The organism is Mycobacterium ahvazicum (assembly GCF_900176255.2).
Lineage (GTDB): Bacteria > Actinomycetota > Actinomycetes > Mycobacteriales > Mycobacteriaceae > Mycobacterium > Mycobacterium ahvazicum.
The window spans coordinates 1,976,742-2,090,530 of sequence record NZ_FXEG02000002.1; the positions used below are offsets into that span (position 1 = coordinate 1,976,742).

108 protein-coding genes and 1 tRNA gene (3 of these 109 running past the window's edge) are annotated in these 113,789 nt (G+C 66.4%); 56 read left to right on the forward strand and 53 right to left on the reverse strand.

The features are described 5' to 3' along the window. From MAAFP003_RS11510 to MAAFP003_RS11520, 3 genes are all read right to left on the reverse strand, one after another. A protein-coding gene (locus MAAFP003_RS11510; protein ID WP_096291071.1) for an acyltransferase family protein crosses the window boundary here: on the reverse strand, positions 1 to 127 show its start. The gene continues 2,039 nt to the left of window position 1, outside the view; the window shows 127 of its 2,166 coding nt (coding positions 1–127); the start codon lies at positions 125 to 127; its stop codon lies off the left edge, out of view. A gap of 102 nt (positions 128 to 229) precedes the next feature. Next, positions 230 to 1,036: an NlpC/P60 family peptidoglycan-binding protein RipD gene (gene ripD, locus MAAFP003_RS11515; protein WP_096287014.1), complete on the reverse strand. Its 807-nt coding sequence runs from the start codon at positions 1,034 to 1,036 to the stop codon at positions 230 to 232. A gap of 346 nt (positions 1,037 to 1,382) precedes the next feature. Continuing rightward, on the reverse strand, positions 1,383 to 1,775 hold the full coding sequence (locus MAAFP003_RS11520) for a hypothetical protein (protein ID WP_207768528.1): 393 nt from the start codon (positions 1,773 to 1,775) through the stop codon (positions 1,383 to 1,385). A 161-nt stretch (positions 1,776 to 1,936) separates the two neighbouring features. Here MAAFP003_RS11520 and MAAFP003_RS11525 point away from each other — a divergent pair, with 161 nt between their 5' ends. Genes MAAFP003_RS11525 through MAAFP003_RS11540 form a run of 4 tightly spaced genes read left to right on the forward strand, consistent with a single transcriptional unit; the run spans position 1,937 to position 5,603 of the window. Continuing rightward, a complete protein-coding gene (locus MAAFP003_RS11525; protein WP_096287016.1) occupies positions 1,937 to 3,241 on the forward strand; it encodes an adenosylmethionine--8-amino-7-oxononanoate transaminase in 1,305 nt (434 codons plus the stop codon). 7 nt (positions 3,242 to 3,248) lie between these two features. Continuing rightward, positions 3,249 to 4,397 carry an 8-amino-7-oxononanoate synthase gene (locus tag MAAFP003_RS11530; protein WP_096287018.1) on the forward strand — a complete coding sequence of 383 codons (1,149 nt, stop codon included), beginning with the start codon at positions 3,249 to 3,251 and terminating at the stop codon, positions 4,395 to 4,397. Continuing rightward, complete coding sequence (gene bioD, locus MAAFP003_RS11535) at positions 4,394 to 5,086, forward strand: dethiobiotin synthase (RefSeq protein WP_096287020.1); 693 nt, start codon at positions 4,394 to 4,396, stop codon at positions 5,084 to 5,086. Before MAAFP003_RS11530 ends, bioD begins: the two co-directional genes overlap by 4 nt. A 10-nt stretch (positions 5,087 to 5,096) precedes the next feature. After that, positions 5,097 to 5,603, forward strand: coding sequence for a 2'-5' RNA ligase family protein (locus tag MAAFP003_RS11540; RefSeq protein WP_096291072.1), 507 nt, complete (start codon positions 5,097 to 5,099; stop codon positions 5,601 to 5,603). Here MAAFP003_RS11540 and MAAFP003_RS11545 read toward each other — a convergent pair. The 4 genes from MAAFP003_RS11545 to MAAFP003_RS11560 all read right to left on the reverse strand — a co-directional run bounded on the left by MAAFP003_RS11545 (position 5,600) and on the right by MAAFP003_RS11560 (position 9,662). Continuing rightward, a complete protein-coding gene (locus tag MAAFP003_RS11545) occupies positions 5,600 to 6,952 on the reverse strand; it encodes a hypothetical protein (RefSeq protein ID WP_096287022.1) in 1,353 nt (450 codons plus the stop codon). The two genes, MAAFP003_RS11540 and MAAFP003_RS11545, sit on opposite strands and share 4 nt — an antisense overlap. Continuing rightward, complete coding sequence (locus MAAFP003_RS11550) at positions 6,949 to 7,311, reverse strand: hypothetical protein (protein ID WP_096287024.1); 363 nt, start codon at positions 7,309 to 7,311, stop codon at positions 6,949 to 6,951. Before MAAFP003_RS11550 ends, MAAFP003_RS11545 begins: the two co-directional genes overlap by 4 nt. Positions 7,312 to 7,315: 4 nt before the next feature. After that, positions 7,316 to 9,148: a hypothetical protein gene (locus MAAFP003_RS11555; RefSeq protein ID WP_096291073.1), complete on the reverse strand. Its 1,833-nt coding sequence runs from the start codon at positions 9,146 to 9,148 to the stop codon at positions 7,316 to 7,318. A 331-nt stretch (positions 9,149 to 9,479) separates the two neighbouring features. After that, positions 9,480 to 9,662, reverse strand: a complete 183-nt coding sequence (locus MAAFP003_RS11560; RefSeq protein WP_096287026.1) for a hypothetical protein — start codon at positions 9,660 to 9,662, stop codon at positions 9,480 to 9,482. 173 nt (positions 9,663 to 9,835) lie between these two features. Here MAAFP003_RS11560 and bioB point away from each other — a divergent pair, with 173 nt between their 5' ends. The 3 genes from bioB to MAAFP003_RS11575 are packed head-to-tail and all read left to right on the forward strand — an operon-like array spanning position 9,836 to position 11,793. After that, positions 9,836 to 10,873: a biotin synthase BioB gene (gene bioB / locus MAAFP003_RS11565; protein WP_096287028.1), complete on the forward strand. Its 1,038-nt coding sequence runs from the start codon at positions 9,836 to 9,838 to the stop codon at positions 10,871 to 10,873. Positions 10,874 to 10,903: 30 nt separating this feature from the next. Continuing rightward, a complete protein-coding gene (bsaP, locus tag MAAFP003_RS11570) occupies positions 10,904 to 11,131 on the forward strand; it encodes a biotin synthase auxiliary protein BsaP (protein WP_096291074.1) in 228 nt (75 codons plus the stop codon). 35 nt (positions 11,132 to 11,166) lie between these two features. After that, positions 11,167 to 11,793 (forward strand): DUF2567 domain-containing protein, encoded by a 627-nt coding sequence (locus MAAFP003_RS11575; RefSeq protein ID WP_243393962.1) that lies wholly within the window; start codon positions 11,167 to 11,169, stop codon positions 11,791 to 11,793. A gap of 8 nt (positions 11,794 to 11,801) precedes the next feature. Here the strand turns inward: MAAFP003_RS11575 and MAAFP003_RS11580 are convergent, their stop codons facing one another. Both MAAFP003_RS11580 and MAAFP003_RS11585 read right to left on the reverse strand, forming a co-directional pair. Then, entirely contained in the window at positions 11,802 to 13,142 is a 1,341-nt protein-coding gene (locus MAAFP003_RS11580) for a lipase family protein (RefSeq protein WP_096287032.1), read from the reverse strand. 112 nt (positions 13,143 to 13,254) lie between these two features. Then, positions 13,255 to 13,977 (reverse strand): NUDIX hydrolase, encoded by a 723-nt coding sequence (locus MAAFP003_RS11585; protein ID WP_096287034.1) that lies wholly within the window; start codon positions 13,975 to 13,977, stop codon positions 13,255 to 13,257. 46 nt (positions 13,978 to 14,023) lie between these two features. On the opposite strand from MAAFP003_RS11585, the gene nadA reads away from it, so the two are divergent. Genes nadA through MAAFP003_RS11605 form a run of 4 tightly spaced genes read left to right on the forward strand, consistent with a single transcriptional unit; the run spans position 14,024 to position 18,532 of the window. After that, entirely contained in the window at positions 14,024 to 15,073 is a 1,050-nt protein-coding gene (nadA, locus tag MAAFP003_RS11590; protein WP_096287036.1) for a quinolinate synthase NadA, read from the forward strand. Continuing rightward, positions 15,073 to 16,638 carry an L-aspartate oxidase gene (locus MAAFP003_RS11595; protein ID WP_096287038.1) on the forward strand — a complete coding sequence of 522 codons (1,566 nt, stop codon included), beginning with the start codon at positions 15,073 to 15,075 and terminating at the stop codon, positions 16,636 to 16,638. Before nadA ends, MAAFP003_RS11595 begins: the two co-directional genes overlap by 1 nt. After that, positions 16,638 to 17,492, forward strand: coding sequence for a carboxylating nicotinate-nucleotide diphosphorylase (gene nadC, locus MAAFP003_RS11600; RefSeq protein ID WP_096287040.1), 855 nt, complete (start codon positions 16,638 to 16,640; stop codon positions 17,490 to 17,492). The genes MAAFP003_RS11595 and nadC overlap by 1 nt, the downstream gene beginning before the upstream one ends. 11 nt (positions 17,493 to 17,503) lie before the next feature. Then, positions 17,504 to 18,532 carry an alcohol dehydrogenase catalytic domain-containing protein gene (locus MAAFP003_RS11605; RefSeq protein ID WP_096287042.1) on the forward strand — a complete coding sequence of 343 codons (1,029 nt, stop codon included), beginning with the start codon at positions 17,504 to 17,506 and terminating at the stop codon, positions 18,530 to 18,532. A gap of 89 nt (positions 18,533 to 18,621) precedes the next feature. Here MAAFP003_RS11605 and MAAFP003_RS11610 read toward each other — a convergent pair whose 3' ends face one another. Continuing rightward, on the reverse strand, positions 18,622 to 19,032 hold the full coding sequence (locus MAAFP003_RS11610; protein WP_090608898.1) for a nitroreductase family deazaflavin-dependent oxidoreductase: 411 nt from the start codon (positions 19,030 to 19,032) through the stop codon (positions 18,622 to 18,624). A gap of 110 nt (positions 19,033 to 19,142) precedes the next feature. On the opposite strand from MAAFP003_RS11610, the gene hisD reads away from it, so the two are divergent. From hisD to hisI, 8 genes are all read left to right on the forward strand, one after another. Beyond that, positions 19,143 to 20,459, forward strand: coding sequence for a histidinol dehydrogenase (gene hisD / locus MAAFP003_RS11615; protein WP_096287044.1), 1,317 nt, complete (start codon positions 19,143 to 19,145; stop codon positions 20,457 to 20,459). Further along, entirely contained in the window at positions 20,456 to 21,655 is a 1,200-nt protein-coding gene (locus tag MAAFP003_RS11620; RefSeq protein ID WP_096287046.1) for a histidinol-phosphate transaminase, read from the forward strand. Before hisD ends, MAAFP003_RS11620 begins: the two co-directional genes overlap by 4 nt. After that, positions 21,640 to 22,272: an imidazoleglycerol-phosphate dehydratase HisB gene (gene hisB / locus MAAFP003_RS11625; RefSeq protein WP_423790892.1), complete on the forward strand. Its 633-nt coding sequence runs from the start codon at positions 21,640 to 21,642 to the stop codon at positions 22,270 to 22,272. Before MAAFP003_RS11620 ends, hisB begins: the two co-directional genes overlap by 16 nt. Next, positions 22,269 to 22,889 carry an imidazole glycerol phosphate synthase subunit HisH gene (gene hisH, locus MAAFP003_RS11630; RefSeq protein WP_096287050.1) on the forward strand — a complete coding sequence of 207 codons (621 nt, stop codon included), beginning with the start codon at positions 22,269 to 22,271 and terminating at the stop codon, positions 22,887 to 22,889. Before hisB ends, hisH begins: the two co-directional genes overlap by 4 nt. 82 nt (positions 22,890 to 22,971) lie before the next feature. Next, the gene (gene priA, locus MAAFP003_RS11635; RefSeq protein ID WP_096287052.1) at positions 22,972 to 23,715 is read left to right on the forward strand and encodes a bifunctional 1-(5-phosphoribosyl)-5-((5-phosphoribosylamino)methylideneamino)imidazole-4-carboxamide isomerase/phosphoribosylanthranilate isomerase PriA; all 744 of its coding nucleotides are present in this window, start codon (positions 22,972 to 22,974) and stop codon (positions 23,713 to 23,715) included. 4 nt (positions 23,716 to 23,719) lie between these two features. Beyond that, on the forward strand, positions 23,720 to 24,520 hold the full coding sequence (locus MAAFP003_RS11640; protein ID WP_096287054.1) for an inositol monophosphatase family protein: 801 nt from the start codon (positions 23,720 to 23,722) through the stop codon (positions 24,518 to 24,520). A gap of 1 nt (position 24,521) precedes the next feature. Then, positions 24,522 to 25,307, forward strand: coding sequence for an imidazole glycerol phosphate synthase subunit HisF (gene hisF, locus MAAFP003_RS11645; protein ID WP_096287056.1), 786 nt, complete (start codon positions 24,522 to 24,524; stop codon positions 25,305 to 25,307). Then, positions 25,304 to 25,651: a phosphoribosyl-AMP cyclohydrolase gene (gene hisI / locus MAAFP003_RS11650; protein ID WP_096287058.1), complete on the forward strand. Its 348-nt coding sequence runs from the start codon at positions 25,304 to 25,306 to the stop codon at positions 25,649 to 25,651. Before hisF ends, hisI begins: the two co-directional genes overlap by 4 nt. Here the strand turns inward: hisI and MAAFP003_RS11655 are convergent. Beyond that, the gene (locus tag MAAFP003_RS11655) at positions 25,648 to 27,144 is read right to left on the reverse strand and encodes a serine/threonine-protein kinase (protein WP_096287060.1); all 1,497 of its coding nucleotides are present in this window, start codon (positions 27,142 to 27,144) and stop codon (positions 25,648 to 25,650) included. The two genes, hisI and MAAFP003_RS11655, sit on opposite strands and share 4 nt — an antisense overlap. A gap of 118 nt (positions 27,145 to 27,262) precedes the next feature. Here MAAFP003_RS11655 and MAAFP003_RS11660 point away from each other — a divergent pair, with 118 nt between their 5' ends. Continuing rightward, positions 27,263 to 28,354: a calcium:cation antiporter gene (locus MAAFP003_RS11660; RefSeq protein ID WP_096287062.1), complete on the forward strand. Its 1,092-nt coding sequence runs from the start codon at positions 27,263 to 27,265 to the stop codon at positions 28,352 to 28,354. 19 nt (positions 28,355 to 28,373) lie between these two features. Here MAAFP003_RS11660 and MAAFP003_RS11665 read toward each other — a convergent pair whose 3' ends face one another. Then, entirely contained in the window at positions 28,374 to 28,838 is a 465-nt protein-coding gene (locus MAAFP003_RS11665; RefSeq protein ID WP_096287064.1) for a peroxiredoxin, read from the reverse strand. Between the two features lie 167 nt (positions 28,839 to 29,005). On the opposite strand from MAAFP003_RS11665, the gene MAAFP003_RS11670 reads away from it, so the two are divergent. The 11 genes from MAAFP003_RS11670 to MAAFP003_RS11720 all read left to right on the forward strand — a co-directional run bounded on the left by MAAFP003_RS11670 (position 29,006) and on the right by MAAFP003_RS11720 (position 40,773). Further along, entirely contained in the window at positions 29,006 to 30,556 is a 1,551-nt protein-coding gene (locus MAAFP003_RS11670; RefSeq protein ID WP_096287065.1) for an anthranilate synthase component I, read from the forward strand. After that, positions 30,549 to 31,217 carry a TIGR02234 family membrane protein gene (locus MAAFP003_RS11675; protein WP_096287067.1) on the forward strand — a complete coding sequence of 223 codons (669 nt, stop codon included), beginning with the start codon at positions 30,549 to 30,551 and terminating at the stop codon, positions 31,215 to 31,217. Before MAAFP003_RS11670 ends, MAAFP003_RS11675 begins: the two co-directional genes overlap by 8 nt. 103 nt (positions 31,218 to 31,320) lie before the next feature. Next, positions 31,321 to 32,139 carry an indole-3-glycerol phosphate synthase TrpC gene (trpC, locus tag MAAFP003_RS11680; protein WP_096287069.1) on the forward strand — a complete coding sequence of 273 codons (819 nt, stop codon included), beginning with the start codon at positions 31,321 to 31,323 and terminating at the stop codon, positions 32,137 to 32,139. A 51-nt stretch (positions 32,140 to 32,190) separates the two neighbouring features. Beyond that, positions 32,191 to 33,456, forward strand: coding sequence for a tryptophan synthase subunit beta (gene trpB / locus MAAFP003_RS11685; RefSeq protein ID WP_096287071.1), 1,266 nt, complete (start codon positions 32,191 to 32,193; stop codon positions 33,454 to 33,456). Further along, a complete protein-coding gene (gene trpA, locus MAAFP003_RS11690; RefSeq protein WP_096287073.1) occupies positions 33,453 to 34,259 on the forward strand; it encodes a tryptophan synthase subunit alpha in 807 nt (268 codons plus the stop codon). The genes trpB and trpA overlap by 4 nt, the downstream gene beginning before the upstream one ends. Continuing rightward, entirely contained in the window at positions 34,256 to 35,956 is a 1,701-nt protein-coding gene (locus MAAFP003_RS11695; protein ID WP_096287075.1) for a prolipoprotein diacylglyceryl transferase, read from the forward strand. Before trpA ends, MAAFP003_RS11695 begins: the two co-directional genes overlap by 4 nt. A gap of 42 nt (positions 35,957 to 35,998) precedes the next feature. Beyond that, on the forward strand, positions 35,999 to 36,394 hold the full coding sequence (locus MAAFP003_RS11700) for a TM2 domain-containing protein (protein WP_096287077.1): 396 nt from the start codon (positions 35,999 to 36,001) through the stop codon (positions 36,392 to 36,394). Beyond that, a complete protein-coding gene (locus MAAFP003_RS11705) occupies positions 36,384 to 36,812 on the forward strand; it encodes a DUF2752 domain-containing protein (protein ID WP_096287079.1) in 429 nt (142 codons plus the stop codon). The genes MAAFP003_RS11700 and MAAFP003_RS11705 overlap by 11 nt, the downstream gene beginning before the upstream one ends. Before the next feature lie 108 nt (positions 36,813 to 36,920). Then, positions 36,921 to 38,339 carry a pyruvate kinase gene (gene pyk / locus MAAFP003_RS11710; RefSeq protein WP_096287081.1) on the forward strand — a complete coding sequence of 473 codons (1,419 nt, stop codon included), beginning with the start codon at positions 36,921 to 36,923 and terminating at the stop codon, positions 38,337 to 38,339. 14 nt (positions 38,340 to 38,353) lie between these two features. Further along, on the forward strand, positions 38,354 to 39,253 hold the full coding sequence (locus tag MAAFP003_RS11715; protein ID WP_096287083.1) for an acyl-CoA thioesterase II: 900 nt from the start codon (positions 38,354 to 38,356) through the stop codon (positions 39,251 to 39,253). Between the two features lie 122 nt (positions 39,254 to 39,375). Further along, positions 39,376 to 40,773, forward strand: a complete 1,398-nt coding sequence (locus tag MAAFP003_RS11720; RefSeq protein WP_096287085.1) for a bifunctional lysylphosphatidylglycerol flippase/synthetase MprF — start codon at positions 39,376 to 39,378, stop codon at positions 40,771 to 40,773. A gap of 10 nt (positions 40,774 to 40,783) precedes the next feature. On the opposite strand, the gene cydC is transcribed toward MAAFP003_RS11720, so the two are convergent. The 7 genes from cydC to MAAFP003_RS11755 form a co-directional block, all read right to left on the reverse strand. Continuing rightward, positions 40,784 to 42,427: a thiol reductant ABC exporter subunit CydC gene (gene cydC, locus MAAFP003_RS11725; RefSeq protein WP_243393878.1), complete on the reverse strand. Its 1,644-nt coding sequence runs from the start codon at positions 42,425 to 42,427 to the stop codon at positions 40,784 to 40,786. Further along, positions 42,414 to 44,003, reverse strand: coding sequence for a thiol reductant ABC exporter subunit CydD (cydD, locus tag MAAFP003_RS11730; RefSeq protein ID WP_243393969.1), 1,590 nt, complete (start codon positions 44,001 to 44,003; stop codon positions 42,414 to 42,416). The genes cydC and cydD overlap by 14 nt, the downstream gene beginning before the upstream one ends. A gap of 80 nt (positions 44,004 to 44,083) precedes the next feature. Continuing rightward, entirely contained in the window at positions 44,084 to 45,124 is a 1,041-nt protein-coding gene (gene cydB / locus MAAFP003_RS11735; RefSeq protein WP_096287089.1) for a cytochrome d ubiquinol oxidase subunit II, read from the reverse strand. Between the two features lie 18 nt (positions 45,125 to 45,142). Beyond that, positions 45,143 to 46,597 (reverse strand): cytochrome ubiquinol oxidase subunit I, encoded by a 1,455-nt coding sequence (locus MAAFP003_RS11740; protein WP_096287091.1) that lies wholly within the window; start codon positions 46,595 to 46,597, stop codon positions 45,143 to 45,145. A 45-nt stretch (positions 46,598 to 46,642) separates the two neighbouring features. After that, positions 46,643 to 47,224, reverse strand: coding sequence for an HdeD family acid-resistance protein (locus MAAFP003_RS11745; protein WP_423790875.1), 582 nt, complete (start codon positions 47,222 to 47,224; stop codon positions 46,643 to 46,645). A 41-nt stretch (positions 47,225 to 47,265) separates the two neighbouring features. Further along, entirely contained in the window at positions 47,266 to 48,606 is a 1,341-nt protein-coding gene (locus tag MAAFP003_RS11750) for an adenylate/guanylate cyclase domain-containing protein (RefSeq protein ID WP_096287095.1), read from the reverse strand. Between the two features lie 48 nt (positions 48,607 to 48,654). Further along, on the reverse strand, positions 48,655 to 49,344 hold the full coding sequence (locus tag MAAFP003_RS11755) for a hypothetical protein (protein ID WP_096287097.1): 690 nt from the start codon (positions 49,342 to 49,344) through the stop codon (positions 48,655 to 48,657). Positions 49,345 to 50,013: 669 nt separating this feature from the next. On the opposite strand from MAAFP003_RS11755, the gene MAAFP003_RS11760 reads away from it, so the two are divergent. The 3 genes from MAAFP003_RS11760 (at position 50,014) to MAAFP003_RS11770 (ending at position 52,452) form a co-directional block, all read left to right on the forward strand. Further along, the gene (locus tag MAAFP003_RS11760) at positions 50,014 to 50,472 is read left to right on the forward strand and encodes a hypothetical protein (RefSeq protein WP_096287099.1); all 459 of its coding nucleotides are present in this window, start codon (positions 50,014 to 50,016) and stop codon (positions 50,470 to 50,472) included. 150 nt (positions 50,473 to 50,622) lie between these two features. Beyond that, positions 50,623 to 52,155: a toll/interleukin-1 receptor domain-containing protein gene (locus MAAFP003_RS11765; RefSeq protein WP_243393880.1), complete on the forward strand. Its 1,533-nt coding sequence runs from the start codon at positions 50,623 to 50,625 to the stop codon at positions 52,153 to 52,155. Positions 52,156 to 52,209: 54 nt separating this feature from the next. Next, complete coding sequence (locus MAAFP003_RS11770) at positions 52,210 to 52,452, forward strand: hypothetical protein (RefSeq protein ID WP_096287103.1); 243 nt, start codon at positions 52,210 to 52,212, stop codon at positions 52,450 to 52,452. Between the two features lie 909 nt (positions 52,453 to 53,361). Here MAAFP003_RS11770 and MAAFP003_RS11775 read toward each other — a convergent pair. From MAAFP003_RS11775 to MAAFP003_RS29550, 11 genes are all read right to left on the reverse strand, one after another. Beyond that, on the reverse strand, positions 53,362 to 54,762 hold the full coding sequence (locus MAAFP003_RS11775) for a DUF3696 domain-containing protein (protein ID WP_133160842.1): 1,401 nt from the start codon (positions 54,760 to 54,762) through the stop codon (positions 53,362 to 53,364). 77 nt (positions 54,763 to 54,839) lie between these two features. After that, entirely contained in the window at positions 54,840 to 55,052 is a 213-nt protein-coding gene (locus MAAFP003_RS11780; RefSeq protein ID WP_096287107.1) for a hypothetical protein, read from the reverse strand. A gap of 324 nt (positions 55,053 to 55,376) precedes the next feature. Then, complete coding sequence (locus MAAFP003_RS11785) at positions 55,377 to 55,832, reverse strand: hypothetical protein (protein ID WP_096287109.1); 456 nt, start codon at positions 55,830 to 55,832, stop codon at positions 55,377 to 55,379. 21 nt (positions 55,833 to 55,853) lie between these two features. After that, positions 55,854 to 56,735: a major capsid protein gene (locus MAAFP003_RS11790; RefSeq protein WP_096287111.1), complete on the reverse strand. Its 882-nt coding sequence runs from the start codon at positions 56,733 to 56,735 to the stop codon at positions 55,854 to 55,856. A 14-nt stretch (positions 56,736 to 56,749) separates the two neighbouring features. Continuing rightward, positions 56,750 to 57,136 (reverse strand): capsid cement protein, encoded by a 387-nt coding sequence (locus tag MAAFP003_RS11795; RefSeq protein ID WP_096287113.1) that lies wholly within the window; start codon positions 57,134 to 57,136, stop codon positions 56,750 to 56,752. 585 nt (positions 57,137 to 57,721) lie between these two features. Then, the gene (locus tag MAAFP003_RS11800; protein WP_243393882.1) at positions 57,722 to 58,141 is read right to left on the reverse strand and encodes a helix-turn-helix domain-containing protein; all 420 of its coding nucleotides are present in this window, start codon (positions 58,139 to 58,141) and stop codon (positions 57,722 to 57,724) included. Then, positions 58,114 to 58,356 carry a hypothetical protein gene (locus MAAFP003_RS11805; RefSeq protein WP_096287117.1) on the reverse strand — a complete coding sequence of 81 codons (243 nt, stop codon included), beginning with the start codon at positions 58,354 to 58,356 and terminating at the stop codon, positions 58,114 to 58,116. The genes MAAFP003_RS11800 and MAAFP003_RS11805 overlap by 28 nt, the downstream gene beginning before the upstream one ends. Then, positions 58,353 to 58,538, reverse strand: a complete 186-nt coding sequence (locus MAAFP003_RS11810; RefSeq protein ID WP_096287119.1) for a hypothetical protein — start codon at positions 58,536 to 58,538, stop codon at positions 58,353 to 58,355. The genes MAAFP003_RS11805 and MAAFP003_RS11810 overlap by 4 nt, the downstream gene beginning before the upstream one ends. Beyond that, complete coding sequence (locus tag MAAFP003_RS11815) at positions 58,535 to 59,839, reverse strand: AAA family ATPase (RefSeq protein ID WP_165796354.1); 1,305 nt, start codon at positions 59,837 to 59,839, stop codon at positions 58,535 to 58,537. The genes MAAFP003_RS11810 and MAAFP003_RS11815 overlap by 4 nt, the downstream gene beginning before the upstream one ends. Then, positions 59,836 to 60,195: a hypothetical protein gene (locus MAAFP003_RS29150; protein ID WP_165796355.1), complete on the reverse strand. Its 360-nt coding sequence runs from the start codon at positions 60,193 to 60,195 to the stop codon at positions 59,836 to 59,838. Before MAAFP003_RS29150 ends, MAAFP003_RS11815 begins: the two co-directional genes overlap by 4 nt. Beyond that, entirely contained in the window at positions 60,195 to 60,431 is a 237-nt protein-coding gene (locus MAAFP003_RS29550; protein WP_096287123.1) for a helix-turn-helix transcriptional regulator, read from the reverse strand. The genes MAAFP003_RS29150 and MAAFP003_RS29550 overlap by 1 nt, the downstream gene beginning before the upstream one ends. A gap of 106 nt (positions 60,432 to 60,537) precedes the next feature. Here MAAFP003_RS29550 and MAAFP003_RS11825 point away from each other — a divergent pair, with 106 nt between their 5' ends. Together MAAFP003_RS11825 and MAAFP003_RS11830 are read left to right on the forward strand one after the other, a co-directional pair. Beyond that, complete coding sequence (locus MAAFP003_RS11825) at positions 60,538 to 61,260, forward strand: helix-turn-helix domain-containing protein (RefSeq protein ID WP_133160843.1); 723 nt, start codon at positions 60,538 to 60,540, stop codon at positions 61,258 to 61,260. Continuing rightward, positions 61,247 to 62,371 (forward strand): tyrosine-type recombinase/integrase, encoded by a 1,125-nt coding sequence (locus tag MAAFP003_RS11830; protein ID WP_096287127.1) that lies wholly within the window; start codon positions 61,247 to 61,249, stop codon positions 62,369 to 62,371. Before MAAFP003_RS11825 ends, MAAFP003_RS11830 begins: the two co-directional genes overlap by 14 nt. A gap of 40 nt (positions 62,372 to 62,411) precedes the next feature. Here MAAFP003_RS11830 and MAAFP003_RS11835 read toward each other — a convergent pair. Then, positions 62,412 to 62,485 (reverse strand) — tRNA-Leu (locus MAAFP003_RS11835). Between the two features lie 112 nt (positions 62,486 to 62,597). Between MAAFP003_RS11835 and MAAFP003_RS11840 the strand changes: the two genes are divergently transcribed. After that, positions 62,598 to 63,224 (forward strand): ANTAR domain-containing response regulator, encoded by a 627-nt coding sequence (locus MAAFP003_RS11840; protein WP_096291076.1) that lies wholly within the window; start codon positions 62,598 to 62,600, stop codon positions 63,222 to 63,224. A gap of 96 nt (positions 63,225 to 63,320) precedes the next feature. Here the strand turns inward: MAAFP003_RS11840 and MAAFP003_RS11845 are convergent, their stop codons facing one another. Further along, complete coding sequence (locus tag MAAFP003_RS11845) at positions 63,321 to 64,523, reverse strand: lipid-transfer protein (RefSeq protein ID WP_096287129.1); 1,203 nt, start codon at positions 64,521 to 64,523, stop codon at positions 63,321 to 63,323. Continuing rightward, positions 64,520 to 64,975, reverse strand: coding sequence for a Zn-ribbon domain-containing OB-fold protein (locus MAAFP003_RS11850; protein WP_096287131.1), 456 nt, complete (start codon positions 64,973 to 64,975; stop codon positions 64,520 to 64,522). Before MAAFP003_RS11850 ends, MAAFP003_RS11845 begins: the two co-directional genes overlap by 4 nt. A gap of 77 nt (positions 64,976 to 65,052) precedes the next feature. Here MAAFP003_RS11850 and polA point away from each other — a divergent pair, with 77 nt between their 5' ends. The 4 genes from polA (at position 65,053) to coaE (ending at position 71,159) form a co-directional block, all read left to right on the forward strand. Further along, on the forward strand, positions 65,053 to 67,782 hold the full coding sequence (polA, locus tag MAAFP003_RS11855) for a DNA polymerase I (protein ID WP_096287133.1): 2,730 nt from the start codon (positions 65,053 to 65,055) through the stop codon (positions 67,780 to 67,782). 26 nt (positions 67,783 to 67,808) lie between these two features. Next, on the forward strand, positions 67,809 to 68,255 hold the full coding sequence (locus MAAFP003_RS11860) for a DMT family transporter (RefSeq protein WP_096287135.1): 447 nt from the start codon (positions 67,809 to 67,811) through the stop codon (positions 68,253 to 68,255). 237 nt (positions 68,256 to 68,492) lie between these two features. Next, complete coding sequence (rpsA, locus tag MAAFP003_RS11865; protein WP_096287137.1) at positions 68,493 to 69,938, forward strand: 30S ribosomal protein S1; 1,446 nt, start codon at positions 68,493 to 68,495, stop codon at positions 69,936 to 69,938. A gap of 6 nt (positions 69,939 to 69,944) precedes the next feature. Beyond that, positions 69,945 to 71,159: a dephospho-CoA kinase gene (gene coaE / locus MAAFP003_RS11870; RefSeq protein ID WP_096287139.1), complete on the forward strand. Its 1,215-nt coding sequence runs from the start codon at positions 69,945 to 69,947 to the stop codon at positions 71,157 to 71,159. A 3-nt stretch (positions 71,160 to 71,162) separates the two neighbouring features. On the opposite strand, the gene MAAFP003_RS11875 is transcribed toward coaE, so the two are convergent. The 7 genes from MAAFP003_RS11875 to MAAFP003_RS11905 all read right to left on the reverse strand — a co-directional run bounded on the left by MAAFP003_RS11875 (position 71,163) and on the right by MAAFP003_RS11905 (position 78,037). Beyond that, positions 71,163 to 71,573, reverse strand: a complete 411-nt coding sequence (locus tag MAAFP003_RS11875) for a hypothetical protein (RefSeq protein ID WP_096287141.1) — start codon at positions 71,571 to 71,573, stop codon at positions 71,163 to 71,165. Positions 71,574 to 71,597: 24 nt separating this feature from the next. Further along, a complete protein-coding gene (locus MAAFP003_RS11880) occupies positions 71,598 to 72,374 on the reverse strand; it encodes an Fpg/Nei family DNA glycosylase (protein ID WP_096287143.1) in 777 nt (258 codons plus the stop codon). Next, positions 72,367 to 73,257, reverse strand: coding sequence for a non-homologous end-joining DNA ligase (ligD, locus tag MAAFP003_RS11885; RefSeq protein ID WP_096287145.1), 891 nt, complete (start codon positions 73,255 to 73,257; stop codon positions 72,367 to 72,369). The genes MAAFP003_RS11880 and ligD (MAAFP003_RS11885) overlap by 8 nt, the downstream gene beginning before the upstream one ends. After that, entirely contained in the window at positions 73,257 to 74,255 is a 999-nt protein-coding gene (gene ligD, locus MAAFP003_RS11890) for a non-homologous end-joining DNA ligase (RefSeq protein ID WP_096287147.1), read from the reverse strand. Before ligD (MAAFP003_RS11890) ends, ligD (MAAFP003_RS11885) begins: the two co-directional genes overlap by 1 nt. Next, on the reverse strand, positions 74,252 to 74,827 hold the full coding sequence (locus tag MAAFP003_RS11895) for a DNA polymerase ligase N-terminal domain-containing protein (protein WP_096287149.1): 576 nt from the start codon (positions 74,825 to 74,827) through the stop codon (positions 74,252 to 74,254). The genes ligD (MAAFP003_RS11890) and MAAFP003_RS11895 overlap by 4 nt, the downstream gene beginning before the upstream one ends. A 9-nt stretch (positions 74,828 to 74,836) precedes the next feature. Then, positions 74,837 to 75,304, reverse strand: a complete 468-nt coding sequence (locus MAAFP003_RS11900; RefSeq protein WP_096287151.1) for a ribonuclease FAU-1 family protein — start codon at positions 75,302 to 75,304, stop codon at positions 74,837 to 74,839. 93 nt (positions 75,305 to 75,397) lie between these two features. Then, the gene (locus MAAFP003_RS11905; protein WP_096287153.1) at positions 75,398 to 78,037 is read right to left on the reverse strand and encodes an FHA domain-containing protein; all 2,640 of its coding nucleotides are present in this window, start codon (positions 78,035 to 78,037) and stop codon (positions 75,398 to 75,400) included. 193 nt (positions 78,038 to 78,230) lie between these two features. On the opposite strand from MAAFP003_RS11905, the gene MAAFP003_RS11910 reads away from it, so the two are divergent. After that, the gene (locus MAAFP003_RS11910; protein ID WP_096287155.1) at positions 78,231 to 80,279 is read left to right on the forward strand and encodes a serine/threonine-protein kinase; all 2,049 of its coding nucleotides are present in this window, start codon (positions 78,231 to 78,233) and stop codon (positions 80,277 to 80,279) included. 285 nt (positions 80,280 to 80,564) lie between these two features. Here the strand turns inward: MAAFP003_RS11910 and MAAFP003_RS11915 are convergent, their stop codons facing one another. After that, positions 80,565 to 81,053 (reverse strand): hypothetical protein, encoded by a 489-nt coding sequence (locus tag MAAFP003_RS11915; RefSeq protein WP_096287157.1) that lies wholly within the window; start codon positions 81,051 to 81,053, stop codon positions 80,565 to 80,567. A gap of 646 nt (positions 81,054 to 81,699) precedes the next feature. Between MAAFP003_RS11915 and uvrB the strand changes: the two genes are divergently transcribed. From uvrB to MAAFP003_RS11935, 3 genes are read left to right on the forward strand one after another with little or no spacing between them, the layout of a single operon-like run. Next, positions 81,700 to 83,859: an excinuclease ABC subunit UvrB gene (uvrB, locus tag MAAFP003_RS11925; RefSeq protein ID WP_096287159.1), complete on the forward strand. Its 2,160-nt coding sequence runs from the start codon at positions 81,700 to 81,702 to the stop codon at positions 83,857 to 83,859. A 28-nt stretch (positions 83,860 to 83,887) separates the two neighbouring features. Then, positions 83,888 to 85,294: an MFS transporter gene (locus MAAFP003_RS11930; protein WP_096287161.1), complete on the forward strand. Its 1,407-nt coding sequence runs from the start codon at positions 83,888 to 83,890 to the stop codon at positions 85,292 to 85,294. 44 nt (positions 85,295 to 85,338) lie between these two features. After that, complete coding sequence (locus tag MAAFP003_RS11935; protein WP_096287163.1) at positions 85,339 to 86,736, forward strand: MFS transporter; 1,398 nt, start codon at positions 85,339 to 85,341, stop codon at positions 86,734 to 86,736. A 109-nt stretch (positions 86,737 to 86,845) separates the two neighbouring features. Here the strand turns inward: MAAFP003_RS11935 and MAAFP003_RS11940 are convergent, their stop codons facing one another. Further along, a complete protein-coding gene (locus MAAFP003_RS11940; RefSeq protein WP_243393971.1) occupies positions 86,846 to 88,495 on the reverse strand; it encodes a mannosyltransferase in 1,650 nt (549 codons plus the stop codon). A gap of 238 nt (positions 88,496 to 88,733) precedes the next feature. Between MAAFP003_RS11940 and MAAFP003_RS11945 the strand changes: the two genes are divergently transcribed. Continuing rightward, complete coding sequence (locus tag MAAFP003_RS11945; protein WP_096287167.1) at positions 88,734 to 89,177, forward strand: universal stress protein; 444 nt, start codon at positions 88,734 to 88,736, stop codon at positions 89,175 to 89,177. Positions 89,178 to 89,224: 47 nt separating this feature from the next. Here the strand turns inward: MAAFP003_RS11945 and MAAFP003_RS11950 are convergent, their stop codons facing one another. Continuing rightward, a complete protein-coding gene (locus tag MAAFP003_RS11950) occupies positions 89,225 to 89,902 on the reverse strand; it encodes an MBL fold metallo-hydrolase (RefSeq protein ID WP_096291077.1) in 678 nt (225 codons plus the stop codon). A 187-nt stretch (positions 89,903 to 90,089) separates the two neighbouring features. Between MAAFP003_RS11950 and uvrA the strand changes: the two genes are divergently transcribed. Then, complete coding sequence (uvrA, locus tag MAAFP003_RS11955) at positions 90,090 to 93,014, forward strand: excinuclease ABC subunit UvrA (RefSeq protein ID WP_096287169.1); 2,925 nt, start codon at positions 90,090 to 90,092, stop codon at positions 93,012 to 93,014. A gap of 22 nt (positions 93,015 to 93,036) precedes the next feature. Here uvrA and MAAFP003_RS11960 read toward each other — a convergent pair whose 3' ends face one another. Then, positions 93,037 to 93,909: an NYN domain-containing protein gene (locus MAAFP003_RS11960; protein ID WP_096287171.1), complete on the reverse strand. Its 873-nt coding sequence runs from the start codon at positions 93,907 to 93,909 to the stop codon at positions 93,037 to 93,039. Between the two features lie 389 nt (positions 93,910 to 94,298). On the opposite strand from MAAFP003_RS11960, the gene MAAFP003_RS11965 reads away from it, so the two are divergent. Next, positions 94,299 to 95,618 (forward strand): fatty acid desaturase family protein, encoded by a 1,320-nt coding sequence (locus MAAFP003_RS11965; protein ID WP_096287173.1) that lies wholly within the window; start codon positions 94,299 to 94,301, stop codon positions 95,616 to 95,618. Between the two features lie 84 nt (positions 95,619 to 95,702). Here MAAFP003_RS11965 and MAAFP003_RS11970 read toward each other — a convergent pair whose 3' ends face one another. The 6 genes from MAAFP003_RS11970 to lysX all read right to left on the reverse strand — a co-directional run bounded on the left by MAAFP003_RS11970 (position 95,703) and on the right by lysX (position 103,732). Next, the gene (locus MAAFP003_RS11970; RefSeq protein ID WP_096287175.1) at positions 95,703 to 96,233 is read right to left on the reverse strand and encodes a DUF5994 family protein; all 531 of its coding nucleotides are present in this window, start codon (positions 96,231 to 96,233) and stop codon (positions 95,703 to 95,705) included. A gap of 429 nt (positions 96,234 to 96,662) precedes the next feature. After that, positions 96,663 to 98,369, reverse strand: a complete 1,707-nt coding sequence (locus tag MAAFP003_RS11975; RefSeq protein ID WP_096287177.1) for a serine/threonine-protein kinase PknH/PknJ — start codon at positions 98,367 to 98,369, stop codon at positions 96,663 to 96,665. Positions 98,370 to 98,398: 29 nt separating this feature from the next. Then, entirely contained in the window at positions 98,399 to 98,638 is a 240-nt protein-coding gene (locus MAAFP003_RS11980; RefSeq protein WP_096291078.1) for a hypothetical protein, read from the reverse strand. Positions 98,639 to 98,648: 10 nt separating this feature from the next. Beyond that, positions 98,649 to 98,834, reverse strand: a complete 186-nt coding sequence (locus tag MAAFP003_RS28935) for a hypothetical protein (RefSeq protein WP_133160844.1) — start codon at positions 98,832 to 98,834, stop codon at positions 98,649 to 98,651. 6 nt (positions 98,835 to 98,840) lie between these two features. Beyond that, positions 98,841 to 100,253, reverse strand: a complete 1,413-nt coding sequence (locus MAAFP003_RS11985; RefSeq protein ID WP_096291079.1) for an alpha/beta hydrolase — start codon at positions 100,251 to 100,253, stop codon at positions 98,841 to 98,843. A 146-nt stretch (positions 100,254 to 100,399) separates the two neighbouring features. Further along, positions 100,400 to 103,732, reverse strand: a complete 3,333-nt coding sequence (gene lysX / locus MAAFP003_RS11990) for a bifunctional lysylphosphatidylglycerol synthetase/lysine--tRNA ligase LysX (RefSeq protein ID WP_279304448.1) — start codon at positions 103,730 to 103,732, stop codon at positions 100,400 to 100,402. Positions 103,733 to 104,188: 456 nt separating this feature from the next. Between lysX and infC the strand changes: the two genes are divergently transcribed. From infC to MAAFP003_RS12010, 4 genes are all read left to right on the forward strand, one after another. After that, a complete protein-coding gene (gene infC, locus MAAFP003_RS11995; RefSeq protein WP_096291081.1) occupies positions 104,189 to 104,806 on the forward strand; it encodes a translation initiation factor IF-3 in 618 nt (205 codons plus the stop codon). Between the two features lie 42 nt (positions 104,807 to 104,848). Beyond that, entirely contained in the window at positions 104,849 to 105,043 is a 195-nt protein-coding gene (gene rpmI, locus MAAFP003_RS12000; protein ID WP_090601731.1) for a 50S ribosomal protein L35, read from the forward strand. 88 nt (positions 105,044 to 105,131) lie between these two features. Beyond that, positions 105,132 to 105,521 (forward strand): 50S ribosomal protein L20, encoded by a 390-nt coding sequence (gene rplT, locus MAAFP003_RS12005; protein ID WP_036468879.1) that lies wholly within the window; start codon positions 105,132 to 105,134, stop codon positions 105,519 to 105,521. Positions 105,522 to 105,526: 5 nt separating this feature from the next. Beyond that, entirely contained in the window at positions 105,527 to 106,318 is a 792-nt protein-coding gene (locus MAAFP003_RS12010) for a TrmH family RNA methyltransferase (RefSeq protein ID WP_096287179.1), read from the forward strand. Here MAAFP003_RS12010 and MAAFP003_RS12015 read toward each other — a convergent pair. Next, positions 106,315 to 107,346 carry an oxygenase MpaB family protein gene (locus MAAFP003_RS12015; protein WP_096287181.1) on the reverse strand — a complete coding sequence of 344 codons (1,032 nt, stop codon included), beginning with the start codon at positions 107,344 to 107,346 and terminating at the stop codon, positions 106,315 to 106,317. The two genes, MAAFP003_RS12010 and MAAFP003_RS12015, sit on opposite strands and share 4 nt — an antisense overlap. A gap of 294 nt (positions 107,347 to 107,640) precedes the next feature. Between MAAFP003_RS12015 and MAAFP003_RS12020 the strand changes: the two genes are divergently transcribed. From MAAFP003_RS12020 to pheT, 4 genes are all read left to right on the forward strand, one after another. After that, positions 107,641 to 108,453, forward strand: coding sequence for an adenylate/guanylate cyclase domain-containing protein (locus MAAFP003_RS12020; RefSeq protein WP_423790893.1), 813 nt, complete (start codon positions 107,641 to 107,643; stop codon positions 108,451 to 108,453). Between the two features lie 57 nt (positions 108,454 to 108,510). After that, complete coding sequence (locus MAAFP003_RS12025) at positions 108,511 to 109,332, forward strand: rhomboid-like protein (protein ID WP_243393884.1); 822 nt, start codon at positions 108,511 to 108,513, stop codon at positions 109,330 to 109,332. A 143-nt stretch (positions 109,333 to 109,475) separates the two neighbouring features. Further along, positions 109,476 to 110,519, forward strand: a complete 1,044-nt coding sequence (pheS, locus tag MAAFP003_RS12030) for a phenylalanine--tRNA ligase subunit alpha (RefSeq protein WP_096287185.1) — start codon at positions 109,476 to 109,478, stop codon at positions 110,517 to 110,519. Then, entirely contained in the window at positions 110,519 to 113,005 is a 2,487-nt protein-coding gene (gene pheT / locus MAAFP003_RS12035) for a phenylalanine--tRNA ligase subunit beta (RefSeq protein WP_096287187.1), read from the forward strand. Before pheS ends, pheT begins: the two co-directional genes overlap by 1 nt. Before the next feature lie 3 nt (positions 113,006 to 113,008). Here the strand turns inward: pheT and MAAFP003_RS12040 are convergent, their stop codons facing one another. Next, positions 113,009 to 113,789: the 3' portion of a cyclic nucleotide-binding domain-containing protein gene (locus MAAFP003_RS12040; RefSeq protein WP_243393977.1), read on the reverse strand. 23 nt of this gene lie beyond the right edge of the window; only the last 781 of its 804 coding nucleotides appear in the window; its start codon lies off the right edge, out of view; the stop codon is at positions 113,009 to 113,011. After that, positions 113,754 to 113,789, reverse strand: partial view of an MFS transporter gene (locus MAAFP003_RS29560; RefSeq protein WP_133160846.1) — the end only. The gene runs 1,218 nt beyond the window's last position; 36 of the gene's 1,254 nt are visible here — the last part of the coding sequence; its start codon lies off the right edge, out of view; it ends in the stop codon at positions 113,754 to 113,756. The genes MAAFP003_RS12040 and MAAFP003_RS29560 overlap by 59 nt, the downstream gene beginning before the upstream one ends.

Below are 113,789 nucleotides of genomic sequence, written 5' to 3' on the forward strand. Positions count from 1 at the left end.
GCGCGATCGCGATGCCGCGCAAGCCGTCGAGGTCATAGCGGTAGAACCCCGCCGACCCCGTTCGGCGCGCCTCTGAGCTGCCCGGATTGGCCGTGGCGGCAGGGGTCTGAGGCGCGGTGGTCTGCATGATCACCAGTAATTTACCCAAAAACGCCACCTGCTCCGCAGCGCTCGCCGGGCGGCGAGGCTGCTCAGTGGAGCAGGTGGCGTTGGTGACGGGTCGCGGCGACTACCGCGCAGGTGCCGGCTGCAGAAGCGTCTGCAGGTTCGGCAGTTGCGGCAGCGCCGGCGGCGCGGGCGCCGGCTGTTGCGCGGGCACCTGCTGAGCAGGCAGTTGCTGGAGAGGCGCCTGCTGTAACGGTGCCTGCTGGGTGGGCAGTTGCTGGAGCGGGGCCTGCTGCAGCGGTGCCTGCTGGGCGGGCAGCTGTTGCAGCGGGGCCTGCTGCGTCGGCGGCTGCTGTAGCGGGGCCTGGCCCGGCACTTGCTGGCCGGGGAGCTGCTGCGCCGGGGCCGGCTGGGCGGGCAGTTGCTGCAGCGGTACGCCGATCACGCGGACCAGGTACGGCGTCATACCCACCGAACGCACCGGCGAGACCTGCACGACATCGCCGACCTCGAGCATCTGGTTGTTGCCGAGATACATCGCGACGCTTTGCGTGCCTTCCGGACCGTAGAAGATCATGTCGCCCTTCTGGGCCTGCTGCGGCAGAACCTTCTGGCCGGCCCGGTAGATCGCGCCCGACGACCGGGGCAACCTGATGCCGGCGCCGGCGTAGGCGTACTGCATCAGACCGGAGGCGTCGTAGCCGACGGTGTTGATGCCGGTGCCGGTGCCGCGGGAGGGGCCGTTGATACCGCCACCGGCCCACGAGAAGGGCACGCCGCGCTGCGACAGACCGCGCATCACGACGACATCGGTGGCCTGCTGGTAATCCATCGACCGGACGCCGGGGTCGGCGGCCGCGATCTCGGGGGCGGCGGCCATCGGGGCCGCCAAGATGGCGAGACCGATGGCAAACGAATAGATGCGCTTCATTGGAGTTCCAGCCTTCCTGAACTCTGTCGGGTTGAGGCCGCGGCGCTGTGGGCGCCGCGACCGCCGTTCGATGACTCGCGACGAGCCCCGAGTGGGGGATCGGCCGCCGCCTCCTTGCGGGGGACGTGAATCAGTCGGTTAGCCCGTTGAGTCACACCAGTCACTACAGAAACTTTTACAACAGAAATCGCGCCCGGAAAATAGCTGGTGAGGTCCACGAAAGATTTGCCGCTGGACCGTGACCGGATGGTGACTGCCGATCCCAAATCTTTATCGGCAGTTGTGATTTCGGTCTCACACCGGTGCTCGGCCGCAACGATTTACGAGCGGACGCGGCAGCGGAGAATCAGTGCCAGTAGCGGGCGCTGAAGACGGTCAGCGCGTCGCCGATCACGGAGCTCACCATGATGATCGCGAGCGACAACACCGGCCAGAAGGACATGTACCAGCCCTTCAGCAGGGAGACGAACGGGCCGATGCCCGCCGCGGCGATTGCGGCGCCGATCCCGCCCCACACCACCGGGTAGATATACACGTCGAGCTGGAAAGGAACCAGGCCGCACGACTCGTCCGAGCACACCTCGCCGAGGAAGCCGTAGAGCCGGGTCGGCCACGTCGTCGCCGTGGCCAGCACCACAAGCAGCGTCACCAGGGTGAGCGTGGCGACCAGGTCCCAGGGGGCTACCCGAAGGCGAATGACGTGCGGCTTAGCGTCAGATTCGTTGTCGCCGTATGTCATTGGCCGGAAGTCGCCCGGCTCTTCGGTCTCGTGAGTCTGCTGCTGGGACTCGGGACGACCGCCGCGATGCGGGTCTTCGAACGGGTACGGCAACGCCATGCCGATAGATGCTTCCCGATGGTCGGCTTTTGTGCGAGCCGGCTGCTTTACGCTCGGTCTCTATGCCTGCGGCGAGATCCGGGTTGACGCCCGAGCAAATCAGCGCGATCGACGCCGCTCATCTCTGGCACCCCTACAGCACCATCGGCAGTGAAGCCATCCCTCCGGTAGTGGCCATCGGCGCCCGTGGCGCCTGGTTGACACTGGTCAGAGACGGTCAGCCGGTCGACGTGCTGGACGCGATGAGCTCCTGGTGGACCGCTATCCACGGCCACGGTCATCCGGTGCTGGACGCGGCGCTGACGGCCCAGCTGAGCTCGATGAACCATGTGATGTTCGGCGGGCTCACCCACGAACCGGCGGCCCGGCTCGGCCAGCTGCTGGTGGAGATCACCCCGGCCGGTCTGGAGACGGTGTTCTTCAGCGACTCCGGATCGGTGGCGGTCGAGGTAGCGGTCAAAATGGCGCTGCAGTACTGGCGCAGCCGCGGTCGATTCCGTAAGCACCGGCTGATGACCTGGCGCGGCGGCTACCACGGCGACACCTTCACCCCGATGAGCGTCTGCGACCCCGACGGCGGAATGCATTCGCTGTGGACCGACATCCTGGCCGACCAGGTGTTCGCCCCGCAGGTGCCCCGCGATTACGACACCGCCTACAGCGTGGCGTTCGAGGAGCAGCTGACCCGCCACGCGACCGAGTTGGCGGCGGTGGTCGTCGAACCCGTGGTCCAGGGCGCCGGCGGCATGCGCTTCCACGACCCTCGCTACCTGCGCGACCTGCGCGAGATCTGCAGCCGCCACGACGTGCTGCTGATCTTCGACGAGATCGCCACCGGGTTCGGCCGGACCGGCGCGCTGTTCGCCGCCGACCACGCCGGCGTCAGCCCGGACATCATGTGTGTCGGCAAGGCGCTGACCGGCGGATACCTCAGCCTGGCCGCCACGTTGTGCACCCAAGACATCGCGCACACGATCAGCTCCGGCGAAGCCGGGGCGTTGATGCACGGCCCGACATTCATGGCCAACCCGCTGGCCTGCGCGGTCTCGGTGGCCAGCGTCGAGGTGCTGCTGGGCCAGGATTGGCGCTCGCGCGTCGCCGACATCGCGGCCGGGCTCGCGGCGGGACTCGAGCCGGCCCGGGACCTGCCCGGCGTGGCCGATGTGCGGGTGTGCGGTGCCATCGGCGTCATCGAATGCGCCGGGCCGGTCGACCTCGCGGTAGCCACCCCGGCAGCGCTGGACCACGGCATCTGGCTACGCCCGTTCCGCAACCTGATCTACGCGATGCCGCCTTACATCTGCGGGCCCGACGAGATCGCCCGGATCACCTCGGCGATGGTCGAGGTCGCAAGGCTCGTAGGCTGAACGCCAAATGAAGGCACCGATCGAGGTTTCCCCGCTGGCCTGGCTGGACGCGGTGGAACAGCAGCGCCGCGAGGCCGGGCTGCGCCGCTCGCTGCGGCCGCGCCCCGCGGTCGCCACCGAGCTCGACCTGGCGTCCAACGACTACCTCGGCCTGTCGCAGCACCCCGACGTGATCGAGGGCGGCGTCGCGGCGTTGCGGGTCTGGGGTGCCGGCGCCACCGGATCCCGCCTGGTCACCGGCGATACCGAACTGCACCAGCAATTCGAGGCCGAGCTCGCCGACTATGTCGGCGCCGCTGCCGGCCTGCTGTTCTCCTCCGGATACACCGCCAACCTCGGTACCGTCGTCGGGCTGTCCGGCCCGGGCTCGCTGCTGGTGTCGGAGGAGCGTTCGCACGCATCGTTGGTGGACGCCTGCCGGCTGTCGCGCGCGCGGGTCGTGGTGACCCCGCACCGTGACGTGGATGCCGTCGACGCGGCCCTGGCCGCCCGCGCCGAGGAACGCGCCGTCGTCATCACCGAATCGGTCTTCAGCGCCGACGGCGTGCTGGCCCCGCTGCGCGAGCTGCACGAGGTCTGCCGGCGCCACGGCGCGCTGCTGATCGTCGACGAGGCACACGGCCTCGGCGTGCGCGGCGGCGGCCGCGGGTTGCTGCACGAGCTGGGACTCGCCGGTGCGCCCGACGTGGTGATGACGACGACGCTGTCCAAGGCGCTCGGCAGCCAGGGCGGCATGGTGCTGGGACCCGCCGAGGTGCGCGCTCACCTGATCGATGCGGCCCGGCCGTTCATCTTCGACACCGGCCTGGCTCCGGCTGCCGTCGGTGCCGCGATGGCCGCATTGCACCTGCTGCGTTCCGAGCCCTGGCGGCCCGAGGCGGTGTTGCGCCACGCCCGCGAGTTGGCCGATATCTGCGGCGTGTCCGAGAACCCGGAATCGGCGGTGGTGTCGGTGATCCTGGGCGACCCGGAGGTGGCGGTGGCCGCCGCGACCGCCTGCCTGGACGCCGGGGTGCGGGTGGGCTGCTTTCGGCCGCCCACCGTGGCCGCCGGGACGTCGCGGCTGCGGCTGACCGCGCGCGCGTCGCTCGACGCCGCCGAACTGCAGGTCGCCCGGCGGGTGCTGACCGATGTCCTTGCCGTGGCGCGCCGTTGACCGTCCTCGCCGTGACGGGTACCGGAACGGGGGTTGGCAAGACGATCGCCGTCGCGGCGCTGGCCTGTCACGCGCGGTTGGCCGGGATCGACGTCGCGGTGTGTAAACCCGCGCAGACCGGCACCGATTCGGGCGACGACGACCTCGCCGAAGTGACGCGGTTGTCCGGCGTGACCGAAACGGCCGGCCTGGCAAGGTATCCGCAGCCCCTGGCGCCCGTGGCCGCCGCCGAGCAGGCCGGGATGCCGCTGCCCACCGGCGATCAGATGCTGCGGCTCATCCGCGACCTGGACCGCCCTGGCCGGCTCACGCTGGTCGAGGGTGCCGGCGGGCTGCTGGTCGAACTCGCCCGACGGGAGGATAACGCCGGCGTCACCCTGCGCGACCTCGCCGTCGAGTTGGGTGCCGCGGTGCTGGTCACCGTCACAGCGGAACTGGGCACGCTGAACCACACCGCGCTTACTCTGGAATCGCTTGCTGGACAAGGGCTTTCATGTGCTGGATTGGTGATCGGCAGCTGGCCGTCGCGAGCGACAGTGCTGGAGACGTCCAACCGATGCGCCCTGGAGCGGATGGCGCCGGTGCGGGCCGCGCTGCCCGCCGGGGCCGGCGCGCTGAGCGCCGACGACTTCGCCACGATGAGCGCCGCGGCATTCGACCGTGACTGGGTGAGCGCTGTGGTTGGTTGAGGGCCGGCTGATGGTCCATTCGATCGAGTTGCTGTTCGACCGTGATACCGAGGCCGCGCTCCGGCGGATCTGGGACGACCTGGCCGCCGCCGACCTGCCTTGCCGAATACCGCCCGGACGTCCGCACGTGACGGTAGCCGTCGCCGAGCGCATCGACCCGGCCGTCGACGAGGCGCTGCGGCCGGTGCTGCGGCGGCTGCCGTTGCGCTGCGCGATCGGAGCGCCGGTCTTGTTCGGCCGGTCCAATGTCGTGTTCGCCCGGCTGATCCTGCCCAGCGCCGAGTTGTTGGATCTGCACGCCGAAGTCCACCGCCTCGCCGCCGCGCATCTGCTGCCCGCGCCGCTGCCGAACAGTGTGCCCGGTCAGTGGACGGCCCACGTCACGCTGGCCCGGCGGATCGACGCCGACCATCTGGGGCCGGCGCTGACCATTGCGGCCAACCCGGCACAGCTCGACGGACACTTCGCCGGGTTACGGCGCTGGGACGGCGACGAACGCGTCGAGCACCCGCTCTAGCCGCCGAAGAGCAAGTACAGGCCGGTGAACGTGTAGCCGACCATGACCAGCATCATGGTGAGCTGCCCGGTGAGCTGATGGCCGGCCGGCAACAGCCGCAGCGCCCGGTCATGCGCCGCGATCACCGCGACGATGTGCCCGGTCACCACGCAGGCCACCTTGATTCCGGCCAGCACCGGCGGGTGCTGGGACAACACATAGGCCACCTGTAAGTGGGCCAGTCCCAACAGGTTCCAGCCGTGCCCGAACGGATCGGCCAGCGCGATCACGGCCAGCTGTCCGCGTTCCACCAGATAGGAGAGGTAGTGGGCGAAGATGTAGCCCACCACGATCGGGATCAGCGAGTGTGCCAGCTGACCGGGCAGGGCGCGTCGCTGCTCGCGGTTCACCCCGCCGGTTGCCCGGGCCGCCAGCGAAAAGGTCAGCGCGACAACCGAAATAAAGACCAGCAGCCCGACGGTCCGCAGCGCGGATGACATCAGCGTCGGCGGCACGTCGTGCGCCAGCCGGGAAAGCCGATCGGCGAAGTCCCGCCAGGTCGGCGACGACGAGTAGCTGTCGAACGCCGTCGACCCGAGCAGCGCCGACAGCATCGCGACCACACCGGGCCGCACCGGCAGCGACGCCAGGTGGTCGAACGGATTGCCGATCACGATCTGCCCGTTGGCTTTTGAGCGCCAGAGCGGAGACAGCCGCGACACCGCCATGCTGTACACACCGAACGGGTCGACCCTGGCCAGCCAGCGTTGCCCGCACAGCCACGACCCGACCAGCAACACAGACCCGTAAATCAGCAGCCAACTCCGCACCCAGGGCAGCGACGCCGAGTCCGGGCTGGCCAACTCCAGCCACACGAAGGCGAACAGTCCGACCGCGGCCGGACGGTAACCCCAGCTCTCCGGGTAGCACAGTCGCGGTCGGCTCAGCCGCTCGGGCATGGCGCGGCGCAGCAACAGGTACCCCGTGCGCCCGGGGGAGACGCCCCGCCACACCGGGCCGAACGCCAGCGACAGCGCGACCAGCCCGACCCACAGCAGCACGTAGAACGCCCCGAGCAGGCCGTTGGCGCGCGTCTGCGGACCCAAGAACCCGGCCAGCACCACCCATATCGCGAAGGCCAGCGCCACGGCCGCAACCGTCCAGCGCGTCGCCCGGGCGTCGACCAGCGTCGTCACCCACGCGGGCAGCGGATGGCCGGGCGCTTCCGGGTCGAATCGAGGTCGCCGCCACGCGAACGCGACCAGCGCGAACGTGAACGTCAGCGCCCACGCGGCGCCGACCATCGCGTACGCGTAGGGGACCGGAAGATCGCTCGATCCGCCCAGGCCGTGGGCCAGCACCCGCGTCACGGCTGGACTTGAATCGTCGCTATCGTCCGGTCCAGGTGGTGGAGTTCCACGTCGACATTGCCGGGGACGTCGACGCTGAACTGAAACGTCTGGTTGGGTTCGGCGGCGACCGCAAACTTGTGATCGGGCACCGAGTGCACGTGCAGTTCATCGGGCGCATCGCTGGTGACGTGCAGGACGATCTGCTGCTTGACCTTCGCCTGCAGTACCGCGTTGGTCGGGGTGACCTGCTGCTGGGCGATCTTCACGTCGATGTCCACGGCGCCGGGCGCAGGCTGGCCCTTGGGGCCGCCGCAGGCGATCAGGCCGCACATCAACACCGTCACCCACGCCGCATTGAGCGTGCCGCGCCACGTCATCGGCTCATGCCGCCCGCGGTAGTGGTTGTTTTTCCTCGACCGGTTCCGGTTCGGACAGCGCGTCGTTGATGCGGCCCGCACCCCACGTCAGAGCGGCGATCACCATCAGCGTCAGGACCAGCACGACCAGCGAACCGGCGTTGTACAGCCAGCTGGGAGCGTTCTGGTCGCGTTCGCGCTGCAGGATGGTGATCTCGTGCACGAACGGCCGGTCGATCGAGGACAGCGCGGGAACCTCGGCCGCGGGAATGGCGTCGTCGGCCGGCTCGTAGATCGGCACGCCCGCCATCGTGTAACCGTCCTGAATCCGCAGCAGCGTCTTCCACGATCCCCAGACCGGGACGGGCTGCGTGGACCGGTAGTGGCCCGGTCCGACCTTCTCGAGCCGGTCGATCACCAGGCCGCGCTGGTTCTCCATGCGGCCCTGCCAGGACAGAATTGTCAGCCAATCCGGTTGCGGGCCAACGGCATCGGGCGGTGTGAGTTGCACATCCGCGGACACCATGCGCTGGCCTGTGGGGCTGGGCAGCTCGGTCAGGGTGATGGTGGCCTTGCCGTGCTCGGGCACCACGATGTGCAGGCCGTTGGCCACCGCGCCACCGATCACCAGGACGGTGGCCACCACCGTCGAGATGCCGATCCAGCGGTGCGGCAGCCGCTGGCCGGTCAGCACCATGCCGAACAGCGCCCCGCACATTCCGGAGAACACCCCCACCGGGACCGCCATCGCCAGGGCCTCGCCCCACATGCTGACCGGCCACGGGTAGTGGTAGACCGCCGCGATCCACAGCGATTCCAGCCACAGCCCGAACGTCGCCACGCCCAACCCGGACACGGCGCCAAAAGCGATGGGGCGCTTGAACACCGGCGTCAGCGCCACCAGTTCGACCACCAGCGCGGGGCCCAGGTAGAGGGGGAACCAGTTGATCGGTGCGCCCAGGATCGGGCCCACCAGCAACGCGACCCCACCGCGCAGCGCGATGGCGAACAGCGCCGCGATGATCGCGGCGCCGCGGCCCATCGTGACGCGGGCGGCGACGGCGGCCAGTGCGGACGCGAAGGCGATCATCATCGGCTGCAACACCAGCCGGAACTGCTCGACACCGAAGTCGTATTCGATCTGGTAGACCGACAGCCCGATGAACATGCCGCCGAAGGACAGGTAGCGCAGGAAGGTGATGAAAGCGCCCTTGGCCGCCTCCATGGCCTGTTGGGCCTCGCCTTCACGTTCCAGCATCAGCACCGCGAACAGCGAAAAGCACGCGCCGCCGATCATCATCAAATGTGTTGGGCCCCAAAGGGTGACGTCTTGACCGAAGATGCGGTGCCAGATGTCGTCGAGCGGGAAGCCGATCATCGCGTAGAGCCCGCAGCCGGCCATCAGGACGCCGCCGACCGGTGCGTACCAGTTACGGGTGATACGCACCGCCGCCGGGCCGGGCTGCTCGTACGGGATGACGATCGCGATCATGCCGGCCAGGAACACCCCGAACAGGCCGATGATGATGAAGTAGTGCGCCGGGTTGGCCAACGGCCCGGGATCGCGGCCGTTACCGATGTGCCAGCTGACGTCCCAGATGAAGCCGAACAGCGCGCAGATGATCGACGTCGTGAAGACCAGGACCGGCAGCGCCACCCAGTTCGGGCGATGGAATTTCTCGCCGAGTTTGTCGGCGACGCGGGTCAACCACGTGATGCGACGAGAGCGGTGCGCGTAGCCCACCCACAACATGACCAGCGTGATGACCACCGCGGCCACCGTCAGGCCGATCACCTGGTTGAGTCCGGCTCCGCGAGCCGACGGCTCGGCGAGAAGCGGCAGCTCAGTTGACACCATCGTCATGTCCTCCTACTGCGCGGACCGTCGACGTTTGCTCCGACAGTCATTTATTACCGTCAGGTCAGGTGCACGATCCTGTGTGTAATGCCCCGATTGCGTGCCGGTCAATCACCAGGTCCGTGCGGATTTTCGGGTAGCTCAGACATCCCCTGCGTATGCCACTGGCCAGACCCTTCTACCGCGCAGGTTACCGGTAAGTAGCCCGTTCCCGCAAGAGTTAGTGAACGGTCGTATACGGCGTTGGTTCTGTCATTGAAGCCTTTTGGACTGGACTAATGCTTCAGCAAATGGCGTATTGGTGAACAGTTGCAACGGAACTGGTGTGGGCCTATCGGTCACCTGGGTCGTCAGTCGCGCCCGGTTGGCCCCCGGCGTCGTCGGTTTGTCCGGTGCGCCGGTCCTTCAACGCGGCGTAGAGGATCACGGCGACGACGATCACGGCCGGCAAGAAGGCCGGCAGCGCCAGCAGAAGCATGTGGTGTGCCAGGTACTCGACATGCTCAGTGGCCATGATTCCCGTATACCCCTGAAGTCGCCATATCCACGGCCGCGGCTCGCCCGCGTCGCGGGCGCGCACCCGCGGGCCGTTACCCTACGTTGAATACCGTTTCGTTCAGGCTGCCACGGCGTGGTGGCGGATGTGACCGCGGACGCGGACGCGACAAAGATGCAGGGGAGTACTGGGTGACGCAAGCGGCAACTCGACCCACCACCGAAGCCGGCGATGAAGCAGACATCCTGGCGGTAGCCCGCCGGCAGGTGCTCGAGGGCGGCGAGGGATTGAGCCGGGATCAGGTCCTGCAGGTGTTGCAATTGCCCGACGAGCGGCTCGAGGAGCTGCTGGCGCTGGCCCACGAGGTGCGCATGCGCTGGTGCGGCCCCGAGGTCGAGGTCGAGGGCATCATCAGCCTCAAGACCGGCGGCTGTCCCGAGGACTGCCACTTCTGCTCCCAATCCGGGCTGTTCGCCTCGCCGGTGCGCAGCGCCTGGCTGGACATCCCGAGCCTGGTCGAGGCCGCCAAGCAAACCGCGAAGTCGGGTGCCACCGAATTCTGCATCGTGGCCGCGGTACGCGGTCCGGATAAGCGGCTGATGTCCCAGGTCGCGGCCGGCATCGAGGCGATCCGCAACGAGGTCGAGATCAACGTCGCCTGCTCGCTGGGCATGCTGACCGCCGAGCAGGTCGACGAGCTCGCCGCGATGGGCGTGCACCGCTACAACCACAACCTGGAGACCGCGAAGTCGTTCTTCACCAATGTCGTCACCACCCACACCTGGGAAGAGCGCTGGCAGACGTTGACGATGGTGCGCGACGCGGGCATGGAGGTGTGCTGCGGCGGCATCCTCGGCATGGGAGAAACCCTGGAGCAGCGCGCGGAATTCGCCGCCGACCTCGCCGAGCTCGGCCCCGACGAGGTGCCGCTGAACTTCCTCAACCCGCGGCCCGGCACGCCGTTCGGCGATCTTGAGGTGATGCCGGCCGGCGAAGCACTGAAGTCGGTGGCCGCGTTCCGGCTGGCGTTGCCGCGCACCATGCTGCGGTTCGCCGGTGGCCGGGAGATCACCCTGGGCGACCTGGGCGCCAAGCAGGGCATCCTGGGCGGGATCAACGCCGTGATCGTCGGGAACTATCTGACCACCCTGGGCCGCCCCGCCGAATCCGATCTGGAGCTGCTCGAGGATCTGCAGATGCCGATCAAGGCGCTCAATGCCAGCTTGTAAGCCACGCGGTAGCGGCTAGGTTTGAGTCTTGTGGTTGGAGATCTGGGCGCTCCCGTCAGCGCCGGCGTCTACAACGTCTACACCGGGGAATTGGGGGGTACGACGGTGCCAACCGCGGCCCAGCTGGGTCTTGAGCCGCCGCGCTTCTGCGCCGAATGCGGGCGCCGGATGATCGTCCAGGTTCGCCCCGACGGCTGGCGCGCGCGTTGCTCGCGACACGGCGAGGTGGACTCGGCGGATCTGGAGACTCAGCGGTGACCGAGCCCTGGGCGCCCGCGGCCCCCGAGCCCGCGGTGCCGACGGCTGTGCAACCCGCCCGGCCGTCGCGGGTGCGCGCGATCGTCGTTGCGGTCCTCGGGCTTTCGGCGACCGGGGTGTTGGTGGGCGGTCTGTGGGCGTGGATGGCCCCGCCGATTCACTTGGTGGTGGCGATCACCCGCTCCGGCGAGCGGGTGCATGACTACCTGGGCACCGAATCTCAGCACTTCTTCGACGTGCCGTGCCTGATGCTGGGTCTGTTGACGGTGCTGGCGGTGGTGGCATCGGTGCTGGCGTGGCAGTGGCGCCGGCTGCGGGGCCCGGGCATGGTCGTCGGCCTGACACTCGGCATGGTCGGTGCGGCCGGCGTGGCGTCGGCGGTGGGGGCGGTGCTGGCCCTGCTGCGCTACGGCGCGCTCGACGTCGACAAGGTGCCGGTGGTGGGCAGCCCCGCGGTGTCCTACGTCATCCAAGCGCCGCCGGTGTTCTTCGGCCCCGGCCCGCTCCAGATCGCCACCACGCTGCTGTGGCCCGCCGCCATCGCCGCACTGGTCTATGCCCTGCTGGCGGCCGGAAGCGCCCACGACGACCTGGGCAGCTCAGGGCTCACCGATCAGCCATCCCACGCGCGGCCGATGGAGCCGGAAGCCTCCGTGTCCTAGCGGACGCGTCACAACGGACGGCGATGAATCTTTCGTCCGGTCAGCACCTTGGCCGCGATCACGCCCAGTCGCATCATGCCGGCGTAGGTCATGGGGTTGAACGCCGTCGGCCACACGGTCCTGATCAGGTGTTCGTTGATCGGCCGGCGGGCGAAGCGGTCGGTGAGCCAGCGCAGCGTCATCGGCGCCGACAGCGGGTGCAGGAGCATGTGCTCGTTGAACGCGTCGCGGTGGTAGGTGACGCTGGCGCCGCCGGCCGAATAGGAGTCCGCCAGCGCGTCGATGTCGTGGACGTCGATCAGGTAGTCGTGGACGGCCTGCACGATCAAGACCGGCGGCGCGGGTGTCGCGACGCCGAGCTTGATGTTGTCGAAGACATAGGACACCTCGGGGGTCGACAATATGTCCTCGAGCGGCTCGTCGAGGTAGTCGCCCATGTTCTTGCCGGCCATTCGCAGTACGGCCTCGACCGTCGTCATCGACTCCAGCCGGTCCAGCAGGGCGCGTCCTTCGTCGTTGGTGTGCTCTTCGATGACCCTGTTCAGGTCGGGGTAGATGTGTGCCAGCGCGGCCACCACCATCGCGGGCAGGCCCGCCAGGAAGCCGCCGTTGAGGCGCCGGAAGGTGTGGCCCAGATCGCCGACCGGCGAACCCAGCACCGCCCCGACGACGTCCAGCTCGGGCGCGTAGTCGGCGCACACCTCGGCAGCCCAGGCACTGGCCAGCCCACCGCCGGAGTATCCCCACAGCCCGATCGGCGCCTTTGTGGACGTCGGGATCCGGGACGAGTTCATGGCAGCCCGGATGCCGTCGAGGGTGCGGTAGCCGGGTTCGAAGGGGGCACCCCACATGCCCAGCAGTCCTTCATGGTCGGGCACCGAGACCACCCAACCCTCGGCGACGGCCGCGGCGACCAGGAAGAGCTCCAATTGGGCGATGGAACCCAGCGCCTTCGATCTTCTGCGCAGTGCATAGGACGGAAAGCAACGCGCCGACATGGCGTCGATCGCGCACTGGTAGGACAGCAGCGGGGTGTTCTGACCGGCAACGCGTTCGGCCGGGACGAGGACCGTCGTCACGCACGCCTCGGGCGCGCCGTTCATGTCCGTGGTCCGGTAGAGCAGCTGGATGGCCGAAACCGATTGCGGAATCAGGCCGAGAAAGGCCAGTTCGACATCGCGGGAGCGCAGCACGGTGCCGGGTTCGGCGTGCTGGAAACCGGACGGCGGCTGATAGAACGGGTCGTCTGAGGGCAGCAGTGGGCGCGCCTTAGGCTGCAATGCCTCGTGTGGCGGCCGACCGATCCATTCCGCACCGTCGGTACCTGCCAAATTGCCGAGTTCAACCAATTCAGGATCCCTTCTAGGCCATCGGGCATTTTCGCGCATGAACAGTCGGTAACCAAACTGTAATGGCCAGCTTGTGAGCGATTGCTCGTCAAGTGGGCGCGGGTGACGCAGATCAAGGCTGGCCGGGCGGCCGCAGCGCGGCGAATTCGTCAGTGACTCGCAGCGCGGCGTCGGTGAAGTGGTACAACGCGGCCGGTCGCCCCCCGCTGCGGCCCGACTGCGCGATGGTGCCGGTCTGCGTGATCACGCCGCGACGGGCCAGCACTCGCTGCAGATTCGTCGCGTCCACTTGGTAGCCCAGGGTTGCGCTGTAGATGTCACGCAGCGTGGACAGAGCGAATTCCCTTGGCGCCAACGCAAATCCGATGTTTGTGTAGGACATCTTGGCGACCAGCCGGGCATGCGCGTGCGTCACCATCGGGCCGTGATCGAACGCCATCGGCGGCAGTGCGCTCACCGGGTGCCACCGGGTGTCCGGCGGCAGCTCCGGAGTGGCGGGGGAGGGCACCAGGCCCAGGAATGTCGACGCGATCACCCGCGCGCCCGGCACCCGGCCGGGGTCGGAGAACACGGCGAGCTGCTCCAGGTGAGCCAGCTCGCGCAGATCCACTTTTTCGGCCAGCTGGCGCCGCACCGAGGTGGTCATGTCCTCGTCGTTGCGCAACCGCCCGCCCGGCAGCGACCAAGAACCGCGTTGCGGATCCCGCGCACGCTCCCATAACAGCACGTTAAGCTGCGGTTTTCCCTTTCGGGAGGCGCCCTTAACCTGCTCGGTCGCCTGGCGAACTTGGAACACGACCGCGAGCACTTCATGCGCGGTGCTACCATTGGGCATGTTTTCGATTGTAAGTCGAAAACCTCCTAAGTCGAAAGGAGCCGCCGTGACGGTCATGAATCGCATGGACTCGCTCGCCGAAGACATGGTTGCCAGCATCACCGACTCGCCCACCGGCTACGGCGGCGTAGACGGTGATAAGCAGTGGGCCAGCGAGATTCGCCGCCTGGCGAACCTGCGCGGCGCCACCGTGCTCGCCCACAACTACCAGTTGCCCGCGATTCAGGACGTCGCCGATCACGTCGGCGATTCGCTTGCGCTGTCGCGCATCGCCGCCGAAGCACCGGAGGACACCATCGTGTTCTGTGGCGTGCACTTCATGGCCGAGACGGCCAAGATTCTGAGCCCGCACAAAACCGTGCTGATCCCTGATCAGCGGGCGGGTTGTTCGCTGGCCGATTCCATCACTCCCGACGAGCTGAGCGCCTGGAAGGACGAGCACCCCGGCGCCGTCGTCGTCTCCTACGTCAACACCACCGCGGCCGTGAAGGCGCTCACCGACATCTGCTGCACCTCGTCCAACGCGGTCGACGTGGTCGAGTCGATCAACCCCGACCGCGAGGTGCTGTTCTGCCCGGACCAATTCCTCGGAGCCCACGTGCGCCGGGTGACCGGTCGCAAGAACGTCCACGTGTGGGCCGGTGAATGCCACGTGCACGCCGGAATCAACGGCGACGAGCTCACCGATCAGGCCCGCGCCAATCCCGACGCCGAACTGTATGTACACCCCGAATGTGGTTGTGCGACTTCGGCGTTGTACCTCGCCGGCGAGGGAGCCTTTCCCGCCGAACGGGTCAAGATCCTTTCCACCGGCGGCATGCTGGACGCGGCACACCAGACGCGCGCCCGCAAGGTCCTGGTCGCCACCGAGGTCGGCATGTTGCACCAATTGCGCCGCGCCGCACCGCAAGTCGACTTCCAGGCGGTCAACGACCGCGCGTCCTGCAAGTACATGAAGATGATCACCCCCGCGGCGTTGTTGCGCTGCCTGGTCGACGGCGCCGACGAGGTTCACGTCGACCCGGACATCGCGGCGGCGGGCCGGCGCAGCGTGCAGCGCATGATCGAGATCGGCCAGCCGGGCGGCGGCGAATGATGACCCGTCCCGCTTGGACCGATAGCGCTGACGTCGTCGTAATCGGCACGGGTGTCGGGGGATTGGCCGCCGCGCTGGCGGCTCACCGGGCCGGCCGCAACGTCGTCGTGCTCAACAAGGCCGAAGAAACCCACGGGGTCACCGCTACGCACTACGCGCAGGGCGGGATCGCGGTCGTGCTGCCGGACAACGACGACTCGGTCGAGGCGCACGTCGACGACACGCTGGCCGCGGGTGCCGGGATGTGCGATCCGGGCGCGGTCTACTCGATCGTCGCCGACGGCTACCGCGCGGTCAGCGAATTGGTCTCCAACGGTGCTCGATTCGACGAATCAATGCCCGGCCGGTGGGCGCTGACCCGCGAGGGCGGGCACTCGCGGCGTCGCATCGTTCATGCCGGCGGCGACGCCACCGGCGCCGAGGTGCAGCGGGCACTCGACCATGCCGCCCGGATGCTGGACATCCGCAGCAGCCACGTGGCACTGCGGGTGCTGCATGACGGTGCGGCGGTGACCGGCGTAGCCGTGGGCAATCCGGACGGCATCGGGATCATCAGCGCGCCGTCGGTGATCCTGGCCTCCGGCGGCCTCGGGCATCTCTACAGCGCGACCACCAACCCGGACGGATCCACTGGCGACGGAATCGCTTTGGCGTTGTGGGCCGGCGTCGCGGTCAGCGATCTCGAGTTCATCCAGTTCCACCCCACCATGCTGTTCGGTGGACAGGCCGGCGGTCGCCGGCCGCTGATCACCGAAGCCATCCGCGGTGAGGGTGCGGTATTGATTGACCGGCAAGGCAATTCGGTCACCGCGGGAGTGCACCCGATGGGAGACCTGGCGCCGCGTGATGTCGTCGCGGGGGCCATCGATGCACGGCTGAGGGTCACCGGCGACGAATGCGTCTTCCTCGACGCGCGCGGCATCGACGGTTTCGCGGCGCGGTTCCCCAACGTCACCGCCGCGTGCCGGGCCGCCGGCGTCGACCCGGTCCGCCAACCCATCCCGGTGGTACCGGGCGCGCACTACAGCTGCGGTGGCGTGGTCACCGACGTGCACGGCCGGACAGAATTGCCCGGGCTGTTCGCCGCCGGTGAGGTGGCCCGCACCGGCATGCACGGAGCGAATCGCTTGGCGTCCAACAGCTTGCTGGAAGGTCTGGTGGTCGGCGGCCGTGCCGGAAAGGCCGCTTCGACACACGCGCTGGCGACCGGACGGGCGCTCGCGACCCCGCCCGAGCCGATCGCCCACACCGCGTCGAAACGCCGCGAACTGCAATCCGCGATGACTCGCGACGCGTCGGTGGTGCGCGATGCCTCCGGGCTGCAGCGGCTGTCCGAGACGCTGTCCCGGGCGCGGGTCCGCGCGATCGAGGGCCGTCGCGATTTCGAGGACGTCGCGTTGACGCTCACCGCCCGCGCGGTGGCCGCTGCGGCGTTGGCCCGCAGCGAAAGCCGGGGCTGCCACCACCGCGCCGAATACCCGGAGTCCGCGCCGGACAAGGCCCGCAGCATCATGGTCCGGTCGGCCGACACGGTGTACGCCGAAGACCTGGCGGCGGTGTCCTGATGACGTTGTCCGACGCGGAGCTGGCCGTTGCCCTCGACACCGTCCGGCGCGGCCTGGACGAGGATCTGCGCTACGGCCCCGACGTCACCACCCTCGCGACGGTGCCCGCCGGCGAAGCGACGGCGGCCATGGTGCCCCGCGAGGCCGGCGTCATCGCCGGATTGGATGTCGCCCTGCTGGTGCTCGGCGAGGTGCTCGGTGCCGACGGCTATCAGGTGCTCGACCGCGTCGACGACGGCGCCCGCGTGCAACCCGGCCAGCCGGTCTTGACGGTGCGGGCTGAGAACCGTGGGCTGTTGACCGCCGAGCGGACGATGCTGAACCTGATCTGCCACCTGTCGGGGATCGCCACCGCGACCGCGGCCTGGGTGGACGCCGTCAGCGGCACCAAGGCGCAGGTCCGCGATACCCGCAAGACGCTGCCCGGCCTGCGCGCCCTGCAGAAGTACGCGGTCCGGATCGGCGGCGGGGTCAACCACCGCCTCGGGCTGGGCGACGCCGCACTGATCAAGGACAACCACGTGGCGGCCGCCGGATCGGTCGTCGCGGCGCTGCAGGCGGTGCGCGAGGCCGCACCCGATCTGCCGTGTGAGGTCGAAGTCGACTCGCTCGAGCAGCTCGACGAGGTACTGCCCGAGAAGCCGGAGTTGATCCTGTTGGACAATTTCCCGGTGTGGCAGACCCAGATCGCCGTGCAGCGTCGTGACTCGCGCGCACCCGCGGTGTTGCTGGAGTCGTCGGGTGGGCTGAGCCTGGAGACCGCCGCGGACTACGCCGGCACCGGCGTGGACTACCTGGCCGTCGGCGCGCTGACGCACTCGGTACGCGTGCTCGATATCGGGCTGGATATGTAGGGCTGGCCCGGATGCGGCAGCTGACCTTCGAAGACGCCGGACGTTATATCTGGCGCGATGTGCCGGAGCCGGAGATTAGCGCTCCGGAACAAGCCGTGGTCAGGCCGCTGTTGGTGGCCTGCTGCGATCTCGACATCGCGGTTGCCAACGGCCAGGCGCCGCTGCCGCCCGGCTACGCCGTCGGGCACGAGGGGCTGGCCGAGGTGGTGGCCGTCGGCGATGCCGTGAGCACCGTTCGGCCGGGCGACTGGGTCGTCGTGCCGTTCCAGATCAGTTGCGGCAGCTGTTCGGCCTGCCGCCGCGGCGTGACCGGCTCGTGTGGCTCGGTGCCGCTGATGGCGATGTACGGTCTCGGCCCGCTCGCCGGGCTGAACGGCGGCGGATTCATGTCGGACGAGGTGCTGGTGCCCTACGCCGACGCGATGCTGCTCCCCGTCCCGGATGGCGTGCAGCCCAACGCCATCGCCTCGCTGTCGGACAACATTCCCGACGGCTGGCGGGCGGTGGGGCCGTATGCGGCCGAGTTGGCCGCGCTCGATCCGGCCGACCGCCGGGTGCTGGTGGTGGGCAAGCTCTCGATCGGGCTGTACGCCACCGCGTTCGCGGCCGCGCTGGGAGCCCGGGTCGACTACGTCGACCACGATGTGCGCCGGCTGACGGCCGCCGAGAAGCTCGGCGCGGTGGTCCACGATCGGGTGAAGCCCGATAAGACCTGGGAGCCGTATCCGGTCACGGTGCACACCTCCGCCGATCCGTCGCTGCTGGCCGCCACGCTGCGGGCGACCTGGCCGGACGGCGTGTGCACCGACACGGGGATCTACTACCAGCCGACCGTCGAGATGCCGCTGCTGCCGATGTACACGCGCGGGGTGAGGTTCGTCACCGGGCGGGTCAACGCGCGCTCGGCGATTCCGCAGGTGCTGGAGTTGCTGACCGGCGGGTGCGACCTGTCACCGGCCGTCGACCGGGTGGTGCCCTGGTCCGAAGCGCCGTCGGTATGGCCGACGATGGCCGGCAAGACCGTCTTCACCCGGGCCTAGGTTGCAGGCGTTGAGTGTGCATCCAGGCCGGCCTGGATGCACACTCGCCGGCCTCAGCGCACACTCGACCTGCGTTGTGGTCGCCGACCTCAGGCGATGTCGCTGACCAGCACCGCCATCCGGCGCAACTGCAGACGCACCAGCCGGGGCAGGCCCGTGCCGTCGGACCCCGCGGGCAGGATCCGGGGATTGGTGATGTGCACGACGCTGCGGGCAAAGTGCAGGTCAGCCTGACCGGCGGCCAGCACGTTCTTCACCCAGTCGGTCTTGCCGTGGCCCAGCGCGATCGCCAACACATTGCCGTTTCGATAGGCCGTGACGATGGTCTTGTACGTCTTGCCCGACGTGCGGCCGCGATGCTCGATCGTGCCCGTGCCGGGCAGGAAGCGCGCGATCGGCTTCAACGCCGGGTTGACGTATTTGACCTGGAAGTTCTCAAACCACGTCGGATACACCATCGGGATGCCCGGGGCGTTGTTCGGGTGATCCTTTGTGGACATGCCCACTCCCTTGCGGAACGTCTGTGCGCTGATTATCGGCACTGTACCGGTCGGATATTGATTTGAGTTCCTCTGGGACAATGGACGCTGTGACTGCCACACCCCCTTCTGTGCTGGCCCGCATCGACCTGCGGGGCGCGGAGCTGACGGCTGCCCGGCTGCGGGCGGCGTTGCCGCGCGGCGGGGCTGATGTGGAGTCGGTGTTGTCGAAGGTGCAGCCGATCGTGGCGGCCGTCGCCGAGCGTGGGGCCGAGGCTGCGCTGGACTACGGCGAGTCGTTCGACGGCGTACGCCCCGCGGCGGTACGGGTGCCCGTGGCCGCGTTGCGGGCCGCGCTGGACGGGCTGGACGACAACGTCCGCGACGCGCTGCAGGTGATGATCGAGCGGACCCGCGCCGTACACGCCGACCAGTGCCGGACCGACACCACCACGGTGCTCGGGCCGGGGGCAAGCGTCACCGAGCGATGGGTCCCCGTCGAGCGGGTCGGCCTGTACGTTCCCGGTGGTAACGCGGTGTATCCGTCCAGCGTGGTGATGAACGTGGTACCCGCGCAGGCGGCGGGGGTCGACTCGCTGGTGGTGACCAGTCCGCCGCAGGCCCGATTTGACGGCTTGCCGCACCCCACGATCCTGGCCGCGGCCCGGCTGCTCGGCGTGGACGAGGTGTGGGCGGTCGGCGGGGCGCAGGCGGTGGCGTTGCTGGCCTACGGCGGCGTCGACACCGACGGCACACAACTGGCGCCGGTCGACCTGATCACCGGGCCCGGCAACGTGTACGTCACGGCGGCTAAGCGGCTCTGCCGCTCGCTGGTCGGCATCGACGCCGAAGCCGGGCCAACCGAGATCGCCATCCTCGCCGACCACACCGCCGACCCGGCGCACGTGGCCGCCGACCTGATCAGCCAAGCCGAGCACGACGAGATGGCCGGCAGCGTGCTGGTGACCGCGAGCGAAGAGCTGGCCGCGGCCACCGACACCGAGGTCGCCGCGCAGCTGCAGACCACGGTCCACCGGGAACGGGTGACGACCGCGCTCAGCGGCCCGCAATCGGCGATCATCCTGGTTGACGACCTCGACGCCGGTGTCACGGTGGTCAACGCCTACGCGGCCGAGCATCTCGAGATCCAGACCGCCGACGCCCCGCGGGTTGCCGCCCGAATACGTTCGGCCGGAGCTATTTTCGTCGGTCCGTACTCGCCGGTCAGCCTCGGCGACTACTGCGCCGGCTCCAACCACGTGCTGCCGACCGCGGGCAGCGCCCGGCACTCCAGCGGTCTGTCTGTGCAGACCTTCCTGCGTGGCATCCACGTGGTGGACTACACCGAGGCGGCCCTCAAGGACGTCTCCGGACACGTGGTCACACTCGCGAAAGCCGAAGATCTGCCCGCCCATGGCGAGGCGGTCCGGCGGAGGTTCGAACGATGACCGCATCCGAACGGCAGGTCACCCTCGACGAGCTGCCGCTGCGCGACGACTTGCGCGGCAAATCGCCTTACGGCGCACCGCAACTGGCGGTTCCGGTGCGGCTGAACACCAATGAGAACCCGCACCCGCCCAGCCAGGCTCTGGTCGACGACGTCGTCCGGTCCGTGCAGGAAGTCGCCACCGATTTACACCGATACCCGGACCGCGACGCGGTGGCGTTGCGCACCGATCTGGCGAGCTACCTCACCGCGCAGACCGGCACCCTGCTCAGTTACGAAAATCTTTGGGCCGCCAATGGTTCCAATGAGATCTTGCAGCAGCTGTTGCAGGCGTTCGGCGGGCCGGGACGCAGCGCGATCGGGTTCGTTCCGTCTTATTCGATGCACCCGCTGATCTCCGACAGCACCCGCACCGAATGGATCGAGGCCCCGCGCGGTGACGACTTCAATCTCGACATCGACGCCGCCGTCGCCGCCATCACCGAGCGCAAACCGGACGTGGTGTTCGTCACCAGCCCGAACAACCCGACCGGACAAAGCATTCCGCTGGCAGACCTGCGCCGGCTGCTCGGCGTGACACCTGGCATTCTGATCGTCGACGAGGCGTACGGCGAGTTCTCGTCGCAGCCCAGCGCCGTCGAGCTGATCGAGGAGTACCCGACCCGGCTGGTCGTCAGCCGCACGATGAGCAAGGCGTTCGCGTTCGCCGGTGGCCGGTTGGGGTATCTGGTCGCCACGCCGGCTCTCATCGACGCGATGCTGCTGGTGCGATTGCCCTATCACCTGTCATCGGTCACCCAGGCCGCCGCCCGGGCCGCGCTGCGCCACGCCGACGACACCCTGGCCAGCGTGTCCACCTTGATCTCCGAACGCGAACGAGTCGTGGCAGGGTTGAGCCACTTGGGATTTCGGGTGATCCCCAGCGACGCGAACTTCGTGTTGTTCGGCGAATTCGCCGACGCGCCCGCCGCCTGGCGGCGCTACCTGGAGGTTGGCGTGCTGATCCGCGACGTCGGCATTCCCGGCTACCTGCGCACCACCATCGGACTTGCCGACGAGAACGACGCATTCCTCGAGGCGAGCGCCCAGATCGCCGCCACCGAGCTGGCCCCGGCCGATTCCCGCCCGGTCGCAGCGACCGCCGGCGCGACGACGCCGCGTGCGGCGGACCGCGATCATGTATTAGGAGCCCCGTGACAACCATTGCGACTCGTCGCGCGCGAATCGAGCGCCGCACCAAGGAATCCGACATCGTCGTCGAGCTCGACCTCGATGGCACCGGTCAGGTGCACGTCGACACCGGTGTGCCGTTCTACGACCACATGCTGACCGCGTTGGGCAGTCACGCCAGCTTCGACCTGACCGTGCGCACCAAGGGCGACGTGGAGATCGAAGGGCACCACACGATCGAGGACACCGCGATTGTGCTGGGCCAGGCGCTCGGGGAGGCTCTGGGCGACAAGAAGGGTATCCGCCGGTTCGGGGACGCGTTCATCCCGATGGACGAGACGCTGGCCCACGCCGCGGTCGACGTGTCGGGCCGGCCGTACTGCGTGCACAGCGGCGAGCCGGATCACCTGCAGCACACCACGATCGCCGGAAACTCGGTGCCCTATCACACCGTGATCAACCGGCATGTGTTCGAATCGCTGGCGGCCAACGCCCGCATCGCCCTGCACGTGCGGGTGCTGTACGGGCGCGACCCGCACCACATCACCGAAGCGCAGTTTAAGGCCGTCGCGCGCGCGCTGCGCCAAGCGGTCGAGCCCGACCCCCGGGTGTCGGGTGTGCCGTCCACCAAAGGTGTTTTGTGACAAACCGATCCGTCGTGGTGCTGGACTACGGCTCAGGCAACCTCCGGTCTGCGCAGCGTGCGCTGGAGCGGGTCGGTGCGACTGTGGAGGTCACCGCCGATGCGGGTGCGGCCGCGGCAGCCGACGGGCTGGTGGTGCCCGGGGTCGGCGCGTACGAGGCGTGCATGACCGGCCTGCGCAAGATCGCGGGGGAGCGGATCATCGCCGAACGGGTGGCCGCCGGGCGCCCGGTGCTCGGGGTCTGCGTCGGCATGCAGATCCTGTTCACGCGCGGCGTGGAGTTCGGGGTCGAGACGTCGGGGTGTGGGCAATGGCCCGGATCCGTGACTCGGCTGGATGCCCCGGTGATCCCGCACATGGGCTGGAATGTCGTCCAATCCGGTCCGGGCAGTGGGCTTTTCAAGGGCTTGGACGCGTCCGCGCGGTTCTACTTCGTGCATTCCTACGCCGCGCAGCGGTGGGAAGGCTCGCCGGAGGCGGTGCTGACGTGGGCCACCCATCAGGTGCGGTTTCTGGCGGCGGTCGAGGACGGGCCGCTGGCGGCCACTCAATTCCACCCGGAGAAGAGTGGGGATGCCGGTGCGGCCGTGTTGAGCAACTGGGTCCACGCCCTGTGACGATTTGCGCGAAACTGTATTCCACGACGCACGAGCCGAGAGGACGCGTCGCTAGTTGCAGTCTCGGCGCTCAGGAGGAGCTTTGTTGATTTTGTTACCCGCTGTCGACGTCGTCGAAGGCCGTGCCGTGCGCCTGGTGCAGGGCAAGGCCGGCAGCGAGACCGAGTACGGCTCGGCGCTGGACGCTGCGCTGAACTGGCAGCGCGACGGAGCCGACTGGATTCATCTGGTGGACCTCGACGCCGCGTTCGGCCGCGGGTCCAACCGCGAATTGCTCGCCGAGGTGGTGGGCAAGCTCGATGTGCAGGTGGAGCTGTCCGGCGGGATCCGCGACGACGATTCGCTGGCCGCGGCGCTGGCCACCGGCTGTGCCCGGGTCAACCTGGGCACCGCGGCGCTGGAGAATCCGCAGTGGTGCGCGCGGGCGATCAGCGAGCACGGTGAGAGGGTCGCCGTCGGCCTGGACGTCCAGATCGACCCTAGCCATCCGGGAGGCGAGCACCGGCTGCGCGGGCGGGGCTGGGAAACCGATGGTGGCGATCTGTGGGATGTGCTGGAACGCCTTGACGGCGAAGGATGTTCGCGGTTCGTCGTCACCGACGTCACCAAGGACGGAACGCTGGGCGGCCCCAACCTCGACCTGCTGGCCAGCGTCGCCGAGCGCACCGATGCCCCGGTCATCGCGTCCGGTGGCGTCTCGAGCCTGGACGACCTGCGGGCGATCGCCACTCTCACCGACCGCGGCGTCGAGGGAGCCATCGTGGGCAAGGCGCTCTACGCCGGGCGGTTCACCTTGCCGCAGGCACTGGACGCGGTACGGCAGTAGAACGATGGATCTGCACGCACTGCTGGCCGAGGCGTCGACAATCCTCGATGCAGCAGTGGAGCCGTTCGTGGCCGGCCATCGCGCCGACTCGGCGGTTCGCAAGAAGGGCAACGACTTCGCCACCCAGGTGGATCTGGCGATCGAGCGGCAGGTTGTCGCCGCGCTGGAAGCGGCCACCGGAATCGGAGTGCATGGCGAGGAATTCGGTGGCACGCCGGTCGATTCGCCGTGGGTGTGGGTGTTGGACCCGATCGACGGCACCTTCAACTACGCCGCCGGCTCACCGATGGCGGCGATACTGCTGGGCCTGCTGCACGAGGGCGAGCCGGTGGCCGGCTTGACCTGGATACCGTTCACGGACGACCGCTACCTGGCCGTCGCCGAAGGGCCGCTGATGAAAAACGATGTCGCGCAGACGCCGTTGAATCATACGCGATTGGCCGACACCCTGATCGGCGTCGGCACATTCAACGCCGGTTCGCGGGGACGATTCCCGGGGCGCTACCGACTGGCGGTGCTGGAAAAGCTGAGCCGGGTGTCCTCGCGACTGCGCATGCACGGCTCGACCGGTCTTGACCTGGTCTACGTGGCCGACGGAATCCTCTCGTGCGCAGTTCATTTCGGCGGCCAGGTGTGGGATCACGCCGCCGGGGTCGCGCAGGTTCGCGCCGCCGGTGGCACTGTCACCGATCTACTCGGTCAACCCTGGACCCCCGAGTCCCGGTCGGTGCTGGCCGCCGCCCCCGGAGCGTATGGGGAAATCCTCGAGATTCTGCGCAGCGCCGGCCGACCGGAGGACTACTGAGATGCACTCGGCTACCGACCTTGCCGTGCGGGTGATTCCGTGCCTGGACGTCGACGACGGGCGTGTGGTCAAGGGAGTCAATTTCGAGAACCTGCGCGACGCGGGCGACCCCGTCGAACTCGCCGCGGCCTATGACGCCGAGGGCGCCGACGAGCTGACCTTTCTGGACGTGACGGCGTCCTCGTCGGGCCGGGCGACGATGCTGGACGTGGTGCGCCACACCGCCGAGCAGGTGTTCATCCCGCTGACCGTCGGCGGCGGCGTCCGCGCCGTGGCCGACGTCGACGTCCTGCTCCGGGCGGGCGCGGACAAGGTCTCGGTGAATACCGCCGCGATCGCGCGCCCCGACCTATTGGCCGAGATGTCAAGGCAATTCGGCTCGCAGTGCATCGTGTTGTCCGTCGACGCCCGTACGGTGCCGCCGGGTTCGGCGCCGACGCGGTCGGGCTGGGAGGTCACCACGCACGGCGGCCGTCGCGGCACCGGCATCGACGCCGTCGAGTGGGCGGCCCGCGGCGCCGACCTCGGGGTGGGGGAGATTCTGCTCAATTCGATGGACGCCGATGGCACCAAGGCCGGTTTCGATCTGGCGATGCTGCGCGCGGTCCGCGCGGCGGTCACTGTTCCGGTGATCGCCAGCGGGGGCGCGGGCGCGGTCGACCACTTCGCGCCCGCGGTCGAAGCCGGTGCCGATGCGGTGTTGGCGGCCAGCGTCTTTCACTTCCGGGAGTTGACGATCGGGCAGGTGAAGGCGGCGATGGCCGCAGAAGGGATCACGGTACGATGACACTCGATCCCGAGATCGCTTCGCGCCTCAAACGCAATTCCGACGGCCTGTTCACCGCCGTCGTGCAGGAGCGGGGCAGCGGGGACGTGCTGATGGTCGCCTGGATGGACGACGAAGCGCTGGCCCGCACCCTGAAAACCCGCGAGGCCACCTACTTTTCGCGGTCCCGCGGCGAGCAGTGGATCAAGGGCGCGACGTCGGGGCACACCCAGCATGTGCACTCGGTGCGCCTGGACTGCGACGGTGACGCCGTGCTGCTGACGGTCGACCAGGTCGGCGGCGCGTGCCACACCGGAGACCACAGCTGCTTCGATGCCGACGCGCTGCTCGAACCCGAGAATTAGCGCGGCGCGACGTCCAGGCTGTTGGCTGCTTCGAGGGCCGCGCGTGTCCATTCGTGACGAAAGACCGCCGGTGAGATGCGATCTCGCCGAATGACTTCGAGGTCGATCGCCCTTCCGGCGGTCACGGCGTTGGGCACCCGGAACGAGTACGCGGGCTCCTCGGTGGCGACGGTAAGGATGGCGTCGTTGTCGGTCAAGTTGTTGGCACGCATCGCCTCCTCTGCCCATTTGAACGGCTTTTGGCCGTCGAAGGTCCGGACATACACCACCCACAACCGCGTGCCGCGCATGTTGTACAGCTTGGTGAGCGCCCGATTCACCGTGTCGTATTCGATGGGCCCGAGCACACCCGCCTGGTCGGTGAGTTGGCCGGCCAGCTTGATCCCGGGTTTCGCGGGCGCCGCCGCCTGGCTAGTCGTCGGCGCGACAGATTTCGCGTTGCCGTTGCCGTGCGAGCCGCCGAACACGCGGACGCCGACGAGGACCCCAAGGCCGACCAGGGCCAGACCGACGACGGCGGCGACCGCCACCGCCGTACGCCGGGTGCTGCGCGCGGGCGGCGTTGCGGGCGAAGCGGTTTGGGCCTTGGCGATTACTTCGGTGTCCGCGATCGGGCCCGCTCGGGTCGGACCGACGGCGTCGACCGCGGTGCCGAGCTGGCTGCCGAGCGCGGCCGCGAAATCCGAACAGGTCGCAAAACGCTCGGCGGGGTTTTTGGCCAAGGCTTTGGCGAGTGCGCCGTCGAGATCCGCCAGTTCGGGCCGGCGCTGGCTGACCGGCGGTGGCGGCGCGGACAAGTGCTGTGTGATGACCACCGCGGGATTGGAATTCTGAAACGGAGCGGCACCCGTCAACAGGTTGAACGCGGTACATCCCAGCGCGTACTGGTCGGCGCGTCCGTCGATGTCGAGTCCCTGCAGCTGCTCGGGCGCGCAATAGGCGGTGGTGCCCATCATCATGTTGGTCGCTGTCAGGCCGCTGATCTCACCCAGCTCGCGCGCGATGCCGAAATCGGCCAGCAGGATGCGCCGTCGCGGCGTGGCGTCACTGATCAGGATGTTCGCGGGTTTGACGTCGCGGTGCAGCAGGCCGCGCGAATGCGCGTAATCCAGCGCGTCGGCCATGGCGGCGATGATCTCGACGACGTCGGCTTTCGGCAGCCCCGACGGGTACTGGCGCAGCAGCTGTGCGGCGTCGGTGCCCTCCACGTAATCCATCGAAATCCACAGTTGCCCTTCGTATTCGCCGCGGTCGTGGATACCGACGATGTGCTCGTTGTACAGGCTCGCGGCGAGATCGGCCTCCCGGTTGAAGCGCTGCCGGAACTCGAGGTTGTCGGTGAGCTCACCGGGCAGGATCTTCAGGGCGTCACGGCGCGGCAGCCGTGGATGCTGCGCCAGATACACCTCGCCCATCCCGCCTGCCCCCAGCCGCCGAATGATCCTGAATCCGGCGAACAGCGCGCCTTCGGGTAACCCATCGCTTTGCGGCATGTGAGCATGCTACTGAGACGATGATTGCCGCGGCCGGCAAATCGCGGCCGTGCGGGACAGCCGCACGCGGCGCGCCCCAGGCGGCACCCGCCGACGATTTCGATCAGAATGGCAGGCGATGCGCGAACGGATGTCGTGGAACGTCGTGGTGCCGCTGGTCGCTCTCGTCATGCTGGCACTGGCCTGGGGCACGGAGCCGGGGCCGTTGCTGGCCGCGCTCGAGGCGATCGTCCTGATCGGCGCCGTGTTGGCCGCGGTGCACCACGCCGAAGTGGTCGCACACCGGGTCGGTGAGCCGTTCGGGTCGCTGGTGCTCGCCACCGCGGTGACCGTCATCGAGCTGGCCCTGATCATCGCGCTGATGGCCTCGGGCGGAAACGAAGCGGAGACGCTGGCCCGGGATACCGCGTTCGCCGCCCTGATGATCACCACCAACGGCATCGCCGGGCTGTCACTGCTGTTGGGCTCGCACCGCTACGGCGTGACGTTGTTCAATCCCGAAGGCAGCGGTGCGGCGCTGGCCACGCTCACCACGCTGGCGACGCTGAGCCTGGCGCTGCCCAGCTTCACCACGACTCGTGGTCGTCAGGAGTTCTCGCCCGGGCAGCTCGTATTCGCCGCCGTCGCTTCGCTGCTGGTCTACCTGCTGTTCGTCTTCACCCAGACGGTGCGGCATCGCGACTTCTTTCTGCCGATCGCGCAGCGCGGTCAGCAACGCATCCTCGACGAGGAAAGCCACGCGGAACCGCCGAGCCAAGCCGCGGCACTGCGCAGCCTTGCGCTGCTGGTGGGCGCGCTTGTCGCGGTGGTGGGCCTGGCCGAACAGGAGTCGCCGGCCGTCGAGAAACTGGTGTCGGTCGCGGGATTCCCAAACTCGTTCGTCGGCGTGGTGATCGCGGGCCTGGTGCTGCTGCCCGAGACGCTGGCGGCGGTGCGAGCGGCGCGACAGGGCCGCATTCAGACCAGCCTCAACCTCGCGTACGGCTCGGCGATGGCCAGCATCGGGCTCACCATTCCCGGCATCGCGCTGGCGTCGATCTGGATCAAGGGACCGCTGATTCTCGGGCTGGGCTCGACGCAGCTGGTGCTGTTTGCGTTGACCGTGGTGATCAGCATGCTCACCGTGATCCCCGGCCGGGCGACCCGGCTACAGGGCGAGGTGCATCTGGTGCTGCTGGCCGCGTTCGTGTTCCTGGCGATCGTCCCGTAACCGCAAGCAGCGCAAGCGATTACGCCGACGAACGCGCCCGCAGGGTTTGCAGCGCCTGGTCGGCGTGGGTGTCCATGCTGAACTCGCTGGAAATCACGTTGAGCACCTTGCGATCGGTGTCGATCACGAACGTCGTGCGCTTGACCGGCATCAACTTGCCGAGCAGACCGCGCTTGACGCCGAACTGCGTGGCCACCGTGCCGTCGGTGTCGGACAGCAGCGGGTAGTCGAAGCTTTCCTTGTCGGCGAACTTGGCCTGCTTCTGCACCGCATCGGTGCTGATGCCGACGCGACTGGCGCCGACCGCCGCGAATTCGGCAGCCAGGTCCCGGAAATGGCAGGCTTCCTTGGTGCACCCGGGAGTCATTGCCGCGGGGTAGAAGAACAGCACCACGGGGCCGTCGGCAAGCAGGGCGCTGAGCGTGCGGGGCGTTCCGGTCTGATCGGGAAGTTCGAAATCGGCCACTGTGTCACCAGTTTTCATGGCCGTCAGGCTACGCCCAATTGCCCACGAGGCCGTGCCGGGTGCGAGCCTGACGGCACCGCGACAAATCGGGCGGAAAGTCGCCGTGTCGTTCCCCCGCAAGCGGGAGGTGCCCCCGGCTCGCGGGACCGCCCGGGCCGGGCAACCGCATCTGCGAGGATGGTTCGGTGCACCCACACCTCGCCGACACGACCTCACGGGAGGAATTTCGCCTGCTCGCGGCGGCGCACCGCTTTGTTCCGGTGACCCGGAAGGTCTTGGCTGACAGCGAGACGCCGCTGTCGGCATACCGCAAGCTGGCCGCTAATCGACCCGGCACGTTCTTGCTGGAGTCTGCCGAGAACGGCCGGTCGTGGTCGCGATGGTCGTTCATCGGAGCCGGGGCACCCTCGGCGTTGACCGTGCGCGACGGCCAAGCGGTGTGGTTGGGCGCGGTCCCGCAGGACGCGCCCACCGGTGGCGATCCGCTCGAGGCGCTGCAGGCCACCCTGGAGCTGCTGTCCACCCGACAAACCAGCCAGTCCGAGCCGGGGCTTCCGCCGCTGTCCGGTGGCCTGGTCGGGTTCTTCGCCTACGACATGGTGCGGCGCCTGGAACGCCTGCCGGAAATGGCCGTCGACGATCTGCAGCTGCCGGACATGCTGATGCTGCTGGCCACGGATGTGGCGGCGGTCGACCACCACGAGGGCACCATCACGCTGATCGCCAACGCGGTGAACTGGAACGGTACCGACGAGCGGGTCGACGAGGCCTACGACGACGCCGTCGCGCGCCTGGATGTGATGACCGAAGCGCTGGGCCAGCCGCTGCCGTCGACGGTGGCCACTTTCAGCAAGCCCGAGCCGCAGTTCCGCGCCCAGCGCACGGTCGAGGAGTACGGCAAGATCGTCGACTACCTCGTCGACCAGATCGCGGCCGGCGAAGCCTTCCAGGTGGTGCCCTCGCAGCGCTTCGAGATGGACACCGACGTCGACCCGATCGACGTCTACCGGATTCTGCGAGTGACCAACCCCAGCCCCTACATGTACCTGCTTCATGTGCCGAATAGTGCTGGTGTAACGGACTTTTCGATCGTCGGATCCAGCCCGGAGGCACTCGTCACCGTCGCCGACGGCCGCGCGACGACGCACCCGATCGCCGGCACCCGGTGGCGGGGACAGAACGAGGAAGAAGACCAGCTGCTGGAGAAGGAGCTGCTGTCCGACGACAAGGAACGCGCGGAGCACCTGATGCTGGTCGACCTCGGCCGCAACGATCTAGGCCGGGTCTGCACACCCGGCACGGTGCGGGTCGAGGATTACAGCCACATCGAGCGGTACAGCCACGTCATGCACTTGGTCTCCACGGTGACCGGCCTGCTCGGCGAGGGCCGCACCGCCCTGGACGCCGTCACGGCCTGTTTCCCGGCCGGCACGCTGTCCGGGGCGCCCAAGGTGCGGGCCATGGAGCTGATCGAAGAGGTAGAGAAGACGCGCCGCGGCGTCTACGGCGGCGTGCTCGGTTACTTCGACTTCGCCGGCAACGCGGACTTCGCGATCGCCATTCGCACCGCGCTGATGCGCAATGGCACCGCCTATGTCCAGGCGGGCGGCGGGGTAGTGGCGGACTCCAACGGTCCTTACGAGTACACCGAGGCGAGCAACAAAGCGCGCGCGGTGCTCAATGCCATCGCCGCGGCGCAGACGCTCAGCGCCCCGGGCGCCACCCGCAATGGCTGACCCGCCGCCGGACCGGCGGCCCCGGCTGACGATCGGCATCGCCCAGCTGCTGCTGGTCATCGCCGCGGGTCTGCTGTGGACGGCCTCGCGCCTGCCTTGGGTGGTGATTCGGTCGTTCGACGGGCTGGGGCCGCCCAAGCAAGTGGTCCTGGCCGGTGTGTCCTGGTCGACGGCCCTGCTGCCGTTGGCGCTGCTGATGCTGGCCACCGCCGTCGCGGCGCTCGCGGTGCGTGGCTGGGCGCTGCGGGCGCTGGCCGGCCTGCTCGCCGTGATCAGCCTGGCGATCGGCTATCTGGGCGTCAGCCTGTGGGTGCTGCCGGATGTGGCGGTGCGAGGGTCCGAACTCGCCCACATTTCGCTGCTGACCCTGGTGGGCAGCGAGCGGCGTTACGTCGGCGCCGGGTTCGCGGTGGGTGCGGCGGTGTGCACGTTGATCGCCGCCGTCCTGTTGATGCGGTCGGCGATGACGGCCCGGGCCGGGGCGAGAAAATACGCCGCGCCGGCGACCCGCCGCTCAATCGCGAGACGCGAGAGTGCCGACGGGGCGATGCTGGAGGAGCCGGGGGCAACAGAGATGTCGGAGCGGATGATCTGGGACGCACTCGATGAGGGGCACGACCCGACCGATCGGCCCCGCGAGTCTGACACCGAGGGTCGGTGACGGGTCGCGAGCCGACGGTCGCTACCCTTCATTGACGTCGTCGAAATCGGTTCGGAACCGGTTAGGTGACCGTCTGTATGGCTGTAGAAGGGAAACGACAGGTATGAGTCCGGCGACTGTCCTTGACTCCATCCTTGAGGGAGTCCGGGCCGATGTTGCCGCGCGCGAAGCGCGTATCCCTCTTCCCGAGATCAAAGCGGCGGCCGCCGCGGCGCCCCCACCTCTGGATGTAATGGCCGCCCTGCGCGAGCCGGGGATCGGCGTCATCGCCGAGGTCAAGCGCGCGAGTCCGTCAGCGGGTTCCTTGGCGCCCATTGCCGATCCGGCGAAACTGGCTCAGGCATACGAAGACGGCGGCGCCCGCATCATCAGTGTGTTGACCGAGGAGCGGCGTTTCAACGGCTCGCTTGACGACCTGGATGTGGTTCGGGCCGCGGTGTCGATTCCGGTCTTGCGCAAAGACTTTGTGGTGCAGCCGTATCAGATTCACGAGGCTCGTGCGCACGGCGCGGACATGTTGCTGCTGATCGTCGCCGCTTTGGAGCAGTCGGCGTTGGCGGCGATGCTCGACCGCACCGAATCATTGGGCATGACAGCGCTTGTCGAGGTCCACACCGAAGAAGAGGCGGATCGCGCGCTCAAGGCCGGCGCCAACGTAATCGGGGTCAATGCCCGCGATCTCAAGACGCTAGAGGTGGACCGGGACAGCTTCTCGCGGATCGCGCCCGGCCTGCCCAGCAACGTGATCAGGATCGCCGAATCCGGTGTACGGGGTACCGCGGACCTGTTGGCGTACGCCGGTGCCGGCGCCGATGCCGTCCTCGTCGGTGAGGGCCTGGTCAAAAGTGGCGATCCGCGTGCCGCCGTTGCCGATCTGGTGACCGCGGGTACCCATCCGTCATGTCCGAAACCGGCTCGCTAGTCGGAGCCCTGCGTTGAACCCCATCAGCCGTCCCCGCGTTGAGCATTGGTGATGGTGGATCCCACTCGCGCCGCCCTGCCGCTTTCCAGCGCGGCCATTTCTGAACCCACCCGACACGACCCTGACGCGGGTGGACATTTCGGTGTGTACGGCGGCCGCTACGTCGCCGAGGCGCTGATGGCGGTGATCGAAGAAGTCACCGCGGCTTACGAAAAGGAACGCGTCAACCCGGAATTTCTGGAGCTGCTGGACGACTTGCAGGCGAACTACGCGGGCCGACCGTCACCCCTCTACGAGGCCACCCGCCTAAGCGAACACGCTGGTTCAGCACGCATCTTCCTCAAGCGAGAAGACTTGAACCACACCGGATCTCACAAGATCAACAACGTGCTCGGCCAGGCGTTGCTGGCCAAGAGGATGGGCAAGAACCGGGTGATCGCCGAGACCGGCGCCGGGCAGCACGGCGTGGCGACTGCCACCGCCTGCGCATTGCTCGGCCTGGAGTGCGTGATCTACATGGGCGCGGTCGATACTGCGCGCCAAGCGCTCAACGTGGCGCGGATGCGGCTGTTGGGCGCCGAGGTCGTCTCGGTCGACTCGGGCTCGCAAACGTTGAAGGACGCCATCAACGAGGCGTTCCGGGATTGGGTCACCAACGCCGACAAAACGTACTACTGCTTCGGCACGGCGGCGGGCCCACACCCCTTCCCGACGATGGTCCGCGATTTCCAGCGCATCATCGGGCTCGAGGCGCGCGCACAGATCCAGACGCAGGCGGGCCGGTTGCCCGACGCCGTCGCGGCCTGCGTGGGCGGCGGGTCCAACGCGATCGGCATCTTCCACGCCTTCATCGACGACCCCGGCGTGCGGTTGATCGGCTACGAGGCAGCGGGCGACGGCGTCGAGACCGGCAGGCACGCGGCGACATTCACCGGCGGGTCACCGGGCGCCTTTCAGGGGTCGTTCTCTTATCTGCTGCAGGATGAGGACGGCCAGACGATCGAATCTCATTCGATTTCAGCGGGTTTGGACTACCCGGGAGTAGGCCCGGAGCATGCGTGGCTGCGCGAGACCGGCCGTGCAGAATACCGGCCGATCACCGACGCCGAGGCAATGGACGCGTTTGGGCTGCTGTGCCGGACCGAGGGCATCATCCCGGCCATCGAATCCGCTCATGCCGTCGCCGGTGCTCTGCAGCTCGGCCATGAATTGGGCAGCGGCGCAATCATTGTGGTGAACCTGTCGGGTCGCGGCGATAAGGATGTCGAGACGGCCGCGAAATGGTTCGGCCTGATGGACGACCAGGACACCCGATGACGGTGGAGCAGAGCCAGGCCAGCAGGCTGGCACCGCTTTTCGACGCTTGCCGGGCCGAAAACCGTGCCGCGCTGATCGGTTACCTGCCCACCGGCTATCCCGACGTGCGGACGTCGGTGGACGCGATGACCGCCCTGGTCGAATCGGGTTGTGACCTCGTCGAAGTCGGGGTGCCTTATTCGGATCCCGGGATGGACGGCCCGACGATCGCCCGGGCTACCGAGGCCGCGTTGCGCGGCGGAGTTCGCGTGCGTGACACGTTGGCCGCGGTCGAGGCGATCAGTATGGCCGGCGGGCGTGCGGTGGTCATGACCTACTGGAACCCGGTGCTGCGCTACGGGATTGACGCGTTCGCACGGGATCTCGCGTCGGCAGGCGGACACGGGCTCATCACGCCGGACCTGATCCCCGATGAAGCCGGCGAGTGGATGGCCGCGTCCGAACAGCATCGGCTGGATCGCATTTATCTGGTGGCGCCCTCGTCGACTCCGGAACGGCTGGTGAGCACGGTCGAGGCATCGCGTGGATTCGTCTACGCGGCCTCGACGATGGGCGTGACCGGGGCCCGCGACGCGGTGTCGAACGCCGCCCCCGAATTGGTCAACAGGATCAAAGCGGTGTCCGACATTCCCGTCGGCGTCGGCCTCGGCGTGCGATCGCGTGAGCAGGCCGCGCAAATCGGCAGTTACGCCGACGGCGTCATCGTCGGCTCGGCCTTGGTATCGGCACTCGCCGACGGTCTGCCGAGCTTGCGTGCGTTGACCCAGGAATTGGCCGAAGGTGTGCGAGTGTCGTCATCATGACGATGTTGCCCACGTATTTCCCCAGCCCCCCGCAAGGTGTCTGGCACCTGGGTCCGTTGCCGATTCGCGCGTACGCGCTGTTCATCATCACCGGGATCGTGGTCGCGCTGATCATCGGCGATCGGCGCTGGGCAGCCCGCGGCGGGCAGCGCGGGGTGATTTACGACATCGCGCTGTGGGTGGTGCCGTTCGGTTTGATCGGTGGCCGGCTGTATCACCTGGCGACCGATTGGCGGACATACTGGGGCCCGGGCGGTGCCGGGTTCGGCGCCGCGTTCCGCATCTGGGACGGCGGGCTGGGCATCTGGGGCGCGGTGGCGCTCGGTGTGTTGGGAGCATGGATCGGTTGCCGCCGGCTCGGAATACCGTTGCCGGCCTTCCTCGATTCGGTCGCCCCGGGCATCATCTTGGCGCAGGCGATCGGTCGGCTCGGGAACTACTTCAATCAGGAGCTTTACGGCCGGGAGACCACGCTGCCGTGGGGCCTGGAAATCTTTTATCGCCGCGATCCTTCGGGATACATCGACCCACATTCACTCGACGGTGTGTCGACCGGGCAGCTCGCGGTCGTGGTACAACCGACTTTTCTGTACGAATTGCTCTGGAACGTACTAGTTTTCGCCATCCTGATCTACATCGACCGGCGTTACGCGATCGGTCACGGACGGCTCTTTGCCGCCTACGTCGCGCTCTACTGTGTCGGGCGCTTCTGGGTCGAGCTGTTGCGTGACGACACCGCCACCCACATCGCCGGCATCCGGATCAACTCGTTTACATCGACTTTCGTGTTCATCGGCGCCGTCGTCTACATCGTTTTGGCGCCGAAGGGCCGCGAGGATCCCGAGAGTTTGCGCGGCAAGGTGCAGCCGGAGGACGACGAATCCAAGCCCGCCGTCGAACGGACGGAGGAACTCGCCAGTGTCGCCGCGGCCTCGACGGTGGCGGCGAGTGCGGCCAGCGCGGACGACGACGCCGGCCCGGCGGGTTCGGCCGAGTCGGTGGAAACGGCGACGCTTGACAAGCCGGAAGCAGAGGACGCGGAGTCGGAAGCAGAGGAGCCTGAAGAGGCGAGGGCCGAAGAAGCCGAGACCGCCGAAGCCGAAGAGCCTGGAGAGGCGAGGGCCGAAGAAGCCGAGACCGCCGAAGCCGAAGAGCCCGAAGAGTCGCCGGAACCCGAAGCCGAAGAGCCGCAAGTCGGGGAGGCAGAGGCTGTAGAGGCTGAGGAACCCGAGGCTGGGGTTGAAGAGGCAATCGCCGAGGCCGAGGCTGAGGAGCCGGAGGTCGCTGAGGCTGAGGAGCCGGAGGTCGCGGAAGCGCAAGAGCCGGAAGCTGAAGAGGCGGCAGCAGCCGAGGCTGAAGCCGAAGAGCCCGAAGCCGAAGAGCCGGAAGCCGAAGAGCCGGAAGCCGAAGAGCCCGAAGCCGAAGAGCCCGAAGCCGAAGAGCCCGAAGCCGAAGAGCCCGAAGCCGAAGAGCCGGCACAAGCCGCACCCGAGGCGCAGGCCAGCGAATCTGAAGACGGTGGCGGAGAAGCGGCGGAAACCGCCGAGAGCGAGCCGGAGTCAACCCCGCCCGTCGACGAGAAACCCGGGGAACCCGCAGCTGAGCCGCCCGCGTCGGAGAGCTCGCCCACCGCGGACGACCAGCAAACTCGGCGCCGCTGGGCGCTGCGCCGCCGCACCCGGCGTCCCGGCGGCTAGCGAACGACTCGTCGAGGCTGGGGTACACCCAGTTCATCTGGCATGCTGAACACCGTGACCGAACCGTCGTGGGGCAGTGCCCCGGACCCCGGCGCACCACCTCCGCAGTCGTCGGGATATCCACCGCCGTACCCGCAATACCAGCCGTATCCCGGGGCCGCCGGATACGACCCGTCGGCACCCTACGGCCGTCATCCGGTGACGGGCCTGCCGTACTCGGACAAGTCGAAAACAATCGCCGGTCTGCTGCAGCTGCTCAGCCTGGTCGGCATCGGCGGCATCGGCCGCTTCTATATCGGCGACACCGGCCTGGGTGTGGCACAACTGCTGCTGGGCCTGTGTGGAATCGGTTTGATCTGGAGCATCATCGACGCGGTCCTGATCTTGACCGACAAGGTCAACGATCCGCAGGGCCGGCCACTGCGCGATGGAACCTGACTCGGCCTCCCGCACGGGAGGGCAGCGTCACCGCCACAGCCGTTATATCGCTGCCGGTACCGGCGTCCTGTTCGCCGGGGCACTCGGCTATGTCGGATCCGTCGACCCGCACAACGCGAATTCGGCCTACCCGCTCTGCCCGTTCAAATGGCTCACCGGCTGGAATTGCCCCTTCTGCGGCGGGCTTCGCATGACGCATGACCTGCTGCACGGCCACCTGGCGGCCAGCGTCTACGACAACGCTTTCGTGCTCGTCGGGCTGCCGGTCTTGGCCCTCTGGCTGCTGGTCCGATGGCGGCAGGGCCGGCGCGCGCTGCCGATAACGGCGGTGATCACGATCACGGTCGCGGCGATCGCGTGGACGGTGGTGCGCAATATGCCGGGGTTTCCGCTGGTCCCGACCATGCTCAGCGGGTAGGCGGCCGCTGAATCGCGGGTGAACCCGTCGTGACCATTTTCCGGTGGCTCAACGCGCGGCCACCTTCGGGTCACCCCGACAGCCGACGGCACGACTAAGCTAATCGGCGTGAGTAGACGCGGGAAGATCGTCTGCACCCTCGGCCCTGCAACCCAATCGGACGAGTTGACTCTGGCGCTGGTAGAGGCCGGAATGGACGTCGCCCGAATGAACTTCAGCCATGGCGACTACGCCGACCACAAAGCCGCATACGAGCGGGTACGTGCCGCCTCGGACGCCACCGGGCGCGCCGTCGGTGTGCTCGCCGACCTGCAAGGCCCGAAGATCAGGCTGGGGCGCTTCGCCACCGGCTCGACTTACTGGGCCGACGGCGAAACGATCCGCATCACCGTCGAAAACTGCGAAGGAACCCACGACCGGGTATCGACCACCTACAAGACGTTGTCCAAGGACGCCGCGGTCGGCGACCGGGTCCTGGTCGACGACGGCAAGGTCGGACTGGTCGTCGAGGCCATCGACGGCGACGACGTCGTCTGCACGGTGGTCGAGGGCGGTCCGGTCAGCAATAACAAGGGCATGTCGCTGCCCGGGATGAACGTGTCCGCGCCGGCCTTGTCGGACAAGGACATCGACGATCTCACCTTCGCGCTGGACCTGGGCGTCGACCTGATCGCGCTGTCGTTCGTGCGTTCGCCGTCGGATGTCGAATTAGTGCACGAGGTGATGGATCGGATCGGCCGGCGGGTGCCGGTGATCGCCAAACTGGAGAAGCCGGAAGCCGTCGACAATCTCGAAGCGATCGTGCTGGCCTTCGACGGCATCATGGTGGCGCGCGGCGACCTCGGTGTCGAGCTTCCGCTCGAAGAGGTTCCGCTGGTGCAGAAGCGGGCCATTCAGATGGCCCGCGAGAACGCCAAGCCCGTCATTGTCGCGACCCAGATGCTCGAGTCGATGATCGAGAGCTCCCGGCCCACCCGCGCCGAGGCATCCGACGTCGCCAACGCCGTGCTCGACGGCGCCGACGCGGTGATGCTGTCCGGGGAGACCTCGGTCGGGAAGTACCCGCTGGCCGCGGTCCGCACCATGGCCCGCATCGTGACCGCCGTCGAGGACAACTCCACGGCCGCGCCGCCGCTGACCCACGTGCCGCGCACCAAACGCGGGGTGATCTCGTATGCCGCCCGCGACATCGGCGAGCGGCTCGACGCCAAGGCGCTGGTCGCGTTCACCCAGTCCGGCGACACCGTGAAGCGGCTGGCGCGCCTGCACACGCCGCTGCCGCTGCTCGCGTTCACCGCGTGGCCCGAGGTGCGCAGCCAGCTGGCCATGACGTGGGGCACCGAGACGTTCATCGTTCCCATCATGGATTCCACCGACGAGATGATCCGTCAGGCCGACAAATCGCTGCTCGAGCTGGGCCGATACAAGCGGGGAGACCTGGTGGTGATTGTCGCCGGTGCGCCACCTGGCACAGTAGGGTCCACCAACCTGATCCACGTCCACCGGATCGGGGAGGACGACCTCTAGCGCAAGGAGAGCCCGTGCCGGCCGGCGATCAGCCGAATACCGATTCCTCGTCTGATTTCCAAGAACTGCTGGCGGTCCTGGACCTCAATCGCGCGGGCGACGACCTGTTCGTCGGGTCGCATCCCAGCAAGAACCCGATGCGGACCTTCGGCGGGCAGCTCATGGCGCAATCGTTCGTCGCCGGCAGCCGCAGCCTGGTCCGGCCCGACTTGCCGCCCAGTGCGCTGTCGGTGCATTTCATCAACGGCGGCAACACCGGCAAGGACATCGAATTTTACGTCTCCCGGCTGCGCGACGAGCGGCGCTTCGCCAACCGGCGCGTCGACGCGGTACAGGACGGGGTGTTGTTGTCCTCAGCGATGATCACCTATATGTCGGGGGGTCCCGGTCTAGAGCATGCGGTCCAACCACCCGAAGTCGGGACGGCAGACGCGCAGCCACCACTCGGTGACCTGTTGCGCGGCTACGAAAAGACCGTTCCGCACTTCGTCAACGCGCTGCAGCCGATCGAATGGCGCTACACCAACGATCCCGCGTGGGTGATGCGGGACAAGGGTGAGCGGCTGCCGCACAACCGGGTGTGGCTCAAGGCGTTGGGCATGGTGCCCGACGATCCCGTGCTGCACACGGCGACGATGGTGTACTCCTCGGACACCACGGTGCTGGACTCGGTCATCACCACCCACGGGTTGTCCTGGGGCTTCGACCGCATCTTCGCCGCGTCGGCCAATCATTCGGTGTGGTTTCACCGGCAGGTCGACTTCAACGATTGGGTGCTGTATTCGACGTCGTCGCCGGTGGCCGCGGATTCGCGCGGGCTGGGCACCGGCCATTTCTTCGATCGTTCCGGTCAAATGGTCGCCACCGTCGCGCAAGAAGGTGTGCTGAAGTACTTTCCGCCGTCTAACCGATAACGGTTATCGAATAGTTACCGGACAGCCGTTCGATTTCGGTTCTGCGGGGCGGCAATCGAGCGTAACTTCGAATGAGCCGGGTATTCGATGGGACAAGCGCTACGCCCATCGGGAGGTGAAGTATGAAAGGCTCGTCAGCAGACCTTCTCCCCACCCTGCGCGCGCGCGAACGTGTTGTGGTTCACCTCGATTCGCTCGCCGCGCGCTGTATCGGCGCCTTTGCCCTGTTGTGCGCCGGGTGCTGGCTGGTAGCGATCGTCGCCCATCACCGCTATCAGCCGCAATGGCATTACTCCGATCGGCTGGGCTGGTCGTTGACGGTACTGGCCGCGGTGGCGTTGATCGCCCGCGGAATTTTCCTGGGCCGCCCCGTGACGACCATGCATGCGGCAACGTCCGCGCTGTGCGTGGTGGCCGGCCTGAGCTCACATGTGTTGGGGTTCGACCTGGTTGGCGACGTGCTGATCGCCGTCTCGGGGTTGGTGTTGATGTGGCCCACCTCATCTCATCCGCAACCCGAAAATCTCGCGCGGGCTTGGGCTTTGATCAACGCCACCACCGACGACCCGCTGGCACCGTTTGCGATGCAGACGGGCAAGAGCTACCACTTCACCGCCGACGGCACTGCCGCGCTGGCCTACCGGACCCGGATGGGGTTTGCGGTAGTGGGTGGGGACCCGATCGGTGACGAGACCCAATTCCCGGAACTGATCGCCGATTTCGCCGCGATGTGTCACGCCCACGGCTGGCGCATCGCGGTAGTCGGGTGTAGCGAACGCCGGCTCGCGCTGTGGAGCGACCGAGCGGTGGTCAAGCAATCGCTGCGAGCGGTGCCGATCGGTCGCGATGTCGTCGTCGACGTGGCCGGCTTCGACATGGTGGGCCGCAAGTTTCGCAACCTGCGTCAGGCGGTGAAGCGCACGCACAACGCCGGCATCACCACGGAAATCGTTGCGGAGCAGGAACTCGACGACCGGTTGCGCGCCGAATTGATCGACGTGGTGCGCGCATCGCCCAGCGGGGCGCATGCCGACCGAGGGTTCTACATGAACCTCGATGGCGTGCTGGAGGGCCGGTTCCCCGGAATACAGCTGATCATCGCCAGGGACGCCGACGGGCGCGCGCAGGGATTTCATCGATACGCGACGGCCGGGGGCGGCAGCGACATCACCATGGACGTGCCGTGGCGTCGCCGCGGTGCACCCAACGGGATCGACGAACGCCTCAGCGCAGACATGATCATGGCAGGGAAAGAGGCTGGGGCACAACGTGTTTCGCTGTCATTTGCGGCGTTCCCGGAGATCTTCGACGACAAGAATCGCGGCCGATTGCAGCAGGTGTTCTACCGGTTGATCCATCTGCTCGACCCGTTGATCGCGCTGGAGTCGTTGTACCGATACGTACACAAGTTCCACGCGCTCGATGCCCGGCGTTATGCGCTGATATCACTGACACAGCTGGTGCCGCTGGTATTCGTCTTGCTGACACTGGAATTCACGCCGCGCCGACGACACCTCTGAGAACCGGGCCTTACCCGATGCGCAGCTCGGGACAGTCCACCGCCGTGGGCAGGTGATGGGTGGCCACCACCACCGTCCGCTCCCTGCTCATCAGCCCGGACGACGGGGTCAGCAGGTCCGCCAGAATCCGCTCGGCGTCGACCGCGTCGAGATGTTCGGTGGGCTCGTCGAGCAACAGGATGCGGGCCGGCGACAGCATCGCCCGGGCCAGCAGCAGCCGCCTGCGCTGACCCGCCGAGACCGCGTGTGCGCCGCCGGTCAGCACCGTCGACAGCCCGCCGGGCAGACTCGCGAGCCAGTCGCCAAGGCCAACCGCGTCCAGTGCTGCCCTCAGTTCGTCGTCGCCGCAGTCACCGCGGGCGACCAGGAGGTTGTCTCGAACGGTGGTGGCAAAGATGTGTGCGTCCTCGGCGAAAAAGCAGACAGCGCCTGGCAATTCACGCTCGTCGAACCGGCTCACGTCGGTTCCGTTCAACATCGCGTGGCCGTGCAGTGGCGGCACCAGCCCAGCCAGTGTCATCAGCAGCGTCGTCTTCCCGGCGCCACTGGCACCGGTGACGGCCAACCGTGCGCCCGGCTCGAGCTCGAGGGTCACCCGGTGTGACAAAGCCTGCGTGTGGCCGGATCCCACGTCGGCCGACAACCTCGCGGTGCCGACCGGTGTTGGTGTCGGCGCGGGGGATGTGGGTCCGGCCTCGTGGACCGGCGGCGCCAGGTCGAGCAGACGGCGCGCGGCGATCCGTGACCGCGTCAACTGAATAGCGGCTCCGGGTAGGGGAGTCATCGCCTCGAATGCGGACAGCGGCAACAACATCAAGATGGCCAAGGTGGTCGGGGCGACCACGTGTGCGAGCCCGATGCCGGCGACGACCGCGCCGAGCACGCTGGCTCCGACCGCGGCGGTCGGCATGGCCTCGGCCAGAGCGGCCGGCCTGGCGGCAGCGTCCAGCGCATCACTCCAGCGGAGCTGGCGACGATGCGATTCTGCGATGACGCCGGGCAGGGCACCGGCGACGCGAAGCTCGGGCGCGTGCTCGAGGGCGATCATCGCCGCCGTGTCGCGCTCGGAATGATATTGGCGGGCAACCTCTTCCTGCGTGGCCGCGGCCCTGCCCGCCAGCAGGGGAGCCACCACCCCGGCGATCAGCAGGCAGATCGCCAACACCGTGCCGGCCGCCGGCGAGATCACCGCGACCGCGACCGTTGCCGCCACCGCCAACACCGATGCGACACCGATCGGGATCAGGGCGCGCACCAGGACGTCGGCGAGTTCGTCGACATCGGCGCCGACGCGCGCCACCAGCTCACCGCTGTGCAGCCGGACGGCCACCGCGGCCGGCCCGTGCGCCAGCCGGTGATAGATCTGCGACCGTGCGGAGCCGGCCGCGCGCAGCGCGGTGTCGTGGGTGACCAGTCGCTCGCAGTAGTGCAGCACGCCGCGCGAGATCGCCAGCAGGCGCACCGCGACGACCGCGACGGACAAATCGAGGATGGGCGGCATCTGCCAGGCCCGCGTGATGAGCCACGCCGAGACTCCGGCCAAGGCCAGCGCGCTGCCCAGCGACAGCACTCCCAACGCGATGGCGGCCAGGATGCGAGGCAGCCGCGGCCGCAACAGGCTCGACGCGGTAACGAGCGGATCAGACTCGCGCACAACGCACCTCGCCGTCCGAAACCACCTCGACCACATGGTCACCGATCGCCACGACGGGCTGCCGGTGGCCGACGACCACGACGGTCGACCCTGCGCGTGCCCGCTGCACAATGGCCCGCAGCACCCGCTGCTCGGTGTTGGCGTCCAAGTGGGCGGTGGGCTCATCGAGCAGCAGCACCGGGGCCGGCGACCCGAATGCGCGGGCCAGGCCCAGCCGTTGGCGCTGTCCCAGCGACAGCCCGGCGCCGTCACGCCCCAGCACCGTCTCCAGCCCGTCCGACAGCTCGGCCAGCACCGAATCGAAACAGGCCGCGGCACAAGCATATTCGGGGTCTTTCAACGTGCCGAACAGGGCCAGGTTGTCGCGGATCGTGCCGGGGATCAGCACGGGGCGCTGAGGCAGCCAGGACAGTTGCCGCCACCACGCGCTGCGCTCCAACTCCGCGACGTCGACCCCGTCGACGGTGACCCGACCGGATGACGGCACCGTGAGTCCCGCGATCGCCTGCAGCGTGGTGCTCTTGCCGGCGCCGTTGCGGCCGGTCAGCACCGTGACGCGGCCCGGTTGGATCACCGTCGTCAACTCGCAGGGCGAATTGCCGTCTCGGCCGGCGACACTGAGCTGCTCGAGCCGGATCTCCGTTCCGCTCGCGACGACCGTTCGATCGCGCTCTGCGGCCACGGGGTCGTCGCCGATCAGCGCGAACGCCTCGTCGGCCGCGGTCCGGCCGTCTTGAGCAGCGTGGAATTCCACGCCGATGCGGCGCAGCGGCCAGTACACGTCGGGTGCCAGCAGCAGCACGGTCAGTCCGGTGCTCAGCGTCATCTCGCCGACCACCAGGCGCAGACCGATAGCAACCGCGATCAGCGCGACACCCAGGGTGGCCAGCAATTCGAGCACCAGGGCCGACAGGAATGCGATGCGCAGCGTCGCCATCGCCGAGCGGCGATGAGCCGCAGCGAGTTCGGCGATGCGATGCTCGGGGCCTGAAGCGCGGCCTAACGCCCGCAGCGTGGGAATACCCGCGATCAGGTCCAGCAGCCGGCCCTGCAGCGTGGTCATGGCGGCCAGCGCGGCCGCTGATCGCTCCGCTGTCGCGAGCCCGATCAAAACCATGAAGATCGGTATCAGCGGCAGCGTGATCATCACGATCACCGTCGATTTCAGGTCATAGAGCGCGATCACGGCCACGGTCGCCGGAGTCAGGATCGCGGCAAGCAGCAGGGTGGGCACATAACCGGTGAAATAGGGACGCAAGCCGTCCAGGCCCCGGGTTACCACAACCGCGGCCGCGTCCCGCTGCGCGTCGAGCTCGTTGGGTTGCCGGGCGGTGACCGCCGTCAGCACCTGATCGTTGAGATCGGCGATCACCGCGCTGGCGCCGCGCTGGCCCAGGCGCGCCTGCAACCAATGCGTCACCGTGCGAACGACCCACAGCGCCAACAGAATCGACAGCGGTCCCAGCCAGCCGCGCAGACCACGAGTCGGGGGATCGGTGATGATGGTCGCGACGATGCCGGCCAGCACGATCGCCGAGCCGATCGTGCAGCCGGAGATCACCACTCCGCAGCTCACCGTGGCAGCCAGGTAGCGACGCAGCGCACTCGATGCCCGCCACAGTCGCGGGTCCAAGGGCGCCCGGGAGTTGCGTGTGCTCAGGACGGACGCCTTGCCAGCCCGATCGACGCAGGTATCCGGTCAGTCGAGATCCGTTGCCGGAAAACCCAATACGTCCAGGCCTGGTACGCGACCGTTAGCGGGGCGAAGAACGCGGTCACCCACGTCATGATCTTGAGTGTGTACGGCGTCGACGACGCGTTGTAGATCGTCAGGCTCCACTGCTTGTTCAGCGTGGAGGGCACCAAATTGGGATATAACACACCGAACAACAGGATCACCACGGCCGTAATGACCAATACGGTGCTGGCGAACGCCCAGCCGTCGGACACGCGGCGCCACACCAGCGCCACCGCCGCAAGCTGTGCGACGACCGCCACCGCCAGCACCAGCCAGGTCCAGTCCTTGCCGTAGGCCAGCTGCGTCCAAAGCCCGAAGGCGCCAACGAGTCCCGTGACCGGCAGTGCCAGCTGCTTGGCGAATCGGTGCGCGTCGTCGCGGATCGCGCCCGCCGTCTTCAACGCGACGAACACCGCGCCGTAGAACAAAAACAGCCCGGCGGTGGCCACCCCGCCCAGCAGTGTGTAGGCGTTGAGCACGTCACCGATGGAGAGCTGGACGTGGCCGTTGGCGTCCACCGGCAGGCCGCGGACCAGGACGGCGAACGCCACACCCCACAGCACGGCGGGCAGCCATGAGCCGATCGCAATCCCGAAATCGGCCAAGGTACGCCATTTTGTGTCGTCGATCTTGCCGCGCCACTCGATCGCCACGGCTCGCACGATCATGCCGAACAGGATCGCCAACAGCGGCAGGTAGAGGGTGGAGAACACCGTCGCGTACCAAACGGGAAACGCGGCGAACATTCCGGCGCCAGCGGTGATCAGCCAGACCTCGTTGCCGTCCCACACCGGGCCGATCGTGTTCAGCGCCGTGCGCCGGTGGACTTCCGGATCGCCGCTGCTTACCCGAGCGAACGGCTCCATCAGCATTCCCACGCCGAAGTCGAAGCCCTCCAGGATGAAGAAGCCCAGGAACAGTACGGCGATGATGCCGAACCACAACTCTTGCAGCGCCATTGGTCAACTCTTTCCCGGTCAGTAGGCGAACGACAGCGGGGCCACTTCGTCATCGCCGGGTGCTTTCGGCGGTGCGGGTTCCGCGTCGTGTTCCATCGGCCCCTCGGCGACGTAGCGCTTCAGCAGCCAGAACCAGATGACCGCGAGCACCGCGTAGACAAGGGTGAATATCACCAACGAGGTGACGACCATGCCAGACGCGTGATCCGATACGCCTTGGCTGACCGTCAGACGGACCTGCTGGTCACCGGTCGGATTCGGCACCACAATCCATGGCTGGCGGCCCATTTCCGTGAACACCCATCCGGCGCTGTTGGCCAGGAACGGAGTGGGGATGGTCAGTAGCGCGAACCAGGAGTACCACGGTTGGGTGGGGGTGCGGCCGCCACGGGTCAGCCATAAGGTGGCCAGCGCGAACAGCACCGGAATCGCCATCAACCCGATCATCATGCGGAATGACCAATAGGTGACGAATAGGTTCGGCCGGTAGTCATTTGGCCCGAACTTGCGTTGCGAATCCTGCTGGATGTCGCGTACGCCCTGCAGTGTCACGCCGGTGAATTTGCTCTCGGCGAGGAACGGCAAGACGTAGGGCACCTGGATCACGCGGGTGATGCTGTCGCAGTTGTTGTGCGAGCCGACCGTCAAGATCGAAAAGTCCGGATCGGTTTCGGTGTTGCACAACGATTCCGCCGACGCCATTTTCATCGGTTGCTGCTGGAACATCAACTTGCCCTGCTGGTCTCCGGTGAAGAACAGCCCGACGGTGGCGAACAGCGCAACCCAACACCCGAGGATCGCCGCGGGACGAAACACCGTGCCGAGATCCACGTTGCCCGCCTTTTGCGCGCGAATCAGCCACCAGGCGCTCACCGCGGCGACGAAGGTGCCGGCGGTCAGCAGCGAGCCGTTGACCGCGTGTGAAAAGGCCGCGCGGGCAGTGTTGTTGCTGAGGAACGCCCCAATGCTGTCCAACTCGGCGCGCTTGGTCGCCGGGTTGTAGTGCGCCCCAACCGGATGCTGCATGAACGAATTCGCCGAGATGATGAAGAACGCGGACACGTTGACGGAGATTGCGACGATCCAGATGGAGGCCAGGTGCACCAGTCGCGGCAACCTGCTCCAGCCGAAGATCCACAAGCCCAGGAAGGTGGATTCGAAGAAGAAGGCGGCCAAGCCCTCCATCGCGAGTGGGGCGCCGAAGATGTCGCCCACGAACCGCGAGTATTCGCTCCAGTTCATGCCGAACTGAAACTCCTGCACGATCCCGGTCGCCACGCCGATCGCGAAGTTGATCAAGAGCAGCTTGCCAAAGAACTTGGTCAGGCGGTACCAGGCCGTATTACCAGTGGCCACCCAGACGGTCTGCATGACGGCGACCAGTGGGGCCAGGCCGATTGTGAGCGGCACAAAGATGAAGTGGTAGACGGTAGTGATACCGAACTGCCACCGCGAAATGTCGACGACATTCATCCGTCATCTCCCGTGACTGCAACGTTCTACGACGCAGTGTAGTAGTCAGGCGCTTCCGACGCCATTGCCGAGTTCTTTGGAGGCCTTGCGGATTCCGAACGACGCGATCACTTCGAAGACGCCGATGACGGCCAGCCAAATGCCGACAACGATCGCCAGTGTGATGATCGACGCGAACGGAGAAGCCAGCACGACAACGCCGGCGATCAGTGTGATCGCGCCCACGAAGATCGACCAGCCGCGTCCTGGCAACGTCGGATCGCTGATCGCGGAAACCGTTGTGGCAACCCCACGGAAGACGAATCCGATGCCAATCCAGATGGCCAGCAACAGGACCGCGTATCCCTGGCCGAAGTGACGAAATGCCAGCACGGCCAGGATCAACGATGCGGCGCCACTGACGAACAGCAGGATCCGACTGCCCGCCGAAACATGCAGGCTGAAAGCGAATACGACTTGCGCGACACCGGTAATCAGCAGATAGAAACCGAAGGCGATCGCGGCGGCCAGGACCGAGATTCCCGGCCACGCCAGCACCAGGACACCGAGGATCAGCGTCAGGATTCCCGATACCAGCGTGGATTTCCACAGATGCGGCAACATGGTTGGAACTTCAGTGGGCTGCATAGCCTCACTGTGGCACAACCGCGCAGCCGAAAATAGGGGCTTTAGACCGTGGCGCCGTGCGTCGTTCGCGGTTCCTCGGCGGCCATTTCACCGGGTACGGTAGCCGCCGGCTTGCGGCCGATCAGGTACCAGGTGTGCATCACGCCTTTACCTTTGACCTCGATGCGGCCACGCTCGCGCAACACGAACTCGTCCTTCAGGCGCTCGTACACGTCCTCGGGCACCTGAATCTGTCCCACCGAGTCCGTCGCTTCCATCCGGGCCGCGACATTGACCGCGTCCCCCCACACGTCGTAGAAGAAGCGCCGCGATCCCACGACGCCCGCGACCACGGTGCCCGCAGCAAAGCCCACTCGTAGCGGCACCGAAAGTCCTTGTGCATCTTTGATTTCCGCGGCCGTGGCGACCATGTCGAGGGCAAAGTCGGCCAGTGCTTGCACGTGGTCGGGCCGGGGCCGCGGGACTCCGCTGACGACCATGTAGGAGTCCCCACTGACTTTGATTTTCTCCAGCCCGTGCTTGTCCACCAGTTCGTCGAAAGCGCCGTAGACACGGTCGAGGAACTTGACCAGGTCACATGGCGCGGTCGAGCTCGCGCGCTCGGTGAAGCCGACCATGTCGGCGAACAGCACCGAGGCTTCGTCGTATCGGTCGGCGATCACGTCACGCTCGGGTTCTTTGAGCCGGTTGGCGACGCTGGCCGGCAACATGTTGGCCAACAAGGCTTCCGATCGCTCGTACTCCGACTCCATGACGGCTTCGGCGCGCTTGGTGTCGCGCAGCGCGAACCACACCGTCACCACCGCCATTGTGCAGGCCGAGACCGTCGTGATGACAAAGCTCGTCCGCTCGGCCCAGGGCTGTTCGAGCCCGGTCGAGCGGGGGACCAGGAACTGCAGGGTGATCACCAGCCCCGCACCGATGCCCGCCAGCAGGGCGGCCAAGCCGATTCGTTCGATCCCGAGCTGCAACACCACCAGGCTCGCGTTGGCGATGTAGTAGTACTGGACGCCGGAACCCGTGCCGACCTCCCAGCAGATGGCGAAGATGACCAGATACGCCGAGACGATGTAGGTCAGCGGCGCAACCAATTCCCCGAAACGGTGCAGCCACAGGACGGTGAGGAAGATCATCGCGGCGATCAGGGTGATCACCTGGGTTCGCTGGGCAAAGGTCCCGGCCCAGATGCCCAGGATCCCGAAGAGCAGGCTGACGACTACCGCCATCATCGCGTTGATGTTGAGCACCCGGGCGCGACGGTCGTGGCTATCGGCGTAGTGCTCTTTGCGGGCACGATTCTCGGCCCGCACCGCCGCTTTGCAGTCCGGTCGCGCCGAGCCATCTGAGGAGTTTGGCGGGGCCCCGCACTTCCTAGGCACCACGTTAAGAGCGTAACCGTTTGCCAGGACATTCCCCAACGCTGCGGTGAGCTAACTGTGGCTGGGGGCCCCGGTCGACGGCGCGCCCCGCAGATGGATGTGCTTGTCACGAAGGCGGCCCGATCGGTGCCCACTGGGCGGCTTCGTCGGCAACGCGGGCAGGTGGGCGACGTGCACCGCTCCGGCGTGGGTTTGGACCACGACCGGCATGGTCGCCATGGTGGCCGATACCCGGGCCTCGCGCTTCGCCTGTTCCCGGGCGATGAACAGCACGTCGAGCGGGTACCAAAGGCCGACCCAGGCCACGACGAGGAACACGCCGTTGCCGAGGAGCTCGCTGGCGACTTCGCCCACCATCGGGCGGGTGAAGAGGTACGACAGTCCGATGCCGACCACGAACAGCACCGAGCCGCTGATCAGCGACCGCATTCCCTGGCGCCAGATCAGGTCGTGCTGCCGGTTGGCCCGGCGTACCGACAACTCGCCGTAGCGGCGGACCGACGCCACCAGGTTCTGGGCTTCTTCCTCCGAGCACTCTCCGGCGATGTCGAGCACGATGCGTTGGATGCGGGAATGCTTCTTTTGGGCCAGTAGCAATTCGACGAGTTCGTCGATGCCACTGTCGATTCGGTGCGTGCCGGATAGCAGGGCCCGCGGGTCGACGGCGAACAATTCGGTGGGGTCGTCCAATTCAATGACGATGTCCGCCAACGCTTCCTGGCGATCGCGTCGCAGGTCCACGCCACAACCTCCCACACGAGAAGGCACCGCCTGTCGCGGCACGCCCGAATATTACTGAGGTCGGCGTCGGTAACCCAGGGTTTGACCGAAATATATTGGTGGACAGGCGATCTCAGTTGTCATCTAGCGGCCCGTGAAATGACTATCCACCCCTGCGGACAGGGGTGGATAGCGCCGAGCCTAAATGCTGATGCAGGATCCGCCGGGAATGCAGAAGCTTCCGCATCCCGAAGTGGTGAGCGGGGTCAGCACAATAACGATGGCAACGAACAGTTTGCTAAAACGCGACACGACGAACTCCATTCCGAGTGAACGGGGCAAAGCGTGCTTACTGTACGTCTGTTGAACAAGCTGAAAACGTGTCGCGAACCAACCGTGTTGTTTTCGGGATTGACGCGTTATTGCGGCGTTGCGCAACCGCGATCTTGGCTCCGGTTGGCTCCGGTCTGCGTGGTGCCCTCGGTGAGATTCGAACTCTATCTCGGCACCAGTTCAGCGGGACAAACAGGTCTCTAGCTGCGAAATGACATCACACTAGGTCACTCAAGTTATCTGTAACTGTGGGCAATGTGTGGGCACGGCGTGGGCAAGACAAGTGAGAGACGATGACTCCGAACCGAACCTACTGCGGAAGAAACTTTTGATGACGATGCTCAACACCCGGAGAATATGACCACCTGGCGTGACTTGACGGATCAGCTGACCGCCGATCAGATCCAGGAGTTGGAACACATGGAAAGCGCGGCCGATTACGACGGCACTCTCGGTCCCGACGAGGAAATGCTGTCGCGTGCACGTAGGTACGCCCGCGACAATCTGATAGCAGGGATGGTCGGTGACGTCGCCCTTCCGTCCGGTGCCACCTGGGCGGACGTATGGCAGGAAGACGATCCGCAGCCGCATCGGGTGATCTTCGGCGCCAGCTCGACGATCTCCGACGGTAAGACGTGCGTATTGACTGACGCGATCCAGTTCGCGGACGGCAAGATCGACAGCGCAGGTAACCCGCCAAGTATCGCCATTAGCTACGCGAACACCGACACAGGTATTCGTCTGGACTCGGCTCGGGCGCGGGAGTTCGCGGCAGTGTTGAGCGAGGCAGCCGACCAGATTGACAGGTGGCAATGATGAACGACGACGCCAGCCTCTCCGCGTGGGTCGGGCAGACGACCGTTTCTGTGCCCACTAGATCTGAAACCTAGGACGACCTATGGCTTTGTAGCCAACCTGTCCATAAGGTCTTGTCGTTGCATAAAGCGAGTCAGAGGGGCGACAAACGTGGCAGCCGAAGAGCCGAGCAAGCACGTGTTCGTTTCATACGTGCACGAAGACTCTGAGCAGGTCGACCAGCTATGTGCGGTGCTTGAAGCGGTGAATATCCCATATTGGCGGGACCGCTCAAAGCTCGGTCCGGGTGATGAATGGAAGGTGAAGATCCGCGAGGCTATACGTTCGGGGTCAATGGCGTTCCTCGCGTGCTTCTCGGATCAGTCCCGGGCCAAAGATAAGTCGTACATGAACGAGGAGCTGATGATCGCGACCGAGGAATGGCGCCTGCGCCCTCCTGGTCGGACTTGGCTGATACCAGTCAGATTCGACGCGGGACCGGTACCGGAGTGGGATCTCGGTGCAGGCAAGACGCTTTCCGACCTCAACTACTCCGACCTGTTCGGCAGCGCGTTGATGCCGAACACGGCACAACTTGTAGACAAGATCAAAGAGGTGATGGGCTTAACGTCCATCCTTGATCCGCGGGTGGTTCAAACCTCTGTGGAAGAGTCGGCTACCTCAGATCGGCCGGCGATTCTTCGCCGCCTGACCAAGGAGATGGTGCGGGATACATCGCGGGATATCGAGCTTGACGATCTGGTCAGCGCCGAGCTAGCCCGAGCTCTCGCTGCCATGCGAGACAGTGCCCGGTTCCCGACGTCGTCACCTGGTGGGTCGAACAGCGAGTTGGCAATCCATGGGGCCGGCCGAGCGAACGATTATTGGCAACTCGTACAACCGTTTTGCTGGTCACTGCAAGTGGCAGCTCGGTATGGCGACCCGAGCGCGCTAAGCCCCTGGTCCACGGGGATGAGAGCGTTGACTGCCGAAGCGTACAAGGTCGCTGGCGGCCATACCCACCTTCTTCACCTGCGGTATGTTCCGGCGCTCGTCACGGTATTCGTGGCTGCGATGTCGGCTGCCGGCCAAAGTAAATGGTCAAACTTTAAGACGTTGGTAGTCGATCCGAAAGTGACGGACCGTAGTCGTAGTTTCGATAATTCAACAAAACTGTCGCTGATTGAAGCCGTAAACCCTTACAAGCCTTTAGATTCCGAACTCATCAGCCAGCTTCTCGTTAACGCATTAGTGATGGGCAAGGGCTTAGCCGATGCGCAGGCGGCCCTCGATCGGCGCGAGGGCATGAACTACCACACGCCTGTTGCGGACTGGCTTCACCGAATACTCAGGCCAATTTTCGACGAGCAGTTTCCGGACGACGAGGAGTACGACGAAGCCTTCGACAGGACTGAGGTCATTCTCGGCGTGGTGGATGGGGACCTGGCCAATGAGCGGTTTAAAGATCAGCCGACGCGGCCGCTAAGTGCCGAGACTATGTGGTTCGGACGAGCTGGATGGCGTTCGAGGCGCGACCGAGATGATCCCGTCCAGGCGCTAGCGGACGAACTAGCCGCGGAGGGTGCTGGTTGGCCCCCGCTTAAGGCGGAGTTGTTTGGCGGATCGGTCGAGCGTGCCAACGAAGCTATCAGCCGGTATCACCAGCTCTTCCTTCAGTACCGGAGTAACTCGCGGTTCTGGTGAACGGGCCTGACGGCGCACCTGGCTGTCACGGTCGGGCTCGACTATCCTTGCCTAGTGCCTTGGCGTGTCGAAATTCAGGTTCCCGTCGCGAACCAATTTCAGATTCAAAAGCAGCTTGGCGCGATCCGCGAGATGAACCCGCTCCATGAGGCCGCTGGCGGAGCGATGCGTACTTTCACCTTGACGGTATCTGACGAAGATGCGGAAGCGGCGATCGGCGAGTACGCGCTTCGGAGGCTCACCGAAGCCGTAGACACGGACGGTCCTGGCACTGTCTTCGGCGTGACTGCCGAATAACCGTCAAGCTGCGTCAATGTCCCGCAGCCCCTAAGTTTGGGCCCCGAAGCCTTGCGCCCGACCTTCGGGGAACGGGCATTTCTGGAGTCCTGTTCGCCGAAGCCTTGAGTCCTTAATCGCCCATTCAACGGGCTTCCGCGATTGTGGATTAACCCATGGGCGAAGCAGCCACTTGCGGAGCCCGCCCCGTTCGCGGCCTTCGTCGTCGAGTGCGACCAGCTTGTACCGCGCGAAGCGACGGCGACGGCGAGCGATCTGTTCGGCTATCCCACTGATTGGCCCACGGATCACACTGAGCGCGGGGCATCAGGCGAAAGATTCGTTGTGAGTGGATGAAGGTTGTGAGAATGGCGCAATTCACGAGACGAATGTATCCCCCCTGCCGCCAACTAACCGATGGGCGGAGAGGGCCGTCCACGGGTATCCCGACTGTACCGAAGCCATCAAGCGCGAAACTCGGTGCTGTCGACTATCTGCACGCCGATGCTTTTTCGCGAGGCCGATCGCGTCTTTAGGTGGAAATCCGCATAATCATTGGAGACGACCTCATGACGATCTGCTTGGACCCCAATTCCTAGCACGACCGCATCATGGTTGTTTTTTGGAACGAGTCGTTTGCATCGCAACCAAACCTCTCGCGGTGGTCGATCGTAGAATACAACGCGTCCAGTACTTAAAAGTGTCGCAATCACTAAAGTCGAAAGGCAGGAGCTAGGTAGCGATCGTGTGTACTCGCAGTACAAATGGCTAGCCAACTCCGCGGATGAGTTTTTTCCGGTGCGATCCAGGGCCAGCACCAGTTGTGAGTCGACAAGGTGTGAAATAATCTCCCGCGCGGACTCAAAAAAGTCGTTTGACGGGTTCAGGGCGTGAACAAATACATTAGCATCTATGACAATCTCGTTCACTCTAGACGCTCGATCGCTTTTTGCGTTGCGATTGCGCTAGCGCCATTTGAAGCGAGTTCTCTAGCTGTTCGCCAAAAAATCCCCGTGGCCATTGCTCTGCATTCACTTCACCCCACTCTCCAATGTCGATACGTCGCAATGAAGACCTGTCGCCATCGCTCTCGGTAAAATAAAGTGCAACTTTATCATTCGAGAGAGTCTGGGCCTCCGCTATCCTGCGGCGTAATCTCGTAAGAATGTGCTCGCTGTGCGTCTCGATAATTACGCGGCGGCCCGATGCGCAAATCTCTACTAGGAAGTCAGTAATGACGTCTTGTTGCGCGGGATTTAAATGTATCTCCGGCTGTTGAGCAATCAGAGTGTGCCCTGCTTTCATGACGCATCCCTGCACCAGAAGCGGCAGCAGTTGAGACAGCCCCACGCCGCAATCAGCCAAGTTAATTTTCACGGACGAGCCTGATTTCTGGACAAATACCTGAAAATACTCGCCCCAGCCTGCGAAACTGAGTTCGCCGAAACCAAGTTTCGTCAACCAGATATTTGTGCGCGCAAGAACGTCAGACGTCTCTATCAGAGACGATTGATATAAAACTTCGGATGCCCATTGACCGTCCCGACCAACATCTACCGGCGGTTCGGCTGATAGCAAATACGATCGGCGTGGCGACGATCGCAGAGGTCCGATATACGAGATATTATGAAGTGTTCGCTTAATATGATCGTTTACGTAGTAATAGACCTCGAACAAGTCGCTACTGGCTCTATACCATCTTTGAACCTTCTCCCAGCGATCCTCGTCTTCGCGCCAGTCGCTCGGTAGTAGAACACCTCCGAAGCCCGAGAATAGAAACCCCTCAGGCATTTCACTTTGAAGCAGCGATCGGAGTCGGCTTACTTCCCGATAAGGTCGGCCGACGTCACTATTGCGTGGAAGCAAAGGCGAAACCACCTTGTATGTGCCGGATGACTGCAAGGTGCGACTGACTACCACTCGGTCTCGATCGTCTAGAATTGCCGATCTGACGAGGTCAGCGCCATGCTCCTCACTGTGGGCAAACGTTACATCTAGCGAACTTGCGTTGGCTCCCTCGCCGCGGGGCCGGTGCCGTGCACCGGACGGCCCAAAATCCAGGTACATCTCAATTTGCCGACTGCTGTCATGGTCAGTGACGACATCCGTGTAGCTACCGAAGTCGATCAGGTCACCGCGGAACAAGAGCGCGGTTCTCGGGTCACGCGCGCCTAGAGTCTGACGAAGTAGAAGCAACGGTGCGTAAGCGGTCGTTTTTCCGACGTTGTTGCGTCCAATGAGGAGCGTCATGGCAGGCAACTCGATTAGGGGGCTTTTCTCGTAGCCGCGAAAGTTCGACCATCTAACTCGCCATGGATGCAGATCGCTCACAGACTGCACAGTATCGGGTAGCTCTGCATCCCAAGACAGTTCGACAAGAGCAGGTTAGACACCTCGGTCCGTCCGGTTCAGCGGAGGTCCGGCCACGTTGATACGTGGCCACGAGCTAGCGGCCCGTCGTGCGCCCAAAATGTTTGCTCGCCGGTCAGCAGATCGTTCAATCTGGCCAGCCGTTCAGTCTTCCGACCCGCCTCAACGATCAAGACCGTCAACTCAGCCTTGTCGCCCTCCTTGGAGAGGTCCTTAACAAGGATTTCACCAGCGGAAACAGGCGCATCCATGGGTCTGCATCGAAATGTATTGGGGCCGTATGTAAAAATCCGCGACCATGGGCGGTCGCTTTCGGATACCCCCCCATCCGGGTGGTGGGCTGATTGGGTGTTTGCTGGACTGGTTGGTGGGGCAAGGGTCGGTGTTTGCGTGGCCGCGCGTGTTCGGTATTTGCGTGGGCCGGTTGTGGCTGTATGTGGTGCCGGCCGGCCCGTCGCACCGTGTGCCCGCTACTCAGTTCCCCAACGAAAGCAAGCGGGTGTCGCTCTGCGACGGGTCGGCCGGTCCTGCCGCGCGGGAAAGGGGTCGCGCGGGAGGTCTTGTCGGACACGGGCCTAGTGGAACCAGTCGGCGCGTTCGGCGAGCTGGTCGCCTTCCATGACGCCGACGCCGTGTCCGATTTCTTCCATCGGGATGAGGTTGTCGGGCATGCTGGCCAGCACGTCGGCCATTCCCTTGTCTGCTCCGATCAGCTGAACCCAGTGTTTCCGGCGCGAGACCGGGATCTTTCCGGCGTGGATTGCCTTTTCGACCTTCTCTTCGATCTCGTGTTGGGCTGCGGCGGCGGCGATGTCCCGGCCGCGTTGTGCATCGGCGCGTAGCTGTACGAGTGACTCGGGGTCGATGGTGGCCAGGCCGGCCCGCTTTGCGGCGGCTACGGGGTCACCACCTGATGCCTTGGCCATGTCTGCCACGGCGGCTTGGACGAGGTCCAGGTCGGTGGTGTCTTCGGGTAGGCCGATCGCCTGCAGCAGCTGAGCGGATTGTGTGTCGTCGAATGTGAGAGGCATTGTTGTGGTGTCCTTTCGGGGTCAGCTACCGGCGAGTCCGGTCAATTTCTTTAGGGCGTATGGTCGGTCGACGGCGAATGCGGGGACGACGTAGGCCTGTACCCACCATGAGCGGGTGCCCTTGTCTCCCCAGATGTCAACGGTCAACGGGAATTCGAAGCCGATGGTGCCGACCTGGCCGCGCTCGCATACGTAGGCGGTGCCTGCTGTCATGCGCGGGTTGGAGAACAGTTCCACGCCCGCGGATTTCAGCATGTCGTCGAGCCCGTCGCCGTAGGCGACCCGCAGGGCGTGCGCCTGATTTGGGTGGACGATGAGCAGGTTGTGCCGAACGCCGAGTTCTTGAAGATCCGAGGCGAGTTGGGCGGCGGACAGGTCCGCGGTCGGTCGGTCGGCGCTGGCGGTGATGCTGTCGAGCGGGCCGACGAAGACCAGGTTCTCCCAGGTGTTTCCGGTGACGGTGTTGCTGGCGTCGATCGCTGCCTCGACCGCTGCGATGCCGGCCACATCGAGTTTGCGACTGATGGTGTTGGCCAGCTGCGTGGTCTGCTGATCCATGTAGGAGACGTTGTTGCGGGTGAGCTGCTCCTGGAAAACCTGGAATTTGCCGCCCCAGTCGGACACAAGGGCCAACTTGGGATCGGGGTCGACGCCCTCTACGACCTTGTATTCGGCTCCGGGGCTTCGCTTTTCCACGTCGGAGGTGTAAAAGTCGCTGGCCTGAACGACGCTGTAGAGGATGCCGCCGCCTTCGACCTGGCCGCCGTAGCCGCGGAACAGCTTGTCGAGGATGATCTGGTCGTCGGTCAGCTTAGCGATTCGGCTGCGGATGATGCTCGGCTGGTTGAGTGTGACGTCGACGGTGAGTTGACGGCCTGAAAGTGTTGGCAAGAGTGTAGGCATGAGCTCAATTCCTTTCAGTAGAGCGAGATCTCGGCGTCGTCGCCCAAGGCGGCGGCGGTGAGGGCGTATCCGACAGCGATGCCAGTCGCTTTGGTGACGGCTTTGGCGTTGGCGCCGACTTCGACTTCGGCGAATGCAGCGATGGCACCGCCGGCCGTGACTTTGACGACGCGGGAGTTACCGCGAGCGATGGTCACCAGCTGTCCCGAGGGGGCGTCGTTGCGGGCCACGCCGCAGACGCGGCCGGCGGCCGTGGCGGGCGCGACCGCGACATTGCCTCCGGGGGGGCGGCTTCCGGTGGTTGCGAGAAATGTTTTCGCCGTGATGGCGGCCGTGGCTTCGCCGCTGATGTCGCGCCCTGGGGCGTAGATCCCTACGTTTGTGGTGATTGTCGTTGACATTGTTGCCTTTCAGATTGTGGTGAGTCGGTGGGTCCGCTGCCTGTGGGCGGCGGCGACGGCTACCGCGCGGTCGCGGTCCCGGCTGTTGATGGTGGAGCGGATCGTGATGGCTTTGGCCGCGACGCCGTAGAGGGCGCCGACGTCTTGCAGCGATTGCAGGCTGCTTACGGCGGGGGGCCGTGGCGCCGAGTAGCGCGAGGCCAGTCAGGACGAGCGGCCAGGTGGTGCCGTCCGGTGCGGTGAAGTTCTGCAGACCCTCAATGGATCTGTCCGGGTAGGCGTACGGGATCAGGGAAGCCAGCGCCGCGGGCACATTGACGAAGTCGCCGAGCAGGGTGTTTCCGCCGTTGATGATTCGCAGATTGTCGACGTAGCCGAGGGCCGGGTCACCGTCGAACCTGTCACCGTCAAATCGCGGGTCGGTGTGCCCGATCTTCAGGACCGGTTTGCGTAAGACCCCGGCGCGGTGCGCGGCCACCGCAGACTCAAGAGCGGCCGGTGTCACGATGAACGGGCCGGTGCTGGCGTCCCAGGAGCCAACGTTGATCAGCTCCACGCCGCGGATGGTCGACACGTCAGGCATAGTCACCGCTCCGCTGCGCGTCGCATGACGGCCTCGGCCGGGTATGCCCACCGTCCGCCGACGCGGTAACCGGAGAGCACACCACGCCTGCGGAGGTCCCGTACGTTGCCCGGTGTGCAGCCCAGGATGCGGGCTGCGGCGGCGGTGTCGATGAGCGCATAGCCAGTATCATCGCCCGAATTCGGTTGCACCCGTGGATTTCTGACGTTTCCACTGACGTTTGGCCGTGAAACGTCAGTGGAAACAACAGTTTTGGCGATTCGATCGGTCACGGCGGCCAATCTTGGAGTCGGACGCGACCCCTGCTTTCCGAGCAGATCGGTCAACAGTTGCAGCGCGCGCAGCACGTAATCCGCGTCGTCGGGCGTGATTAAGGTTCCGGCTACGCGTTCGATCATGTCAGCGCCTGCAGCTTCCGCCATACCCGGTTGGATTCCTCGCGCAGGACCACAACCGGCCGGTGACCGAACTGATGCAGCAACAGCGCGGTCTCGTCGGCAACGTCGCCGGGACTGAGGCCTTCGATCCGCATCGCCGCGTGCAGACTCCGGACCGCGGCCTGGTCGCCCTTCTCGTGTGCGATCAGAAGCTGCGTCGAACGCCACCGCAAATTCAGCAGATCGGCGACGCCCCTCATGGCTGGATCACCCGGCAGAACGCGCAGAGAGGGCTCCCGGACTCGGGCAAATCACGCACACAATTCGCGCAAAGCGGCCTCGGCTCGGGTTCGTCCTCGCCCAGGTCGCCTGGGTCTTCGCCGATCGTGACTTCCAGATAGGCGAACAGTGAATAGTCGTCCTCAGGCGGCAGGTCGGTCATGCGATTTCCTTTCGAGGCTGGCCCGGATCGGGTAGTCGGCATTCTTGGCAGGCGCCGTATCTGATCGATGCGGCTGCGGTTAGCTCGGCCCCACATGCACAGGACTGTGACGGAGTTGTTGAAGTGGTTGAGTCGCCGTTCTTTGTTACGTCCGTTACGTCCGTTACGAGCTGGCCGTTTCGCCTGGTCACTCCGGGTTCGGGTGTCGTGACAGTCGGCGCGGGAGAAGCTTTATCGGTAGTTACGGCGTGATCGGATTCCGCATAGCCCCTGAACAATTGGGGCGTAACGGTCGTAACGGTCGTAACAGCCGTGTACACACCAGTTGCCACTTTGGCGATGCGGCCGTTGTCGGCCAGTCGGTTGAGGTACACGCGCGCTTGATCGCTGGGGATGCCAAGCTTCTCGGCCACATCGGCGGCCGAGGTGTGATTGGCCGGAGCTCTACCTTCGACCACCGCGATGACATCCATCGCCCGCTGCCCCAATCGCTTGCTATCGCGGCGCTTCTGGGCTTCGCTGGCAGCTTCGGACAGCTCGTTGCCACTGAGCGCCCAAGCTCCCTGTGCGACGGTGAACGCATACTCGCCCTCAGGTGCATCGCGTCCCGTGACCTGCAATGTGGCCTCGTCGCTGTTGCGTTGGCGACGCAAGACCAGGATGTAGTCGGCGCTGCCGGCAAGGCCGAGGGTGCCCGAGAGGTCGTCGACGAAGTCATCCGACGATGCCTTGCGAGTGTGGTGGACGCCGAGGAGTGCGGAGCCTGGGAACGCATCGACGACGTTCTTCAGCTCGACGCCTGCCTGGTAATCAGCCAGGTAAGCGTCGTCGGTGCGGCGGCGCTGTTGTCGTGCCCGACCCAACGTGTCGAGAATGATCAAGCCGCCAGTGTGACCAGCGAGCCATTCGCACATCGTTGGAATGAGAAGGCCCGGTTGGACTTTGGTCAGGATATGCAACCGATTCGGTGGGAGTTCAGCGCCCCAAACCGCCCGAATGCGTCCTTGGAGTCGCCGCGGTGAATCTTCTAGCGCAAGTAGCAGAACGTCGCGGGCTTCGACGGGGATCTTGCCGAATGCCCGGCCGCCGGCTGCGACCGCCAACGCGATGTTGAGTGTCCACCAGGACTTCCCGAGCTTCGGAGGACCGGCGACGATACCGAAGCCCTCGATGATCACACCGTGCACGAATTGGACGAGCTCAGGGAAAACCTCGTGGTGCAATTCCGCGGCGGTAATCACCTCGGCCAGTAGGGAATTGTCCGGCTGCGGATCTTCGCTCAGATGACTTTCGGCGCTCACGCTGCCCCCGGTCGGGTTGAGTAGTCGACCGCCAACGCCCTGTGTCCGCGCCGCCAAAGCCCCCGGCAGGTGTCGATGTCGACTATGCCGGGATATCCGAGCGTGGCCAGGTGATTGAGCGCGGCTGCAGCGCCATCGACCTGCGCGTCGGTGATGTTCCTGCCGCAGCGATGGCGATCGAACTCAGGGTCACGAATACAGCTGCATGCGCCAAGCGGCGTCGCCCGCAGCTTCGCTGCATAACGTCGCCTATACTCAGGACCGTTGGTTGATGTGGTGTGGTGGCCACGAAAACTGTCGATCAGGCCCCTCGGGGCCTTTTCTTCGTTTGGTGGTCCGCTTTCCCGGTCGTTCATCAGGCGACACCAACTCCGCGAGGATCGTCGGTGCGCTGCACGGTGTTTGCTTCGAGGTAGGTCCTGACGTCGGACCACCGATAGACGACCTTCCGGCCGACTTTGACGAATCGTGGGCCAGTGCCTCGGTATCGCATCTGTGCTAACCCCGCCTCGGTCGTACCGAGCACCGGAGCCACCTGACCGGGAAGCGCGGTGTCGATCTCAACTGGAATGGACGTCGGTGATGCCTTCATGCCGCCTGCCGTTTCTCTAGCCTCGGAAATTTACGTGTCGTGAGATACGGAATCACATAGGCGCAAGTACTGTCAAGCCACGGGAATATCAGTTATGGTCTGTGTCATGCCAAGAGAGTCGCGATCCTTCGCCGAGGTTGTCGGCCAGAACTGTGAGCGGTTGCGCGCTCAGATCGGCATCACCCAAGACGAGCTGGCGAGGTACGCGCGAGATCTCGGGCTGCGCTGGAAGGCTTCTGCTGTAGGGGATTTCGAGGCTGGACGCTCGGCGCCGAAGTTTGCAACCGTCGTGACGGTGGCCATCGCTCTGCAGTGGGCATTAGAGGATTTGCCGGAAAGTAGGGGCGAGGCTGGGCGCCCGGCTGGTATCAATCTCGCCGACCTCGTCGTCAGCGATGGCTGGGTGATGCTCACCGACACCTTCAAAGTTTCGGGACGATTCCTAGCGGACGCGTGTCGGGGTCACGTCGCCACTCTTGAGACGCTCGGGGTGCCGATCTCCATGCGGTCGCAAGTGAAGACCCAGGGAGTGGTCATCGACGCTGTTGCCGACCTATCGCGGCGTGCTGGATTGACCGAACGCAGGCAAGCGAAGCGACTTGGTGTTGAGCCTGGGGTTCTGGCGGCTCTGTCATTGAGGTTGTGGCAGAAGACTTTTAGTGATGAGCGCGACCGTCGTGCCGGGCCCGATGCGAATCGGCAAAAGCGTGCACAAGTAACGCGCGCGATGCAGGCCGAGTTGGACGAGTTGTTGCCGCGGTTCACTCGGCGCGGGGGAGAACTCGCCAAACTCGCCGAGGCGGAGATCTGGGCCCATGGCGACGATTAGCAAGTACCAGACGACAAGCGGCACAACGCTTTACCGCGTACGTTACCGCACACCTGGCCGCGGCCAAACGGACAAACGGGGCTTCAAAACCAAGCGCGATGCGGAGGCATTCGCGAACAGCGTCGAGGTAACGAAGGCTCGCGGAGAGTATGTGGCGCCGTCGCTCGGTCGGGTCACGGTGGGAGAGTTGGGTTTAGCGTGGCTAGCGCGCAAAGAAGGGCACATGAAGCCCAGTGGCTACCGCTCCTATGAAAACGCGTGGCGCGTCCACGTCGAACCGCGTTGGCGTGCAGCCAAACTCGCCGACATCCGCCACACGGCGGTCCAAGCGTGGATCGCTGAGCTCGCGAAGAAGTTGAGCGCGTCGCGGGTCATCACGGTCTATTCAGTGCTGGCCGGCATCCTCGACGACGCAGCGCGCGATCGGCTGATTGCCGCGAACCCTGCTCGTGGAGTCAAATTGCCACGCCGAACCAAGCGGCCAAATGTCTATCTGACACCTGACCAACTCCACTGCCTGGCAATCGAATCGGGTCGGTATGGGTCGCTGGTGCTGCTACTGGGGACTGTGGGTCTGCGGTGGGGCGAGGCTGCGGCGTTGCGCGTGCGCGACGTCGATTTCCTGCGTCGGCGCGTCGTGCTGCACGAGAACGCGGTGGCGGTCGCCGGCCGCACTCACGTTGGCACGCTCAAGACCGGGCTCAGCCGTACGGTGGCGCTGCCACAGTTCGTCCTCGATGAGTTGGCCGCCACCTGTGGGGGCAAGGAGCGCGAGGACCTGATCTGGCCGGCGGCCGATGGCGGTTACCTAGCGCCCCCGACGAGCAAGTCGTGGCTTGCCGGCGCGGTCGCGCGTTGTCAGAAGGTGGACAAGACTTTTCCGAGGATCACTGCCCACGCGCTTCGTCACACCGCAGCTTCGCTCGCGGTGTCGGCGGGGGCGAACGTGAAGGGGGTTCAGCGGATGCTCGGACATGCGTCGGCCGCCATGACCCTTGATGTCTACGCGGATTTGTTCGACGACGACTTCACTGCAGTTGCCGACAAGTTATCTGAAACTGTGGGCAAAATGTGGGCACGAGGGGGTGATGCAGGAATCCAGCAAACATGAAAACATAGCCCTACCAGCCACGTTCTGTGTCAAGTTAAGGTGCCCTCGGTGAGATTCGAACTCACACTGGACGGGTTTTGAATCCGTTTCCTCTGCCAGTTGGGATACGAGGGCTCTACTTGGTGTTTACCTTTTGCGGCCTCCCACCATAGAGGATCGGTGCCGTCATCCGCTCTCACCGCCCCCGATGTCGCTGGTTGTCGCGATCCACGAGAGAATGTCTGTCATGACAGGCCCCACGACCGACACCGACGCCGCTGTGCCGCGCCGGGTCCTGATCGCGGAAGACGAAGCGCTGATCCGTATGGACTTGGCCGAGATGCTGCGAGAGGAGGGCTACGACATCGTCGGCGAGGCCGGCGACGGCCAGGAAGCCGTCGAGCTGGCCGAGCTCCATAAGCCCGACCTCGTGATCATGGATGTGAAGATGCCGCGCCGTGACGGCATCGACGCCGCGTCCGAGATAGCCAGCAAACGCATCGCGCCGATCGTGGTGCTGACCGCGTTCAGCCAGCGCGACCTCGTCGAACGGGCACGCGATGCCGGGGCGATGGCGTACCTGGTGAAGCCGTTCACGATCAGCGACCTGATCCCGGCCATCGAGCTGGCCGTCAGTCGCTTCGGCGAGATCACCGAGCTGGAACGCGAAGTCGCGACGCTGTCGGATCGGCTGGAGACACGCAAGGTCGTCGAGCGCGCCAAGGGCCTGCTGCAGTCCAAGCAGGGGATGACCGAGCCCGAGGCGTTCAAGTGGATTCAGCGGGCCGCCATGGATCGGCGGACCACGATGAAGCGGGTGGCCGAGGTCGTGCTGGAAACCCTCGGCGGCGAGTCCGACGAGGCCCTGGGCTAGCCGCTCGAGGCCCCTTCGCCCCATCGAGTGTGCGGTGGCGGTGCCGAGTGTGAACTAGGGGCGGCCTGAGTGCACACTCGACGGGACGAGAAGCAGCTAACGGGCCACGATCACCGATGAACCGTGGCCGAACAGGCCCTGATTCGCGGTGACGCCGACCGTGGCGTTCTCCACCTGCCGGCCGGTGGCCTGGCCACGCAGCTGCCAGGTCAGCTCGCAGACCTGGGCGATCGCCTGAGCCGGGATGGCCTCACCGAAACAGGCCAGCCCGCCGGACGGGTTGACCGGCACCCGACCGCCGATGGCGGTGGCGCCACTGCGCAGCAGCTGCTCGGCCTCACCCTTGGGGCACAGCCCCAGGTGCTCGTACCAGTCGAGTTCCAGCGCGGTGGACAGGTCGTAGACCTCGGCCAGGCTCACGTCCTCGGGCCCGATGCCCGCTTCGGCGTAGGCCGCGTCGAGAATCTGATCCTTGAACACCCGCTCGGGTCCGGGCACCACGGCGGTGGAATCCGTTGCGATGTCCGGCAATTCGGGCAGATGCTGCGGGTACTGCGGTGTCACCGTGCTGACCGCGCGCACCGAGGGAACACCGTCGAGCGAGCCGAGGTGCTTGCGCGCGAAGTCCGCGCTCGCCACGATCAGCGCGGCGGCACCGTCGGAGGTGGCGCAGATGTCGAGCTGACGGAGCGGGTCGGAGACCACCGGACTGGCCAGCACGTCCTCGACCGAAGATTCCTTGCGGTAGCGGGCATTCGGGTTTTGCAGGCCGTGCTGCGAGTTCTTGACCTTCACCTGGGCGAAGTCCTCAGACGTCGCCCCGTACAGGTCCATCCGCCGGCGCGCGAGCAGCGCGAAGTACACCGGGTTCATCGCACCGATCAGGTGGAACCGCTGCCAGTCGGGGTCGTTCTTGCGTTCGCCGCCGACCGGCGCGAACGCCCCCTTCGGCGTGGTGTCGGCGCCGATCACCAGCGCGACGTCGCAGAACCCGGCCAGGATGTGGGCCCGTGCGCTCTGCAGCGCCTGCGAACCGCTGGCGCAGGCGGCATAGCTCGAGCTGACCGGCACGCCGTTCCAGCCGAGCTTCTGCGCGAATGTCGACCCGGCGATGAAGCCCGGGTAACCGTTGCGGATGGTGTCGGCGCCGGCGACCAGCTGGATCTGCCGCCAGTCCAGCCCCGCTTCGGCCAGCGCGGCGCGCGCGGCGACGACGCCGTACTCGGTGAAGTCGCGACCCCATTTGCCCCAGGGGTGCATCCCCGCGCCGAGGATGTACAGCGGTTCGGGCGTACTCATGAGGCCACCTTCCAGGCGTGCACGATGCGCTCGACACCGTCGTCGTCGGTGAACAGCGGCATGGTCGTCAGTTCCATCTGCATGCCGACCTTCAGGTCGGCGGCCAGCGTGCCCTCGACCACCTTGCCCAGCACGATGATTCCCTCGTCGGCCAGCTCCACCGCGGCGATCGCGAACGGCTCGAAGGGGTCCGCGGCGGGGTACGGCGCGGGCGGCGGATACCGGTTTTCGGTGTAGCTCCACAGCGTTCCGCGGGTCGACAACGCGACGGGCTCCAGCGTGTCGCTGGCGCAGGCCGGGTTGGGGCAGTTGTTCTCCCGCGGCGGGAAGACATACGTTCCGCATGCTGGGCACTTGCTGCCGATCAGATGGGGATGGGCGGCCCCGTCGGGAGTCGAGTCGGTGGCGAACCACCCGTCGATCGCGGGTTGTGTACTGGTGACCTCTGGCACTCGGCCAGACTACCCAGCTCAAACACAAAACTGAAACGTGTTGCAGTTCTGCGGGGGCGGGTGACTCGTCACAGCGGATGCCTAGAGTGAGAGCCGTGCCCGTCGCGACCACAATTCCCAGCCAGGAACAGACCAAGCCGACACTGATGTTGCTGGACGGCAATTCGCTGGCTTTCCGGGCCTTCTACGCGCTACCCGCGGAGAATTTCAAGACCCGCGGCGGCCTGACCACCAACGCGGTCTACGGCTTCACCGCCATGCTGATCAACTTGCTGCGCGACGAGGCGCCGACGCACATCGCCGCGGCGTTCGACGTCTCGCGTCAGACGTTCCGGCTGGAGCGCTACCCGGAGTACAAGGCCGGCCGGTCGGAGACGCCCGACGAGTTCCGCGGCCAGATCGACATCACCAAGGAAGTGCTGGGCGCGCTGGGCATCACGGTGCTCGCCGAGCCGGGCTTCGAAGCCGACGACCTGATCGCGACGCTGGCCACCCAGGCGGAGAACGAGGGCTACCGGGTCCTGGTGGTCACCGGCGACCGTGACTCCCTGCAACTGGTCAGCGACGACGTGACGGTGCTCTATCCGCGCAAGGGCGTGAGCGAACTCACCCGCTTCACACCGGACGCGGTCGTCGAGAAGTACGGGCTGACGCCTGCCCAGTACCCCGACTTCGCCGCGCTGCGTGGCGATCCCAGCGACAACCTGCCCGGCATCCCGGGCGTGGGGGAGAAGACCGCGTCCAAGTGGATCGTCGAGTACGGGTCGCTGCAGGGTCTGGTCGACAACGTCGACTCGGTGCGAGGCAAGGTCGGCGACGCGCTGCGGGCGCACTTGGCCAACGTCATCCGCAACCGCGAGCTCACCGACCTCGTTAAAGACGTGCCGCTGGCGCAAACCCCGGACACGCTGCGGATGCTGCCATGGGATCGCGACCAGATCCACCGGCTCTTCGACGACCTCGAGTTCCGGGTGCTGCGCGACCGGCTGTTCGAAACGCTGGCCTCGGTGGACCCCGAAGTCGACGAGGGATTCGACGTGCGCGGCGGCGCGCTCGAACCCGGTCAGCTGGCCGTGTGGCTGGCCGAACACAGCTCCGGCAAGCGGTTCGGCCTGGCCGTCGTCGGCACCCACCTGGCCTACGACGCCGACGCCACCGCGCTGGCGATCGTGTCCGCCGATGGCGAGGGTCGCTACATCGACACCTCGACGCTGGATCCCGACGACGAAGCGGCACTGGCGTCCTGGCTCGCCGATCCCGGCCCGCCCAAGGCCCTGCACGAAGCCAAGCTGGCGATGCACGACCTCGCCGGGCGGGGCTGGACGCTGGCCGGCGTGACCTCCGACACCGCGCTGGCGGCCTACCTGGTGCGGCCCGGGCAGCGCAGCTTCTCCCTCGACGATCTGTCGCTGCGCTATCTGCGCCGCGAACTGCGCGCTGAAACGGCTGAGCAGCAACAGCTTTCGCTTCTCGACGATTCCGACGGCGTGGACGACCAGGCGGTGCAGACGCTGATCCTGCGCGCCGTGGCGGTGCTGGATCTGGCCGATGCGCTGGACGAAGAGCTGGCCCGGATCAACTCCACCGCGCTGCTCGAGGGCATGGAGCTGCCGGTGCAACGCGTGCTGGCCGGGCTCGAGCACGTCGGCATCGCGGTGGATCTACCGAAACTGTCCGAGCTGCAAAGCGATTTCGCGCACCAGATCCGCGACGCGGCCGAAGCGGCCTACGAGGTGATCGGCAAGCAGATCAACCTGGGCTCGCCAAAACAGTTGCAGACGGTGCTCTTCGACGAACTGGGCATGCCGAAGACCAAGCGCACCAAGACCGGCTACACCACCGACGCGGACGCCCTGCAGTCGCTGTTCGACAAGACGGGCCATCCGTTCCTGCAGCATCTGCTGGCCCACCGGGACGCCACCCGGCTCAAGGTCACCGTCGACGGGTTGCTGAATTCGGTGGCCTCCGACGGGCGCATCCACACCACGTTCAACCAGACCATCGCCGCGACGGGCCGGTTGTCGTCGACCGAGCCGAATCTGCAGAACATTCCGATCCGCACCGAGGCGGGCCGGCGCATCCGCGACGCGTTCGTGGTGGGCGATAGCTATGCCGAGCTGATGACCGCCGACTACAGCCAGATCGAGATGCGGATCATGGCGCATCTGTCGCAGGACGCGGGCCTGATCGAGGCGTTCAACACCGGCGAAGACCTGCACTCGTTCGTCGCTTCTCGGGCCTTCGGGGTGCCGATCGAGGAGGTGACGCCCGAGCTGCGCCGCCGGGTCAAGGCGATGTCTTACGGGTTGGCCTACGGATTGAGCGCCTACGGGTTGGCCGCCCAGCTCAAGATCTCGACAGAAGAAGCCAAAGACCAGATGGACCAGTACTTTGCCCGGTTCGGCGGCATCCGCGACTACCTGCGCGACGTCGTCGAACAGGCCCGCAAGGACGGCTACACCTCCACGGTGTTCGGCCGCCGGCGCTACCTGCCCGAACTGGACAGCAGCAACCGCAACGTGCGCGAGGCCGCCGAACGGGCGGCACTCAACGCGCCGATCCAGGGCAGCGCGGCCGACATCATCAAGGTGGCGATGATCGAGGTCGACAAGGCGATCAAAGAGGCCGGGCTGAAATCCCGGATGTTGTTGCAAGTACACGACGAATTGCTGTTCGAAATCGCGCCCGGCGAGCGGGAACAGGTCGAGAAGCTGGCGCGCGACAAGATGGGCTCCGCCTACTCGCTGGACGTCCCGCTCGAGGTTTCCGTCGGCTACGGCCGCTCCTGGGACGCCGCCGCGCACTAGAAGCGCTCACCAGAAGAAGGAGTGGCATGAACGCCGCCTGGATCATCCCGTTCATCATCCTGGGTGGTGCGCTTCAGACCTGCGGTGCCGCCATGAACGGCCAGCTCTACAAGCACATGATCAACCCGTGGCTCGCGTCGGCGATCTCGTTCGCGGTCATTACCGTTTTCTTCGTCGCCGCGTTCCTGTTGATGCCGAAACCGCTGCCCACCGCCCGGGACATCGCGTCGATGCCGTGGTGGGCTGTGATCGGTGGCCTGGTCGGAGCGGTTCAGGTCTATGCCGGCCTGACGCTGGTCAACCGGGTCGGCGCCGGCACCTTCATGGCCTTCACCGTCACGTCAGCGCTCATCATGTCGCTGCTTCTCGACCATTTCGGCTGGTTACGGCTGGATCATCATCCGATCACGCTGCCGCGGGCCATGGGCGGACTGCTGATGGTGGGCGGAGTGGTGCTGATCGCCAAGTTCTGACCAGGCGACTGGCGCAGCCGTCCCGACCGCAGGCCCGGCGAGTTTTCGGGACCTGCACGATGACAACAATCGACGTCAAATTCGGGGTTGCGCGAAGGGTGCCGCGGGCCGAATATTAGGCGTGGCTGACGTGGCGCGCCGGTCGAGTTTGTCCAGCGTGTGCCCTGTCGAGTAGCCTTATCAGTTAAATCCCAGTTTTATCCCTACGACCCAACCTGTCCGGAGCACCCCAACAATATGCCGAGTCCCGCCGTCACCTCGCCGCAAGTAGCCGTCAACGACATTGGCTCGAGCGAGGACTTTCTCGCCGCAATAGACAAAACGATCAAGTACTTCAACGATGGCGACATCGTCGAAGGCACGATCGTCAAAGTGGACCGGGACGAGGTGCTCCTCGATATCGGCTACAAGACCGAAGGGGTCATCCCCGCCCGCGAACTGTCCATCAAGCACGATGTCGACCCCAACGAGGTCGTTACCGTGGGCGATGAGGTAGAGGCCCTTGTTCTCACCAAGGAGGACAAAGAAGGCCGTCTGATCCTGTCCAAGAAGCGCGCGCAGTACGAGCGCGCCTGGGGCACCATCGAAGCGCTCAAGGAAAAGGACGAGGCCGTCAAGGGCACCGTCATCGAGGTCGTCAAGGGCGGCCTGATCCTCGACATCGGCCTGCGCGGCTTCCTGCCCGCCTCGCTGGTCGAGATGCGCCGGGTGCGCGATCTGCAGCCGTACATCGGCAAGGAGATCGAAGCCAAGATCATCGAGCTGGACAAGAACCGCAACAACGTGGTGCTGAGCCGCCGTGCCTGGCTGGAGCAGACCCAGTCCGAGGTGCGCAGCGAGTTCCTCAACCAGCTGCAGAAGGGCACCATCCGCAAGGGTGTGGTCTCGTCGATCGTCAACTTCGGCGCGTTCGTCGATCTCGGCGGTGTCGACGGCCTGGTGCACGTCTCCGAATTGTCTTGGAAGCACATCGATCATCCGTCCGAGGTCGTGCAGGTCGGCGACGAGGTCACCGTCGAGGTGCTCGACGTCGACATGGACCGCGAGCGGGTTTCGTTGTCGCTCAAGGCGACTCAGGAAGACCCGTGGCGCCACTTCGCCCGCACCCATGCCATCGGGCAGATCGTTCCTGGCAAGGTGACCAAGCTGGTGCCGTTCGGCGCGTTCGTGCGTGTCGAGGAGGGCATCGAAGGTCTGGTGCACATCTCGGAGCTGGCCGAGCGTCACGTCGAGGTGCCCGACCAGGTGGTCGCAGTCGGCGACGACGCGATGGTCAAGGTCATCGACATCGACCTGGAGCGCCGCCGAATTTCGTTGTCGCTCAAGCAGGCCAACGAGGACTACACCGACGAGTTCGACCCCGCCAAGTACGGCATGGCCGACAGCTACGACGAGCAGGGCAACTACATCTTCCCCGAGGGCTTCGACTCCGAAACCAACGAGTGGATAGAAGGCTTCGACACTCAGCGCAACGAGTGGGAGGCCCGCTACGCCGAGGCCGAGCGCCGGCACAAGATGCACACCGCGCAGATGGAGAAGTTCGCCGCTGCCGAAGCAGCCGGGCACGCCGACAGCGATCACGCGCCGGGCAACGGTGCGTCCTCGCCGAAGGAGGCGGGCGGCTCGCTCGCCAGCGACGCTCAGCTGGCCGCGCTGCGCGAAAAACTCGCCGGCAACGCCTAACTCTCGATGCTGCGCATCGGGTTGACCGGTGGCATCGGCGCCGGGAAATCGGCGCTGTCCGCCACGTTCGCGGAATGCGGTGGGATCATCGTCGACGGCGACGTCATCTCCCGGGAGGTTGTCCAGCCAGGCACCCCGGGGTTGGCGTCGCTCGTCGAGGCGTTTGGTGAGGACATCCTGCAGCCGGACGGATCGTTGGATCGTCCGGCCTTGGCCGCCAAGGCTTTTGCCGACGACGAGGCTCGCCAGAAGCTGAATTCGATCGTTCATCCGCTGGTGGGCAAGCGGCGCGAGGAGATCATCGCCTCGGTGCCGGAGGACTCGGTCGTCGTCGAGGACATTCCGCTGCTGGTGGAATCCGGTATGGCGCCGCTGTTTCCGTTGGTGATCATCGTGCACGCCGACGTGGAACTACGGGTGCGCCGACTGGTCGAGCAGCGCGGCATGTCCGAGGACGACGCCCGTGCCCGGATCGCAGCTCAGGCCAACGACGAGCAGCGTGAGGCCGTCGCCGACATCTGGCTCGATAACTCCGGCAGTCAAGAGGATTTGGTCAAGCGGGCCCATGAGGTGTGGAACGACCGAATTGTGCCGTTCGCGCACAATCTGGCCGAGCGGCGGTTCGTGCGCGCACCGGCACGCGTGGTGCCGGCCGATCCGACCTGGCCGGACCAGGCGCGCCGCATCGTCAACCGGCTGTCGGTGTCGTGCGGCCAGAAGGCGTTGCGCGTCGACCACATCGGATCGACCGCGGTGCCCGAGTTCGACGCCAAAGACGTGATCGACATCCAGATCACCGTTGAATCACTCGCGGTGGCAGATGAACTCACCGAGGTCTTGCTCGCGGCTGGCTACCCGCGCATCGAGCATATCGAGCAGGACGACGTCAAGGCCGACGCGCGCAGCACGGTCAGCGATTACGACCACAGCGACGATCCGACATTGTGGCGCAAGCGCATTCATGCTTCGGCCGATCCCGGACGCCCCACCAATGTGCACATCAGGGTGGCCGGCTGGCCCAATCAGCAGTTCGCATTGTTATTCGTCGACTGGCTGGCCGCCAACCCCGGGGAACGGGCTACCTACCTGGCCGTCAAACACGCGGCTGAAAAGCCCGCCGACGGCGACACGGCGATCTACGTCGAGGCCAAGGAACCATGGTTTGCCGACGCCTACCGCCGGGCCTGGGAGTGGGCGGATTTCACCGGCTGGCGGCCTTAGCTGCTACGTCGGCAGCGGCGCTCCACATTGCAGCGCACCGTTATTCGGGTCGGAATTGCCGGGTGTCGGCCGGACCATTTGGTCGGCCTGAACGAAAACGTTGTCGTCGACGTCGATCTCGCAGTGCACGTTCGCCGCGTAGGGGAAGTGCAGCACGATCCGCAGACCGGCCTGGGCCGGGTCGGGCAACACGGTGTTGGCCTCGAACGCGTTGCCCGGCATCGACGGAAGGTTCGTGGTGTTGGTCTTGCCGCCGTTGGTGACGAAGGTGGCCTGACTGCCGGTCGTCAGGGCGTCGATCCTGGCGCGGTAGGTGATGTTGTGCAGGTCCGCATGGGCCGTTACGGGAATCAGCTGCGAGCCGATGACGGTGACCGCGACCACCGGCATAGACCAGCGCTTACGAGGGGTCATAGTTGCAGAGATTACGCCCAGAGGCTAACGCTGGCAGTTCGGGCACCACAACGACATCCGGCCGCTCACCCGGCGCCGGCACAGGCGCGTCCCGCAGCGCGGGCAAGCAGGATCCGGTTCGTCACGCACCCTCGTCAGCCATCGAGGCAGTCCCGGCACCCGGCCGTGCCGGACCGCGGTGTGCAGCACCTGGGTCATCGCGGTGTGCAGGCGCTTCACCTCGTCCGCCGCGAGCTCGGCGACCGGGTGGGTGGGTCGTAACCTGGCCCGCCAGCAGATTTCGTCGGTCAGCAGATTGCCCAGGCCGGCAATCACCGACTGGTCCATCAGTGTCGGCTTCAGCTGACCGTGCCGGCCGCCGAGCACGTCGCGGAAGACCGGCAGGCTCATGCCCAGCGCGTCGGGACCCTGCCGGCCGAGTACCTCCGCGAGGTCGTCGTCGTCATCGGCCAGCCACACTCCGCGCAGTTTGCGCAGGTCGGCGTAGCGCAGTTCGCCTTTGTCGAGCGAGACCGCCAGGCGTTCGTACTTCTCACGCTCCGTCTCGGTGCCGGCGAAGTACGGGTGCCCGGTCATACCACTGTGGATAACCAGCGTCGGACCGTCGGTGGGCAGTATCAGCCACTTGCCATGGCGGCGCGGTGTGCGGAAGCGGTGCCCGTCGAGACGCCGGCCGAGTGCGGCGGCGGACGTGTTGCGCAGAATGCCGGGGTCGCGCACCTGCACGCGCTGAATTCGGCGGCGGGGCAGGGTATCTGCCAACTCGCGCCGGAATCCCTCGACGTCGGGTAGTTCAGGCACGCAGCTTCGCCAACCGCTCTCGCGGTCCGGTCAGTGAGCGGGCGTGCCGGTACATGTCTGCCCACGGATCGCCCTGGCCGCTCAGTCGTTTGGGAAGGTCGCCGATGGTGAACCGGTCCGCTCGCAGGCCGCGGGTGTCGAGTTCGTCCCACTCGAGCGGAGTTGCCACCGGGGCGGTAGGGCGAGCTCGGACCGCATACGGCGCGACGGCAGTCTGCGCGTATGCATTTCGCATGATGTCGAGGTACACCCGGTCGCCGCGCTTGTCCTTTCGGGCTTCCACGGTGCGGTGCGCGTCGTCGTCGGCCACGACGACTTCGGCGACGTCCCGGGCGAACTGCCGAGCGGTATCGAAGTCGGCTTCGGGCCGCAGCGGCACCACGACGTGCAGTCCGCGCGATCCGGTGGTCTGCACGTAGCGTGCCAGTCCCAGCTCGTCCAGCACGTCGGCCAGCGCGTGGGCGGTCGCGCGGACCACGGCGAAGTCGGTGTCCGACGGATCGAGGTCGAAGACCAATCGGTCCGGATGATGTAGCCGGTCTTTCCGCGACTGCCAGATGTGCAGGGTGATGCAGCTCTGGTTTGCCAGCCAGCGCAGGGCTTCCGGGCGTTCGACCAGTGGATGCACCAGGGTGCCGCCTTCCTTGGCGACTTCGACGCCGGGCATCCAGTCCGGCAGAGTGTCAGCGAAATCCTGTTGTACGAAACCCTTTTCACCGATCCCACGGGGAAACCTCTGCACGGTCACGGCGCGGCCCTTGAGGTGCGGGAGCATGGTGTCAGCCACTTCGCCGTAGTAGTCGGCCAGCTCCCGCTTGGTGATACCGCTCTGCGGAAACAAGACGCGATCCGGATGGGTGATCTCGACATCAATGCGTGGCATCAGTGTGTCTCCCGTACCACATCGCCGGGGTCCTTGTCGGTCCGTAGTCCCTGGTAGCGCGGATGGCGCAGCTTGCCGTCGCGCGTCCACTCAGTAAACCCGATCTGGGCCACCAACTCCGGACGCACCCACCGGGCACCGTTTTGGCGCACCAATCCCCGGGTGAACGGCGGTGTGTCCTGCTCGATCGGGAAGAGCCGCTCGTGCAGGGCGCGCAGCGTGGCCTCATCGAAGCCGGTACCGACTTTGCCTGCGTAGACAAGGTCGCCGTCGTCGTAGTAGCCGATCAGCAACGCACCCAATGCGATTCGGCTACCACTCGGACTCGTGTAGCCGCCGACAACGAATTCCTGGTCGCGAACGCACTTGAACTTCAGCCAATTTCTCGAGCGGCCACTCTCGTAGGTGGAGTCGGCCCGCTTGGCGATCACTCCTTCGTCGCCGCGCCGGCACGCGGCCTGATAGGCGGCGAGGCCGGCGCCGACGCGGTGGGCGGTGTTGCGCAACGGATCACCGAAGCTGATCGCGTCGCGCAACAAGCGTTTACGCCACTTCAGCGGCAGCTCGGTGGTGCACTTGCCGTCGAGGTGCAGCAGGTCGAAAAGGTAGTAATAGACCCGGATTCGGGACGCGCGGGCCACGTTCGGGTCGGTGATGCCCAGCCGTCCCTGCAACCTGGCGAAGCTGGTACGGCGTCCCTGGAACGCCACGACCTCACCGTCCACCACGAATCGGGTGGTTTGCTGCGCGGCGACTGCGTCGACGAGCTCCGGATAGGTTCCGTTGAGCGGCTGGCGATTCCGTGATAGCAACCGGATGCGATCACCGTCGCGAAACACCAGGCATCGCATGCCGTCGAACTTGCGCTCGAAAATCCAGTTCGGGTCGGAGAATCTCTTGTCGGTCAGGGTGGCCAGCGTGGGAGCTCGCCAGTCCGGCACCGTCTCGTCGCGCAATGCGTCGCGTACCGAGTCGGGCAGGCCGGCGAGATCGGTCATGACGATTTATCCAGGTCGTCCAGGGTGCGGCCGGACAACACCGATTCGGGTTGACTTCTCACCGGTTGGCGCCGAGGGTCCGCACCCTCGTCTTTGCGTTTGATCAGCAGCCAGGTCTCGTCCGCGCCGTCCCGAACCTTGGTAAGGGTGAAGCCGCCGGTCAGCTTCTCGCCCTGCAAATGGAACGAAACATGGCCGCGAGCCAGGCATTCGGCCATCTCGTATGCGGTCTCGTTGGTGTAGCTGCCCCGGTCCCAGACGATCACCGGCCCGGCGCCGTACTCACCCTCGGGGATCACGCCTTCGAATTCCGCGTAGTCCAGCGGGTGATCCTCGGTCCGGCGTGCCAGCCGGCGGTCTCTGGGGTTCGCGGACGGCCCGTTGGCGATCACCCAGGAAACGAGCACGCCCTGGATCTCCAGGCGCAGGTCGTAGTGGTCGCTGCGGGCGGCGTGGTGCTGAATCACGAAGGACGGCTCGGTCGTGCCGGCACGACGTCGACGCCCGAGCCGCCCACGCGGTTCGGGGCTGCGCCGGAAACGCCGCTTACGCCGGTACTCACTCAAAGGCATACCGCAGAGTTACCCGGGCGCCCGCTGCGAAAACTGGTGCCGCTGGCGCCAGGTGAGTTCGATGCCGTCACCGCCCAGCCAGCGCTGCAGGTCGTAGCCGTTCCGGGCCAGCCCCTCGACGGCATGCACCGCGCGACGCACCGCCTGGTCGGCAACCTCGGGAGTCAGCAGCCCGTGCCGGACGGCATCGAGCAGCTCGTCGACATCGGCCAACGCCGCGCCGGAGCCGGTGCGCACCTCGATATCGAGGTAGTGGTCCTCCGAGCTCCACACGTCCGGGCCGGGCACATATTCGCCCACATCCAGGTAGTAGTCGTGGTCGCGCTGGTGGCCCGGGTTGAAGTGGAACACCGTGGCGCGCAATCCCAGCGCCGGCAACAGCCACGATTCCAGGTAGTGGAACTGGGCGCGGCCCGGAGTCGGCCGGGCGATATAGAGCCCCCACGGGTGCACCGCATACTCGTCGACCGCCCGCACAATGCCTTTGGGGTCGGTGTTGGTGCGGGCGCGCAGGTCGAACGTTTCGTGCTTCGGAGGGTGGATGGCGTTACCTTACCGGGATCGCGGCCCTCAGCGTCGCAGCCGGATCTTCCACCGGACGAAACCGAGATAGCACAACGACAGGGCGCCCAGCATGCCCATGTCGAACAGCCAGGTTTTCACGGTGTGCTGCCAGAAGCGATCCTGGGAGAGCAGCGAATCCGGCACCAGGTGCCGCAGGTCGACCGTCGAGGCCGCCGCGGCGTAACCCCAGCGCGCCGGCATCACAAATGACAGCTGATCGAGCCCGAGCCGGCCGGTCACCGGGACCATGCCGCCGCACAGCACCAGCTGCGCCATCACGGCCACCACGAACAGCGGCATGATCTGCTCGCTGGAGCGGACCAGCGACGAAATCGCCAGGCCGAGAATGGCCGATGCGACGCAGGTCGCCGCGACGGTCGCGAACAGCTCGACGGTGGCCGCGACCGTGCCATGCCCCAGCAGCAGGCCGCCTCGCGTCGGGGCGCTCTTGCCGATCACCACGATCGCGGTGATGATCGCCGACTGCACGATCGCGAACCCGCAAAAGACCGCGGTTTTGGCCAGCAGGTAAGCGGTCGTGGACAGCCCGACGGCCTGCTCACGCTGGAAGATGGCGCGTTCACCCACCAGGTCGCGGATCGTCAGCGCGGTGCCCATGAACGCCGCGGCGGGCATCAGCAGAGCCAGTATCTGAGCGGCTTCGTCGGGTGTGCCCGCGTTTGCCCCGGGCAGATGAAACCCGTTCGAGCCCGGAACCGTCAGCGACAGCGACCCCAGGATGAACGGCAACAGCGCCAGGAAGACGAAGTAGGCGCGGTCGGCGACGACCAGGCGGATCTGCCGGCGCGCGATCGTCGAGATCTGGCGCCGCACGCTGGTATGGACCGGTTCGCCCAGTTCTGCGGGCTCATCGTCCTTGGCCGCCATCGGTTTCCGGCGCTGGGCCTCGTTGCGTTCCAGAAAGCGCCGGTTGGCTTCCTCGGGATCGGCGCCCACCTTGGTGAAAATCTTGGCCCAGTTGGTGGTGCCCATCGCGGGACCGATCTGGTCCGGCGGGCCGCAGTAGGCCGTCTTCCCGCCCGGCGCCACCAACAGCAGCTGGTCGCACAGTTCGAGGTAGGACAGCATGTGCGTCACCACGATCACCACGCGACCGGCGTCGGCCAGCTGGCGCAGCATCATCATCACCTGGTGGTCGAGCGCGGGATCCAGGCCCGACGTCGGCTCGTCCAGGATCAGCAGCGACGGACCGGTCAGCAGTTCCAGCGCGACCGAGGCGCGTTTGCGCTGGCCGCCCGACAGCTTGTCGACTCGGGTTTCGGCGTGTTTGGTCAGGTCGAGTTCCTCGAGCACCTGCGTGACGACCTTGGCGCGGTCGGCTTTGCTGGTGTCGGGTGGCAGCCGCAGTTCAGCGGCATAGCCCAGCGCCTGGTTCACGGTCAGCTGGCGGTGCACGACGTCGTCCTGCGGCACCATGCCGATCCTGCTGCGCAAGGACGCATATTCGGCGTGAATGTTGTGGCCCTCGAACGTGGCTGACCCGGAGCTGGGCGTGGTGTAGCCGGCGATCAGCCGGGCCAGCGTGCTCTTCCCGGCGCCGGATCCGCCGATGACGGCGGTCAAAGTCCCGGGACGGGCGGTCAGCGAGATGTTGTCGAGCAGCTGTTTGCCGTTGTCGACGACGTACTTGACGTCGCGCACCTCGAGGCCGCCGGAACGCGTCGCCGCCTCGCTCAGCTTGGTCAGGGTGCCGTCACGCACCACCAGGTCGACGTTGCCGATGGTGACCACGTCGTCGTCGCTCAGGATTGCCGAGCCGACCCGGGTGCCGTTGACGAAGGTCCCGTTGATGCTGTTGTCCCGGATTTCCAGGCCCAGCGACGTCGGCACCAACGTGGCGTGCTGGCGCGAGGCCAGGACGTCGGACACGACGATGTCGTTCTCGGGTGCGCGCCCGATCGTCATCGCGTCGGCGGTACCCGCGGCCGACGACGAACGCGGTGAGAGCAACTTCACAAACCGCGTCGCGAGGTTGGACACGTCGGCGGTCTTGGCGTCGATCACGGTGGACTGGGCGGGCGGTGCCCCGTCCACCGCGGCCGGCGTGCGTAGCGATTCGGCGTTGACGACGGTGAGTTCCTCGGGGGGTGTCGCGCGTGGCGGCGGTGGCATCCGTGGCGGAACCTTGCGCGGATGTGTACCGGGATGCCTTGGCGGGCCGGGCATTTGAGGTTGCGAACGCCGAAGTGGCTGGCGCGGCGGCGGGAGCGGCTGCGACGTGGTGGTCGGTGGGTCGGGCATCGCGGACCAGGCGATGGTGGGTGGGCCAGAATCCGGGGTCGGCCTGGCTCGGGGCGGCCGGCTGGACTGGCCTTGTTGCGGTCCGATGGCGAAGGTCAGCCGGGGTCCCTGGGGGTTTCCGACGTGGATGCTCTGGCCGTCGTGCAGGTCGACGACCGGCATTCGATAGCCGTTGACGTAGGTCCCGTTCAGCGACCCGTTGTCGATTGCCAGCCAGCGGCCTTGGTCGAAGCGCAGGATCAGGTGCGCACGGGATATCCGCGGGTCGGCGATGCGCAGATCGGCGTGCTGATCGCGTCCGACGATCACTTCTTGGCCTGCGGCGAAGGTTCGTTGAGACCCGTCGTGCCGAATCGTCAGGACAGGAGGGGCGGGTCGATTCACTACTCAAGTATCGGTGCACCGAGTCAGTGCCTCCCATTGGACTGGCCTGTGACTTCGCTTTGTCTGCTTCGGCGGCTTCATAGCTGGCTCATAGCGTTTAACGGACTTTCGCCTATCCGCGTCCGGCAGGATGCGAGACGGGGAGTTGTGCCGACGCGCGCACGAATGCTGACAGACGAGGGGGCCATCACACATGGACGAGCTGAAGCGCCCGACCCGGCGCCTCGGCAGCGGCAGGCGGCTGCTGACTAACCCGCGACAGGCCCGTGCGGCGCTGCGCGCCGGATTTCATGCGCGCTCTTCAATGACCGTCGCCCACCTGTTTCGGCGCGTTCCCCCGTCGACTCCGAACCCCGAGCCCGAACTGGCCGCCGAGCAGGTCAGTGCCTCACGCCAGGCGATGGCCAACGGTGCGTCGTTTGCGGGCTACACCATCCTGCGACCGCTGGGCGCCGGGGGGATGGCCGAGGTGTATCTGGCTTTGCATCCGCGGTTGCCGCGTCGCGACGTGATCAAAGTCCTCGCCGAGGCTGTCACCGCGGACAGCGAATTCCGCGAAAGATTCAACCGGGAAGCCGATCTCGCCGCCACGCTGTGGCACCCACACATCGTCGGCGTCCACGATCGCGGCGAATTCGACGGTCAGCTCTGGATCTCGATGGACTACGTCGAGGGCACCGACGCATCCCGGCTGGTGAAAGAGCGCTACTGCGAAGGGATGCCGATCGGGCAGGTGTGCGCGATTCTGCAAGCCGTCGCGGGCGCACTGGATTACGCGCACGATCGCGGCTTGCTGCACCGCGACGTCAAGCCCGCCAACATTCTGCTCACCCATCCCGGTGACGATGACCAGCGAATCTTGTTGGCGGACTTCGGAGTAGCGCGACACTTAGGCAACATCAGCGGGATCACCGAGACCAACGTCGCTGTCGGCACGGTCGCGTATGCGGCGCCCGAGCAATTGACCGGATCTAACATCGACGGGCGTGCCGACCAATATGCGTTGGCCGCCACAGCATTTCATCTACTCACCGGCGCTCCGCCGTTTCAGCATGCCAACCCGATCGCGGTGATCAGTCAACATTTGCACGAGGATCCGCCCCGACTCAGCGATTACCGCCCGGATTTGGCATACCTGGACGACCTGTTCTTCAAAGCCCTTGGCAAGCAACCCGCGGAGCGCTTCGAGCGCTGTCGCGCATTCGCCGCCGCCGTCGGCGAACGGGCCGACGCCGTCGCGGCGACCGTCCGGGACGCTGACGCGACGCTCCTGCCGCACCGCCGGCATGGTGCCCGCGGCCTTGTTTCGGCTGCCTACCATAGGTTTTCGTCGCGGACTCGCTGGTCGGCCGCGCTGGTATGCGCGGTGCTGATCGCCGTCGCGGCAACCTGGTCGACGCTGTACTCCTTTGCGCCGGCAAGTCCGCAGCCTAATCCCACGCTGGCCTCGCGTCCGTCCGCGCCCGCCGCCAGTGTCGCGCCAAGACCCGGGGGACCGGTGCTCGACGGCACCTATCAACTGACCTATGACCGAACCAAGCGGACCACCAACGGTGTCCCGATCCGCCACGACGGCTCCACCACAAACTGGTGGGCGTTCCGTTCGGTGTGCACCACCAACGGATGCGCGGCCAGCGGAACGAAGCTCGACGACACCAACCACCAAGTGGCCAGCACCGCCGACGGCGGCGAGACCGACACCTGGCGTTATCTGGGCGGGTACTGGCAGGGCGCGCCGCAGCAGGAGCGGGTCGGCTGCCGCCTGCCCAATGGGCAAGTCAGGGCGACGCAGCAGGAGACCGTCGCCTGGTCGCTGGCGCCTCAGTCGGACGGCACGCTGCGGGGCACCGAGACCGAAACGGTGCTGAGCAACGAGTGCTCCGCGCAGGGCGCCGTGGTGCGGGTCCCAGTGGTGGCGACCCGGGTCGGTGGCGTGCCGGCGGGCGTCGCGTTGGCCGATCCCACTCAGGTGATCAGCACCTCGACCACACCTGCACACCCGGCGCCGGCCGTGCTCGGCGGGTTATGCACCGACGTCGACAAGCTCGCCTACGACCCAACCAGCAACCAGCAGGTCGTGTGCGAAGGCAACACCTGGGACAAGGCGCCCATCGCGACCGGGGTGCACGCCGCGGGCAGCTCATGCGACCTGCCCGATGTCCCGGTGTTCGCGATGTCCACGTCGAACGACGGGTATCTGCTGCAATGCGATCCGGTCACCCGGATGTGGACCCGGCACTGAGGTTCGCGCGCGCGTCGGAGTCGTGCTTGCCCGCGCGGTGCCGGTGTGACGGGTGTGGTTCAGTGGTCTGACTGACTTTCGCGGCGTGACAGTCGGCCTAAACTTTCGCTCATGGAGCAGTTGCGTGTGGACACCGCGGCTCTACAAGCGATGCCTTCCGGACCGAGATTGGTCGAGCCGCCCCATGCCGGTCATCACCACCCGCCAGTGCTTGGTGATATGGACCCTGACCCATGGGATCACGGGGAATGAACTACGCCTGGGAAGTTGGAGTCCCGGCCCACGCTAGAGTCCGGGCGGATACTGGCGCCCCTGCTGATCAGCGCGGACTTTCTCCCAGTAGAGATTTTCTTCCTCAATGTCCGCGGCGGTGCGGGTGCGCCCCCCGTCGGGAAACAATAACTTTGCGCGCATGCGCCCGCCGATCTTGCGGCGGTGCTGTAGGCCGCGCAACAAGCTCACCGCTTCGCCGTCTGAGAACCCGGTGACGGTCGCGAAGTCCAAGCCCGCGCCGACCAGGCCACTGGCCCAGGTGATTTCGGTTATAAATAGTGCTCGGGCCCAGTCCAGGTCCGTGAGCGACTCGCCATCGGTCACTGCCCGCTTAAGCCGGACAGTGAGGTGGCCGAACTCATCCCACGTCGACAACCCGAGTACCTGAAACGGAAACGGCGCGTCCGCTGCCGACAACGCCCATTGCTCCAGAGCCTGCTGGATGAATTCGCGTTCTCGGTCGGTGAGATCGACTGCCACCAACTCGGAAGAATCCGTCATCGAAGTGATTGTAAAGCCAGCGTCGTGGCATTTCGTCCGTGTCCCACCGGTGGCCAGCACTGTAGGCGGATTCCGCCGGACTAGATCAGATTCAGGTGGCGTGGTGTGGGCGGCTTACAGTCCAGGCGGATACTGCCGTCCCTGCTGCTCGCGGATTATTCGTTCGCTCTCGCGCTTCCACTCCTCGACGGGGCGGAACCGCCCGCGACCGGGGAACAGGATGTCAGCATTGTCGATCCCGCCGATTTTCCGCTGCAGCCCACGAAGCAAAGCCAATCCTTTGGCGTCGGAAAACCGTGTGACGATGGAAAATCGAGTGCCGCCCCGACGAGGCTACTGGCCCAGGACGATTCGGGTAGATATAGCACCCGCGCCCAGTCAAGTGACGTCAGCTACTGCCTTCGGTCACAGCGCGAGCTAGACGCCCTGTTAGTTGGTCGAACTCATCCCAATTCGACAATCCCAGCACCTCGATCGGGAATGGCTTCCACGCCGCCGAGTTCTGCCACTCATGCAGCGCATGCCAAACAAACTCGCGTTCTCCGTCGGTGAGATCGACTGCTACCTACTCCGAAGAATCCGTCATCGAAGCGATCCTAGGACCGGCGTCGACACAGTTGTCGGTGCACGCCTCTACCCTGGGGACATGGCCTTTGCCACCGAGCACCCCGTCGTCGCGCATTCGGAGTACCGCGCGGTCGAGCAGGTCGTGCGCGCGGGCGGCCGGTTCGAGGTGGTCAGCCCGCACGATCCCGCCGGTGACCAGCCCGCCGCCATCGACGAGCTGCAGCGACGGATTCTGGCGGGGGAGCGCGACGTGGTGCTGCTCGGGGCGACCGGCACCGGGAAGTCGGCTACCACTGCCTGGCTGATCGAGCGCCTGCAACGGCCCACCCTGGTGATGGCCCCGAACAAGACGCTGGCCGCCCAGCTGGCCAATGAGCTGCGAGAGATGTTGCCGCACAACGCAGTGGAGTACTTCGTCTCGTACTACGACTACTACCAGCCGGAGGCCTACATCGCGCAGACCGACACCTACATCGAGAAGGACAGCTCGATCAACGACGATGTCGAGCGGCTGCGGCATTCCGCGACGTCGTCGCTGCTGTCCCGTCGCGACGTGGTCGTGGTGGCGTCGGTGTCGTGCATCTACGGCTTGGGTACGCCGCAGTCCTACCTCGACCGCTCGGTCGAGCTGCGGGTCGGCACAGAGGTGCCCCGCGACGGGCTGTTGCGGTTGCTGGTCGACGTGCAGTACACCCGCAACGACCTGTCCTTCACCCGCGGCTCGTTCCGGGTGCGCGGCGACACCGTGGAGATCATTCCGTCCTACGAAGAGCTCGCGGTGCGCATCGAGTTTTTCGGTGACGAGATCGAGGCGCTGTACTACCTGCACCCGTTGACGGGCGACGTAGTCCGTCAGGTCGACTCGCTGCGCATCTTTCCGGCCACCCACTACGTCGCGGGGCCGGAGCGGATGGCGCAGGCGATCTCGACCATCGAGCAGGAACTCGAGGAGCGGCTCGCCGAATTCGAGAGCCAGGGCAAGCTGCTCGAGGCCCAGCGGCTGCGGATGCGCACCAACTACGACATCGAGATGATGCGGCAGGTCGGGTTCTGTTCCGGCATCGAGAACTACTCGCGCCACATCGACGGCCGGGGCGCCGGCTCGCCTCCGGCGACGCTGCTGGACTACTTCCCGGAAGACTTCCTGCTGGTCATCGACGAGTCGCACGTCACCGTCCCGCAGATCGGCGGCATGTACGAGGGCGACATGTCGCGCAAACGCAACCTCGTCGAATACGGATTCCGGTTGCCGTCGGCGGTCGACAACCGCCCGCTGACCTGGGAGGAATTTGCCGACCGGATTGGGCAAACGGTGTACCTGTCAGCTACCCCGGGGCCCTATGAGCTGGGCCAGGCCGCCGGGGAGTTCGTCGAGCAGGTGATTCGCCCGACCGGCCTGGTGGACCCGAAGGTCGTCGTCAAGCCGACCAAGGGGCAGATCGACGACCTGATCGGGGAGATCCGCAAGCGGGCCGAGGCCGACGAGCGGGTGCTGGTGACCACCCTGACCAAGAAGATGGCCGAAGACCTCACCGACTACCTGTTGGAGATGGGCATCCGGGTGCGCTACCTGCACTCCGAGGTGGATACCCTGCGCCGGGTGGAGCTGCTGCGCCAGCTGCGGCTCGGCGATTACGACGTGCTGGTCGGCATCAACCTGCTGCGCGAGGGTCTGGACCTGCCCGAGGTGTCGCTGGTGTCGATCCTCGACGCCGATAAGGAAGGCTTCCTCCGGTCGGCACGCAGCCTGATCCAGACCATCGGCCGCGCCGCCCGCAACGTCTCCGGCGAAGTCCACATGTACGCCGACAAAATGACCGACTCGATGACGGAGGCCATCGACGAGACCGAACGGCGGCGCGCCAAGCAGATCGCCTACAACGAGGCCAACGGCATCGACCCGCAGCCGCTGCGCAAGAAGATCGCCGACATCCTCGACCAGGTTTATCGTGAGGCCGACGACTCCGAGAACGTCCAGATCGGCGGGTCGGGCCGCAACGCGTCGCGCGGCCGGCGCGCGCAAGGAGAGCCCGGTCGCGCCGTGAGCGCGGGCATCATCGAAGGCCGCGATACCGCCAGCATGCCCCGCGCCGAATTGGCCGACCTGATCAAAGACCTCACTGCGCAGATGATGGCCGCCGCCCGCGACTTGCAATTCGAGCTGGCCGCGCGGTTCCGTGACGAGATCGCCGACCTCAAAAAGGAACTGCGCGGAATGGATGCGGCCGGTCTGAAGTGACCCGCGGCGCGCCTAATACGGTGTAGGGGTGGCGAATACGACGAGCGAGACCGGCAGCTGGCGCCAGCTGCTGGGCGGCTACCTCGGAACGTCGACCGTGCTGGCCGGTGGCGTTCTGCTGTACGCCACCACTGAATTTCTGACCGCCAGCCTGCTCCCCAGCACCGTCGCCGAAATCGGCGGCAGCCGGCTGTACGCGTGGGTGATCACTCTCTATCTGGTCGGCTCCGTCGTCGCGGCCGCCACCGTGAACACGCTGCGGCTGCGCATAGGTGCGCGCTCGTCATTCCTGTGGGGCTTGGCCGTCTTCGGCATCGCGAGCATCGTGTGCGCGCTGGCGCCGAATATGGGGGTATTGATCGGCGGACGCGCCCTGCAGGGTGTGGCCGGTGGCCTGCTGGCCGGCCTGGGCTACTCGCTGATCAACACCGCCCTCCCGCGTTCGCTGTGGACTCGCGGCTCGGCGCTGGTGTCGGCGATGTGGGGGGTCGCGACCTTGATCGGGCCGGCGATAGGCGGCCTCTTTGCTCAATTTGGATTGTGGCGGTGGGCATTTGGTGCCATGGTCATTCTCGCCGCGCTGATGGCGGTGTTGGTGCCGAGGGTTCTCACCGACGTCGACGTCGGCACCGGCGAGCCGACCGCGATTACCAGGGTGCCGGTGTTGTCGCTGCTGCTGATGGGTGCGGCCGCGTTGGCAGTCAGCGTTGCGGAGTTGCCGCGCAACGTCTTTGCGATGGCGGGGTTGCTGGTCGCAGGTGTGGTGCTGATCATCGTATTCGTGCTGGCCGATTGGCGGATGCATGCAAAAGCATTGCCGCCGAGCGTGTTCAGCCGTGGACCGCTGAAATGGATCTACCTCACGATGGCGGTGCAGATGGCCGCCGTGATGGTCGACACCTATGTGCCGTTGTTCGGTCAGCGGTTGGCCCATCTGACGCCGGTCGCGGCGGGACTTCTGGGCGCAGTACTGGCCATGGGATGGACCATCGCCGAGCTCTCCAGCGCCTCACTGAGTGACCCTCGCCTCGTCGACCGGGTGATCGCCGTGGCGCCGTTGGTGATGGCGTCGGGTCTGGCCCTGGCCGCCGTAACTCAGCGCGCCGACGCGCCGACGGGGGTCGTCATGGTCTGGTCGGTGGGATTCCTGATCGCCGGTATCGGAATGGGGATGACGTGGCCGCATCTCTCGATGCGTGCGATGGACACCGTCGACGACCCGTCCGAGGGTGGCGCGGCGGCCGCGGCCATCAATACCGTCCAATTGGTCTCCGCGGCCTTCGGGGCCGGGCTGGCGGGCGTGGTCGTCAACAACGCTGCGGGCGGGGACCTGGCGGCGGCCCGGTGGCTGTATGCCGTCATCGCCGGGCTGGCGGCCTCGGCCGTCGTCGCGTCCACCCTGGCCAGTCGGCGCGATCGTCACGCATCGCGCTGATGCTTTGCTGACGAAACTGGGGATTCGCACCATACGGTGTACCAGTGACCGTCACCAAGGATGAGACCGGTAGTTGGCGCGAGCTGTTCGGCGAGCACCTGGGGATGTCCACTGTTCTTGCGGGTGGCGTTCTGCTGTACTCCACCAACGAATTTCTCACCGTCAGCATGCTTCCCAGCATCATCGCCGACATCGGCGGAGCGCGGTTGTTTTCCTGGGCGACGACGCTGTATCTGATCGGTTCCGTCGTCTCCGCCTCGGCGGTCCACCCGATACTGCAGCGCATCGGGGCGCGACGGGCGTACCTGATCGGGCTCAGCGTGTTTGCCCTCGCCAGCGTGGTGAACGCGCTGGCGCCGAGCATGGCGGTTCTTGTCGCCGGGCGCACACTGCGAGGTTTGTCCGGCGGACTGCTGGCCGGTCTGGGCTACGCGCTTATCAATACCGCCCTCCCGCGTTCGCTGTGGACTCGCGGCTCGGCGCTGGTGTCGGCGATGTGGGGAGTATCGACGCTGATCGGCCCGGTGGCGGGCGGGCTCTTCGCCCAACTCGGGCTGTGGCGGTGGGGGCATACCGCAACAGGCATCGGGGCCGTGCTGATGACGGTGGTGGTGCTGACGGTTATGGAACCCGGCCACGTCGTCCACAATCCGCTGACGCCGGTCCGCAAGGTTCCCATTTGGTCGCTGCTGCTGATGAGTTCGGCCGCATTGACCGTCAGCGTTGCGGCGCTTCCGCATCACCTGGTGCAGAACCTGGGGCTGTTGCTCCTCGCCGTCCTGCTGGTGTTCGTCTTCGTCGTCGTCGACGGGCGAACGCCGGTAGCGGTGTTGCCGCGCAGCGTATTTGGCCCGGGACCGGCCAAGTGGATCTTCATCGTGATGGCGGTGGAGATGGCTGCCGCGATGGCCAATATCTATGTGCCGCTGTTTGGCCAGAAATTGGCTGACCTGAGCCCGGTGGAGTCGGGGTTTCTCGCCGCGGCGCTGGCCACCGGATGGACCGGCAGCGAGATCATCAGCGCTTCACTGACCGACCGGCGCGTGATCCGGCGCCTCGTCGTCGCGGGTCCGTTGGTGATGGCAGCGGGCCTGGCGCTGGCGGCGCTGACCCAGCGCGCGTACGCCCCGCTCGGGTTCGTCGCGCTGTGGGCGCTGGCGCTGCTGATCACCGGGGCCGGCATCGGGATCGCCTGGCCGCACCTGGTGGTGCGTGCGATGGATTCCGACGACCCGGAGCAGAGCAGTGCGGCGGCTGCGGCGATCAACACCGTCCAGTTGGTCTCTGCGGCGTTCGGTGGCGGGCTGGCGGGCGTGGTGGTCAACCTGAATGAAGCCGACGATGCCGCGGCGGCCCGCGCGTTGTATCTCGTTTTCGCGGTGCTGGCCGCCAGCGGCGTGCTGGCGTCGCATCGCGCGGCCCGCGACGACCGTTACACCTAGTCCACCTCGTCCTCGGCGCGCAGCACGGCGAGCACGCCGTCGATCTCAGCGAAACTGCTTGGCGCCATTCCCATTTGCGCGCCAGAGAGGGTCATCGTGGCCCGCACTGTCAGCGGGTGGATTTGACGACCTGCGAGTAGTGGAACTGCCAGCGCTCGACGATGTGGAAGCCGAGGTAGCTGGGGAACTTATACGCCGGCGTGCGGCCGAATGCGCCCGGCGGCAACGATTGTCCGGTCTGATGATCGGGGAACGAGTTGTCGTAGTTGGTGATCGTCCACAGGGTGGTGCACTTGTTGATCTTGGCCGTGGTCAGCCACACCGCAACGTGGCCGTCCCACAGTGAACCGACCTTGGGCCCGTATGCCCCGCGCTCGACGTCGATCAGCGATCGAAACGCGGCGGGCCGGGTGGCCAGCAGCGCGCGGATCGGGCCGGGCCGCCACGGCACCGTGTTATCCGCCAGCAGGCAGTCGCCGGGAGCGGCGTGCGAGCTGATCAGGTCGGCAACCTGGCTGTAGTCCCAGCCTTCCTTGGCGTACGGCCAGCGTTGCACGAACAGGTAATCGGGCACCGCGGCGATCGCGAACAGCAGCACGACACCGACGATCGCCCACCGCCGTCGTGCCACCGTGACGATGCAGACCGCCAGCAGCACGGCCATCGCGGGTGTGGTCAGGATCAGGTAGCGGGGAAAGTACATCGGCTCGCCGATCGCTGAATAGACCACGACGGCGGTGGTGGGCAACACGATCCAACCGACGCAGATGGTCAGCAGGCGGCGCACGTCGCCCGCCGGGCCGGGCGCACCGAACCGTCGGGCGACGATCGCGGCCACCATGATCACCCCGCTGAGCACCGCGAACGGAATGCTGTGGTCGAAATACTGCCGTTGGACGATGTCAAAGGCGTAGTGCCAGCTGACCGGGAACAGCCAGTTGACCTGAAATGCCTGACCGTGCGCGAACAGGATGAACGGCGTCATCACACCCAGCGCGATGGCCGTGCTGGCCGCCCACCAGATGACCGGCGACTTGCGGGATCCCTTGGGCGCGAGTAGCGGCAGCATCACCGCGTAGACACCGACCAGCAACACCAGGTTGAGGCTCAGCAGGATCGACACCATCAGCGCCACGGTGTAACCCGCCCACAGCCCGCGCCGGTTGCGCCGCACCGCGGTGACCAGCAGGACGGTCAGCCAGATCGCCGCGGCCACCGACATGGCATACGGGCGCGCCTCGATACCCGCCCAGGTGGTGCGCGGCAGGATGGCGAAGACGACGCCCGCGCACACTGCGGTGCCGCGTCCCGGGGTGAATTGCCTGGTGAACACGACGACGCCGGCGGCAGCGACCCCGATCGCGAGGGCGCTGGGAACCCGCGACCAGAACTCGGTCGGCGGAAAGATGGCGAACCATCCGTGCATCACCAGGTAGTACAGGCCGTGCACGGCATCGATGTGGCCCAGCAGCCGCCACAGTTCGGGCAAAGTCCGGCTGGCCGCGGCCGAGATCGTCGCTCCTTCGTCGAACCACAGCGAAGGCCGGCAGGCCCAGGCGCCGCTGATGACGGCGGCCAGCACGGCGATCGCCCACGGGTCGAGCAACCTGCCCCGCGCGGGCCCGGTCCCGGACTCGGCGGTGACACCCGGGGAGCGTTGCTCGACGGCGGACGTAGCCATGATGCTTGTCACTGTAAGGCGCAGCCGATCAACATGGTCACCAGCAGTCCGCCCAGCCGGCCCGAGATATCCGGGCATCCCCGACGGACCGCCGTTGCCGCATCCGTGGTTCCCGGAAAACGCCGCCACGCAAGGCCTTCCGGCCCGGGCGGGGACATTCCATAGCCTCATTATCGGGAATCAACGCCGTTGCCGCAGCGTGGCGCCGTAAATGGAGGCTTGCGCCACACCGCTGCGGTGTGGGTAATCTGACCCATCCAGATCGGACAACGCGCTACTGTCTTGAGGTTGGCCTGGCAAACGACTGGGAGGGTAAATGTCCGCTTATCGGACCGTGGTGGTCGGCACTGACGGCTCGGACTCATCGTTGCGTGCCGTTGAACGGGCGGCAACCATCGCCGGGGCGGACGCCAAGCTGATCGTCGCGTCGGCGTATCTGCCGCAGCACCAGGACGGCCGGGCCGCCGACGTGCTCAAGGAAGAGAGCTACAAGGTTTCGGGCACCGCCCCGATCTACGCGATCCTGCAGGACGCCAAGGAGCGGGCACACAAGGCCGGTGCCAAGAATGTCGAGGAGCGCCCGATCGTCGGCGCCCCCGTTGACGCCCTGGTCAGCCTGGCCGAAGACGTGAAGGCCGACCTGCTGGTCGTCGGTAACGTGGGCCTGAGCACGATCGCGGGGCGCCTGCTCGGCTCGGTGCCGGCCAACGTGTCACGTCGGGCCAAGGTCGACGTGTTGATCGTGCACACCACGTCCTAACCGGACGGGCTCTTCGCTACTCCGCGGATGCGGGGAGAGCCGAGCGGTTACCAGCCTCGCTCGCGCCATTCGCTCAGATGCGGGCGCTCGGTGCCCAGCACCGTGTCGTCGCCGTGGCCGGGATAGATGACGGTGGAATCGTCGTACACCTCGAACACCCGGCTGGTGACGTCGTCGAGCAGCTGGCTGAAGTCACCCTCCTGCCACGTCTTGCCCACCCCGCCGGGGAACAGGCAGTCGCCGGTGAACAACTGCGTGACGCCGCCCGTCGCCGGACCGTCCAGTGCCAGCGCGACCGACCCCGGGGTGTGCCCGCGCAGGTGTATCACGTGGAACGTCAGCTTGCCGATTTGCACGGTGTCGCCGTTGGCCAGAAACCGGTCCGGTTTGACCGGCAGCGGTTCGGCGTCGATCTCGTGGGAAGCGGTCGGCGCGCCGGTTGCGGCGGCGACGGCCTCCAGCGCCTGCCAGTGATCGAAGTGCTGATGACTGGTTACGATCAGCGACACCTTCGGGGCGTACCGCCGGACCAGGTCGATCAGCACGTCGGCGTCGTTGGCGGCGTCGATCAGAAGCGTTTCCCCAGTCTCGGAACATGTCACCAAGTAGGCGTTGTTGTCCATCGGGCCGACCGACGCCTTGACGATGGTGGCCCCGGGCAGGGTGCGCCGGGCGGCGTTACCAGGGTCGACGTGTCCGGTGTAGTTGTCGTCCACGATCGTCACGCGCGCCACTCCTGGGTCCCGGGGTGCGCCGGCACATCGTCGCCGGCGCGGGTCGTAGTGGCCACGTTACTGCTCCGTCGGCTGGGATGGGCGTCTTGTCGGTGGGGGCACCTAGCATGGAATGCGCCGTGCGCAGTACTGCCGTCAGGCGAGCAAAGATTCTCGATAGTTTCGGAGAGGGGCAGCGTTGGCTGACCGCCTAATCGTCAAGGGTGCCCGTGAGCACAACCTGCGCGGTGTCGATCTCGACCTGCCGCGAGACTCGCTGATCGTCTTCACCGGCTTGTCCGGATCGGGCAAGTCGTCCCTGGCTTTCGACACCATCTTCGCCGAGGGCCAGCGTCGCTACGTGGAGTCGCTGTCGGCCTACGCGCGCCAATTCCTGGGGCAGATGGACAAGCCGGACGTCGACTTCATCGAGGGTCTGTCGCCGGCGGTGTCCATCGACCAGAAGTCGACGAACCGCAACCCCCGATCGACCGTCGGCACCATCACCGAGGTCTACGACTACCTGCGGTTGCTCTACGCGCGCGCCGGCACCCCGCACTGCCCGATCTGCGGCGAGCGGATCGCCCGCCAGACCCCGCAGCAGATCGTCGATCAGGTGCTGGCGATGGAGGAGGGCACCCGATTCCTGGTGCTGGCCCCGGTGGTCCGTACCCGCAAGGGCGAGTTCGCCGACCTCTTCGACAAGCTCAACGCGCAGGGCTACAGCCGGGTGCGGGTCGACGGTGTGGTGCACCCGCTGTCCGATCCGCCGAAGCTGAAAAAGCAGGAGAAGCACGACATCGAGGTGGTGGTGGATCGCCTCACCGTCAAGACCGCCGCCAAGCAGCGCCTCACCGACTCGGTGGAGACCGCGCTGAACCTGGCCGACGGCATCGTCGTCCTGGAGTTTCCCGACGAGCGCGACGAGCACGACCACGCCCGCGAGCAGCGGTTCTCCGAGAAGCTGGCCTGCCCCAACGGGCATCCGCTGGCCGTCGACGATCTGGAACCCCGGTCGTTCTCCTTCAACTCGCCCTACGGCGCCTGCCCCGAATGCGTGGGCCTGGGTATCCGCAAAGAGGTCGATCCCGACCTGGTGGTGCCCGACCCGGAGCGCACCCTGGCCGAGGGTGCGGTGGCGCCGTGGTCGGCCGGCCACACCGCGGAGTACTTCACCCGGATGATGGCCGGGCTCGGCGAGGAGCTCGGTTTCGACGTGGACACCCCCTGGCGCAAGCTTCCGGCCAAGGCCCGCAAGGCGATTCTTGAGGGTTCCGACCATCAGGTACATGTGCGGTACCGCAACCGGTACGGCCGAACCCGTTCCTACTACGCCGATTTCGAAGGTGTGCTGGCGTTCCTGCAGCGCAAGATGGAACAGACCGAGTCCGAGCAGATGAAGGAACGCTACGAGGGCTTCATGCGCGACGTGCCCTGCCCGGTGTGTGAGGGGACGCGGCTTAAACCCGAGATCCTCGCGGTGTCGCTGACGGGAGGCTCTGGGGGCGACCGGGGCGCCAAGTCCATCGCCGAGGTCTGCGAGCTGTCCATCTCCGACTGTGCCGACTTCCTCAACGCGCTCACCCTCGGCGCGCGCGAGCAAGCGATCGCGGGGCAGGTGCTCAAGGAGATCCAGTCGCGGCTGGGCTTTCTGCTCGACGTCGGACTGGAGTACCTGTCATTGTCCCGGGCGGCCGCCACACTGTCCGGCGGTGAGGCCCAACGCATTCGGCTGGCCACCCAGATCGGTTCCGGTCTGGTGGGTGTGCTGTACGTGCTCGACGAGCCGTCGATCGGGCTGCACCAGCGCGACAACCGCCGTCTCATCGAAACCCTTACGCGTCTGCGGGCTTTGGGTAACACGCTGATCGTCGTCGAGCACGACGAGGACACCATCGCGCATGCCGACTGGATCGTCGACATCGGACCCGGAGCTGGCGAGCACGGCGGCAAGATCGTGCACAGCGGGACCTATCAGGAGCTGCTGAACAACAAGGACTCGATCACCGGGGCGTACCTGTCGGGCCGGGAAAGCATTGCCACACCGAAACATCGGCGTGCCGTCGACAAGAAGCGTCAGCTCACCGTCGTCGGGGCTCGCGAGCACAATCTGCGTGACATCGACGTGTCGTTCCCGCTCGGCGTGCTGACCTCGGTGACCGGCGTGTCCGGCTCGGGCAAGTCGACGTTGGTCAACGACATCCTGGCGGCCGTGCTGGCCAACCGGCTCAACGGTGCCCGGCAGGTGCCGGGCCGGCATACCCGCGTCAACGGAATTGATCAGCTGGACAAGCTCGTTCGCGTCGACCAGTCGCCGATCGGGCGTACGCCACGCTCCAACCCGGCCACCTACACCGGGGTGTTCGACAAGATCCGCACGCTGTTCGCCGCGACCACCGAGGCGAAAGTCCGCGGCTACCAACCGGGCCGGTTCTCGTTCAACGTCAAGGGCGGCCGCTGCGAGGCGTGCACCGGCGACGGCACGATCAAGATCGAGATGAACTTCCTGCCCGACGTCTATGTGCCGTGTGAGGTGTGCCAGGGCGCGCGGTACAACCGGGAAACCCTTGAGGTGCATTACAAGGGCAAGACCATTTCCGAAGTGCTGGACATGTCGATCGAGGAGGCCGCGGAATTTTTCGAACCGATCAGCGGCATTCACCGCTATCTGCGCACGCTGGTCGACGTCGGCCTCGGCTACGTCCGGCTCGGTCAGCCCGCGCCGACGTTGTCCGGCGGTGAGGCGCAGCGGGTCAAGCTGGCCTCCGAACTGCAGAAGCGTTCGACCGGGCGCACGATCTACATCCTCGACGAGCCGACCACCGGGTTGCATTTCGACGACATCCGCAAGCTGCTCAACGTGATCAACGGCCTTGTGGACAAGGGCAATACGGTCGTCGTGATCGAGCACAACCTGGACGTGATCAAGACCGCGGACTGGATCGTCGACATGGGGCCCGAGGGCGGCGCCGAAGGCGGAACCGTTGTCGCCCAAGGCACTCCGGAGGACGTTGCCGCAGTGCCCGAAAGCTACACCGGTAAGTTTCTCGCCGAGGTGGTCGGGCGCAGTGCCCCATCGGTGGCCAAGCCGCGGTCCAGCAGGCGGCGCAAAGTCAGCGCCTGAATCGCGCCCAAAATCACGGGCGCTAGCTCGACGGGTTGTGCAACCGGACCAAACGAGTGGTGCTGCTCTCATCGAGGTCGACGAGCTCGGATCGAGAACGCAGGAAGTCGCTGAACGATTTAAAGCCCAATGCTTTCTCGCTGAACGACGGGTCCATCCGCTTCATCTGGGCCTTGACCGCGGAATTGTGCAGCCACTCGGTGTCGTCCTTCTCCTGGCTTATCCGCAGTGCGCGTTCGAGCAACCCGGTGGCCGCGGTCTGCGCGTCGGCAAGCGGCGGTTCGTCGTCGGACTCGGCCGTGTTCTGCCGTCGGCCGCGTTTCTTATCATCGACGGATTGCACCGCGGCGGTGGGTATTCCAGGTAGTGCATCGTAGGTAACGAACTCGTCGCAGGCCGCGGCCAGCGATCGGCTACTGGCGCCGGCCACCCCGATTCCGACGACGTATCGGCCGAGGCGCTTGCACCGCTGCGCCAACGCGATGTAATCCGAATCGCCGCCGACGATCACCACGTGCGTCAGATCGGGTAATCGGAACATGTCCTCGACCGCGTCGACCGCTAGCCGGATGTCGGCGCCGTTCTTGCCATATGCGGCGGCGGGGAAGAGTTGAACGAGATCGACAGCACGGCCCACCAGCTGGCCGTGGTAAGCGGCGTTGACGTCCGCGGACCAGTCTGCGTAAGCCCGGGTGAGCACGAGTGTGCCGAACGACGACGCGAAGTCGATGATGGCGCCGACGTCGACGGTCGCCGACTGCAGCCGGTCCGTTTCGAGCCCCTTGGCCTTGTCCTTCTGGAAGGAATTGCGCCCGTGCACCTGGTCGTACCGGGAGATCACGATGTTGTCGAAGTCGAGGTAGACCGCGACGCGGGTGGTGGCAGATTCGGTCATCCTGCGTTCACCCCTGGACTCCCACGGTCAGCGTTTCAATAACAGCCATCCGGTCATGGTGCGCCACCGGATCCAGCCCATCAAGCCCGGGCCGTGTAACGTACTGGTTGTCGAGACTTTGAGCCAAGCCCATGTCGTTTTGGTTCTCGGGGCCCTTCTTTCGTCACGTTGATGAAACCGATGGGCTTCGCGGTCGGCGACGGCCGCCACTCAATCTTCACCGAGGCTAAGAATAGCATTGGTGCCCAAATCAATTGGCGCAGAAGGCCGCCCAGCAAGTCGTCGCGATGAAGCCGTCGCGAAAACGGTCGCGGTTGCCGACGGGCGGCGGCCGACGGCCGCACTCACCGGCTGCGCCGAACAGCTTTGCCCTAACCGAAAGGAAAGCCATGGCGATCAGCGATATCGCCGCTTTCGCTCACCTCACCGACGCCGAGATCGAGGCACTGGCCGCCGAGCTGGACGCGATCCGGGGGGACGTCGAGGAGTCCCTCGGCGAGCGCGATGCGCGTTACATCCGCCGCACCATCGCCGCACAACGTGTTCTCGAGGCGGCCGGCCGACTCCTGCTGGCCGGTAGTTCGAAACGCTCGGCGTGGTGGACGGGAACGGTGACCCTCGCGTTGGCCAAGATCATCGAGAACATGGAGATCGGCCACAACGTCATGCACGGCCAGTGGAACTGGATGAACGACGCCGAGATCCACTCCTCAACGTGGGAGTGGGACATGACCGGCGTGTCGAAACACTGGCGGTCGACCCACAACTATCAGCACCACAAATACACCAACATCGTCGGTATGGACGACGACGTCGGCTACGCACTCCTGCGAGTCACTCGCGACCAGCCCTGGAAGCCGTACAACATCGGCAACCTGTTCTTCAACGCCATTCTGGCGTTCGGATTCGAGTGGGGAATTGGCTTCCAGCCCATTGAATTCGGCAAGTTGCTCAACGACGGCCCGGACCGCGAGGCAACCGTGCTGCAATTACGGGAGTCGGCGGTCAAGGCGGGACGCCAGGCGGTCAAGGACTATCTCGCGTTCCCGGGGCTCACCTCGCTTTCGCCCGCGGCGAGCTACAAATCGACGTTGAAGGCCAATCTCGCGGCCAACGTGATCCGCAACGTCTGGGCCGACGCAGTGATCTTCTGTGGGCATTTCCCCGATGGCGCAGAGAAGTTCGCCAAGACCGACATGACCGGCGAGTCAAGAGGGCACTGGTACCTGCGCCAGATGCTGGGCAGTGCCAATTTTGACGCCGGTCCGGTAATGCGGTTCATGAGTGGCAACCTCTGCTACCAAATCGAGCATCACTTGTACCCCGATTTGCCGAGCAACCGGTTGCGCGAGATTGCGGCGCGAGTGCGCGAACTGTGCGACAAGTACGACTTGCCTTACACCACAGGCTCATTCCTGGTGCAATACGGCGAAACATGGCGCACCATCGCGAAATTGTCATTGCCGGACCGCTACTTGCGCGATACCGCCGACGACGCAGCGGAGACCCGCAGCGAGCGGATGTTCGCTGGACTGCGTTTCGGCGGCACCGATCCAGCGACCGGCCGTCGCCGTGGTCTCAAGACAGCGCTCGCAGCGGTCCGACGATGGCGTCGAGGTGCTGTGCTCGAACCCCGAGGACTGACCGCGACCGTTGCCGGGCCGCCAGACTGGGACGAGATCCATTCCTTCCCAGGGGTTTTGCAGTGAAGCGTTAGACGGCGGTCACTTGCACGGCCTTGGGACCTTTCGGCCCCTGGTTGACCTCGAATTGCACTCGTTGATTCCCCCGCCCTAGCGCCCGGGCGTCCAATCCACAGCTGACTCGACGACAGATGCCGCATTCAACGAATCACCGAAACCGACGGCACGCCGATGGGCCATTTGCCGTAACACACTGGCATTCTTCGGTTGTGTTGACGCCGCGACCTCGCCGAGAAAGAGCTTCGCCTGATGCCCCGAACAGGAAGGCGACAGTACAAAAAGCACGGCGTCGCGAGACCTGGTCCCCTTGAGATAAATAGTGTCGTTGAACACGAGCCGGTAGGGGTCGAGTGAGACCGTTTCATTGCGGTGGATCACTCGCGACGGGGCGGGCAACCATGCGCTCGGGTCGTAGACGACTCGGCGCACCCGGTCCAGCCATAAATTGAACACCGTGACGAGGTCGGGTAGCTCCGCGCCCAGGTCCAGGCTTTTCGGCCACCACACGCCGTCTACGGCGCCCTGGGTGAGGTCGCGTTCGCACAGTGTCAGTCGGGTGGGGCTGGAGGAAACCGGCGAAACGTGCGCCACGGTGACGCTCCCGTCTTCGAATTTTGTCATCGCAGACGGCTGCCCGAGGAGGCAGTGCTCGACAAACCCACGACACCAAGAGCATAACCCCCTCGAGTACACCGACGATGCGCGAATCGCCGGAAGGTCACAGCGTGTGCTCCATGCCGGCTTTCTTCGCGTGTCTTCGCTTCGGGAGACCGGACGGCGCTGACCGCTGGAAGTGATTCTTGCGCAACGTGATTTAGTACCAGGGCCCGAAAATTCCTTCGTCACAGCGTCGTTGTGAATGCTCGCTCGGTGTACTTGCTTCTCACGTATCAGCGGATGGAGACCAGCTGATCGATCGAATCGCCGGGCACTTCACCACGCCCACTTCTCGTCTCATAACGCGATACTGCGCCAGTGGCCCTGGATGCGCCAATCGCGTGACCGGCCTATCACGTTCTGCTGCACGCTGTTAGGTTGCGCCGCAACGGTTTAGCCGGGCACCCTGGTCGCCATGTCATTGGCGATCTGCCGGGGTTGGTTGATGATTCCAGGCGCGCAGCCGTTGACGTCGAGAACCACATTGGAGACCGCGGACAGCACGTGCTGGCACACCACCGGGCTGTTGGCCAACGTGTGCTGCAGGGCGATGTTCGGCGGATTGCCGCTGACCTCCCGGAAGGTCCACTCAGATGTGACCCCCTTGTTGACCTGGGTCACGGTTCTGCCGGCGCAGCTTCGCCAGGGATCCACCTGCGCCGCCACAAACGCCTGGGCCTGGTTGGCTGACGCGAAAATCACGGCGCCCTGCACCACGACGTAACCGGGGTCGCTCTGCGGCTTCTTCAACAGTTGGGCAAGCATCGCGGTATAGCCGCTGCTCTTGTATGTCTTGGTTTGAAAGCCGATAAGTGCGCCCAGGCACTTGTCATCCGACAGTGTGCTGTCGGGGCCGGAGTCGGTCATCTCTGTTGCGCTGTGGTCCACGATGATTCCGGTGGTGCCCAGCAAAACGTTGACCAAGTCGTTCGGCACGAGGATCGAATTCAGTTGTGCGGGAGTCACTGTCGGTGCCGTGCTGGTAGACGCTGTGGTCGGTGCCACGGGGGTGGTGCTGGTGAGTGCGGTGTCGGGCCGGGACGCGCCGGGTTTACGCACGGCCGCCCAGATCGCGGTACCGGCGACGGCCGCGACGACGATCGCGATCGCGCCGATCATCAGCCCCAGCCTGCGCTTGGGTGGCGGGGCCGGCGTCCAGGGTGGCGGGTTGGTGGCCCAGGTCGGGGGCATGGGTGCCGGTTGGGTCCAGGGTTGCGGCGGCGGGGCGAAATGGCGGCTTTGGTCGATCAGGTCGGTCGCCCGGTCCTGGTCGGGGGTGCTGAGCGCGTGCAGGGCGGCCTGCGCCAGATCGCCGGCGGTGACATAGCGGTCGTCGGGGCTCTTGGCCATACCGCGCGCGATGACGTCGTCGAATGCTGCCGGGACTGCCGAGTTTCGCTGACTGGGCCGCGGGATGGGCTCCATCATGTGCGCGGCCATCAGGCTGCTGAGGCTCTCGCTCTGGAAAGGCGTTGCGCCGGTAAGGCATTCGTACAGCAGACAGGCTAGCGCGTAGACGTCGACTCGGTAGGTGGGATCTTGCTTGCCGAATCGCTCCGGCGCCATGTAGTTCCAACTGCCGACGGCGGCACCGGTTTTGGTCACCCGCTGGTCGGTGGCAGCGGCGGCGATGCCGAAGTCGACCAGGTAGGCGAAGTCGCCCTCGGTGAGTAGGATGTTCTCCGGCTTGATGTCGCGATGGATGACGCCGGCGCGGTGGGCGGCATCGAGCGCGGACGCGATTTGCTCGACGATGGCGACCGCGCGCGGCGGGGGCAGCGGTCCGCCGCGACGCAGCACCGAGCCGATGTCCTCGCCCTCGATGAACCGCATGTCGATGAACAGCTGGCCGTCGATCTCGCCGTAGTCGTGGATGGGCACGATGTGCGGCTCGGCCAGCCGCCCCGCCGTCTGGGCTTCCCGTTGCATGCGCCGGCGAAAGACGTCGTCGGCGCTCACTTGCGTGGACACCAGCTTCAGCGCCACCACCCGGTCTTTGACGGAGTCGTAGGCCTCGTAAACCTCGCCCATCCCGCCGCGGCCCAGCAGTCGGCGCAACTGGTAGTGCCCGAACCGGCTACCAACGCGCGTTTCACTCATCGATGTCCCCCCGGCGTCAAGCCAACCCCCTAACCCTCATCCGCGCGCATCGACTCGCGGATCTGCGCCAATCGTTCGGCCGCGGCACGCTGGCGCTCCTCGTATTGCTCGTCGGCCGAGCGGCCCTGTGGGGATTCGGCGTCGAGTTCCGCGTCGCCCAGTGACGCCGCGTAGCGGGTTTCGATTTTCTCACGCACCGAGTCGAAGGTCGGTAGACCCGCGCTGTCGTACCCGGGGTCGGGTGCGGGGTTTGCTGGTTCGTCGGGCATGGTTGCCACGCTACTGCCGCGTGGCTGCGTCCTGCCGCTGACGCTCGAGATAACGCACCATTTGCTCCCAATAGACCAGGGTCAGCGACATTTGCAGCGTGGTGGCGGTCGCCGCGAGCAGCAACAGATGGCGGCGGGCGGCCACCAGCGCGACCAGCGTCGTCGCTGAGGTCAGCCCGCTGATCATGGACGCCACCCGCGGTTACCTCGGCGCGGTGTTGGCGTGCTGGGCCGGGACCACCACCGGCGCCACCGTCGTCGCCTCCGCAGGCGACGTGCCGGGCAGCGGGGCCCGCGGCACGCCGGGCGTGCCCAGCTGGCCGGCCAGCCACGGCAGTGCGGCCGCGAAGACCCGATCGGCGAAGGGCCAGTCGTGCTTACCCGGCTGGGGGAGCACCGCGCAGTCGATGCCATTGGCCCGGCCGAGCGCGCAGAGTGAATAGGCGGCCGCGGTCTGGTTGCTCGGGTTGGCGGCGGCATCGCGCTGCGCCAGCCGCATTGCCGCGGTGTCCGCGATCGCGTGCGTGGCAGGCCGGCCGTCCGACGAGATCGCGAACCAGCCGGACACGTCGTGGTACCGGCCGTGCCGGTTGATCACCGTGCTCGGGTCGAAGGACGCCCACGCATCGGCGTTTCCGCCGAACAGCCGGCTGATGGTTTGCGCCTTGTTGCCGGCGTTGGGGAAGAAGTCGCCGGCGACGTCGACGAACGCGCTGAACATGTCCGGGTGCATGACGGTCAGGTCCACCGCGCAGGTGCCGCCCATGGACCAGCCCGCCACGCCCCAGTTGGCGCGGTCTGCGCTGACGCCAAAGCTGGTAACCATATACGGGACAACATCTTTGGTGAGGTGGTCGGCAGCGTTGCCGCGGACGCCGTTGACGCATTCGGTGTCGTTGTTGAAAGCCCCGCCGGAATCCACGAACACCAGCACCGGGGCTTGGCCGCGGTGGGCCGAGGCGAAGTCGTCGATCGTCTTGATCGCATTGCCCGCCCGCGTCCAGTCGGCCGGGGTATTGAACTGTCCGCCGATCATCATCACCGTCGGCAGCGCCGGCGGCGGGCTGGTCACGAACCATTCGGGCGGCAGGTACACCAGTTCGCCGCGGTGCTTGAAGTGCGAGGCGGACGACGGGATGACCACCGGCACCACACTGCCGTGCGCCGGCCGAGTTCCCTTGGCGGCCATCGCGGTAACGGTGGCCCGATCGGTCTGGTCGGGCAGCGGGCCGGAGGTGAGCTGACCCCACGCGGACTGCACGGTGGGGAAGTAGCCGACCCACAGATTGAGCATCAGCGCGGCGCACAGCAGGCACAGCGGCACCGAGATCAGGGCCGCGCCACGCCGCCAGCCGGGTGCGCCGCGCCAGCCCAGCAGCAGCACCGCTCCGGCCATGCCGGCGACCGCGATCCACAGCCACAGTGCGGCCGGCGCGGGTTCCTCGGACAGACCCCGATCGACGACGTACCAGTGCGTTGCGTACGCCGCGGCACCACCGATCGCGACCGCTACGGGCAGGCATGTCGTCCGCCAGCGCTGGGAACGCCAGCCGACGGCCAGCGTCAGCACGAGCGCGGTGACGACCTGGACCGTGATCGGCACCCAGCCGTGCATCAGGGAGGTATGGCTGCTTGCCAACAACTGTCCGGTGGCAACCGGCGCCGGCGGTGTCACGCGATCCATTGTGAGCGATTGTTAACCATCCCGGAACATATTCGACCGATGTTCCCGGTGCGATCACACCGGCCCCGGCGGCGGGGTTAATGCGGTCTGGCCAGCGGAAATGGCAGCGTCTCGCGGATGCTGCGACCAGTTATGAGCATCACGAGCCGATCGATACCCATCCCGAGCCCGCCGGTGGGCGGCATCGCGTATTCCATGGCCTGCAGGAAGTCCTCGTCGAGCTCCATGGCTTCGGGGTCACCGCCGGCGGCGAGCAGCGACTGCGCGAGCAGCCGGCGCCGCTGTTCCACCGGATCGGTGAGTTCGCTGTAGGCGGTGCCCAGCTCGACCCCCCACGCCACCAGGTCCCATCGCTCGGCGACGCCGGGCTGGCTGCGGTGCGGCCGAGTCAGCGGTGACACCGACGTCGGAAAGTCGATGTAGAACGTCGGCGCCTCGGTCCGGTCCTCGACCAGGTGCTCGTAGAGCTCGAGCACGACTGCGCCGGCGTCCCAGTGGTCCCGGTACGGAATGTGGGCGCGGTCGGACAGCTTGCGTAATGCGCTCAGCGACGTGTTCGGGTTGATGCGTTCGCCGAGTGCGTCGGAGACCGCGTCGTGCACCGTCTTGACCGGCCACTCCCCGGAGATGTCGACCGGTTCGAGGCGGCCGTCGTCCGCCGGGTGGGGCCGCAGCACGGTCTGCGTGCCGTTGGCCGCCTCGGCGGCGTTCTGGATGAGCTCGCGGCAGCCGTCGATCCACACCCGGTAGTCGGCATGGGCCTGGTAGGCCTCCAGCAGCGTGAACTCCGGGTTGTGGCTGAAGTCGACACCTTCGTTACGGAAGGCCCGGCCCAGTTCGAACACCCGCTCCACGCCGCCGACGCACAACCGCTTCAAATACAGCTCGGGCGCGATGCGCAGAAACAGGTCCATGTCGTAGGTGTTGATGTGTGTGACGAACGGTCGGGCCGCGGCCCCGCCGTGAATCGGCTGCAGGATCGGGGTTTCCACCTCGATGAAGTCCTTGGCGAACAACGTTTCCCGCACCGAACGCAGCACGCTGCTGCGGGCCATCACCAGATTGCGTGACTCGGCATTGACCGCCAGGTCGACGTACCGGGTGCGCACCCGCGCTTCCGGGTCGGTCAGCCCTTTCCATTTATTGGGCAACGGCCGCAAGCACTTCCCGACCATTCGCCAGTCGCTGACGATCAACGAGCGGGTTCCGCGCTTGCTGAATCCCATGTGCCCGGTCATCTCGACCAGGTCGCCGAGGTCGATGGCCGCGGTGAAATCGGCGGTCCGGCCGGACTCCAGGCGCGAATTGTCCAGCAGCACTTGCATTTCGCCCGACCAGTCACGCAGTTCGGCAAACAGCACGCCGCCGAAGTCGCGGATCCGCAAGATCCGGCCCGCGACCGAAACCGTGTCCTGGTCGTCGCTGTCGAGGGCGCGCGCGATGGTGTGGCTGGGCGGAGAGCCCACCGGGTAGGCGTCAATTCCGTTGCGCTGCAGCGTTCTCAGCTTGGTCAGGCGAACCCGTACCTGTTCGGGTAGCCGTCGCCGGTACTCCTCGGAGTCGACTTCGTCGCCCCGCTTGAGCCCGCTGACGTCTGGAGCCGATCCGTCTTCGTGTAGCAACCCCGATTCGGCGAGCCTGGCCGGCACGGCCGAGTGGTGCCCGGTGTGTACCTTGTCGCGCCGGCTGAAGGGCAACACCAGGAAGCCTTCGGCCATGGCCGACGCGACACCCACCCGCGGGATCAGCCGGGCGTCTTCGTAGCAGGCGTAGCGGGGAACCCATTCGGGTTGGTACTTCATGTTGGAGCGGTACAGCGTCTCGAGCTGCCACCACCGGGAGAAGAACAGCAGCAGCCCGCGCCACAGCCGTGCGATCGGGCCGGCGCCGAGTTGCGCGCCCTGCTCGAACGCCGACCGGAACATGGCGAAGTTCAGCGAAACGCGATTGATACCAAGCCCTTCCGCGTTCAGGGCAAGTTCGCTGACCATGAATTCGTTGGTGCCGTTGGGCGAGTCGGGGGAGCGGCGCATCACATCCAGGGAGACCCCGGTGCTTCCCCATGGCACCAGCGACAGCATCGCGACCACCTGCTCGTCCCGATCCAGCGCCTCGACCAGCAGGCAGTCGCCGTCGGCGGGATCTCCCAGTCGCCCCAGCGCCATGGAAAATCCGCGCTCGGACTGGGTGTCGCGCCAGGCGTTGGCGCGTGTGATCGTCTCGGCCATCTCTTCGGCGCTGATGTCGCGGTGCCGGCGGATGCGGACCGTCAGCCCGGCCCGGCGTGCCCGCGTCACGGCCTGACGCACCCCGCGCATGTCCGGGCCGGACAGCTTGAAATCGGAGGTTCGCAGAATGGCCTCGTCGCCGAGCTCGAGAGCATTGAGGCCGCGCTCCCGATACGACTGAGCCCCTTGGGAACTGGCGCCCATCACACCGGGTGCCCAGCCGTAGGTCTTGCACAGCCCCAGCCACGCCTCGACGGCTTGCGACCAGGCTCGGGGGTCACCGACCGGATCGCCACTGGCCAGGCAGACGCCCACCTCGACTCGGTAGGTGATCGCGGCGCGGCCGCTGTGGGCGAACACCACCGACTTGTCGCGCCGGGTGGCGAAGTAGCCCAGCGAATCGTTCTTCCCGTACAGCTCGAGCAGCCCGCGGATCGCGGACTCGTCCTCGCCGGTGAGCGCGTTGTCGGCGCGCTGGGATTGGAACAGCACGATCGCGGCCGCGATCAGGGCCAGCGCGCCGAACAACCCGAAGATCGCGTTGAGCAGAACGTGCGGCTTGCCGGTGAACAGGTCGGGGTCGGCCAGCGCGAACCCGACGACGCGGTTGGCCACGTAGCCCAGCCGATCCTGCCGGGCCAGCGATCCGGGGAAGAGCTCGACCAGGCCCCAGGACAACAGGATTCCGATCACATCCCCGACGACCAGGACGGCGGCCGCCTTGAACAGCGCCGCGCGGCGGACCTTGGCCCAGAACTCCCGATAACTCAACAGCAGCAGGACGATCACGACGATGTGCATCGCGAACCCGAGATTTTCGCCGAACGTCTCGGCCGCCGTGTTGTCACCGGCGGCGATATCAGCGGCGTTCCAGAATGCGGCCAGCACCATTTGGCCCAGCAGCACCCACCACGCGATACGTTTGCGGGCGGTCAGCGCCGCCGCCAGCAGCGCCAGCACGAACGACCACGCGATGCTGGTGTCGGGGAAGTTGAACAGGTAGTCGTTGATGAATTCCCGCGGGCCCTTGATCAACCACCGGATCAGGGGCGACACGCTGCCGATCAGGGACAGGGTGGCGATGACGCCGACGGTCCAGCCGGCCGCCGCCGGTACCCACCGGTACCGGGAATTCGACCGGCTGCCCGAACGAGGCCCCGAAGCAGCAGAAGCGAGAGTCACAGACCGCGAGGATAAGCCTTTACACCGTGAAATGCCTGGCGAAGCGCCAATCGCGTCGAGACTAGTTATCGGTCTCGGGCGCGCCGCGATTGCCCGGATCAGCATGCCGCCCGGGGTGGTCCCCGGCAGCTGAAATGCAGGCAGACGCCCGGCGGCTGCTAGACTGACCTCCGCGACCATCCCGGCTTTGGCCTGGGACAGTTAAGTGGAGTCCCACTCCCACCGCTAGCCGCGAAAGATTTCAAGGCGTAGCGGTCCGGTCACCGGCACCGCAAGGTGCCTGTTTCGCGCATGGCGCGAACGGCCTGAATACGTTTCAGGTCGTGATCGGTCGGCATTGGGCCCTGCTTCTGCAGGGCTTTTTTGCTGATGGTGTGGCGTTTCCGCCGCTGAATCCCGACGGGCCCGAGTCACCGGTCGTTGCGAGACGACGAAAAGCCCAACAAGGGAGGCCCCATCAGCACTGAGACCCGCGTCAATGAGCGCATCCGCGTACCTGAAGTCCGACTGATCGGTCCAGGGGGGGAGCAGGTAGGCATCGTGCGTATCGAAGACGCATTGCGCGTCGCCGCGGACGCCGATCTCGACCTCGTCGAAGTCGCCCCGAACGCCAGGCCACCGGTCTGCAAGATCATGGACTACGGCAAGTTCAAGTACGAGGCGGCGCAAAAGGCGCGCGAATCCCGCCGGAACCAGCAGCAGACCGTTGTCAAAGAGCAAAAGCTGCGACCCAAGATCGACGATCACGATTACGAGACCAAGAAGGGCCACGTAATCCGCTTCCTGGAGGCGGGATCGAAGGTAAAGGTCACCATCATGTTCCGCGGGCGCGAGCAGTCGAGGCCCGAATTGGGCTACCGATTGCTGCAGCGCCTGGGCGCGGACGTCGCCGAGTACGGATTCGTCGAAACGTCGGCCAAGCAGGACGGCCGCAACATGACGATGGTGCTGGCGCCGCACCGCGGCGCCAAAACTCGCGCCAGGGCGCAGCACCCGGAACAACCGGGAGCCGCGCCGGCGCAGGCCGCCGATGAGACGGATGCCCCCGGCGACAACGCAGCTGCACCGAACTGACCTGACAGCCAAACCGCGAAAACAGTAAGAACCAGAGGAAACATGCCCAAGGCCAAGTCCCACAGCGGGGCGAGCAAGCGATTCCGGCGTACCGGGACCGGGAAGATCGTCCGCCAGAAAGTCAATCGTCGACACCTGCTCGAGCACAAGCCGAGCAAGCGCACCCGGCGGCTCGACGGCCGCACCGAGGTTGCGGCCAACGACACCAAGCGTGTCAACGCGATGTTGAACGGCTGACCTCAGCCACACCGAGTGCGGCCGGGCATACACCGAACCCGGCGCGACACCTGAGACCATTTACGTCTGAACGAGAGTAGGAACATCCATGGCACGCGTGAAGCGGGCAGTCAACGCCCACAAGAAGAGGCGCAGCGTCCTGACAGCCTCGAAAGGCTATCGCGGCCAGCGGTCTCGGCTCTACCGCAAAGCCAAAGAGCAGCAGCTGCATTCGTTGCAGTACGCCTACCGCGACCGCCGCGCCCGCAAGGGTGAGTTCCGCAAGTTGTGGATCTCGCGGATCAACGCGGCGGCCCGCGCCAACGACATCACCTACAACCGGCTGATCCAGGGCCTCAAGGCCGCCGGTGTGGAAGTCGACCGCAAGAACCTTGCCGACATCGCGATCACCGATCCGGCCGCGTTCACCGCGCTGGTCGATGTCGCCCGGGCGGCATTGCCCAAGGACGTCAACGCGCCCTCCGGAGAAGCTGCTTAACCCCGGTGCTCACCGAGCGCTCGGCCCGGGTGGCCGCGGCGGTCAAGTTGCATCGCCACGTCGTGCGGCGACGGGCGAACCAGTTCCTGGCCGAAGGCCAAAATCTGGTTGAGGCCGCGTCGTCGCGCGGCTTGGTCCGGGAGGTGTTCGTCACCGAACTCGCGGCGCAGCGGCACGCGACCCTGCTGGCCGCCCAGCCGGGCCCGGTCCACGTGGTCACCGACCGTGCCGCAAAAGCCTTGTCCGACACCGTTACTCCGGCGGGGCTGGTCGCGGTCTGCGACATGCCGGCAACCGGACTACAGCAGGCGCTGGCCGGCTCACCACGGCTGGTCGCCGTTGCCGTCGAGATCAGCGAGCCGGGCAACGCGGGCACGCTGATCCGTCTCGCCGATGCCATGGGCGCCGCGGCGGTGATTCTCGCGGGGCACAGCGTCGACCCCTACAACGGCAAGTGCCTGCGCGCGTCGGCCGGCAGCATCTTCTCGCTTCCGGTTGTCGCCGCCCCCGACGTCGACGCGGTGCTGGGCGCGGCGCGTGCCGCCGGGCTGCAGGCGCTGGCCACCACCGTCGACGGCGGGACGCGGCTGGACGAGGCCGACGAGCTGCTGAGCAGGCCGACGGCCTGGCTGTTCGGCCCCGAATCGCACGGCTTGCCCGAAGAGATCACCGACCAGGCGGACCATCGCGTGCGCATCCCGATGTCGGGCGGCGCCGAGAGCCTGAATGTGGCTGCCGCCGCAGCGATCTGCCTGTATCAGAGCGCCCAGGCGCTGGGTGTGCTGCAGGGTTTCTAAGCGGCCCTTTTGCGGCCGCCGGCGGGGCGCAGCCCGGCCAGCGAGAGCGTGGTGTGCACCAGCGACCCGGCCCGCTCGATCAGCGACTTACTGCGCAGGGAACCCGGGGGCCAGTAGTGCATCGGCAGCCCGCGGCGGTCGCGCGGCGGTGCCATGAACTCGGGCGCCTCGACCAGCGGCGCATCGAGCGGAACCCGGCCCTCCGCGCGGCGGTAAGCGGCCAGCGCCCGGGGATGCAGCCGGATCTCGTCGGGCACCGCCAGGAAGGCCAGCGCGATCAACTTGCCGAACACCCGCAGCAGGATTTCGTCGCCCGGCGTCCAGCGCATGCCCGCCTTCTCGCGCACCGCCGGCTCGAACAGCCCGGCCGCGATCCAGCGTTGACCGGCCACCAACGGCTTGAAGATCTGGTCCCAGATCGGCGTGGGCATCAGGACGAACTTCGGCTTCGGGATGCGGATCCGGAAGATGTCCAGCGTCGCCTGGTTGATCTCCAGCTCGTCGCGGCAGACCCGGTCCCAGTACTCCTGGAATTCCTCCCAGGACCCTGGCACCGGCCGCATGCTCATGCCGTACATCCGGTACCACTGCACGTGCTCGTCGAACAGCTGGCGCTTCTCGGCCTCGGTCAGGCCGCCGCAAAAGTATTCGGCGACCTTGACGGTGAGCATGAAGAAGGTGGCGTGCGCCCAGTAGAAGGTCTCGGGGTTCAGCGCGTGGTAGCGACGCCCTTCGGCATCAATCCCCTTGATGGTGTCGTGGTAGTGCTTGATCTGCTCACCCGTCAGAGGCGCGCGATCGCCGTCGTAGACCACGCCCATGATCGGATACACCGACCGGGCCACCCGCTGCAGCGGCTCGCGCAGCAGGATCGAATGCTCCTCGACGCCGGCACCGAGCTGTGGGTACATGTTCTGGATCGCCCCGATCCAGACGCCCATCATTCCGGTTCGCAGGTCGCCAAAGTACTTCCAGGTCAGGGAATCTGGCCCAAGAGGATCAGCAGGTGTGGTCGATGCGGTTGTCATCACGACCTCCTACGTGCCCAGTGAGCTCACGATAACTCTGACAACGCGCGTTGTCCGCGTTTCGGCGCGCGCCACGCGAAGCCGTTACCGAGATTCCACGCGCGTGTGGCAGCGTCGTGATCAGTCGGTTTGATGCGATGTGTGACACAAACCGGACAGGCGTCGTTGCCCGGCTTCCCCGAAACTACTTACCCTTGCCAGGTGGAACTCGCGCCGCGCGATCCGGATCCGGGCGAGTCCTATGAAAAGGACTCGGATTCGGTGACGACGGTGACCCCTCCCGGCTCCACCTCCCTGTCCGGAAGCCGACCTCCGGTGTCCAAACACACCGCGGTCCAGTGGTGGCAGACCGCCAATCGCAGCCCAGGCGTGGTGGCGTTCATTCGGCGGGCGCGGCGGATGCTGCCGGGCGATCCCGAATTCGGCGACCCGCTGTCGATGGCGGGTGATGGCGGCCCGAGGGCGGCGGCCCGGGCCGCCGACCGGCTGCTGGGGGATCGCGACGCGGCGTCGCGTGAAGTCAGTCTTGGCGTGCTGCAGGTCTGGCAGGCGCTGACCGAAGCGGTGTCGCGCCGGCCGGCGAACCCGGAGGTGACGCTCGTCTTCACCGACCTGGTCGGCTTCTCGACGTGGTCGCTGCAGGCCGGGGACGATGCGGCGCTCACGTTGTTGCGCCAGGTGGCCCGCGCGGTGGAGCCGCCGTTGCTCGATGCCGGCGGGCACATCGTCAAGCGGATGGGCGACGGCATCATGGCGGTGTTCCGGCATCCTGATGTCGCGGTGCGCGCCGTGGTGCAGGCCGACGCCGCGATGCGGGAGGTCGAGGTGGGCGGCTATCGACCCCGGATGCGGGTCGGGATCCACACCGGCCGGCCGCAGCGGCTGGCTGCCGATTGGCTGGGTGTCGACGTCAATATCGCCGCTCGCGTGATGGATCGTGCCACCAAGGGCGGGATCATGATCACGGGGGCGGCGCTGGATCTGATCCCACAGAACGAGCTGGACGTACTCGGCGTCGTCGCTAAACGTGCACGTAAATCCATGTTTACGCCCAAGACCCCGGGCATTCCGCCGGACTTGGCGATCTACCGCTTGGAATACTATTAGCCAAGTCACAGCGTCCCATCACAAGGACGAAACAATTTAGCCCGCATAATGGATTCAATGCTTGGGGGATTGCTTTCCCGGCTCGGCCGGATCCGTTTCACCGTGGGGTATGCCGCGGTGCTGCTTGCCGTGAGCTGCGCCATCCTGATGCTCGGCCAGCACGCGCACGACGTCATCGTCGCGCGTGCCAGCACCAACCTGCACAACCTGGCGCACGGACACATCGGCACCCTGCTGGGCAGCGCGCTGGTCGTCGACGCCGGTCCGCTGTGGTTCTGGTTGCCTTTCCTGACCTGCCTGCTGGCGCTTGCGGAGCTGCATCTGCAGACCATCCGGTTGGTGATCGCGTTCGTGGTCGGACACATCGGCGCGACGTTGGTCGTGGCCGCCGCCCTTGCCTCCGCGGTCGAGTTCGGCTGGCTGCCGATATCGATCTCGCGGGCCAGCGACGTCGGGATGAGCTATGGCGCCCTGGCGGTGCTCGGCGCGATGACGGCCGCGATACCGCAGCGGTGGCGCCCGGCGTGGATCGGCTGGTGGATTTCGGCGGGCCTGGCCTCGGCGATCATCGGTGCCGACTTCACCGACGCGGGGCACACCGTCGCCGTGATCCTGGGTGTGCTCGTGTCCGCCCGGTTCCGTCAACCGATCCGCTGGACGCCGGTGCTGATCGCGATGCTGGTGGCGTCGTCCGGCTTCGGCTTCCTCGTCCTGGCTCACCACTGGGCAACGATGGCCGCGGCTCCGGTCTTCGGGTCGCTCGGCGCTTTCGCGGCGTACAAGCTCGCCCAGCTCAGGGCGTCGCGCAACCCGGCGCCGATCGTGGCGGCAGACGACGGGGAAGCGTCCACCGCGCTGCAGCCGGCCCTGGTCGGCTAATCCATCGCGGCCCGCCGAAGCGCGTTCAGTTCCCGGGCCTCGGTCACATATGATCGGCACTCGACCCGTGCCTGTTTTTCAGCACCGCTCGCTGGCAATACGGGCAGCCCCTACCGCCTCGTCAGCAAGGAGAGTTTCGCCGCGTGGGTGATCAACCCGTCGACCTGTCGCCGGAAGCGTTGGCCGAGGCCGTCGATGCTGCCCGCGGGGCTTTGGCCGGGGCCGGCAGCCTGGAGGCGCTGGCACAGATCAAGACCGAGCACCTCGGCGACCGCTCGGCGATCGCACTGGCCAGGCAGTCGCTGGGCGCCCTGCCCAAGGAGGAGCGCTCCGACGCCGGAAAGCGCGTCAACACCGCGCGCGGCGAGGTGCAGAGTGCGTACGACGAAAGGCTGGCGGTGCTGCGTGCCGAGCGCGACGCGGCCGTGCTGGTCGCCGAAAGCATCGATGTCACGCTGCCCTCGACCCGCCAGCCTCCCGGCGCCCGGCACCCGATCACGATCCTGGCCGAACATGTCGCGGACACCTTCATCGCGATGGGGTGGGAACTGGCCGAGGGCCCCGAGGTCGAAACCGAGCAGTTCAACTTCGACGCCCTGAACTTCCCGCCCGATCACCCGGCGCGCAGCGAGCAGGACACCTTCTACGTCGCGCCGGATGACTCCCGCCAGCTGCTGCGCACCCACACCTCGCCCGTTCAGGTGCGCACGCTGCTGGAGCGCGAACTGCCGGTCTACATCGTCTCGATCGGCCGCACCTTCCGCACCGACGAACTCGACGCCACCCACACGCCCGTGTTCCACCAAGTCGAGGGCCTCGCCGTGGACCGCGGCCTGTCAATGGCGCACCTGCGCGGGACCCTGGATGCGTTCGCGCGCGCGGAGTTCGGCCCCGAGGCGCGCACCCGGATCCGCCCGCACTTCTTCCCGTTCACCGAGCCCTCCGCCGAGGTCGACGTGTGGTTCGTCGGCAAAAAGGGCGGTGCCGGCTGGGTGGAATGGGGCGGCTGCGGCATGGTGCATCCAAACGTGTTGCGCGCCGCCGGAATTGATCCCGACGTCTACTCGGGCTTCGCCTTCGGGATGGGCCTGGAACGCACCCTGCAGTTCCGCAACGGCATCCCGGACATGCGCGACATGGTTGAAGGCGATATCCGGTTCTCGTTGCCGTTCGGGGTGGGTCTGTAATGCGCATTCCGTATAGCTGGCTGCGTGAGGTGGTTGCCGCCGGGGCGCCGGGCTGGGATGTCACCGCCGCCGATCTCGAGCAGACGCTGGTACGCATCGGTCACGAGGTCGAGGAAGTCCTCACCCTGGGACCGGTCGAAGGTCCGCTGACCGTGGGCCGGGTGTCCGCGATCGAGGAGCTCACCGAATTCAAGAAGCCGATTCGCGCATGCCTGGTCGACGTCGGCGAGGGTAAAGATCGTGGAATCATATGCGGCGCAACCAACTTCGCGGTAGGTGATCTGGTGGTGGTGGCGCTGCCCGGCACCACGCTGCCCGGTGGGTTCGCGATCACCGCCCGCAAGACCTACGGCCGTAGCTCCGACGGAATGATCTGCTCGGCGTCCGAACTCGGCTTGGGTGCAGACCATTCCGGAATTCTGGTGCTGCCGCCGGGAACCGCCGAGCCGGGCGCCGGCGGCGCCGAGGTGCTCGGGCTGGACGATGTGGTGTTCAACCTGGCCATCACGCCGGACCGCGGCTACTGCATGTCGGTGCGCGGCCTGGCCCGCGAGATCGCCTGCGCCTACGAGCTGAATTTCGTCGACCCGAGCGTCGTCAAGCCGCTGCCGGCCGACGGCGAGGCGTGGCCGCTGACCGTGCAGGCCGAGACCGGTGTGCAGCGGTTCGCGCTGCGCCCGGTCACCGGCATCGATCCGGCCGCGGTCTCACCATGGTGGCTGCAGCGCCGGCTGTTGTTGTGCGGCATCCGCGCGATGTCCCCGGCCGTGGACGTGACCAACTATGTGATGCTCGAACTCGGCCACCCGATGCACGCCCACGACCGCAACCGCATCACCGGGGGCTTCAAGGTGCGCTTCGCGCAGCCCGGCGAGACCGTCGTCACGCTGGATGACATTGAGCGCAAACTCGATCCGGCCGATGTGCTGATCGTCGACGACGTCGCGACGACGGCGATCGGCGGCGTGATGGGCGCAGCGAGCACCGAGGTGCGCACCGACTCCACCGACGTGCTGCTGGAAGCCGCGGTGTGGGACCCGGCCGCCATTTCGCGCACCCAGCGGCGGCTGCACCTGCCCAGCGAGGCCGCGCGTCGTTACGAGCGCGCTGTCGACCCGGCCATTTCGGTGGCCGCGCTGGACCGCTGCGCCGCGCTGCTGGCCGACATCACCGGCGGATTGGTGTCGCCGACCCTGACCGATTGGCGCGGGGATCCGCCGCGTGACGACTGGTCGCAACCGGCGATCCCGATTGCCGCCGACCTGCCGGACCGTTTCGCCGGTGTGGTGTACGCCGCGGGTACGACCACCCGGCGGTTGGCCCAAATCGGTGCCGCGGTAACCGAAGACGGTGACACGCTGATCGTGACCCCGCCGAGCTGGCGGCCCGATCTGTTGCAGCCCGCCGACCTCGTCGAGGAGGTGCTGCGGCTGGAAGGTCTCGAGGTCATTCCGTCGCTGCTGCCGCCGGCGCCGGCCGGGCGGGGCCTGACGCGGGTGCAGAAGCGCCGCCGCGCGATCGGCAAGTCGCTCGCGCAGTCCGGGTATGTGGAGATCCTGCCGACCCCGTTCCTGCCGGCCGGTGTGTTCGACCTCTGGGGCTTACCGGCCGACGATCCGCGGCGCACCGCGACACGGGTGCTCAACCCGCTGGACGCCGATCGCCCGGAGCTGGCTACCACGCTGCTGCCCGGACTACTGGAAGCGTTGGGGCGCAATGTGTCCCGCGGCCTGGTGGACGTAGCGCTGTATGCCATCGCGCAGGTGGTGCGGCCGACCGAGCAGACGCGCGGCGTCGAGCTGATCCCCGTCCACCGCCGGCCGACCGACGCCGAGATCGCGACGCTGGACACATCGCTGCCCCGCCAGCCTCAGCATGTCGCCGCGGTGCTGGCCGGGCTGCGCGAACCGCGGGGCCCGTGGGGCCCCGGCCGTGCCGTCGACGCCGCCGACGCCCTGGAGGCGGTGCGAATCATTGCGCGCGCCAGCGCCATCGACGTCACCTTGCGTGCGGCACAGTACCTGCCGTGGCATCCCGGGCGCTGCGCCGAGGTAGTCGTCGCCGACACCGTCATCGGCCACGCGGGTCAACTGCATCCGGCGGTCATCGAGAAGTCGGGGCTGCCGAAGGGGACCTGCGCCCTGGAGCTCGACCTCGAAGCGTTGCCGATCACCGAGCTGTTGCCGGCGCCCAGGGTGTCCCCGTTCCCAGCCGTCTTCCAGGACGTCAGCCTGGTGGTGGCCGCACACGTGCCGGCCCAGGCGGTGGCCGATGCGGTGCGCGAGGGAGCCGGCGAGTTGCTGGAAGACATGCAGCTGTTCGACGTGTTCACCGGCCCGCAGATCGGCGAGAATCGCAAGTCGCTGACCTTCGCGCTGCGGTTCCGCGCCGCGGACCGCACGCTGACCGAGGACGACGCCAGCGCGGCCCGCGATGCCGCGGTGCGGCGCGCCGCCGAGGCCGTCGGCGCCGAAATGCGCGCCTAGGCTTCAGCTTTGGCTGACGGCCGCGCGCAGTTGCTCGCCGGGTAGTCGCCACAGCACGGTGCCCGGGGCGGCGGTGGCGGTGGCCGCGCGGGTCGCGCCCGGCCGCAACACGGCCACTTCGCCGAAGATCCTGCCCGGGCCCAGGGCGCGAATGCGTTCGCCGGCCCGGTCGAAGTCGACGCGCCCGTCGACGATGAAATACGCGTCGCGGGCGGGGTCGTTCTCGCCGAACACGACGGTGGCGGTGTCATACCCCTCGGTGGTCGCCGAGGCCGCCAGGTCGCGGATGGTTTCTGCGGGCAGCGCGGCCAATAGGGGTGCGCTCGCCAGCGCGGCGTCGCGGCCGTTCGCGGTCGCGGGCATGTTGGCTTGTCGCTCGGTGGACGCCGCGTCGATGGTCTGACCCGTCGGGTCGAAGCCGGTCAGCACCGTCAGGAATGCCCGTCGGGGGAGCACCCACAGCCGGCAGTCGGACGTCGCGCGCACGGTAGCGCTGCGGGTGGTGTCGCGCAGCAGGGCGAGCTCGCCGAAGAAATCGCCCGCGGCCAGCGAGCGGACGTGGCGCCCGTCGACGCACACGTCGAGGGTGCCGGACTCGACGATGTAGAAGGAGTCGCCGTCCTCGCCTTGGTAGGTAACGACCCCGCCGGCGCCGACCTCTTCGCGGTGGATCTGAGTGGCGATGCGTTCCCGCAACACGTTGGTCAGCGGAGCGAACAGCTCGATCTCGTCGAGGGCACCCACCCGCTCACGGGTCGCCGCGACCCTGGCGTCGGTGCGCAGC

Bases quoted from the DNA above. Each gene is read 5' to 3' on its own strand.
- ripD (WP_096287014.1), bottom strand. From the start codon at position 1,036: ATGAAGCGCATCTATTCGTTTGCCATCGGTCTCGCCATCTTGGCGGCC.
- MAAFP003_RS11520 (WP_207768528.1), bottom strand. From the start codon at position 1,775: ATGACATACGGCGACAACGAATCTGACGCTAAGCCGCACGTCATTCGC.
- MAAFP003_RS11525 (WP_096287016.1), top strand. From the start codon at position 1,937: ATGCCTGCGGCGAGATCCGGGTTGACGCCCGAGCAAATCAGCGCGATC.
- MAAFP003_RS11530 (WP_096287018.1), top strand. From the start codon at position 3,249: ATGAAGGCACCGATCGAGGTTTCCCCGCTGGCCTGGCTGGACGCGGTG.
- MAAFP003_RS11540 (WP_096291072.1), top strand. From the start codon at position 5,097: ATGGTCCATTCGATCGAGTTGCTGTTCGACCGTGATACCGAGGCCGCG.
- MAAFP003_RS11550 (WP_096287024.1), bottom strand. From the start codon at position 7,311: ATGACGTGGCGCGGCACGCTCAATGCGGCGTGGGTGACGGTGTTGATG.
- MAAFP003_RS11555 (WP_096291073.1), bottom strand. From the start codon at position 9,148: ATGGTGTCAACTGAGCTGCCGCTTCTCGCCGAGCCGTCGGCTCGCGGA.
- MAAFP003_RS11560 (WP_096287026.1), bottom strand. From the start codon at position 9,662: ATGGCCACTGAGCATGTCGAGTACCTGGCACACCACATGCTTCTGCTG.
- MAAFP003_RS11585 (WP_096287034.1), bottom strand. From the start codon at position 13,977: ATGCCCAATGGTAGCACCGCGCATGAAGTGCTCGCGGTCGTGTTCCAA.
- MAAFP003_RS11595 (WP_096287038.1), top strand. From the start codon at position 15,073: ATGACCCGTCCCGCTTGGACCGATAGCGCTGACGTCGTCGTAATCGGC.
- nadC (WP_096287040.1), top strand. From the start codon at position 16,638: ATGACGTTGTCCGACGCGGAGCTGGCCGTTGCCCTCGACACCGTCCGG.
- MAAFP003_RS11605 (WP_096287042.1), top strand. From the start codon at position 17,504: ATGCGGCAGCTGACCTTCGAAGACGCCGGACGTTATATCTGGCGCGAT.
- MAAFP003_RS11610 (WP_090608898.1), bottom strand. From the start codon at position 19,032: ATGTCCACAAAGGATCACCCGAACAACGCCCCGGGCATCCCGATGGTG.
- MAAFP003_RS11620 (WP_096287046.1), top strand. From the start codon at position 20,456: ATGACCGCATCCGAACGGCAGGTCACCCTCGACGAGCTGCCGCTGCGC.
- MAAFP003_RS11640 (WP_096287054.1), top strand. From the start codon at position 23,720: ATGGATCTGCACGCACTGCTGGCCGAGGCGTCGACAATCCTCGATGCA.
- hisF (WP_096287056.1), top strand. From the start codon at position 24,522: ATGCACTCGGCTACCGACCTTGCCGTGCGGGTGATTCCGTGCCTGGAC.
- hisI (WP_096287058.1), top strand. From the start codon at position 25,304: ATGACACTCGATCCCGAGATCGCTTCGCGCCTCAAACGCAATTCCGAC.
- MAAFP003_RS11655 (WP_096287060.1), bottom strand. From the start codon at position 27,144: ATGCCGCAAAGCGATGGGTTACCCGAAGGCGCGCTGTTCGCCGGATTC.
- MAAFP003_RS11660 (WP_096287062.1), top strand. From the start codon at position 27,263: ATGCGCGAACGGATGTCGTGGAACGTCGTGGTGCCGCTGGTCGCTCTC.
- MAAFP003_RS11665 (WP_096287064.1), bottom strand. From the start codon at position 28,838: ATGAAAACTGGTGACACAGTGGCCGATTTCGAACTTCCCGATCAGACC.
- MAAFP003_RS11675 (WP_096287067.1), top strand. From the start codon at position 30,549: ATGGCTGACCCGCCGCCGGACCGGCGGCCCCGGCTGACGATCGGCATC.
- trpC (WP_096287069.1), top strand. From the start codon at position 31,321: ATGAGTCCGGCGACTGTCCTTGACTCCATCCTTGAGGGAGTCCGGGCC.
- trpB (WP_096287071.1), top strand. From the start codon at position 32,191: ATGGTGGATCCCACTCGCGCCGCCCTGCCGCTTTCCAGCGCGGCCATT.
- trpA (WP_096287073.1), top strand. From the start codon at position 33,453: ATGACGGTGGAGCAGAGCCAGGCCAGCAGGCTGGCACCGCTTTTCGAC.
- MAAFP003_RS11695 (WP_096287075.1), top strand. From the start codon at position 34,256: ATGACGATGTTGCCCACGTATTTCCCCAGCCCCCCGCAAGGTGTCTGG.
- MAAFP003_RS11700 (WP_096287077.1), top strand. From the start codon at position 35,999: ATGCTGAACACCGTGACCGAACCGTCGTGGGGCAGTGCCCCGGACCCC.
- MAAFP003_RS11705 (WP_096287079.1), top strand. From the start codon at position 36,384: ATGGAACCTGACTCGGCCTCCCGCACGGGAGGGCAGCGTCACCGCCAC.
- MAAFP003_RS11720 (WP_096287085.1), top strand. From the start codon at position 39,376: ATGAAAGGCTCGTCAGCAGACCTTCTCCCCACCCTGCGCGCGCGCGAA.
- cydB (WP_096287089.1), bottom strand. From the start codon at position 45,124: ATGGCGCTGCAAGAGTTGTGGTTCGGCATCATCGCCGTACTGTTCCTG.
- MAAFP003_RS11740 (WP_096287091.1), bottom strand. From the start codon at position 46,597: ATGAATGTCGTCGACATTTCGCGGTGGCAGTTCGGTATCACTACCGTC.
- MAAFP003_RS11745 (WP_423790875.1), bottom strand. From the start codon at position 47,224: ATGCAGCCCACTGAAGTTCCAACCATGTTGCCGCATCTGTGGAAATCC.
- MAAFP003_RS11760 (WP_096287099.1), top strand. From the start codon at position 50,014: ATGACCACCTGGCGTGACTTGACGGATCAGCTGACCGCCGATCAGATC.
- MAAFP003_RS11780 (WP_096287107.1), bottom strand. From the start codon at position 55,052: ATGGATGCGCCTGTTTCCGCTGGTGAAATCCTTGTTAAGGACCTCTCC.
- MAAFP003_RS11785 (WP_096287109.1), bottom strand. From the start codon at position 55,832: ATGCCTCTCACATTCGACGACACACAATCCGCTCAGCTGCTGCAGGCG.
- MAAFP003_RS11790 (WP_096287111.1), bottom strand. From the start codon at position 56,735: ATGCCTACACTCTTGCCAACACTTTCAGGCCGTCAACTCACCGTCGAC.
- MAAFP003_RS11795 (WP_096287113.1), bottom strand. From the start codon at position 57,136: ATGTCAACGACAATCACCACAAACGTAGGGATCTACGCCCCAGGGCGC.
- MAAFP003_RS11800 (WP_243393882.1), bottom strand. From the start codon at position 58,141: ATGGCGGAAGCTGCAGGCGCTGACATGATCGAACGCGTAGCCGGAACC.
- MAAFP003_RS11805 (WP_096287117.1), bottom strand. From the start codon at position 58,356: ATGAGGGGCGTCGCCGATCTGCTGAATTTGCGGTGGCGTTCGACGCAG.
- MAAFP003_RS11810 (WP_096287119.1), bottom strand. From the start codon at position 58,538: ATGACCGACCTGCCGCCTGAGGACGACTATTCACTGTTCGCCTATCTG.
- MAAFP003_RS29150 (WP_165796355.1), bottom strand. From the start codon at position 60,195: ATGAACGACCGGGAAAGCGGACCACCAAACGAAGAAAAGGCCCCGAGG.
- MAAFP003_RS29550 (WP_096287123.1), bottom strand. From the start codon at position 60,431: ATGAAGGCATCACCGACGTCCATTCCAGTTGAGATCGACACCGCGCTT.
- MAAFP003_RS11825 (WP_133160843.1), top strand. From the start codon at position 60,538: ATGCCAAGAGAGTCGCGATCCTTCGCCGAGGTTGTCGGCCAGAACTGT.
- MAAFP003_RS11830 (WP_096287127.1), top strand. From the start codon at position 61,247: ATGGCGACGATTAGCAAGTACCAGACGACAAGCGGCACAACGCTTTAC.
- MAAFP003_RS11840 (WP_096291076.1), top strand. From the start codon at position 62,598: ATGACAGGCCCCACGACCGACACCGACGCCGCTGTGCCGCGCCGGGTC.
- MAAFP003_RS11845 (WP_096287129.1), bottom strand. From the start codon at position 64,523: ATGAGTACGCCCGAACCGCTGTACATCCTCGGCGCGGGGATGCACCCC.
- polA (WP_096287133.1), top strand. From the start codon at position 65,053: ATGCCTAGAGTGAGAGCCGTGCCCGTCGCGACCACAATTCCCAGCCAG.
- MAAFP003_RS11860 (WP_096287135.1), top strand. From the start codon at position 67,809: ATGAACGCCGCCTGGATCATCCCGTTCATCATCCTGGGTGGTGCGCTT.
- rpsA (WP_096287137.1), top strand. From the start codon at position 68,493: ATGCCGAGTCCCGCCGTCACCTCGCCGCAAGTAGCCGTCAACGACATT.
- coaE (WP_096287139.1), top strand. From the start codon at position 69,945: ATGCTGCGCATCGGGTTGACCGGTGGCATCGGCGCCGGGAAATCGGCG.
- MAAFP003_RS11875 (WP_096287141.1), bottom strand. From the start codon at position 71,573: ATGACCCCTCGTAAGCGCTGGTCTATGCCGGTGGTCGCGGTCACCGTC.
- ligD (WP_096287145.1), bottom strand. From the start codon at position 73,257: ATGCCACGCATTGATGTCGAGATCACCCATCCGGATCGCGTCTTGTTT.
- ligD (WP_096287147.1), bottom strand. From the start codon at position 74,255: ATGACCGATCTCGCCGGCCTGCCCGACTCGGTACGCGACGCATTGCGC.
- MAAFP003_RS11895 (WP_096287149.1), bottom strand. From the start codon at position 74,827: ATGCCTTTGAGTGAGTACCGGCGTAAGCGGCGTTTCCGGCGCAGCCCC.
- MAAFP003_RS11910 (WP_096287155.1), top strand. From the start codon at position 78,231: ATGGACGAGCTGAAGCGCCCGACCCGGCGCCTCGGCAGCGGCAGGCGG.
- MAAFP003_RS11915 (WP_096287157.1), bottom strand. From the start codon at position 81,053: ATGACGGATTCTTCCGAGTTGGTGGCAGTCGATCTCACCGACCGAGAA.
- uvrB (WP_096287159.1), top strand. From the start codon at position 81,700: ATGGCCTTTGCCACCGAGCACCCCGTCGTCGCGCATTCGGAGTACCGC.
- MAAFP003_RS11940 (WP_243393971.1), bottom strand. From the start codon at position 88,495: ATGCCCGGATATCTCGGGCCGGCTGGGCGGACTGCTGGTGACCATGTT.
- MAAFP003_RS11945 (WP_096287167.1), top strand. From the start codon at position 88,734: ATGTCCGCTTATCGGACCGTGGTGGTCGGCACTGACGGCTCGGACTCA.
- MAAFP003_RS11960 (WP_096287171.1), bottom strand. From the start codon at position 93,909: ATGACCGAATCTGCCACCACCCGCGTCGCGGTCTACCTCGACTTCGAC.
- MAAFP003_RS11965 (WP_096287173.1), top strand. From the start codon at position 94,299: ATGGCGATCAGCGATATCGCCGCTTTCGCTCACCTCACCGACGCCGAG.
- MAAFP003_RS11970 (WP_096287175.1), bottom strand. From the start codon at position 96,233: ATGACAAAATTCGAAGACGGGAGCGTCACCGTGGCGCACGTTTCGCCG.
- MAAFP003_RS11975 (WP_096287177.1), bottom strand. From the start codon at position 98,369: ATGAGTGAAACGCGCGTTGGTAGCCGGTTCGGGCACTACCAGTTGCGC.
- MAAFP003_RS11980 (WP_096291078.1), bottom strand. From the start codon at position 98,638: ATGCCCGACGAACCAGCAAACCCCGCACCCGACCCCGGGTACGACAGC.
- MAAFP003_RS11985 (WP_096291079.1), bottom strand. From the start codon at position 100,253: ATGCACGGCTGGGTGCCGATCACGGTCCAGGTCGTCACCGCGCTCGTG.
- rpmI (WP_090601731.1), top strand. From the start codon at position 104,849: ATGCCCAAGGCCAAGTCCCACAGCGGGGCGAGCAAGCGATTCCGGCGT.
- rplT (WP_036468879.1), top strand. From the start codon at position 105,132: ATGGCACGCGTGAAGCGGGCAGTCAACGCCCACAAGAAGAGGCGCAGC.
- MAAFP003_RS12015 (WP_096287181.1), bottom strand. From the start codon at position 107,346: ATGACAACCGCATCGACCACACCTGCTGATCCTCTTGGGCCAGATTCC.
- MAAFP003_RS12025 (WP_243393884.1), top strand. From the start codon at position 108,511: ATGCTTGGGGGATTGCTTTCCCGGCTCGGCCGGATCCGTTTCACCGTG.
- pheT (WP_096287187.1), top strand. From the start codon at position 110,519: ATGCGCATTCCGTATAGCTGGCTGCGTGAGGTGGTTGCCGCCGGGGCG.